The organism is Caballeronia novacaledonica (assembly GCF_900258035.1).
Classification (GTDB): Bacteria; Pseudomonadota; Gammaproteobacteria; order Burkholderiales; family Burkholderiaceae; genus Caballeronia; species Caballeronia novacaledonica.
This window is the reverse complement of the sequence record NZ_OGTP01000001.1, coordinates 625,075-739,130: the sequence shown is the minus strand read 5'-3', so window position 1 is coordinate 739,130 and position 114,056 is coordinate 625,075. Positions and strand designations below refer to the sequence as shown.

Annotated in this window: 106 protein-coding genes and 1 pseudogene (2 of these 107 only partly in view); 68 read left to right on the top strand and 39 right to left on the bottom strand. The window is 64.2% G+C overall.

Features of this window, described 5'->3' with window-relative positions; all coding sequences use genetic code 11:
* Together cobM and NOV72_RS03435 are read left to right on the top strand one after the other, a co-directional pair.
* Positions 1 to 563 carry the 3' portion of a precorrin-4 C(11)-methyltransferase gene (gene cobM / locus NOV72_RS03440; RefSeq protein WP_106853128.1) on the top strand. It extends 163 nt beyond the left edge of the window, so 563 of the gene's 726 nt are visible here — the last part of the coding sequence; its start codon lies beyond the left edge, outside the window; the stop codon is at positions 561 to 563.
* Between the two features lie 7 nt (positions 564 to 570).
* Positions 571 to 975 carry a DUF4186 domain-containing protein gene (locus NOV72_RS03435; protein WP_106853127.1) on the top strand — a complete coding sequence of 135 codons (405 nt, stop codon included), beginning with the start codon at positions 571 to 573 and terminating at the stop codon, positions 973 to 975.
* A 7-nt stretch (positions 976 to 982) separates the two neighbouring features.
* On the opposite strand, the gene NOV72_RS03430 is transcribed toward NOV72_RS03435, so the two are convergent.
* Both NOV72_RS03430 and NOV72_RS03425 read right to left on the bottom strand, forming a co-directional pair.
* Positions 983 to 2,209, bottom strand: a complete 1,227-nt coding sequence (locus tag NOV72_RS03430) for a glycosyltransferase family 87 protein (protein WP_106853126.1) — start codon at positions 2,207 to 2,209, stop codon at positions 983 to 985.
* A gap of 39 nt (positions 2,210 to 2,248) precedes the next feature.
* Positions 2,249 to 3,001, bottom strand: a complete 753-nt coding sequence (locus tag NOV72_RS03425; RefSeq protein ID WP_106853125.1) for a TerC family protein — start codon at positions 2,999 to 3,001, stop codon at positions 2,249 to 2,251.
* Positions 3,002 to 3,288: 287 nt separating this feature from the next.
* Here NOV72_RS03425 and opgC point away from each other — a divergent pair, with 287 nt between their 5' ends.
* The 3 genes from opgC (at position 3,289) to NOV72_RS03410 (ending at position 6,709) form a co-directional block, all read left to right on the top strand.
* The gene (gene opgC / locus NOV72_RS03420; protein WP_106853124.1) at positions 3,289 to 4,425 is read left to right on the top strand and encodes an OpgC domain-containing protein; all 1,137 of its coding nucleotides are present in this window, start codon (positions 3,289 to 3,291) and stop codon (positions 4,423 to 4,425) included.
* Between the two features lie 146 nt (positions 4,426 to 4,571).
* Positions 4,572 to 4,745: a DUF1328 domain-containing protein gene (locus NOV72_RS03415; RefSeq protein WP_035503665.1), complete on the top strand. Its 174-nt coding sequence runs from the start codon at positions 4,572 to 4,574 to the stop codon at positions 4,743 to 4,745.
* A gap of 101 nt (positions 4,746 to 4,846) precedes the next feature.
* Complete coding sequence (locus tag NOV72_RS03410; RefSeq protein ID WP_106853123.1) at positions 4,847 to 6,709, top strand: sigma-54-dependent Fis family transcriptional regulator; 1,863 nt, start codon at positions 4,847 to 4,849, stop codon at positions 6,707 to 6,709.
* Here the strand turns inward: NOV72_RS03410 and eutC are convergent.
* Both eutC and NOV72_RS03400 read right to left on the bottom strand, forming a co-directional pair.
* Complete coding sequence (gene eutC / locus NOV72_RS03405; protein ID WP_106853122.1) at positions 6,706 to 7,464, bottom strand: ethanolamine ammonia-lyase subunit EutC; 759 nt, start codon at positions 7,462 to 7,464, stop codon at positions 6,706 to 6,708. The genes NOV72_RS03410 and eutC overlap by 4 nt on opposite strands.
* Entirely contained in the window at positions 7,461 to 8,837 is a 1,377-nt protein-coding gene (locus NOV72_RS03400) for an ethanolamine ammonia-lyase subunit EutB (RefSeq protein ID WP_106853121.1), read from the bottom strand. Before NOV72_RS03400 ends, eutC begins: the two co-directional genes overlap by 4 nt.
* Positions 8,838 to 8,980: 143 nt before the next feature.
* On the opposite strand from NOV72_RS03400, the gene mnmH reads away from it, so the two are divergent.
* The gene (gene mnmH / locus NOV72_RS03395; protein WP_106853275.1) at positions 8,981 to 10,048 is read left to right on the top strand and encodes a tRNA 2-selenouridine(34) synthase MnmH; all 1,068 of its coding nucleotides are present in this window, start codon (positions 8,981 to 8,983) and stop codon (positions 10,046 to 10,048) included.
* A gap of 30 nt (positions 10,049 to 10,078) precedes the next feature.
* On the top strand, positions 10,079 to 11,128 hold the full coding sequence (locus tag NOV72_RS03390) for a permease (RefSeq protein ID WP_106853120.1): 1,050 nt from the start codon (positions 10,079 to 10,081) through the stop codon (positions 11,126 to 11,128).
* 18 nt (positions 11,129 to 11,146) lie between these two features.
* On the opposite strand, the gene NOV72_RS32165 is transcribed toward NOV72_RS03390, so the two are convergent.
* From NOV72_RS32165 to NOV72_RS03380, 3 genes are read right to left on the bottom strand one after another with little or no spacing between them, the layout of a single operon-like run.
* Complete coding sequence (locus NOV72_RS32165; RefSeq protein WP_181290819.1) at positions 11,147 to 11,284, bottom strand: hypothetical protein; 138 nt, start codon at positions 11,282 to 11,284, stop codon at positions 11,147 to 11,149.
* Positions 11,262 to 12,263, bottom strand: coding sequence for a cytochrome d ubiquinol oxidase subunit II (gene cydB, locus NOV72_RS03385; protein WP_106853119.1), 1,002 nt, complete (start codon positions 12,261 to 12,263; stop codon positions 11,262 to 11,264). Before cydB ends, NOV72_RS32165 begins: the two co-directional genes overlap by 23 nt.
* A 4-nt stretch (positions 12,264 to 12,267) precedes the next feature.
* The gene (locus tag NOV72_RS03380; protein WP_106853118.1) at positions 12,268 to 13,665 is read right to left on the bottom strand and encodes a cytochrome ubiquinol oxidase subunit I; all 1,398 of its coding nucleotides are present in this window, start codon (positions 13,663 to 13,665) and stop codon (positions 12,268 to 12,270) included.
* Positions 13,666 to 14,017: 352 nt separating this feature from the next.
* Here NOV72_RS03380 and ypfJ point away from each other — a divergent pair, with 352 nt between their 5' ends.
* From ypfJ to NOV72_RS03365, 3 genes are all read left to right on the top strand, one after another.
* A complete protein-coding gene (gene ypfJ, locus NOV72_RS03375; protein WP_106853117.1) occupies positions 14,018 to 14,890 on the top strand; it encodes a KPN_02809 family neutral zinc metallopeptidase in 873 nt (290 codons plus the stop codon).
* 193 nt (positions 14,891 to 15,083) lie between these two features.
* On the top strand, positions 15,084 to 16,100 hold the full coding sequence (gene waaC / locus NOV72_RS03370) for a lipopolysaccharide heptosyltransferase I (protein ID WP_106853274.1): 1,017 nt from the start codon (positions 15,084 to 15,086) through the stop codon (positions 16,098 to 16,100).
* Positions 16,101 to 16,268: 168 nt separating this feature from the next.
* Entirely contained in the window at positions 16,269 to 17,171 is a 903-nt protein-coding gene (locus NOV72_RS03365) for a flagellar brake protein (RefSeq protein WP_106853116.1), read from the top strand.
* 29 nt (positions 17,172 to 17,200) lie between these two features.
* On the opposite strand, the gene NOV72_RS03360 is transcribed toward NOV72_RS03365, so the two are convergent.
* Positions 17,201 to 17,854: a DsbA family oxidoreductase gene (locus NOV72_RS03360; protein WP_106853115.1), complete on the bottom strand. Its 654-nt coding sequence runs from the start codon at positions 17,852 to 17,854 to the stop codon at positions 17,201 to 17,203.
* A 441-nt stretch (positions 17,855 to 18,295) separates the two neighbouring features.
* On the opposite strand from NOV72_RS03360, the gene NOV72_RS03355 reads away from it, so the two are divergent.
* Positions 18,296 to 18,727, top strand: coding sequence for an OsmC family protein (locus NOV72_RS03355; RefSeq protein WP_062255086.1), 432 nt, complete (start codon positions 18,296 to 18,298; stop codon positions 18,725 to 18,727).
* A 55-nt stretch (positions 18,728 to 18,782) separates the two neighbouring features.
* Here the strand turns inward: NOV72_RS03355 and NOV72_RS03350 are convergent, their stop codons facing one another.
* Positions 18,783 to 19,757 (bottom strand): GGDEF domain-containing protein, encoded by a 975-nt coding sequence (locus NOV72_RS03350; RefSeq protein ID WP_106853273.1) that lies wholly within the window; start codon positions 19,755 to 19,757, stop codon positions 18,783 to 18,785.
* A gap of 255 nt (positions 19,758 to 20,012) precedes the next feature.
* On the opposite strand from NOV72_RS03350, the gene NOV72_RS03345 reads away from it, so the two are divergent.
* From NOV72_RS03345 to NOV72_RS03315, 8 genes are all read left to right on the top strand, one after another.
* A complete protein-coding gene (locus tag NOV72_RS03345; protein ID WP_106853114.1) occupies positions 20,013 to 21,107 on the top strand; it encodes a calcium:cation antiporter in 1,095 nt (364 codons plus the stop codon).
* 103 nt (positions 21,108 to 21,210) lie between these two features.
* On the top strand, positions 21,211 to 21,999 hold the full coding sequence (locus tag NOV72_RS03340; protein ID WP_106853113.1) for an ABC transporter substrate-binding protein: 789 nt from the start codon (positions 21,211 to 21,213) through the stop codon (positions 21,997 to 21,999).
* 73 nt (positions 22,000 to 22,072) lie between these two features.
* Positions 22,073 to 23,194, top strand: a complete 1,122-nt coding sequence (locus NOV72_RS03335; protein WP_106853272.1) for a succinylglutamate desuccinylase/aspartoacylase family protein — start codon at positions 22,073 to 22,075, stop codon at positions 23,192 to 23,194.
* A 47-nt stretch (positions 23,195 to 23,241) separates the two neighbouring features.
* The gene (locus tag NOV72_RS03330) at positions 23,242 to 23,709 is read left to right on the top strand and encodes an RbsD/FucU family protein (protein ID WP_106853112.1); all 468 of its coding nucleotides are present in this window, start codon (positions 23,242 to 23,244) and stop codon (positions 23,707 to 23,709) included.
* A 107-nt stretch (positions 23,710 to 23,816) separates the two neighbouring features.
* Positions 23,817 to 23,966, top strand: a complete 150-nt coding sequence (locus tag NOV72_RS32160) for a hypothetical protein (RefSeq protein WP_181290817.1) — start codon at positions 23,817 to 23,819, stop codon at positions 23,964 to 23,966.
* Between the two features lie 141 nt (positions 23,967 to 24,107).
* The gene (locus NOV72_RS03325; protein ID WP_106853111.1) at positions 24,108 to 24,431 is read left to right on the top strand and encodes an ArsR/SmtB family transcription factor; all 324 of its coding nucleotides are present in this window, start codon (positions 24,108 to 24,110) and stop codon (positions 24,429 to 24,431) included.
* The gene (locus tag NOV72_RS03320; RefSeq protein WP_106853110.1) at positions 24,424 to 24,861 is read left to right on the top strand and encodes an SRPBCC family protein; all 438 of its coding nucleotides are present in this window, start codon (positions 24,424 to 24,426) and stop codon (positions 24,859 to 24,861) included. The genes NOV72_RS03325 and NOV72_RS03320 overlap by 8 nt, the downstream gene beginning before the upstream one ends.
* A 224-nt stretch (positions 24,862 to 25,085) precedes the next feature.
* Positions 25,086 to 25,808 carry a hypothetical protein gene (locus NOV72_RS03315; RefSeq protein WP_106853109.1) on the top strand — a complete coding sequence of 241 codons (723 nt, stop codon included), beginning with the start codon at positions 25,086 to 25,088 and terminating at the stop codon, positions 25,806 to 25,808.
* Positions 25,809 to 25,886: 78 nt separating this feature from the next.
* On the opposite strand, the gene NOV72_RS03310 is transcribed toward NOV72_RS03315, so the two are convergent.
* From NOV72_RS03310 to NOV72_RS03295, 4 genes are all read right to left on the bottom strand, one after another.
* Positions 25,887 to 27,293 carry an NCS2 family permease gene (locus NOV72_RS03310; RefSeq protein WP_106853271.1) on the bottom strand — a complete coding sequence of 469 codons (1,407 nt, stop codon included), beginning with the start codon at positions 27,291 to 27,293 and terminating at the stop codon, positions 25,887 to 25,889.
* Positions 27,294 to 27,624: 331 nt separating this feature from the next.
* The gene (ggt, locus tag NOV72_RS03305) at positions 27,625 to 29,292 is read right to left on the bottom strand and encodes a gamma-glutamyltransferase (RefSeq protein ID WP_425428708.1); all 1,668 of its coding nucleotides are present in this window, start codon (positions 29,290 to 29,292) and stop codon (positions 27,625 to 27,627) included.
* A gap of 140 nt (positions 29,293 to 29,432) precedes the next feature.
* Positions 29,433 to 30,194, bottom strand: coding sequence for an SDR family NAD(P)-dependent oxidoreductase (locus NOV72_RS03300; protein ID WP_106853107.1), 762 nt, complete (start codon positions 30,192 to 30,194; stop codon positions 29,433 to 29,435).
* 97 nt (positions 30,195 to 30,291) lie between these two features.
* Complete coding sequence (locus NOV72_RS03295) at positions 30,292 to 31,239, bottom strand: LysR substrate-binding domain-containing protein (protein ID WP_106853106.1); 948 nt, start codon at positions 31,237 to 31,239, stop codon at positions 30,292 to 30,294.
* 436 nt (positions 31,240 to 31,675) lie between these two features.
* Here NOV72_RS03295 and NOV72_RS03290 point away from each other — a divergent pair, with 436 nt between their 5' ends.
* From NOV72_RS03290 to oxlT, 7 genes are all read left to right on the top strand, one after another.
* The gene (locus NOV72_RS03290; RefSeq protein ID WP_106853105.1) at positions 31,676 to 33,313 is read left to right on the top strand and encodes a peptide ABC transporter substrate-binding protein; all 1,638 of its coding nucleotides are present in this window, start codon (positions 31,676 to 31,678) and stop codon (positions 33,311 to 33,313) included.
* 39 nt (positions 33,314 to 33,352) lie between these two features.
* A complete protein-coding gene (oppB, locus tag NOV72_RS03285) occupies positions 33,353 to 34,273 on the top strand; it encodes an oligopeptide ABC transporter permease OppB (protein WP_106853104.1) in 921 nt (306 codons plus the stop codon).
* A 10-nt stretch (positions 34,274 to 34,283) separates the two neighbouring features.
* Positions 34,284 to 35,174 (top strand): ABC transporter permease subunit, encoded by an 891-nt coding sequence (locus NOV72_RS03280; RefSeq protein WP_181290815.1) that lies wholly within the window; start codon positions 34,284 to 34,286, stop codon positions 35,172 to 35,174.
* A gap of 3 nt (positions 35,175 to 35,177) precedes the next feature.
* The gene (locus tag NOV72_RS03275; protein WP_106853102.1) at positions 35,178 to 36,164 is read left to right on the top strand and encodes an ABC transporter ATP-binding protein; all 987 of its coding nucleotides are present in this window, start codon (positions 35,178 to 35,180) and stop codon (positions 36,162 to 36,164) included.
* A complete protein-coding gene (gene oppF / locus NOV72_RS03270) occupies positions 36,157 to 37,140 on the top strand; it encodes a murein tripeptide/oligopeptide ABC transporter ATP binding protein OppF (protein ID WP_106853101.1) in 984 nt (327 codons plus the stop codon). Before NOV72_RS03275 ends, oppF begins: the two co-directional genes overlap by 8 nt.
* 227 nt (positions 37,141 to 37,367) lie before the next feature.
* On the top strand, positions 37,368 to 38,783 hold the full coding sequence (locus tag NOV72_RS03265) for an OprD family outer membrane porin (protein ID WP_106853270.1): 1,416 nt from the start codon (positions 37,368 to 37,370) through the stop codon (positions 38,781 to 38,783).
* Between the two features lie 325 nt (positions 38,784 to 39,108).
* On the top strand, positions 39,109 to 40,422 hold the full coding sequence (oxlT, locus tag NOV72_RS03260) for an oxalate/formate MFS antiporter (RefSeq protein WP_106853269.1): 1,314 nt from the start codon (positions 39,109 to 39,111) through the stop codon (positions 40,420 to 40,422).
* A 568-nt stretch (positions 40,423 to 40,990) separates the two neighbouring features.
* Here the strand turns inward: oxlT and NOV72_RS03255 are convergent.
* From NOV72_RS03255 to hmpA, 5 genes are all read right to left on the bottom strand, one after another.
* Positions 40,991 to 42,220, bottom strand: coding sequence for an NnrS family protein (locus NOV72_RS03255; protein ID WP_106853100.1), 1,230 nt, complete (start codon positions 42,218 to 42,220; stop codon positions 40,991 to 40,993).
* A 7-nt stretch (positions 42,221 to 42,227) separates the two neighbouring features.
* Positions 42,228 to 43,172, bottom strand: a complete 945-nt coding sequence (gene tehA, locus NOV72_RS03250) for a dicarboxylate transporter/tellurite-resistance protein TehA (RefSeq protein ID WP_106853099.1) — start codon at positions 43,170 to 43,172, stop codon at positions 42,228 to 42,230.
* A gap of 16 nt (positions 43,173 to 43,188) precedes the next feature.
* Positions 43,189 to 43,599 (bottom strand): cupin domain-containing protein, encoded by a 411-nt coding sequence (locus NOV72_RS03245; protein ID WP_106853098.1) that lies wholly within the window; start codon positions 43,597 to 43,599, stop codon positions 43,189 to 43,191.
* Positions 43,600 to 43,609: 10 nt separating this feature from the next.
* On the bottom strand, positions 43,610 to 44,047 hold the full coding sequence (locus NOV72_RS03240; protein WP_106853097.1) for a carboxymuconolactone decarboxylase family protein: 438 nt from the start codon (positions 44,045 to 44,047) through the stop codon (positions 43,610 to 43,612).
* A gap of 203 nt (positions 44,048 to 44,250) precedes the next feature.
* Positions 44,251 to 45,432 carry an NO-inducible flavohemoprotein gene (hmpA, locus tag NOV72_RS03235; RefSeq protein ID WP_106853096.1) on the bottom strand — a complete coding sequence of 394 codons (1,182 nt, stop codon included), beginning with the start codon at positions 45,430 to 45,432 and terminating at the stop codon, positions 44,251 to 44,253.
* A 126-nt stretch (positions 45,433 to 45,558) separates the two neighbouring features.
* On the opposite strand from hmpA, the gene norR reads away from it, so the two are divergent.
* The 9 genes from norR to NOV72_RS03185 all read left to right on the top strand — a co-directional run bounded on the left by norR (position 45,559) and on the right by NOV72_RS03185 (position 55,253).
* Positions 45,559 to 47,160, top strand: a complete 1,602-nt coding sequence (norR, locus tag NOV72_RS03230; RefSeq protein WP_106853095.1) for a nitric oxide reductase transcriptional regulator NorR — start codon at positions 45,559 to 45,561, stop codon at positions 47,158 to 47,160.
* A 450-nt stretch (positions 47,161 to 47,610) separates the two neighbouring features.
* Entirely contained in the window at positions 47,611 to 48,222 is a 612-nt protein-coding gene (locus NOV72_RS03225; RefSeq protein WP_106853268.1) for a c-type cytochrome, read from the top strand.
* A gap of 57 nt (positions 48,223 to 48,279) precedes the next feature.
* Positions 48,280 to 49,497, top strand: a complete 1,218-nt coding sequence (locus NOV72_RS03220; protein ID WP_106853094.1) for a c-type cytochrome — start codon at positions 48,280 to 48,282, stop codon at positions 49,495 to 49,497.
* 14 nt (positions 49,498 to 49,511) lie between these two features.
* A complete protein-coding gene (locus NOV72_RS32155; protein ID WP_181290811.1) occupies positions 49,512 to 49,679 on the top strand; it encodes a hypothetical protein in 168 nt (55 codons plus the stop codon).
* Between the two features lie 27 nt (positions 49,680 to 49,706).
* Complete coding sequence (locus NOV72_RS03210; protein WP_106853092.1) at positions 49,707 to 50,273, top strand: cupredoxin domain-containing protein; 567 nt, start codon at positions 49,707 to 49,709, stop codon at positions 50,271 to 50,273.
* Positions 50,263 to 51,888, top strand: a complete 1,626-nt coding sequence (locus NOV72_RS03205) for a b(o/a)3-type cytochrome-c oxidase subunit 1 (protein WP_106853091.1) — start codon at positions 50,263 to 50,265, stop codon at positions 51,886 to 51,888. Before NOV72_RS03210 ends, NOV72_RS03205 begins: the two co-directional genes overlap by 11 nt.
* Positions 51,885 to 52,691 carry a c-type cytochrome gene (locus NOV72_RS03200; RefSeq protein ID WP_106853090.1) on the top strand — a complete coding sequence of 269 codons (807 nt, stop codon included), beginning with the start codon at positions 51,885 to 51,887 and terminating at the stop codon, positions 52,689 to 52,691. Before NOV72_RS03205 ends, NOV72_RS03200 begins: the two co-directional genes overlap by 4 nt.
* 799 nt (positions 52,692 to 53,490) lie before the next feature.
* Positions 53,491 to 54,546 carry an NAD(P)/FAD-dependent oxidoreductase gene (locus NOV72_RS03190; protein ID WP_106853088.1) on the top strand — a complete coding sequence of 352 codons (1,056 nt, stop codon included), beginning with the start codon at positions 53,491 to 53,493 and terminating at the stop codon, positions 54,544 to 54,546.
* Positions 54,543 to 55,253 (top strand): extensin-like domain-containing protein, encoded by a 711-nt coding sequence (locus tag NOV72_RS03185; RefSeq protein WP_106853087.1) that lies wholly within the window; start codon positions 54,543 to 54,545, stop codon positions 55,251 to 55,253. Before NOV72_RS03190 ends, NOV72_RS03185 begins: the two co-directional genes overlap by 4 nt.
* A 1-nt stretch (position 55,254) precedes the next feature.
* Here NOV72_RS03185 and NOV72_RS03180 read toward each other — a convergent pair whose 3' ends face one another.
* On the bottom strand, positions 55,255 to 55,944 hold the full coding sequence (locus tag NOV72_RS03180) for an HD domain-containing protein (RefSeq protein ID WP_106853086.1): 690 nt from the start codon (positions 55,942 to 55,944) through the stop codon (positions 55,255 to 55,257).
* 186 nt (positions 55,945 to 56,130) lie between these two features.
* Here NOV72_RS03180 and NOV72_RS03175 point away from each other — a divergent pair, with 186 nt between their 5' ends.
* Positions 56,131 to 57,099: a GlxA family transcriptional regulator gene (locus NOV72_RS03175; RefSeq protein ID WP_106853085.1), complete on the top strand. Its 969-nt coding sequence runs from the start codon at positions 56,131 to 56,133 to the stop codon at positions 57,097 to 57,099.
* A gap of 99 nt (positions 57,100 to 57,198) precedes the next feature.
* Positions 57,199 to 57,705 carry a hypothetical protein gene (locus NOV72_RS03170; RefSeq protein WP_106853267.1) on the top strand — a complete coding sequence of 169 codons (507 nt, stop codon included), beginning with the start codon at positions 57,199 to 57,201 and terminating at the stop codon, positions 57,703 to 57,705.
* A 2-nt stretch (positions 57,706 to 57,707) separates the two neighbouring features.
* Here NOV72_RS03170 and NOV72_RS03165 read toward each other — a convergent pair whose 3' ends face one another.
* Positions 57,708 to 58,001: a hypothetical protein gene (locus tag NOV72_RS03165; protein ID WP_146149938.1), complete on the bottom strand. Its 294-nt coding sequence runs from the start codon at positions 57,999 to 58,001 to the stop codon at positions 57,708 to 57,710.
* A 228-nt stretch (positions 58,002 to 58,229) separates the two neighbouring features.
* Here NOV72_RS03165 and NOV72_RS03160 point away from each other — a divergent pair.
* From NOV72_RS03160 to NOV72_RS03150, 3 genes and pseudogenes are all read left to right on the top strand, one after another.
* Positions 58,230 to 58,846, top strand: a pseudogene (locus NOV72_RS03160) (OmpW/AlkL family protein).
* A 203-nt stretch (positions 58,847 to 59,049) separates the two neighbouring features.
* On the top strand, positions 59,050 to 59,619 hold the full coding sequence (locus NOV72_RS03155) for a hypothetical protein (protein WP_106853083.1): 570 nt from the start codon (positions 59,050 to 59,052) through the stop codon (positions 59,617 to 59,619).
* Entirely contained in the window at positions 59,616 to 60,014 is a 399-nt protein-coding gene (locus NOV72_RS03150; RefSeq protein WP_106853082.1) for a GFA family protein, read from the top strand. The genes NOV72_RS03155 and NOV72_RS03150 overlap by 4 nt, the downstream gene beginning before the upstream one ends.
* Positions 60,015 to 60,022: 8 nt before the next feature.
* On the opposite strand, the gene NOV72_RS03145 is transcribed toward NOV72_RS03150, so the two are convergent.
* Positions 60,023 to 61,033 (bottom strand): zinc-binding alcohol dehydrogenase family protein, encoded by a 1,011-nt coding sequence (locus tag NOV72_RS03145; protein WP_106853081.1) that lies wholly within the window; start codon positions 61,031 to 61,033, stop codon positions 60,023 to 60,025.
* Positions 61,034 to 61,156: 123 nt separating this feature from the next.
* Between NOV72_RS03145 and NOV72_RS03140 the strand changes: the two genes are divergently transcribed.
* Positions 61,157 to 62,038 (top strand): NAD-dependent protein deacetylase, encoded by an 882-nt coding sequence (locus tag NOV72_RS03140; protein ID WP_106853080.1) that lies wholly within the window; start codon positions 61,157 to 61,159, stop codon positions 62,036 to 62,038.
* A 3-nt stretch (positions 62,039 to 62,041) separates the two neighbouring features.
* Here the strand turns inward: NOV72_RS03140 and NOV72_RS03135 are convergent, their stop codons facing one another.
* Entirely contained in the window at positions 62,042 to 63,340 is a 1,299-nt protein-coding gene (locus tag NOV72_RS03135) for an aminotransferase class V-fold PLP-dependent enzyme (RefSeq protein ID WP_245932864.1), read from the bottom strand.
* Between the two features lie 221 nt (positions 63,341 to 63,561).
* Between NOV72_RS03135 and NOV72_RS03130 the strand changes: the two genes are divergently transcribed.
* On the top strand, positions 63,562 to 65,259 hold the full coding sequence (locus NOV72_RS03130) for a methyl-accepting chemotaxis protein (protein WP_181290810.1): 1,698 nt from the start codon (positions 63,562 to 63,564) through the stop codon (positions 65,257 to 65,259).
* Between the two features lie 7 nt (positions 65,260 to 65,266).
* On the opposite strand, the gene acuI is transcribed toward NOV72_RS03130, so the two are convergent.
* From acuI to NOV72_RS03090, 8 genes are all read right to left on the bottom strand, one after another.
* A complete protein-coding gene (acuI, locus tag NOV72_RS03125; RefSeq protein WP_106853078.1) occupies positions 65,267 to 66,262 on the bottom strand; it encodes an acrylyl-CoA reductase (NADPH) in 996 nt (331 codons plus the stop codon).
* Positions 66,263 to 66,320: 58 nt separating this feature from the next.
* Positions 66,321 to 66,758 carry a PRC-barrel domain containing protein gene (locus tag NOV72_RS03120; RefSeq protein ID WP_106853077.1) on the bottom strand — a complete coding sequence of 146 codons (438 nt, stop codon included), beginning with the start codon at positions 66,756 to 66,758 and terminating at the stop codon, positions 66,321 to 66,323.
* 162 nt (positions 66,759 to 66,920) lie between these two features.
* The gene (locus NOV72_RS03115) at positions 66,921 to 67,136 is read right to left on the bottom strand and encodes a hypervirulence associated TUDOR domain-containing protein (protein WP_106853076.1); all 216 of its coding nucleotides are present in this window, start codon (positions 67,134 to 67,136) and stop codon (positions 66,921 to 66,923) included.
* 55 nt (positions 67,137 to 67,191) lie between these two features.
* Positions 67,192 to 67,614 (bottom strand): DUF1810 domain-containing protein, encoded by a 423-nt coding sequence (locus NOV72_RS03110; protein ID WP_106853075.1) that lies wholly within the window; start codon positions 67,612 to 67,614, stop codon positions 67,192 to 67,194.
* A 10-nt stretch (positions 67,615 to 67,624) separates the two neighbouring features.
* Positions 67,625 to 68,530, bottom strand: a complete 906-nt coding sequence (locus NOV72_RS03105) for an aldo/keto reductase (protein WP_106853074.1) — start codon at positions 68,528 to 68,530, stop codon at positions 67,625 to 67,627.
* A 155-nt stretch (positions 68,531 to 68,685) separates the two neighbouring features.
* Entirely contained in the window at positions 68,686 to 70,452 is a 1,767-nt protein-coding gene (locus NOV72_RS03100; protein ID WP_106853073.1) for a chloride channel protein, read from the bottom strand.
* A gap of 20 nt (positions 70,453 to 70,472) precedes the next feature.
* Positions 70,473 to 70,883: a MarR family winged helix-turn-helix transcriptional regulator gene (locus NOV72_RS03095; protein ID WP_106853072.1), complete on the bottom strand. Its 411-nt coding sequence runs from the start codon at positions 70,881 to 70,883 to the stop codon at positions 70,473 to 70,475.
* Positions 70,884 to 70,908: 25 nt separating this feature from the next.
* A complete protein-coding gene (locus tag NOV72_RS03090) occupies positions 70,909 to 72,063 on the bottom strand; it encodes an HPP family protein (protein ID WP_106853071.1) in 1,155 nt (384 codons plus the stop codon).
* Positions 72,064 to 72,229: 166 nt separating this feature from the next.
* On the opposite strand from NOV72_RS03090, the gene NOV72_RS03085 reads away from it, so the two are divergent.
* Positions 72,230 to 74,101: a DUF3857 domain-containing transglutaminase family protein gene (locus NOV72_RS03085; RefSeq protein WP_245932863.1), complete on the top strand. Its 1,872-nt coding sequence runs from the start codon at positions 72,230 to 72,232 to the stop codon at positions 74,099 to 74,101.
* 3 nt (positions 74,102 to 74,104) lie between these two features.
* Here NOV72_RS03085 and NOV72_RS03080 read toward each other — a convergent pair whose 3' ends face one another.
* Complete coding sequence (locus NOV72_RS03080) at positions 74,105 to 76,036, bottom strand: SUMF1/EgtB/PvdO family nonheme iron enzyme (protein ID WP_106853265.1); 1,932 nt, start codon at positions 76,034 to 76,036, stop codon at positions 74,105 to 74,107.
* 332 nt (positions 76,037 to 76,368) lie between these two features.
* Between NOV72_RS03080 and NOV72_RS03075 the strand changes: the two genes are divergently transcribed.
* The 9 genes from NOV72_RS03075 to NOV72_RS03030 all read left to right on the top strand — a co-directional run bounded on the left by NOV72_RS03075 (position 76,369) and on the right by NOV72_RS03030 (position 89,014).
* A complete protein-coding gene (locus NOV72_RS03075) occupies positions 76,369 to 76,809 on the top strand; it encodes a DUF4399 domain-containing protein (RefSeq protein ID WP_035511122.1) in 441 nt (146 codons plus the stop codon).
* 27 nt (positions 76,810 to 76,836) lie between these two features.
* Complete coding sequence (locus tag NOV72_RS03070) at positions 76,837 to 77,295, top strand: DUF4399 domain-containing protein (protein ID WP_106853069.1); 459 nt, start codon at positions 76,837 to 76,839, stop codon at positions 77,293 to 77,295.
* A 342-nt stretch (positions 77,296 to 77,637) separates the two neighbouring features.
* Complete coding sequence (locus NOV72_RS03060; protein ID WP_106853067.1) at positions 77,638 to 77,937, top strand: hypothetical protein; 300 nt, start codon at positions 77,638 to 77,640, stop codon at positions 77,935 to 77,937.
* A gap of 307 nt (positions 77,938 to 78,244) precedes the next feature.
* A complete protein-coding gene (locus NOV72_RS03055; protein WP_425428707.1) occupies positions 78,245 to 79,672 on the top strand; it encodes an efflux transporter outer membrane subunit in 1,428 nt (475 codons plus the stop codon).
* A gap of 248 nt (positions 79,673 to 79,920) precedes the next feature.
* Complete coding sequence (locus NOV72_RS03050) at positions 79,921 to 82,446, top strand: FHA domain-containing protein (RefSeq protein ID WP_106853263.1); 2,526 nt, start codon at positions 79,921 to 79,923, stop codon at positions 82,444 to 82,446.
* Positions 82,424 to 83,797 (top strand): beta-barrel domain-containing protein, encoded by a 1,374-nt coding sequence (locus NOV72_RS03045; protein ID WP_106853066.1) that lies wholly within the window; start codon positions 82,424 to 82,426, stop codon positions 83,795 to 83,797. The genes NOV72_RS03050 and NOV72_RS03045 overlap by 23 nt, the downstream gene beginning before the upstream one ends.
* 72 nt (positions 83,798 to 83,869) lie before the next feature.
* Positions 83,870 to 84,622, top strand: a complete 753-nt coding sequence (locus NOV72_RS03040) for a peptidylprolyl isomerase (RefSeq protein ID WP_106853065.1) — start codon at positions 83,870 to 83,872, stop codon at positions 84,620 to 84,622.
* Positions 84,623 to 84,644: 22 nt separating this feature from the next.
* Complete coding sequence (locus NOV72_RS03035; protein WP_106853064.1) at positions 84,645 to 87,704, top strand: peptidase domain-containing ABC transporter; 3,060 nt, start codon at positions 84,645 to 84,647, stop codon at positions 87,702 to 87,704.
* Entirely contained in the window at positions 87,701 to 89,014 is a 1,314-nt protein-coding gene (locus NOV72_RS03030; protein WP_106853063.1) for a sigma-54 interaction domain-containing protein, read from the top strand. Before NOV72_RS03035 ends, NOV72_RS03030 begins: the two co-directional genes overlap by 4 nt.
* A gap of 7 nt (positions 89,015 to 89,021) precedes the next feature.
* On the opposite strand, the gene NOV72_RS03025 is transcribed toward NOV72_RS03030, so the two are convergent.
* The gene (locus NOV72_RS03025) at positions 89,022 to 89,792 is read right to left on the bottom strand and encodes a PP2C family protein-serine/threonine phosphatase (protein ID WP_106853262.1); all 771 of its coding nucleotides are present in this window, start codon (positions 89,790 to 89,792) and stop codon (positions 89,022 to 89,024) included.
* 105 nt (positions 89,793 to 89,897) lie between these two features.
* On the bottom strand, positions 89,898 to 90,233 hold the full coding sequence (locus tag NOV72_RS03020; protein ID WP_106853062.1) for a hypothetical protein: 336 nt from the start codon (positions 90,231 to 90,233) through the stop codon (positions 89,898 to 89,900).
* 434 nt (positions 90,234 to 90,667) lie between these two features.
* On the opposite strand from NOV72_RS03020, the gene NOV72_RS03010 reads away from it, so the two are divergent.
* The 3 genes from NOV72_RS03010 to NOV72_RS03000 all read left to right on the top strand — a co-directional run bounded on the left by NOV72_RS03010 (position 90,668) and on the right by NOV72_RS03000 (position 92,743).
* On the top strand, positions 90,668 to 91,171 hold the full coding sequence (locus tag NOV72_RS03010; protein ID WP_106853060.1) for a lecithin retinol acyltransferase family protein: 504 nt from the start codon (positions 90,668 to 90,670) through the stop codon (positions 91,169 to 91,171).
* 37 nt (positions 91,172 to 91,208) lie between these two features.
* The gene (locus tag NOV72_RS03005; protein WP_106853059.1) at positions 91,209 to 91,457 is read left to right on the top strand and encodes a hypothetical protein; all 249 of its coding nucleotides are present in this window, start codon (positions 91,209 to 91,211) and stop codon (positions 91,455 to 91,457) included.
* A 191-nt stretch (positions 91,458 to 91,648) separates the two neighbouring features.
* Complete coding sequence (locus tag NOV72_RS03000) at positions 91,649 to 92,743, top strand: 4-hydroxyphenylpyruvate dioxygenase family protein (protein WP_106853058.1); 1,095 nt, start codon at positions 91,649 to 91,651, stop codon at positions 92,741 to 92,743.
* Positions 92,744 to 92,767: 24 nt separating this feature from the next.
* On the opposite strand, the gene NOV72_RS02995 is transcribed toward NOV72_RS03000, so the two are convergent.
* On the bottom strand, positions 92,768 to 93,181 hold the full coding sequence (locus NOV72_RS02995; RefSeq protein WP_106853057.1) for a cupredoxin domain-containing protein: 414 nt from the start codon (positions 93,179 to 93,181) through the stop codon (positions 92,768 to 92,770).
* The gene (locus NOV72_RS02990) at positions 93,178 to 94,164 is read right to left on the bottom strand and encodes a metallophosphoesterase family protein (protein WP_106853261.1); all 987 of its coding nucleotides are present in this window, start codon (positions 94,162 to 94,164) and stop codon (positions 93,178 to 93,180) included. The genes NOV72_RS02995 and NOV72_RS02990 overlap by 4 nt, the downstream gene beginning before the upstream one ends.
* A gap of 308 nt (positions 94,165 to 94,472) precedes the next feature.
* Between NOV72_RS02990 and NOV72_RS02985 the strand changes: the two genes are divergently transcribed.
* The 9 genes from NOV72_RS02985 to NOV72_RS02930 all read left to right on the top strand — a co-directional run bounded on the left by NOV72_RS02985 (position 94,473) and on the right by NOV72_RS02930 (position 107,289).
* Positions 94,473 to 95,144: an RNA polymerase sigma factor gene (locus NOV72_RS02985; RefSeq protein WP_106853056.1), complete on the top strand. Its 672-nt coding sequence runs from the start codon at positions 94,473 to 94,475 to the stop codon at positions 95,142 to 95,144.
* Positions 95,134 to 95,874, top strand: a complete 741-nt coding sequence (locus NOV72_RS02980) for an anti-sigma factor family protein (RefSeq protein ID WP_106853055.1) — start codon at positions 95,134 to 95,136, stop codon at positions 95,872 to 95,874. The genes NOV72_RS02985 and NOV72_RS02980 overlap by 11 nt, the downstream gene beginning before the upstream one ends.
* A gap of 370 nt (positions 95,875 to 96,244) precedes the next feature.
* On the top strand, positions 96,245 to 97,456 hold the full coding sequence (locus NOV72_RS02975) for an ABC transporter substrate-binding protein (protein ID WP_425428706.1): 1,212 nt from the start codon (positions 96,245 to 96,247) through the stop codon (positions 97,454 to 97,456).
* 608 nt (positions 97,457 to 98,064) lie between these two features.
* Positions 98,065 to 98,937 carry a branched-chain amino acid ABC transporter permease gene (locus NOV72_RS02965; RefSeq protein WP_106853052.1) on the top strand — a complete coding sequence of 291 codons (873 nt, stop codon included), beginning with the start codon at positions 98,065 to 98,067 and terminating at the stop codon, positions 98,935 to 98,937.
* A gap of 10 nt (positions 98,938 to 98,947) precedes the next feature.
* Positions 98,948 to 100,891 (top strand): branched-chain amino acid ABC transporter ATP-binding protein/permease, encoded by a 1,944-nt coding sequence (locus NOV72_RS02960; protein WP_106853051.1) that lies wholly within the window; start codon positions 98,948 to 98,950, stop codon positions 100,889 to 100,891.
* A gap of 652 nt (positions 100,892 to 101,543) precedes the next feature.
* On the top strand, positions 101,544 to 102,278 hold the full coding sequence (locus NOV72_RS02945; RefSeq protein WP_106853048.1) for an ABC transporter ATP-binding protein: 735 nt from the start codon (positions 101,544 to 101,546) through the stop codon (positions 102,276 to 102,278).
* Between the two features lie 80 nt (positions 102,279 to 102,358).
* Positions 102,359 to 103,195, top strand: a complete 837-nt coding sequence (locus tag NOV72_RS02940; protein ID WP_106853047.1) for a shikimate dehydrogenase family protein — start codon at positions 102,359 to 102,361, stop codon at positions 103,193 to 103,195.
* A gap of 125 nt (positions 103,196 to 103,320) precedes the next feature.
* On the top strand, positions 103,321 to 105,246 hold the full coding sequence (locus NOV72_RS02935; protein WP_181290807.1) for a potassium transporter Kup: 1,926 nt from the start codon (positions 103,321 to 103,323) through the stop codon (positions 105,244 to 105,246).
* A 42-nt stretch (positions 105,247 to 105,288) separates the two neighbouring features.
* A complete protein-coding gene (locus NOV72_RS02930; protein WP_106853046.1) occupies positions 105,289 to 107,289 on the top strand; it encodes an acyl CoA:acetate/3-ketoacid CoA transferase in 2,001 nt (666 codons plus the stop codon).
* 43 nt (positions 107,290 to 107,332) lie between these two features.
* Here NOV72_RS02930 and NOV72_RS02925 read toward each other — a convergent pair whose 3' ends face one another.
* A complete protein-coding gene (locus tag NOV72_RS02925) occupies positions 107,333 to 108,841 on the bottom strand; it encodes an amino acid permease (RefSeq protein WP_106853045.1) in 1,509 nt (502 codons plus the stop codon).
* Between the two features lie 438 nt (positions 108,842 to 109,279).
* Here NOV72_RS02925 and NOV72_RS02920 point away from each other — a divergent pair, with 438 nt between their 5' ends.
* Positions 109,280 to 109,936, top strand: coding sequence for a peroxiredoxin (locus NOV72_RS02920; RefSeq protein ID WP_106853044.1), 657 nt, complete (start codon positions 109,280 to 109,282; stop codon positions 109,934 to 109,936).
* Positions 109,937 to 110,004: 68 nt separating this feature from the next.
* Here the strand turns inward: NOV72_RS02920 and NOV72_RS02915 are convergent, their stop codons facing one another.
* The gene (locus tag NOV72_RS02915) at positions 110,005 to 110,478 is read right to left on the bottom strand and encodes a ferritin-like domain-containing protein (RefSeq protein ID WP_106853043.1); all 474 of its coding nucleotides are present in this window, start codon (positions 110,476 to 110,478) and stop codon (positions 110,005 to 110,007) included.
* A 212-nt stretch (positions 110,479 to 110,690) separates the two neighbouring features.
* Entirely contained in the window at positions 110,691 to 111,401 is a 711-nt protein-coding gene (locus NOV72_RS02910) for a FadR/GntR family transcriptional regulator (RefSeq protein WP_106853042.1), read from the bottom strand.
* 465 nt (positions 111,402 to 111,866) lie between these two features.
* On the opposite strand from NOV72_RS02910, the gene NOV72_RS02905 reads away from it, so the two are divergent.
* The 3 genes from NOV72_RS02905 (at position 111,867) to NOV72_RS02895 (ending at position 113,621) form a co-directional block, all read left to right on the top strand.
* Positions 111,867 to 112,760, top strand: a complete 894-nt coding sequence (locus NOV72_RS02905) for a ketopantoate reductase family protein (protein WP_106853041.1) — start codon at positions 111,867 to 111,869, stop codon at positions 112,758 to 112,760.
* 89 nt (positions 112,761 to 112,849) lie between these two features.
* Entirely contained in the window at positions 112,850 to 113,164 is a 315-nt protein-coding gene (locus NOV72_RS02900; protein WP_106853040.1) for a DUF4148 domain-containing protein, read from the top strand.
* Positions 113,165 to 113,243: 79 nt separating this feature from the next.
* On the top strand, positions 113,244 to 113,621 hold the full coding sequence (locus tag NOV72_RS02895; RefSeq protein WP_106853039.1) for a DUF427 domain-containing protein: 378 nt from the start codon (positions 113,244 to 113,246) through the stop codon (positions 113,619 to 113,621).
* 4 nt (positions 113,622 to 113,625) lie between these two features.
* On the opposite strand, the gene NOV72_RS02890 is transcribed toward NOV72_RS02895, so the two are convergent.
* Positions 113,626 to 114,056, bottom strand: partial view of a LysR family transcriptional regulator ArgP gene (locus NOV72_RS02890; RefSeq protein ID WP_106853038.1) — the final stretch only. It continues 463 nt past the right edge of the window; the window shows 431 of its 894 coding nt (coding positions 464-894); its start codon lies beyond the right edge, outside the window — the gene reads right to left on this strand; the stop codon is at positions 113,626 to 113,628.

Here is a 114,056-nt window from a genome sequence, read left to right as displayed (position 1 = left end):
AGCTGGATCTCGATGCGATCGTCGCGCTGTTGCAGGACGCGCACGCGAACGGGCAGGACGTGGCGCGCGTGCATTCGGGCGATCCGTCGCTTTACGGCGCGATCGGCGAGCAGATTCGCAGGCTCGACGCGCTCGCGATTCCCTACGAAGTCGTGCCGGGCGTGACGGCGACGGCGGCGTCGGCGGCGGCGCTGAAGCGGGAACTGACGTTGCCCGGCATTTCGCAGACGGTGATCCTCACGCGCTACGCGACGAAAACGTCGATGCCGGAAGGCGAAAGCCTCGCGGATCTCGCCCGTCATCGCGCGACGCTCGCGATTCATCTCGGCGTGCGGCATATCGAGCGCATCGTCGCGGAACTGGTGCCGCACTATGGCGCGGATTGCCCGGTGGCCGTCGTGTTTCGCGCGAGCTGGCCGGACGAGACGCGTATCGAAGGCACGCTCGCGGAGATCGCGCCGAAAGTGCGCGCGGCGGGCATGGAGCGCACGGCGATGATCCTCGTCGGCCGCGTGCTTTCCGCCGATGGCTTCGCGGATTCGACGCTCTACGCAAAAGACTGATCACGCGATGCGCGACCTCGACACCGTGTTCGACGCGCTCGCGAAATCGGCATTCCGGCGGCGTTTTGCGCTCGGTGTGCGCGAGGGAAAATATCTGCGGGAAAAGGGCGTCGACACGGTGATCGCGCAGGCGCGCGAACTGATCGGCAAGCGGCTCGCGCCGCCCGCGCCGCTGAACGACGGCAAGCAGACGCCGTTTCGCGGGCATCCGGTATTCATTGCGCAACACGCGACGGCGACGTGCTGCCGCTCGTGCCTGGCGAAATGGCATGGCATCGCGGCGGGCAAGGCGCTCGACGACGCCGAGCGGCAACATGTCGTCGACGCGATCGCGCGCTGGCTGCGCGCGCAACCGTTGCCGGCCGCGAGTGTCGACGCGCCGGACAATCCGCAGCGCGAATTGCCTTTCTGATGCTGCGTCAGCGTGCGCGGTCCATCGCCGGATCGACGGCGACCGCGCCTGCTTCGAGACGCGTACGCCGTATCGCCACGACAATCAGCGACGCGAAAACCAGCGGCCCTAGACCGATGCCGTAATGCTTCGCGAGCAGATCGCCCATCTGCGGATAGAGCCACGCGACGCCCAGAATCGCGAGTTCGCCGCGCAGCCAGCCGTCGCGCAATGCGCGTGCGGCGATGAGCGCGAGCGGCACGCCGAGCCAGACGGCATCGTAGTTATAGATGTAGGGGCTCATCATGAAAGTCGCCGCGACGAGCGCCGTCGCGCGCACTTCCAGCGCTTTCGCGTTGCGCCATACCCACGCGACCGCGCACAGCGCGACGAACGCCTGACACGCCTGCGCGGCGTAAGCTGCGCCGACGGCGACGTGCGCCATGCGCAAGGTCGCGAAGAGGCTCGCCGTCTGGTCCCAGGGCAGCACGCCGCTCGCGATGTAGCCGTTGGCTTCGTGGAGGCCGTGCAGGAAGATCGGCACGATATCGAGACCGAATACGCCGATTGAAATCGCGGTGAAGAGGGTCGCCGTCACGGCGGCCGCGATGAACGTCGTCCACATGCCCGCGCACGCGAGCGCGACCGGAAACAGGATCGCCAGATGCGGCTTGATCGACAACAATCCGATGAATATGCCCGCGAGCACGGGCCGCGAGCGCATCGAGAGGAAAGCTGCGAGCGCGAGACTCGCGGTGAGGCAGGCGTTCTGTCCTTGCGCCGCGTTCAGCCAGAGGCCGGGAAACGCGAGAATCCACACGAGCATGTGGCGCATCGGCAGGGCGCGGCGGATCAGGAAGACGAAGAGCGCGGACGAGAGGCCGATAAAAAGCGCATACGCCATAGGCGCGGACAGCCACGCGAGCGGACGCACCAGCAGCAGAAAGTTGGGCGGATAGAACCACGGGCCCGGCCGCACGATGTTCGGCGAGAGTTGCCGCGCGGCGAGTTCGATCGCGGGCCATGAATAGGCGTGAAGCGGCGTTCCGTCGAGCGTGAGGCGCGACGCGGTCCAGAACGTCAGAAAGTCCCAGCCGCCCGGGTGGCCGTATTCGGTCCACGAATGCCACGCGTTGAAAAAGAACCCGAAGCCCTGAAAGGCGAGCAGGACGGTGGCGAAATAAGCGCTGACGCGCGAGGCGTTGAGCCAGCGCCGGCCGGGGTCGCGTGCGAGGGAAGCGGGTTGGGTCGTCATCCGTGCGATATCGGCGGATGGCGGGGGAACTTTAGCTCATCACCCGTGCTGCCCCGGCGCGCGCCGGCCCTTCGCCCGCCGCGCCAGCATGTTCAGGCCCTCGACCAGCGCCGAGAACGCCATCGCCGCATAGATGTAGCCCTTCGGCACGTGCGAGCCGAATCCTTCGGCGATCAGCGTCATCCCAATGACGAGCAGGAAGCCGAGCGCGAGCATCACGATCGTCGGATTGCGCTCGATGAAGCGCGACAGCGGACCCGCGGCGAACAGCATCACGGTCACGGCGGCGATCACCGCGACGAACATGATCGGAATGTGCTCGGTCATGCCGACCGCCGTGACGATGCTGTCGATGGAAAACACGAGATCGAGCAGCAGGATCTGGCCGATCGCCGATAGCGGCGTCAGCGCCTTGCCGGATTGCGAGCCGGCCTGCGCGTCGTCGTCGTGCGTGACGTGGTGGCGGATCTCGGTCGTCGCCTTCCAGACGAGAAACACGCCGCCCGCAATCAGAATCAGATCGCGCCACGAAAAGCCGTGTCCGAACGCTTCGAAGATGGGCGTCGTGAGCCGCACGATCAGCGCGACCGTGCCGAGCAGACCGAGCCGCATGATCAGCGCGAGCGCAATGCCGATGCGCTGCGTACGCTCCCGATGCGCCGCGGGCAGCTTGTTCGTGAGGATGGAAATGAAAATCAGGTTGTCGATGCCGAGCACGACTTCCATGACGACGAGCGTGGCGAGCGCGGCCCAGGCGGCGGGATCGGCAAGAAGGGCGACGAGATAGTCCATGGTCCGGAAGGTTTCGACAAGTGAGGGCGAGATATTAGCCTGATCGCCGCGAATAGTGAAAGGAACTTGAAAACTTCATGTGAATCGAAATGCTCGGTGGTTTCCGCTGCCCATTGCGTTGACGAAGTCGATCAATCAGTCACAAATACCGGAATTGAAACGCTTATTTGCGCTTGATCCGATGATGCGCCGCCGCATTTACGGGTAAACTCCTATGCTTTCGCGCCGCGTGTCCGTGGCCGCCGTCCAACCTCCTGCCGCCGCAGAACACCGAACCGCAACCCGCAATGCAGGGAAAATCACAACGTCTCATCGAGCTGGACTTTTTTCGGGGGCTGGTGCTGCTCATCATCGTCGTCGATCATATCGGCGGCAGCATGGTGTCGCGCTTTACGCTTCATTCTTTCGCACTGAACGACGCCGCCGAAGTCTTCGTGTTCCTCGGCGGTTTCGCCACGGCGACCGCGTATGGGGCGCTCGCGGAACGCCGCTCCGAAAGCGCGGCGCGCCGGCGCTTCCTCAGACGCGCGTTCGAGCTTTATCGCGCGTTTCTCATCACTGCGGCGCTGATGCTCGCGGCTTCGTTCCTGATGCGGCCGTTTTTCGGACACGCGCCGAATCTCGCGCTGCATGACCTCGACAGTCTGATTTCGCAGCCCGTTTCGTCGATCGCGCAGATTCTCACGTTCGAGCGCCAGCCGTATCTCGCCGCCGTCTTGCCGATGTACGCGCTCTTCGCGCTCGCCGTGCCGCTCATGCTGCCGCTCGCGCGCAGCAAGCCTTGGCTTCTGTTGGGGCTCAGTCTCGCGTTGTGGGCTTTCGCGTCGCAGATTGGCGAATTCATGCCGTCCGTCGATGACAACCTCTGGGACTTCAATCCCGCCGCGTGGCAGTTGATGTTCGTGCTCGGCGTGCTGGCGCGCTGCCAGCCGGTCTACCAGCGGGTGAGCGCGAACCGCTTCGGCTGGATCGTGAGCGCGGGCGCGGTCGCGCTGATCGCCGGCATGGCGTACTACAAGCTGCTCGTGCTGCCGCCCGTGCTGGATAGCGCATTCAAGCGCGATCTGGCCGGTCCGCGCGTCGTCAATTTCCTCGCCATCGCGTGGATCGCCGCGAATCTGGCGCGCTATGGCGTCGTGAAGGCCGTGGCGCAGCGGCTGCCGTGGATCGGCGCGCTGGGGCGTGACGGCATGGTGTCGTTCGTCGCGGGCACGGTGATCTCGCTCGTCGTCGATTCGATCCTGTTCACGCTGACCGATGGCCTCGTCAACGTGCCAGCGGGACTCGCCGCCGATGCCATCGCGATCGGTGCGCTGCTCGCCGTGCCGCATGTGCATCGGCGGGTTTCGACCTGGCTCGGTACGCGTCAGCCGGCGACGGTGGCGGTGCCGGCCGCCGCAACCGCCGATAATCGGGCGCGCTGAAGACATAACCACGCGGACAGTTCGCTGTCCGCTTTTTTATGTGCTTTTCGTGCAACTAACGGTCTCGCCGCGAGCCCGCCGTTGACGACCGCCGAGGCACGAGTTTTGCAAGCAAAGCGTAGAGTCCAACAAAAAACTGCCTGCTCATGCTCAAACTCGCCATTCTCTTCGCGATCATTTCCGTCGTCGCCGGACTCTTTGGTTTTACGCGCGTATCGTCCGGCGCGGCGGGCATCGCCAAGATCTGCTTCTTCATCTTCCTGATTCTGTTCGTCGTGTTCCTGGTCATTGCGATCACGGCGGGGTCGCTCGTCCTGTAGCGCGGCGAGACGCGCGGCCCGACCGCGCGCTTCCTCGGATCGACCCGCGCGCCGCGACAGTGTTACATTGCCGCGAGAAGCAAGCTCAAAAGGAGGAGGCGATGCAGCATGCCGTCGGCGCGGCCTTGCAGCCTGCGCAGCGCGATGTCATCCGACATTCGCACGAGCGCTCGGCCACATTCGGCCTGTTCGAGACGATGCGCCCGGATTACGCCGTGCTATCGGGCGCGGAACTCGCCGTCAAGCTCGGTGAAAGCCGCGCGCTCTTCGCGCACGCGCTTCCGGTGATGGAAACGCTGTACGCGCAGATCGCCAACACGCACAGCATGATCGCGCTCACGGACGCGAGCGGTCTCATCCTCCATTCGCTCGGCGACGACGATTTCCTCGTCCGCGCCGAAAAAGTCGCGTTGCGCGCGGGCGCGGTGTGGAGCGAGGCGCATCAGGGCACCAACGCGATCGGCACGACGATCGCCGAGCGCAACGCCGTCACCGTGCACGGCGACCAGCACTACTTGCGCGCCAATCATTTCCTCACGTGTTCGAGCGTGCCGATCCTCGATCCGCACAGCAATCTGTCCGGCGTGCTCGACGTCACCGGCGACCGTCGCGGCTATCACCAGCACACGATGGCGCTCGTGAAAATGTCGGGGCAGATGATCGAGAACCGCCTGATCGCGAGCACGTTCGGCGACGGGCTGTGCATCCGCTTTCACAGCCGGCCCGAGTTCATCGGCACGTTGATGGAAGGCCTCGCCGTCTTCGATCTCGACGGCCGCCTCCTCTGCGCGAACCGCAGCGCGCAATTCCAGCTCGGGCTCGAACTCAAGGATCTGCGCTCGCAGACACTCGAAGCGCTGTTCGGCGAACGCGTCGATGCGCTCGTCGCGTGGACGGGCGACGCACCGTGCCGGCTCGAACTTCATAGCGGCGTCGTGGTGTTCGCGAGTGTCGAATGTCATGCGCGGCCTGTGTCGAATGTGACGCGCACGGCGACCGCCATCGCCGTGCGCGAGCAGGCCGGCTCCAGCCTCGCCGATCTCTGCACCGGCGACGCGCAGATGAACGACGTCGTCGCGCGCGTGCGCAAAGTCATCGGCAAGAACATCGCGATTCTGATCGGCGGCGAAACGGGCGCGGGCAAGGAAATGCTCGCGCGCGCGATTCACAGCGATTCGCCGCGCCGCGCGGGGCCGTTCGTCGCGGTGAACTGCGCGTCGTTGCCGGAGACGCTGATCGAATCGGAACTGTTCGGCTACGCGCAGGGCGCGTTCACGGGCGCGGCGAAGCGCGGCGCGATCGGCAGGATCGTGCAGGCGAACGGCGGCACGCTCTTCCTCGATGAGATCGGCGACATGCCGCTCGCGATGCAAAGCCGCCTGCTGCGCGTGCTGCAGGAGCGCGTCGTCGAGCCGCTCGGCGCGGCGCGCGCGGTGCCGGTCGATTTCACGCTCGTTTGCGCGAGCAACCGCAAGCTGCGCGAGTGCGTCGCAAAAGGGACGTTTCGCGAGGATCTGTATTACCGCATCAACGGCCTTTCGGTCACGCTGCCGCCGCTCGCCGGGCGGACGGACCTGCGAGCGGTCGTCGACAAGATGTTGCGTCACGAGCGTTTCGCGGGCCGCGTCGTCGGCATCGGTGACAATGTGCTCGCGCTCTTCGCGCGCCATCCGTGGCCGGGCAATTTCCGGCAGTTGAGCAACGTGCTGCGCACCGCGTCCGCCATGCTCGACGATCACGACACGCATATCGGCGTCGAGCATCTGCCGCATGATTTTCTCGATGAACTCGGCGAACGCGTTCATCCCGACGACGCACCGCCGCCCGCGATCGGCGCGCGTCTCGTGGATATCGAAGCGAGCGCCGTGGCCGCGTCGCTCAAGGCGCACGGCGGCAATGTTTCGGCGACGGCGCGCGCGCTCGGCATTTCGCGCACGACGCTGTATCGCAAGCTGCGCGTCTAGGCTTCGAGCGTTCCGGTGTCCGGCGCGGCCAGCGAGCCGCTGTGATCCTTGAGTCCGACGCCGGTGAGCTTCAGCCTGCGCGCTTCGTTCAACAGCCACGTCAGCTTGAATGCCGCATGCTCGTAATCGAGTCCTTCGGGCCGCACGTTCGAGATGCAGTTGCGCTCGGCATCGTGGCGGCCGGCGCGCGGCGCGTAAGTTACGTAGAGCCCGAGACTGTCGGGCGAACTGAGGCCCGGCCGCTCGCCGATCATCACGACGACGATCTTCGCCCGTAACAGCTCACCGATACGATCGCCCAGCGCGACGCGCGCCTGCGTCGCGATCACGACGGGCGCCACGTTCCAGCCGTCGAGGTTTCCGCGCAGATGCGCGAGCAACGGTGCGACGTGACGTTGCGCGGCAAACGCCGACAGGCCATCGGCGGCGACGAAGGCAAGGTCGCTTTCCGCGGCATGGGCGGCGAGCCGTTGCGCGCTTTCATCGTCGAGCAGGCGGCCGAGATCCGGGCGGCGCAGATAATGCGCGCGATCCGGCGCGGCGCTTCGCACGCCGAGCGTGTCGAAGCCGGCGGCGCGCAGCGTGTCCGCGAGCGCAGCCGTATCGAGCGGCTGATGCACCGCGTCGCGCGCCTGCGCATGCGCGAGCTCGAATGCGAGCAAGGGCGCGGTCGGCAGGCTGCTGCCCGCGCGGCCGAGCGCGATGCGCGCGTTCGTGAAGCGCCGCAGCGCGTCCCAGGCGTCGGCGTGCGTCATGAGTCGATCCATTCGAGCAAGGCTTGCGTGGGCGCGGTGAGCAGATCGCCGCGCGCGCCGGTGACGCGCATCTTCGCGAGCCATGCTTCGAATTCCGGCGCGCGCTTCAGGTTCAGCACGCGGCGGATATAGAGCGCGTCATGAAACGACGTGCTCTGATAGTTGAGCATGACGTCGTCCGCGCCGGGCACGCCCATGATGAAGTTGACGTTCGCCACGCCGAGCAGCGTGAGAAGCGTGTCCATGTCGTCCTGATCGGCTTCGGCGTGATTCGTGTAGCAGATGTCGCAGCCCATCGGCACGCCGAGCAGCTTGCCGCAGAAGTGATCTTCGAGTCCGGCGCGGATGATCTGCCGGCCGTCGTAGAGATATTCCGGGCCGATGAAGCCGACCACCGTGTTCGTCAAAAGCGGTCTGAAGCGCCGCGCGACCGCATACGCGCGCGCTTCGCACGTTTGCTGGTCGACGCCATGATGCGCATTCGCCGACAGCGCGCTGCCTTGTCCCGTCTCGAAGTACATGACGTTGTCGCCGACGGTGCCGCGCTTCAGCGACAACGCGGCGTCGTGCGCTTCCTCCAGCAGCGCGAGCGATACGCCGAAGCTCGCGTTCGCGCGCTCGGTGCCCGCAACCGACTGAAACACGAGATCGACGGGCGCGCCCTGTTCGATCGCCGCGAGCGTGTTGGTGACGTGCGTGAGGATGCACGACTGCATCGGCACGCCGTAGCGCTGGCGGAAGCCGTCCATCATCGCGAGCAGCCTGCCGATGGCGGCGGGCGAATCGGAGGCGGGATTCACGCCGATGACGGCATCGCCGCAGCCGTAGAAGAGGCCGTCGAGCATGGATGCGGCGATGCCCTTCGGATCGTCGGTCGGATGATTCGGCTGCAGGCGCACCGACAGATGCCCCGGCAGCCCGATGGTCGTCCGAAAGCGCGTGACCACCGGCCGCTTTCCGGCGGCGAGGATCAGGTCCTGGTTGCGCATCAGCTTGGAGACGGCCGCGGCCATTTCCGGCGTGACGCCCATCGTGATGCGTTCGAGCGCGGCGGTGTCGGTGCTGTCGGCGAGCAGCCACTCGCGGAATTCGCCGACCGTCAGATGCGCGATCGGCGCGAACGCTTCGCGCGAGTGCGTATCGACGATGAGGCGCGTGACTTCGTCGTCCTCGTAGGGAATGAGCGGTTCGTCGAGAAACGCGCTGAGCGGCGCCCGCGCGAGCGCCATTTTCGCGGCGATGCGCTCTTCCTCCGTCGCCGCCGCGACGCCCGCGAGTTCGTCGCCGGAGCGGCGCGGGCTGGCGCGCGCGAGCAGCGTCTTCAGGTCGTCGAAGCGGTAGCGGCGCGCGCCGATCGTCTCGTGATAGCTCATCGCTTTTCCCGGCTGGGTCGATGGATGCACTTTATCCGCTTCGCGCGCGCCGCGCCGCGCGCTCAAAAATGCGCTGCCGGGCCGAAATCCGCCTGCATGCGATAATTTTTCGTTCGATTCAGCCAACGCCCGACCGTAGCCCCGTGAAAAACTTGCTCGTTTCCATCGATCGCCTGAGCGATTTCGACGAAATCGTCGATGTCCGCACGCCGCTCGAATTCGCCGAAGACCACGTTCCCGGCGCGATCAACGCGCCCGTGCTCAGCAACGAGGAGCGCGTGATCGTCGGGACGATGTACAAGCAGGTCTCGCCGTTCGAGGCGACGCGCGTCGGCGCGGCGATGGTCGCGCGCAACATCGCGATGCATCTCGACACGATCTTCGCCGGCAAGCCGCGCAACTGGCGGCCGCTCGTCTATTGCTGGCGCGGCGGCAAACGCTCGGGCTCGATGACGACTTGGCTCAACATGATCGGCTGGCAGGCGCGGCAACTCGACGGCGGCTACAAGAGCTACCGGCGCGACGTGATCGAACGGCTCGGCGCGCTGCCGCGGCGTTTTCGCTATATCGCGCTGCTCGGCCATACGGGCAGCGGCAAGACGCGCCTCTTGAACGCGCTCGACGCGGCCGGCGCGCAGACGCTCGATCTCGAAGCGCTCGCGGCGCATCGCGGATCGCTGCTCGGCGCGCTGCCGGGGCGTCCGCAGCCCTCGCAAAAAGCGTTCGATTCGGCGCTCGTCCACGCGCTTTCGGGCTTCGATCCGGCGAAACCGGTTTTCGTCGAGGCGGAAGGGCGGCGCATCGGCGCGATCTCGATGCCCGATGCCGTGCTCGACAATCTGCACGGCGCGTCGTGCGTGCAGGTGGAAGCGCGCCGCGAGGACCGCATCGCGTTTCTGTTGCAGGACTACGGGCATCTCTTCGACGATCCCGCGTTCTTCAAGGCGCAACTGGCGAAGCTCGTCGCGCTGCACAGCCGCGAGCGCGTCGCGCACTGGCATCGGCTGATCGATGAAAACGAACGCGCCGCGCTCTTCGCCGAACTGATCGACCATCATTACGATCCCGCTTACCGGCGCAGCAGCCAGGCGCTGTACACCGAACTGCCGCACGCGGCTCACGTGCTGTTCCGTCCGAACGACGCCGACAGCCTCGACCAGGCGAAAGCGCTGCTCGCGCAACTCGCCGAGACGATGCCCGCGCCCGGCTGACCGAATCTTCACCCCACGAAAGAAAACGATATGACCACGCTCCGACAACCGCGCGTCGCCACCGGCTGGATGGTGTTCCTGCTGATCGCCGTCGCAGGGCTCTTCTACGTGAAATGGTTTCCGTACTACAACCGCGCGTTCGTCGCGGCGAGCCAGCATTCGATCGGCAAATCCATTCTGATGGGCACGGCCGCCAGCGCGCCGGAGCCTTCGTGGCAAGCCGCGCTCGACTACGCGATGGCCTACGGCAAGGCGATCTGGCAAGCGATGGTGCTCGGCCTTCTGCTCGGCTCCGCGGTGCAGGCGCTGATTCCGCCGCGCTGGGTCGCGCGGGCGCTCGGCGAGCATAACTTCGGCAGCGTCGTGAATGGCGGCCTGATGTCCTTGCCGGGAATGATGTGCACGTGCTGCGCGGCGCCGGTCGTCGCGGGCTTGCGGGCGCGCGAGGCGGCGCCGGGCGCGGCGGTCGCGTTCTGGCTCGGCAACACGGTGCTCAATCCGGCGGCGCTGGTTTTCATGGGCTTCGTGCTCGGCTGGCAATGGACCGGTTTGCGCCTCGCGCTCGGCGTGCTGATGGTGTTCGGCCTCGGCTACGCCGTGAATCGCATGGTGACGCCGGCGCAGGCGGCGTCGTCGCGCGCGGCGCTGGCGAAGCTCGTCGAAGAGGACGAGCCGGGCACCGCGTTTTCGCGCTGGATCAAGATCCTCGGCCGCATGACGGTGCGGCTCGTGCCGGAGTACATCGTGCTCGTGCTGCTGCTCGGCGCGGCGCGCGCGTGGCTCTTTCCGCACATCGGGCCGGATATCGGCAACGGCATGCTGTGGATCGTCGCGTTCGCCGTCGCGGGCACGCTCTTCGTGATTCCGACGGCGGGCGAAGTGCCCATCATTCAGGCGATGCTGTCGCTCGGCATGGCGACGGGCCCGGCCGGCGCGCTCCTGATGACGCTGCCGCCCGTCAGCGTGCCGTCGCTCGCGATGCTCGCGCGGTCGTTTCCGCCGCGCGTGCTGGCGTTCGTGGCGGCCGCCGTGGTGCTGTTCGGCATCGTGAGCGGGCTGATCGCGGCGGCGCTGTTCTGAGGGCGCGGGCGTGACGCGTTAGTGAATCGCCGCGCCCGCCTTGATCAGTAACTTGAACGGCAGCGCGAGCAGCATCGCGCCGCCGACGCCCGTCATCCACAGCGCGACGAACCAGAACACCTTTCGCGCGCGTTCAGTGGTAGTGGTGTTCGCCATGGCGCACCTTTCCTCTGAAGACCCAGTAACCCAGCGTCGTATACGCGACGATCACAGGCAGAATCACCGCCGCGCCGACGATCGTGAAAAGCTGGCTCGAACGGGGCGCGGCCGCGTCCCAGATCGATACGCCCGGAAAAATCTCGTGCGGTGAAATGCTCGCGACAAGTCCCGCGTAGCCGAGCAGCACGAAGCCGAGCGCCATCGCGAACGGCCGCTTCTCGTGACGCGACTGAATCGAGCGGCGCATCGCCCACGCGCATGCCGCGACGAGCACCGGCACAGGCAACAGGCGATAAAACAGCGGCGAATCGAACCAGCGCGACGCGATGCCCGCGTCCTGCAGCGGCGTCCAGATGCTGACCACGGCGATCGTCGCGAGCTGCAAGAGCGTCAGCGGCCATACCACGCGATACATCCGCCGCTGCAGATCGCCTTCTGTTTTCGCGATCAGCCAGCACGCGCCGAGCAGCGCATACGTGACGACGAGCGCGCCGCCTGTGAAGATCGAGAACGGCGAGAACCAGCCGAAGGGATCGCCGGCGAAACGGCCATCGGCGACGGGAATGCCGCCGAGAAACGCGCCGAGCGCCACGCCCTGAAAGAACGTCGCGCCCGCCGATCCGCCGATGAACGCGAGGTCCCACATGGGCTTCGTGCGCTGCGCCTTCGCGCGGATCTCGAACGACACGCCGCGGAAAATCAGGCACACGAGCATCAGCACGAGCGGCAGATAGAGCGCGGACAACACGGTCGAATAGACCATCGGGAAAGCGGCGAACAGCCCCGCGCCGCCGAGCACGAGCCACGTCTCGTTGCCGTCCCAGACGGGGGCGACGGTGTTCATCATCACGTCGCGATCATGCTGGTCCGGAAAGAACGGAAAAAGTATGCCGATGCCGAGATCGAAGCCGTCCAGCACGACGTAGAGGAACAGGCCCAACGCGATGATCGCGGCCCAGGCGAGCGTGAGGTCCATATTCTTATGCTCCTTCGATGGACTGTTGCGGAAGGCTGAGCGGACGGCGCGCGCTGCCGTCGGACGGTTGCCCGGACGAACCCGGCAACGCGGGACCGTGACGAAGCAGCTTCAGCAGGTAGTAGATGCCGGTGCCGAACACGATCGTGTAGACGATCACGAACGCGAGCAGCGACACGCCGACTTGCTGCGCGGTCACGGGCGACACGGCATCGGCGGTGCGCATCACGCCGTACACGACCCACGGCTGGCGTCCGGCTTCGGTCGTGACCCAGCCCGCGAGCAGCGTGACGAATCCGGTCGGGCCCATCGCCAGTGCGAAACGATGGAACCAGCGCGCATCGAACAGCCTGCGCTTGCGATGCAGCCACCACGCGGCAACCGACATCGCGATCATCAGCACGCCGAGACCCGCCATCACGCGGAAACTCCAGAACACGAGCGTCGAGTTCGGGCGGTCTTGCTTCGGAAATTCCTTCAGGCCGCGAATTTCGCCGTCCCAGCTATGGGTGAGGATCAGGCTGCCGAGATGCGGAATCGAGACCGCATACTTCGTGGTTTCGGCTTCCATGTCGGGAATGCCGAAGAGATTGAGCGCGGTGCCGCCTTTCTCCGTTTCCCAGATGCCTTCGATCGCCGCGATCTTCGCCGGTTGATGTTCGCGCGTGTTCAGGCCGTGCGCATCGCCGACGAGCGCCTGAATCGGCGTCAATGCGAGCAGCAGCCAGAGCGACATCGAAAACATCTTCCTGATGGCCGGATCGCGCCGGCCTTTCAGCAGATGCCACGCGCCGGTCGCGGCGACGACGAGCGCCGCGACGATGAACGCCGCGATCGCCATATGCGCGAGCCGGTACGGGAACGACGGATTGAAAATAATCGCCCACCAGTCCACCGGCACGACGTGATCGCCTTCGATGCGAAAACCCTGCGGCGTCTGCATCCAGCTATTCGACGCGAGAATCCAGAACGTGGAGATGAGCGTGCCGATGGCGACCATCAGCGTCGCGCCGAAGTGCGCCTTCGGACCGACCTTGTTCCAGCCGAACAGCATGATGCCGAGGAAGCCCGCTTCGAGGAAGAACGCGGTCATTACTTCGTACGTGAGCAGCGGCCCGGTGACGGGACCGGCGAAGCTCGAAAAGCCGCCCCAGTTGGTGCCGAATTCGTACGCCATGACGACGCCCGACACGACGCCCATGCCGAACGCGACAGCGAAGACCTTCGACCAGAAGAGACACAGTTCCTTGTAGACCGGCTTGCCGGTCTTGAGCCACGCGCCTTCGAGCACCGCGATGAAACTCGCCAGTCCGATGGAAAGCGCCGGAAAAATGATGTGAAAAGAGACGGTGAACGCGAACTGGATCCGCGCCAGATCGAGTGCTTCGGGAGTCGCATGCATGATGACGTGTGCCTTGAAATTCACCCAGACGTGTAACGGGGCGGAGCTTAGCGCTATTTCGAGAAAGTGTTGCGCTGCGTCAGGGAATTTGCATTGCGCGCAAATGCCGCAGTTTCAAGGGTTTGGCGGCGCTACGAGTTTGATTCGATTCTGATTTTGGGATACGTCGATGGTGCGGTGCGGCAAGAGCGCACACGCGTTTTCGCGACAATCGACCGCACGGAACACATCCGGCGCGAGCGGCGGCCGGGAAAAGAACTTTTACGTTGCGGCAGCACGAGACGGGCGACCCGCGCGGGTACCATAATGGTTTTTGACCACGCGCGCCGCGCGGGCAGTAAGGAGAAGCATCATGCGCCTGGATGACCAGCCAGAAAGTCAGAACGTGGAAGACCGGCGCGGCGGGGGCGGCTTCCGGGTCGGCGGCGGATCGCTCGGGATCGGGACGATCATCGTGGCGCTCGCCGCATCGTATTTCTTCGGCATCAATCCGATGACGATCATCAACGGCGCGCAGGTATTGCAGGGCAGCGCGCCGCAACAGCAGGCCGCGCCGCGCAACGCGCAGCCCGCCAGCGATCCCGGCGCCGTGTTCGTGCGCCGCGTGCTCGGCAACACCGAACAGACGTGGCAGCACATCTTCCGGGCGCAGTTCAATCAGGACTATCCGGCGCCGAAACTCGTGATGTTTTCGGGCGCCACGCAGACCGCATGCGGAACGGGACAGGCGGCCATGGGCCCGTTCTACTGTCCCGGCGACCGCAAGGTGTATATCGATCTGTCGTTCTATCGCGAGTTGCGCGACCGCTTCGGCGCGGGCGGCGATTTTGCGCAGGCTTATGTCATCGCGCATGAAGTCGGGCATCACGTGCAGAACGTGCTCGGCATCATGAACAAGGTCGATCAGGCGCGCTCGCGCCTGACGCGCGAGCAGGCAAACGCGCTGTCGGTGCGCGTCGAGTTGCAGGCGGACTGCTTCGCGGGCGTCTGGGCCGCCGTCGCGCAACGCGACAACGCGAAGCTGATCGAACCGGGCGATTTCGAGCAGGGGCTGAACGCGGCAGCCGCGATCGGGGACGACCGTCTGCAGAAGCAGTCGCAAGGGCGCGTCGTGCCCGAGGCGTTCACGCATGGAACGAGCGAACAGCGTCAGCGCTGGCTGCGGCGCGGCATGTCCTCAGGCGACGTGCGCCAGTGCGACACGTTTTCGTCACGCGCGCTTTGATCGAGGTTGCGCGCGCGGCAACCCGCCTCGCCGAATTGGACTATTCTGAAACAGGCGCCGCGCGCGCCTGTCGACGATGCTTACAAACGCTGACAGTGCGTTTGTCTCAAATTCATTAGAATCGCTGGTTTTCCGGGTTTGTCCCGGCATGCCGCTGGGCCGGCACACGCACCGGAGCACTCCCGTACCCTTCATGAAGCGAATTCTGATCGTCAAAGTCACGTCGCTCGGCGATATCGTCGAGACGCTGCCGGTCGTTGCCGATCTGCGGCGCGCATTTCCGTCCGCCAGGATCGACTGGGCCGCGGACGCCGCCTTCGCCGACATCATCCGCTGGAATCCGGGCGTCGATCGCGTGCTGAGCGCGCCGCTGCGCAAGTTCAAGAAGGCGCGCAACTTGAACGATCTGAAGGAGATCGCTGGTTCGATCGGCGAGCTTCGGGCTGAAAAATACGACGTCATCGTCGATATTCACGGCGTCTACAAGAGCGCGATCATCGCGTTCATCGCGCGCGGACGGCGGCGTTACGGTTACCTGAATCAGGATCTCGGCGAGCGCGGCGCGGCCTTCGCGTACAACGCGCGCTTCGGTCCGCGGCCGCTCACCGACGCGTGGCGCGGCATGCGCGTGAGCGTCGCCGACGCGCTCGGCTATCCGCTCGACGACACGCCCGATTACAACATTCGCCTGCCGGCTGTCGCACGCGACCTGAACATCCCGCGCGACGCGCGTATCGCGATGCTGTTTCACGCGACGTCGGCGGACGTGAAGAAGTGGCCGAAGGAACATTGGGGCGAGGTCGGCCGCTGGCTCGCCGCGGGTGGCTATGCGATCGCGTTGCCGTGGGGCACGGAACGCGAGCAGGGCGAAGCGCAAGCGATCGCGGCGCTCGTGCCGGGCGCCATCGTCCTGCCGAAGCTGTCCGTCCTCGAATGTGCGCACTGGATTCAGGCGTCGGAACTCGTCGTCGGTACGGATACCGGGCTCGTGCATCTCGCGCATGCCTTGCAGCGCCGCACCGTCATGTTGTTCGCCGCGACTTCGCGCGAGCACTTCGGCGTGAACGATCCGGGGCGTTCCATTTCAATCGGCGAAGAGGGTGCGCCACCCGAAGTGCCGCAAGTGCTGGCCGCCATCGAAAGCGTGACGAATGCGCCGCCGGCTTCGATTTCGAACGCCGCCGAAACCGGCGTGACGACGATTCGCTAAACGCGTTATTTTTTCAAAAGCTTTTATGCGCATAAAACTACGGGCGGTAGGAAGTCCGCTCTGCGCTAAAAATATCGGTGCGCTAACGTAAAAGTTGCCATTCGGTACTTGACGGCAAACTCGGCAAGCATGACGATTGCGGAAAATACTTAAGAATCGTCCGATAAGATGACCGAAGAAACCGTCGAAGACGCGCGCCAGTTGCTGGTCCGCCTCCAAGCATCCGAGATTCCGCTCAACGTCGGCCTCGAATGGCCGATCGTCGCCGCCGATGGCGCGCAACTCTTCGACGCGGGCGCCGTCGTGCCCGACGCGCACTCGCTCGAATTCATGTTCCGGCATTTCGAGCCGCACCGCGCGATGCGCGAGCCGGCGCCGATCATGGCCGAAGAAGAGGGCGCGAGGGACGGTCCGCTGACGCTCGAAGATATCGGTCTCACCATTGGCGCGCGGGTCGGATTGCGCGGCACCGGCGGCACGGGTTCCGCGATGTACGCGAGCCGCGTGATCGGTTTCTCGACGCCGCGCCGCAATGGCGAGCGTTCGCTGTTCGTGACGCAGCCGTTGATGGCGGGATTCGATCCGCTCGACCTGACGCTCGGGGAGCAGGTCGATCTGGTCGCGCTCACGGGCCGGGGCGTGTTCCGTTTCGCCTGTACCGTCGATGCAACCTGCCGCGAGCCGTTCAACTACGCGGTGCTGTCGGCGCCGGGCGCGATCCGCAGATTGCGCACGCGCAAATTCGCGCGCATGCCGACGCGCCTCGCGGCACATTTCGTCGCCGATGGCGAGTCGCAAACCATGCGGCAACTCGGCCGCGTAAGCGACATCAGCCCGTACGGGATGTCGCTGACCGTGGCGAATCCGGCTGCGCACGTGGGCGAGCGCCTGCAACTCTCGTTTCAGTTCAAGACCGATGGCGTCGACGTGAAGATCGACACCATCGCGATCGTGCGTCATGTCGGCACGGTTGATCCGGTCGATGGCAGCGCGGCTTACGGGCTCGAGTTCGAATCGCTCGAACCGTCGCAGCGCATCGCGTTGAAGTCGTTCATGGCGGAGCACAGCTAGGATCGGGCTGCGTCCGGCCTCAGGATGGTTCAGACGCCCGGAAAGCCGTCCGGGAAGAGGCGTTCGACGGCCGCTTCGAAGTGCTGGATCGGCGCGGCGCCGCGCAGTGCGATCGGCGGCGGCGGTTCCTGGCCGGGCGCGGGCTCCCGCGACAACACCGCGAACGGCACGCCGGTCACGCCCAGTTTCTTCGCGAATTCTTCGTCTTCGATCACGAGATCGGTGTACGTGCCGTCGTCGAGCGCTTCTTCGAGCATTTCCGGATCGACGCCGCAGGTCGCCGCGATATCGAGCAGCGAGTCCGTATCGCCGATGTCGATGCCTTCCTCGAAATACGCCTTGAAGATCGCCCGATGCACGAGATCGAAACGGCCGGATTCGCGCGCGAACATGGCCGTCTCGAAGGCCTTGCGGCTGCGCGGCGTGACCGGCGGCATGCGCATCGTCACGCCGCGTTCTTCCGCGAGCGGGCGGACCGAGTTTTCCCAGGTTTCGACGATCTTTTCGTTGTTGGGATCGACCAGCGGCGTGGGTTCGGGGCGCAACTCGAACGCGTGCCAGCGAATCTCGACCGCATCGCCGTATGCGTTGCGGAACTGATCGAGCACGGGCGTCTCGAGATAGCAGAACGGACACGCGAAGTCCGACCAGACGTCGATGTAGAGAACAGACGTGGATGCCATGTGAGCCTCAAAAGCGAACGGCGCGAGTGCGCCGTTTGACTGAACCGGGCGGACGCCGCGCGATGGCGACGACCGCAAAACCGGTATGTTAGCGCGTGCCGACGGGCGACGCGCGCATGCGCTACATGTCGGAAGCCGCCGTCGATCTCGATCTTGCGATCGAAGAAACGCGAGCGGCGCGTCGTTCGCGACGAATTTCGCGGGTCACACAATGCTCGGTCACGCGGTTGTTTTGACCATACGAAACGACATGGCTCGAACGGCATAGGCCGAATCGCAGCCTCTCTGCGCCCGCGCCCGCGATCCGCTACGATGCAAAGCGACGCGCTCGACGCAACCGCGGGCACGGCGCATGCGGACTATCGCGACGTGCATCACGCGTGCGCCGGCGTCGTGCGGCGCCGGTCATCGCAGTTCCACTTCCTCTTCTGGAGAACTCTCGTGCAAAAGACAGCATCGGCAAAATGGAGCGGCGGCATCAAGGACGGCAAGGGTTTCATCTCGACGCAAACCGGCGTGCTCAACGAAGCGCCGTACGGGTTCAAGTCGCGCTTCGAGGAAGGTCCGGGGACGAATCCGGAGGAACTGATCGGCGCGGCGCACGCGGGCTGCTTCACGATGGCGCTTTCGTTGCAACTGGAAATGGCCGGCATGAAGGCCGAGAGCCTCGAAACGAAATCCACGGTCACGCTGGACAAGGACGGCGAAGGCTTCACGATCACCGCCTGCCAGCTCGATCTGAAAGCGAAAATTCCCGGCGCCGACAAAGCCGCCTTCGACAAGGCCGCGCAAGCCGCGAAAGAAGGCTGTCCGGTGTCGAAGCTCTTCGCGGGCAACGCGAAAATCACGCTGAACGCGGAACTCGTGTCGTAATCGATCAGGCAAGCGCGGACGGGCACTTCGCCCGTCCATTTTTTTTGAAAAACCTTCAACGCCCCGGGCCGTTCTTCCGAGCGGCCTTGTGCGCGTACATCCTGCTGTCGCTCGACGCGAGCAGATCGATCACCGATGCATGCCGCTGCGCTTCGAACTGCGTCTGCCCGACGCTGAAGCGAATCCGGTAACCGCGCGACGCCGCCGCGTCGCTCGCCGCCAGTGCGAGGCGCAAGCGGTCGAGCGCGTGACGCGTTTCGTCGTCGCCGGCATCGGTCAGAAGCGCGACGAATTCGTCGCCGCCCAGCCGCCCTATCACATCGCTTTCCCGCAACGACTCGCGCAAGGCCGCGGCGAACGTCGCGAGCGCGCGATCGCCTTCGGCGTGGCCGTAGGTGTCGTTGATGCGCTTGAAATCGTCGAGATCGAAGAAGAGCAGCGCCGCGTCGCGACCCATGCGCTTGCAGAGATTCAGCGCATGCTGCGCCAGCGCTTCGAAGCCGCGCCGGTTTGCGATCAGCGTGAGTTCGTCGACGGTCGCGAGTTCGATCGCCGCAATCTCCTGCTCGGCGATGTGAGCGAGATCGCGCAGCAAGCCGGCCTGTTCGGCGTCCAGTTCGCGCGGACGCGTGTCGATGAGGCAAAGCGTGCCGAGCTTCGAGCCATTGGGCACGGTGAGCGGCTGGCCGGCATAGAAGCGGATGCCCGGATCGCCGGTGACGAGCGGGTTGTCGTGAAAGCGCACGTCGGCGCGCGCATCGGGGATCATGAAGACGTCGTCGTGAAGGATCGCGTGTCCGCAGAACGAGATGTCGCGCGATGTCTGCTGCACGCCGAGGCCCGCGCACGACTTGAACCACTGCCGGTTTTCGTCGATGAGGCTCACGAGCGCGATCGGCACGTCGAAGAGGCGGCGCGCGAGGCGCGTCAGCCGGTCGAAGCGCTCTTCGGCGGGCGTGTCGAGGATGCCTAGCGCGCGCAATGTCGCGAGCCGGGCGGGTTCGTTCTCGGGTGTCGGTGCGACGAGCATGTTTCTCCGGTTCTTGGCATGACCGCTGAAGCCGTTATTTTCCGACAAATTACGCGATTCGTTCACCCCTTTGCGGACACGCGCGCAGCGCCGCGTTTTCGCTATCATGCCGATGGTCTGCGGCCCTTTGTCACGGCAATCTCCTCGCACGCGCGGCGCCCGAGCGGGTCCGATTCTTTCGGCGCGTTTTGCAGCGACCTTGGGCCACATCGCCTGTGCCGACGATCCCATTCACCCGATCCGCCCGGAGCGCCGATGAAATTCAAGCTGGACTGGACCTTCATAACCCCGATTCTTGCGCTTGCCGTGCTCGGCGCGACCGCGCTCATCCAGAGCGCCGTGCTGATGGTGCTCGCGGCCGTCGCGCTCGCGCTCGCGGTGTTCGCGGCCGTGCATCACGCGGAAGTGGTCGCGCACCGCGTCGGCGAGCCGTTCGGCACGCTGGTGCTGGCGATCGCGGTCACGGTGATCGAGGTCGCGCTGATCGTCTCCGTGATGCTCTCCGGCGGCCCCGAGAAAGCCGGACTGCCGCGCGACACCGTGTTCGCCGCGATCATGATCTGCGGCTGCGGCATCGTCGGCTTGTGTCTGCTGATCGGTGGCTGGCGGCATCACGTGCAGGACTTTCAGTTGCAAGGCGCGGCCGCCGCGCTCGCGATTCTCTGCGCGCTTTCCGTGCTCACGCTCGTCTTGCCGAACTTCACGAGCACGGTCGCCGGTCCGGCGCTTTCCACGTCGCAACTGATTTTCGTCGGCGTGATCTCGCTCGTGCTGTACGTGACGTTCGTGTTCGTGCAGACGATCCGTCATCGCGATTACTTCCTGCCGTTCACGCCGCCGGCCGCCGCCGGCGCGCAGGACGAAGACGACGCGCCGCACGCGCCGCCGCCGAGCAACGGCGAGGCGTGGCTCGCGCTCGGGTTTCTGATGTTGTCGCTCGTCTCCGTGGTCGGACTCGCGAAGCTGCTGTCGCCGGCGGTCGAGGCGGGCGTCGCGGCGGCGGGCGCGCCGGAAGCGGTGGTCGGCGTGGTGATCGCCGCGCTCGTGCTGCTGCCCGAAGGCCTCGCGGCCGTGCGCGCGGCGCGTCTGAACCGGCTGCAGACGAGCCTGAATCTCGCGCTCGGCTCGGCGCTCGCGAGCATCGGCCTGACGATCCCGACGGTGGCCGTGGTGTCGATCATCATGGGCCAGCCGATCGCGCTCGGGCTGGCGCCCAAGGAAATCGTCATGCTCGCGCTCACGCTGCTCGTGTCCGTCATCACGCTCGGCACGGGACGCTCGACCGTTCTGCAAGGCGTCGTGCATCTCGTCATATTCGCGGCTTTCCTGTTTCTTTCGATCGTGCCTTGACCGGCGTCGTGCGGCGAATCGTGTGCTTTTGTTACCATTCACGGTTTTTCGCGCGTCGGCGCGCGATGTTTCGCCGTCTCATCGAAAGTCCCGAAGGAAAAGCATGTCATTCAAGAAGTCCGCATCGTTTGCGATGCTTGCAGCACTCGCCGCCGTCTCGTTCTCGGCGCACGCCAAAGAGATCACGCAAATCCGCTTCGCCGTCGATCCCTCCTACCCGCCGTTCGAATCCAAGCAGGCCGACGGCAAGCTCGCCGGTTTCGACATCGACCTCGGCAATGCACTGTGCGCGCAGATGAAGGTCAAGTGCGTGTGGGTCGAAAACAATTTCGACGGCATGATTCCCGGCCTCAAGGCCCGCAAGTTCGACGCCGTGCTGTCCGACATGGGCATCACCGAAGAGCGCCTGAAGCAGATCGACTTCACCGAGCCGCTTTACGACACCCACGCGCAGCTCGTCGCGCGCGCCGGCTCGGGCATCCTGCCGACGCCGCAGGCGCTCAAGGGCAAGCGCGTCGGCGTGGAGCAGGGCACGGTGCAGGAGCGCTACGCGAAGGTGAAGTGGGAGCCGCAGGGCGTGACGGTCGTGCCTTACGGCGATCAGGAACAGGTCGAGGCGGATCTCGTCGCGGGCCGCATCGACGCGATGTTCACCGACGCCGTGCAAGCCGCCATCGGCTTTCTGAAGAAGCCGCAGGGCAAGCCGTTCGCGCTCGTCGGTCCGATCGTCGAAGACCGCGCGATCATCGGTCCGGGCACGGCCATCGGCTTGCGCAAGGGCGACGCCGATCTGAAGAACGGTCTGAACAACGCGTTCGTCGAGATCAAGAAGAACGGCACGTTCAAGCGCATCATGGCGAAGTACTTCGAGACGGATATCTCGATTCAGTAAGCGTCGTTCGACGCATCCGACCGGAAAGGCATCGCTCGCGGTGCCTTTTCTTTTCGACGAGAGATTTTCGAAGATGCAGGTTCATCACCATCCGCTCGCCGGCGCGTCGCTCGGCACCGGGCGCGCAATCACGAGCTATCGGTTCGGCCCGCCGGACGGCCCTTTGCCCAAGGTGTTCATCCAGGCATCGCTGCATGCGGACGAATTGCCGGGCATGGTCGTCGCGTGGTATTTGAAGCGGCGCTTTGCCGAACTGGAAACGGCGGGGCGTTTGAGTGGGCGCGTCGTGCTCGTACCGGTCGCGAATCCGGCGGGCCTGAATCAGCACTGGTTCGGCGCACAGATGGGCCGCTTCGAGATGCGCTCGGGCCAGGACTTCAACCGGCGCTTTCCCGAGCTCGGGCCGGAACTGGCGTTGCAACTGAAAAACGGTCTCACCGATGACCAAGCGCACAACACGCGCGCGATCCGGACTGCGCTTTCCGACGCGCTCGCAGCGCGCCAGCCCGCGACCGAACTGGAGTCGCAGCGGCTCGAACTGATGAAGCTCGCGTGCGATGCGGATCTCGTCATCGACCTTCATTGCGATTGGGAAGCCGTCGCGCATCTCTACACGACGCCCGAGGCGTGGCCCGCGATCGAGCCGCTCGCGCGCTATCTCGGCAGCGAGGCGCAATTGCTCGCGGACGTGTCGGGCGGCGAGCCGTTCGACGAGGCGTGCACGTCGGCGTGGCGCTATCTGCGCGGCGCACTGGGCGATCGTTTTCCGATTCCGATGGCCGCGAAATCCGTCACGCTCGAGCTGCGCGGCGTGCGCGACGTGTCGCACGACATGGCCGCGCGCGATGCTCGGGCGATCGTCGATTATCTGACGCACATCGGCATGATCGCGGGCGAAGCGCCGGAATCGCCGCCGCTGCGCCATCCCGCGACGCCGCTCGCCGGATGCGAATACGTGCACGCGCCGGTGTCGGGCGTGATTCTGCATCGGCGGGAAATCGGCGAGACGGTGCGTGCGGGCGATGTCATCGCCGACGTGCTCGATCCGCTCGATGACCGGCTCGTGCCGCTCGTCGCAGAAACCGAAGGCGTGCTGTATGCGCGGCACTGGACACGTTTCGCGACGGCGGGAATGCTGGTCGCGCGCATCGCGGGCAAGGACGCGGCGCGTGAGGGCGACTTGCTCGTGCCCTAGCGGCGCCGCGACACGTACCATAGACACGTCATGGAGAACAAGAAAACATGCTGAAGAACATCGATCCGCTGCTCAACGCCGACATCCTGCACGCCCTCTGCGCGATGGGACACGGCGACGAAGTCGTCATCTGCGACGCCAACTTTCCCGCCGATTCCGTCGCGCGTCAGACCGTGCTCGGCCGTTTGCTGCGGCTCGACGGCGTGAGCGCGCCGCGCGCAGTGCAGGCGGTGCTGTCGGTGATGCCGCTCGATACATTCGTCGATCATCCTGCCGAGCGCATGGAAGTCGTCGGCGATGCGGCCGCGCTACCCGCCGTGCAGCGCGAAGCCCAGCGCGAAATCGACGCCGCCGAAGGTCGCGCGGTGCCGTTCGCGCCGGTCGAACGGTTCGCGTTCTACGAGCGCGCGAAGAAGGCGTATTGCGTGATCGCCACGGGCGAAATGCGCGGCTACGGCTGCTTCATCTTCAAAAAGGGCGTGCAACTGGCGCCGGACGCGCCCCAGCAAAAGTGACCGGGCGTATAAGGGATTACCCTGTTGCTTTTTTGAGAAATTGTTGCTTCGCAGCGTGAAAAGCGTATAGTTAGGGTTATTCCCTAGCTACTTACCCTGAGGCGCTCATGAAAACCACCGCTCAACAATCCCTGCTCGTTTCGTTCGGTTCCTGGCTGCGCGCGGCGAAGGCTGCGGTGCGTCGTGAGTGGAATCGTGCGCTGCAACTGCATCTGCAAAACTGCGAGATTCTTGTCGAATCGTATCGCCGCAAGTAAGCGCGCCGCGACGGCATCCCGGTCAGGAGCATCGAACGACGCCCCGGAAGCGAAAGCTTCCGGGGCGTCGTCGTATTTGGGCGACGGGTTTTATCGAGCGAAGCCGCTTGACATGCAACCAAATGGTTGCATAATGCGTCCATGGATGACGATTCGGTTTTTCGCGCACTCGCGGACGCCAGCCGCAGACAACTGCTCGACCGCCTTCACGAAGCAAACGGGCAGACGCTCGGCGAGCTATGCGACGGCCTTCGCATGACGCGTCAGGCCGTGTCGAAACATCTCGCGATCCTCGAGGCCGCGAATCTCGTATCGGCGCAGCGTCGCGGCCGCGAGAAGCGTCATTTTCTCAACCCGGTGCCGATCCACGAGATCGCGCAACGCTGGATCAGCAAGTTCGAGCGTCCGCGTCTGGACGCTCTATCCGACCTGAAACGCACGCTTGAAGGAGACGACCATGAGTAGCGATACGTTTGTCTACGTCACATACATCCGCACGACGCCGGAAAAACTGTGGGAAGCGCTGACGACGCCGGAATTCGTGAAGAAATACTGGTTCGGCATGCACCAGGAATCCGCTTGGACCGCCGGCTCGTCATGGAAGATGCTGTTCTCCGACGGACGCGTCGCGGATGCGGGCGAAGTGCTCGAAGCCGAGCCGGGCAAGCGCCTCGTGCTCAAATGGCGCAACGAGTTTCGCGAGGATCTGAAGGAGGCGGGCTGGTCCCGCTGCACGTACGAGATCGAAGCGCTCGCCGAAGCGGTCAAACTCACGGTGACGCATGTGAGCGAGAGCAAGCCGTTCATCGAGGCCGTGTCGGGCGGCTGGCCGAAGATTTTGTCGAATCTCAAGTCGTTGCTGGAAACGGGACAAGTGGCGCTCGTCAACAAGTAGGCCGATCGGCAAGCGAGGAGTTCAAGCAGCGCGCCGACAACGTGTTCTGTCGGCGCGTTGCTGCTTGTACGCAGGCATATCGAAAAATTACATAAAGACTCGATCGTTGGGATTCCTCTCGGAGATAATTTCCCCGCTTCCGCACGAGCGGTCGATCTCTTTTCCGTGCCGTACAGCTCAGTTATCGGCACATCAGAATAATTTCGAATAATGGGGCGCACACGATGTATTTGCTTGGGAAGCTGGAAAACGGCTATCTGCAACTTGTCAGAATCATCTTTTTAGTGCTGGCGACGCTGGCGCTGATCGTCGCAATCGTAGAGGGCGTGCCGGCCGTCATGGATTACAACGCGAAGGCGGCGGCCGTGCCTTCGGACATTACAGTCAAGGCGTCGGCGTTCCGTCTGGAAACCGATCAGGCATCCCCCGATGAACAGAACGCTGACGCCGCACCGACAGACCCGGCGGAAAAGGAAAAAGCCTCACTCGTCGATGGTCTGCACACCGTGCTGCTGAAGCACGGAAAGAGTCTCGTGGGCACCGGATTCGCCTTGCAGAAGGACGACTTGCAAGGACTCGTCGGTTCATGGGTGCACAATTCCGATCGCGGCGCGGACTACGCGAAAGCGCAGACAAAGTACCTTGACGACGTGCTGTCGCGGGCGGACGTGGGCAAGAAAGTCAACGGCTCGCAAGACCAATTCTTCGCGGTAGTCAATTCCGCCATCACTCAGTTCGCAGCCGATTGGACGAAGCAGCACGCCGCCATCGCGACGAAAAAGGTCGCTGCAGAAGAACAGGCTTCCGCAAAACGTATCGGGGCACTTCAGTCGGTCAGCGTGGTCGCCGGTGCGACTGGCCTGTTCATTACGCTGGTGCTTTCGCTGATCATGTTCCGCGTCGATCGCAGCATCCGTCAGATGGCCAACGCTGGTTCCGCTGGCTGACGCTTCCGCGAGTTCAGAAGCAACAACGGCGCGCATCCGCGAGGAGCGCGCCGTTTGCGTTTCAGCCGATGCCGCCTGTCAGATCGCCCAGCCGCCGAGATAGAACACGGCGAGCACGACCGCGATCGCCACCGTGCCGACATTCAGCTTGCGCCATTCGCCCGCGACGACGCGGCCGATCACGAGCGTGGTGAAGCCGAGCATGATGCCCGTCACGATGTTCGCCGACAGCACGATATACACCGCGCAGACGAGCCCGGACATCGTGTCGACGGTATCGTCGAAATGGAGCTTGCTGACGTTGCCGAGCATCAGCAGGCCGACGTACATCAGAGCGGGCGCCGTCGCGTAGGAAGGCACGAGCGCGGCGAGCGGCGAGAGGAACATCACCACGAGGAACAGCACGCCGACGACCGTGGCCGCAAGGCCCGTCTTCGCGCCCGCCGCCACGCCCACCGACGATTCGATATACGCCGCCGCCGGCGCGCCGCCGAAGCACGCGGAGAAGATCGAGCTCAGCGAATCGGCGGTCAGCGCGCGGCCGCCGTTGACGATGCGGCCGTTCTTGTCGATCTGGCCCGCCTGACCGGCGACGGCGCGGATCGTGCCGGTCGCGTCGAACACGGCGGTCATCACGAGCGCCAGCACGCTCGGCAGCACGGCCATCGACAGCGCGCCCTTGATGTCCATCGCGCCGATCAGCGAGGTATGACCCGGCGCCGACAGCGACGGCAGCGCGAAGATGCCGTGAAAGCGCACGGACGGATCGAAGATCAGGCCGATCGCCGACAGGCCGACCACCACGAGCAGGATGCCGCCCGGCACGCGCCGGCGCTCCAGACCGAAGATCGCCGCGAGGCCGGCGACCGACATCAGCACCGGAAAGGCCGTGATATGTCCGAGCGAAACCGGCATGCCGGGCGCGGGATTCTTGATGATCAGGCCGACATCGTTCGACGCGATCAGCAGCAGAAACAGGCCGATGCCGATGCCCGTGCCATGCGCGACGCCCGTCGGCAGATTGCGCAGGATCCACGAGCGCACGCCGGTGACGGAGATCGCCGTGAACACGACGCCCATCAGAAACACCGCGCCGAGCGCAATGGCGGGCGTGAGGCCCTTGCCGAGCACGAGGCCGAAGGCCGTGAACGCCGTCAGCGAAATCGCGCAGCCGATCGCGATCGGCAGGCGCGCCCAGACGCCCATCAGGAGCGAGCCGAACGCCGTGGTGAGACACACGGCGACGAACACCGCGCTCGTGTCGAAGCCCGCCTTGCCGAGCATGCCCGGCACGACGAACACGGAATAGACCATCGCGAGGAACGTTGTGACGCCGGCGACGATCTCGCGCTTTTCCGTGCTGCCGGTTTGCGAAATGCCGAAGTAGCGATCGAGAAAGCCGCCGCCGCCAGGCTGATTGCTTTCGTCTCGTTCAGGGGACGCGATATCGATGTCGCCAAGCTGCTGGGCGGGGGATTCCATCATGAGCTGCTCCTTTATCAGCGCGCTGAAACGGCAACCGTGCGCCGCGCTCATTTGCGCGGGCACTGCGGGGCCATCGTCAGGGTCGTCTCGTATGTAGTTCTGGATGATGCCGAGTGACGTGCGCTTGCGGCTGCACTCGGTCAGGACAGAGACTAGGGGAACAGAGCGCGGGGTCCAATCCCATGAAAAACATGCCGGTCATGCCAAGGGGCTTATATGCCGCGAATCCCGCGCGGGGCGGGGCTTCGACCGGACCGTCCGGACGCCGGACTAGGGCAAACGCTAGTCCGGCCCGGGCCGCTATTTTACGTGATCGCCGTGGTGCGGCGCATCACTGGATGACGCGCGACACGCCGCGTCCACGCGGATCGGACATCGGTTCGGGCTTGTCGCCGTCGATGCGGATCGCCTGAATGTCGCCGTTGAAGCCTTGCATCGTGAACTTGTAGCCCTTGTCTTCGAGCTGCTTGATCACGCCGGCGTCGAGCTGGTGAAACGGCTCCTGGAAGATCGTGTTCGGCGGCAGCAACTGATGATGAAAGCGCGTCGCGCCCACGGCTTCGGCGAGCGGCATGTCGAAGTCGTACACGTTCGTGATGACCTGGAAGATCGACGTGAAGATGCGCGAACCGCCCGGCGTGCCGATCACCATCGCGACCTTGTCGTCCTTCGTGAGGATGGTCGGCGTCATCGACGAGAGCGGACGCTTCTTCGGCGCGATGGAGTTCGCATCGCTGCCGACGACGCCGAACATGTTCGGCACGCCCGGCTTCGACGCGAAATCGTCCATTTCGTCGTTGAGCACGACGCCCGTGCCTTCCGCGACCACGCCCGAGCCGAAGTAGCCGTTGATCGTGTAAGTGTTCGACACCGCGTTGCCCCATTTGTCGACGACGGAGAAGTGCGTCGTCTCCGCTTTCTCGGGCATCGACGTGCCGAGTCCCGGCTGCACGCTCTTCGTGTCCGAAGGCGTGTCGGGGTTCACTTCCTGCGCGCGCTTCAGGATGTAGTCGTCGTTGATGAGCTGCGCGACCGGCACCTTGTAGAAATCGGGATCGCCGAGATATTGCGCGCGATCCGCGAACACGCGCTTCTCGATTTCGGCGACGAGGTGAATGTACTGCGCGGAATCGAGCGGAACGTCCTGGAACTTGTCCTTGATATCGGCCTTCATCTTCAGCAACTGCACGAGGCCGACGCCGCCCGAGCTCGGCGGCGGCGCGGTGATCACGCGATAGCCGTTCCAGCTCGCGGTGATCGGCTGACGCCACACGGCCTTGTAGTCCTTCAGGTCGCGCGCGGTGATGAGGCCGTGGCCTTCCATCGACTTCGCGATCAGATTGGCGGTTTCGCCTTCGTAGAAGCCTTTCGCGCCTTTGTCGGAGATGCGCTGCAGCGTCATCGCGAGGTCGGGCTGCTTGAAGACCTGGCCCGCCTTCATGCCGCCGAAATAGAGATCGAAGTTGGTCTTGCCGGCGAAATCCTTCGAGGCGTCGTCGCGGCGCTTGATGAGCTGGTCGTCGACTTCGAAACCATCCTGCGCGTATTTGATGGCGGGCGCGAGCACCTGCTTCCATTTCAGCTTGCCGAAGCGCTTCTGCGCTTCCCACATGCCTTCGACCGTGCCCGGCACGCCGACCGCGCGATGCCCGTAGAGACTCATGCCCTTGATGACTTCGCCCTTGTCGTCGAGATACATGTTGCGCGTGGCCGAAAGCGGCGCGCGCTCGCGATAGTCGAGAAAGTACGGTCGATGATCGACGTAGAGCGTCATGAAGCCGCCGCCGCCGATATTGCCCGCCTCCGGATAGGTGACGGCGAGCGTGAAGGCGATAGCGACGGCTGCATCGACGGCATTGCCGCCTTGCTTGAAGATCTGCTCGGCGGTGTCGGCGGCGTATTTGTCCGCGACGGCGACGGCCGATGCCGTCAGAACGGCCGGCTGGCTGTCGGCGGTTTTCGCATAGGCGGGCGCCGTCTCGACGAATCCCGCCGTCATGAGCGCCGAAGCGGCGATGGCGCCGAGCGCGAAGGAGCGCAAGCGCGGTTCTTTAGTCAAAAGCATCTCCTTTATTCTCCTTTGTTACGTGCGACGAAAGACCAGACGCCTTATATACCACGAGCGCCGCCGTGCAACGGTCACGGCATCAGTTGGCCGCCGTTCACATCGATGATCTGCCCGGTCACATAGCGCGACATCGCCTCGGACGCGAGATAGAGGAATGCGCCGCTGCAATCGTCGGGCTCGCCGATGAAGCCCATCGGAATCGACTTGCGGAACGATTCGAGCTGTTCGGCCGAGGTGAAGCGTTCCTGGAACGGCGTCTGGATCACGCCCGGCGCGACGGCGTTCACGCGGATGCGATCGGGCATCAGTTCCTTCGCCATGCCCTTCGTGATCGTGCTGACGAAGCCCTTCGAAGCCGCATAGAGCAGCGCGCCCGGCCCGCCGCCGTTGCGCGCCGCCACCGACGTCACGTTGATGATCGAGCCGCCGCCGCCCTCGCGCAGCGAAGGCAGCGCCGCGCGCGTGAACGCGACGACCGAGCGCGCGTTGATGTGCATGATCTCGTCGAAGAGTTCGTCGCTCGCCGATGCGATCGGCTCGCGCTTCACGAGGCTGCCCGCGTTGTTGATGAGCACGTCGATCTTGCCGAAGGTATCGACGGCCTGCGCGACGGCGGCGTCGATGGCCTTCGAGTCGCGCACGTCGGCGCCGACGGTGATCGCCGTGACGCCGAGCGCGCGCACGTCCTTTGCGACTTCCTCCGCCTTGTCCTTCGAACTGTTGTAGTGAACCGCGACATTCGCGCCGTATTGCGCGAAGGCCCGCGCGGCCGCCGCGCCGATGCCGGTGCTCGCGCCCGTGATGAGGATCGATTTGCCTTTCAGATCGTGCATGAATGCTCCGTGTGGATGGTTTTGGAAGCGAAGCGACAAGCGAGAGTATGAAGCGAAGCGCGACTGCGCGTTCGCGGCGAGGCAACTGGCCGGCGGGTCAATCCGCGTTCGACGGGACGACATCCCCCGCGACGGCTTCGGGCGGCGCCTCGAACGAATAACGTTCGACCACGCGCTTGACCGAATTCCGGAACGACGCCACGAGATCCGAGCGGATGCCGCTGCTCGGATACGACAGCACGTATTCGTACTCGATGTCGGTCTCGAAGGGCCGCACGACCACGCCATGCGCGCGCCACACCTTCGCCGCGAACGGCTCGACGATCGAAATGCCGAGACCGCCCGCGACCATCGCGTAGCGCGTGTGAGCGGTGTCGGTGAAGACGGTGTAACGCGGCCGGTCTTCCGTCGACGAAATCAGCGATTGCTCCGCGTCGTAAGGCTGACGCGAATTCGGCAGCCAGCCGATGAGATTTTCGCCGCGCAAGTCGGACGGCCTCACGACCTTCTTTTTCGCGAGCTTGTGCGTGGCGGGCATCGCACAGGAAGCGCGCGCCTTCAGCAGCGTCTCCACTTCGATGCCCGCGACCGCCGGGAACGCGAGACTCAGCGCGATATCGGCCTTGTGGTTCTGAAGGTTGACGAGCACTTCGGGCACCTTCACCGAATCGACCTTGATCGGCACGCCGGGGTGACGCTCGGTGAAATCGGCGAGCACGGGCGGCAGGAGCGTCGTCGCGAGCACGGGCATGCACGCGACCGTGAGGCCATCGGACGCTTCCTCGCGGATCATGGCGGCGACCTGTTTCAGACGCTCCAGCCCGAGAAAGTTCTCTTCGACGGACTTGTAGAAGCGCAGGCCGGCGGTCGTCGGATTCAGGCGGCCGCCGATTCGGGAAAACAGGCTGAAGCCGAGATCGGCTTCGAGATCGGCGATCAGACGGCTGATCGCGGGTTGCGTCACATGGAGCTTTTTTGCTGCGCCGACACTGGTGCCGGTCATGATGAGGCTGCGAAAAGCCTCGATCTGTCGAAAACGGATCATCTCTCGGACGGCATTGAAGCGACTGTTATACGGCGACGCAATCTTATAGGAAACAAACACTTGCTGCCTTAAGCCAATTTGTGTTGAGAAACCCGAAAATTGCGCAAATCTGACAAATTGAACGACTATTCGAAAAATTTAGTGACTATAAGCACATGTGAGTGGCATCTCTCTTATTGATGCGAAATACTCGCCGCCAGCCTGAAGCGCGAATGAAAGCGTACGCGTAAGAATCGTTCGCGAAATGCGTGTTTTGTGCGTGCAATTGCCGCAACCACGCGTCGGCGACAAGAAAGCGCTTCGTTCGATTCGCCAAGTTCGAGGCCGGCTTGTTTATCCAGATTGCGATAAACAAGCCGATGCATGAAGGACTGCGAATCACCGCAAGTAAAACGAAAGAAGACAATCGACAATCGAGACAAAGAGAGGATTCCCCATGACGTTTTTTGCCGTTCCCCACGCATCGGTCCGACGCACGAAGCTCGCCGCCGCCGCGGCGCTGCTCGCCCTTTCCGCATTGAACGCGTCGGCCGCCATCGTGCCGCCCGGCGTCACGCTTGCCGCGAAACAGGAACTCGTGCGCAACAACGGATCGGAAACCGAGACGCTGGACCCGGCGATGGTGGAATCCGTCGGCGCCTATAACCTCACGACCGATCTGTTCGAGAGCCTCACTGCCACGAACAACGACGGCGCGGTCGTGCCGGGCGTCGCCGAGAAGTGGGAGCAGAAGGACGCGACGACCTGGATCTTCCACTTGCGCAAGAACGCCCGCTGGTCCAATGGCGACGCCGTCACCGCAAACGATTGCATCTACGGCATCCAGCGCTTCGTCGATCCGAAAACGGCGTCGTCCTACGCCAACGTGTTCGGCGTGTTCCTCCTGAACGGCGGCGACGTCACCGCCGGCAAGAAGCCCGTCAGCGCGCTCGGCGTGCGCGCGATCGATGCGTACACGGTCGAAGTCAAGACGTCCGGGCCGGTCCCGTTCATGCCCGAGCTGATGTCGAACCCGAACTTCGCGCCGGCGCATCGCGCGAGCGTCGAAAAATTCGGGAAGGAATGGACGAAGCCCGGCAACCTCGTGAGCAACGGTCCCTTCCAGTTGAAGGACTGGCAGGTCAACAGCAAGATCGTGATGGTGAAGAATCCGAACTACTGGGACAAGGCGAACGTTCAGTTGACGCAAGTCACGTATCTGCCGGTCGAGGACGAGAACACGGACGTCAAGCTGTTCCAGTCGGGCGAGAACGACATGACGTATCAGATGCCGACGGGAACGTATGCCAAATACGTCAAGCAGTTCCCGAACGACGCGCGCAATTCGCTGATCCTCGGCACGCGCTATTACAGTTTCAATAATCGCGATCCGCTGCTGAAGGACGTGCGCGTGCGCAAGGCGCTTTCGATGGTCGTCGACCGCGATCTGCTCGCGCAGCGCGTGACCGCCGATGGCCAGATTCCGCTGTATTCCGTGCTGCCCAAAGGCGTGTCCGGCGCGGACGTCACGACCTACGACTGGGCATCGTGGCCGATGGCCAAGCGCGTCGAGGAAGCGAAGAAACTGCTCGAACAGGCGGGCGTGAAGCCGGGCACGAAGCTGCGTCTCGCGATGAACACAAGCGACTACAACAAGAAAATGGCGATCTTCATCGCGTCCGAATGGAAGTCGAAGCTCGGCCTCACGATGGACATCGAGTCGATGGAGTTCAAGGTGCTGCTCAAGAAACGCCATGACGGCGACTATCAGATCGCCCGCAACGGCTGGGTTGCGGATTACAAGGACGCTTCGACCTTTGTGCAGCTCGTGACATGCGGCTCGGCCCAGAACGACAACGCCAACTGCAATCCGAAGGCTGACGCGCTCGTGAAGGAAGCGAGCCTGACCGAGGATCCCGCCAAACGCACGCAATTGCAAACCCAGGCCGTGAAGATGATCATGGACGATTACCCGATTCTGCCGCTGCTGCAATACGGCCTTCCGCGCCTCGTGAAGAGCTACGTCGGCGGCTATTCGCTGAAGAACCCGATGGATCACTACCACAGCAAGGACTTCTACATCGTCAAGCACTGACATCGTTGAAATCACTGCCATAAGCGAAGGGGAACGCTCATGTGGTCTTACACGTTGCGGCGCGTGTTGCTGACGCTGCCGACGCTTCTGATCGTCGTGACGATCTGCTATCTGCTGCTGCATGCGACGCCGGGCGGCCCGTTCGACGGCGAGCGCAAGGTGTCCGCCGAAGTGCTTGCGAACCTGCAGGCGAAGTACCACCTCGGCGAGCCGCTGTGGAAGCAGTATCTGCTCTATCTCGACGGTCTCTTGCACGGCGATCTCGGCGCGTCGTTCCGCTATGCCGACTGGAGCGTGAACGACCTCGTGCTGCGCGCGCTGCCGGTGTCGCTCGCCATCGGCGGCGTGTCGATGCTGCTCGCCATCGTGATCGGCGTCGCGCTGGGCGTCGCGGCGGCGCTGCGCCGCAACAGCATCGCGGACTATGCGCTCATGCTCGTCAGCAATGCGGGCAACGCGTTTCCGTCGTTCGTGCTCGGGCCGGTGCTGATCCTCGTTTTCGCGATCCTGCTGAAGTGGCTGCCCGCGGGCGGCTGGAACGACTTCCAGTTGCGTTATATGGCGCTGCCCATCGCGCTGCTCGTGATGATCAACGTCGCGACGGTCGGCCGCGTGACGCGCGCGAGCCTGATCGAAGTGCTGAACACGAACTACATCCGCACCGCCCGCGCGAAAGGCTTGCCGATGCGCACCGTCGTCCTGCGTCATGCGCTGAAGCCGACGCTGATTCCGGTCGTCTCGGTGATCGGGCCGCTCGCCATTTCGTCGATCACGGCGGCGGTCGTCACGGAATCGGTGTTCTCGCTGCCGGGCATCGGCAAGCTGATCGTGAACGGCGCGGCCAATCGCGATTACACGCTCGTGCTCGGCCTCGTCGTGCTGGTCACGGTGGTTGCGGTGCTGCTCAACCTGCTGGTCGATCTCGCGTATGCGTGGCTCGATCCGAAGATCCGTTATTGAAGGGCGCGCGATGAAATCTGCTTCTCTTGCACCCATGCTCGAAAAGGCGGTCGCGGGCCGCAGCCCGTGGCAGGACGCGCGCGCGCGTTTCCTGCGCAACAAGGCCGCCGTCGTGAGCCTGATCCTGCTCGTCCTGATCACGGTCGCGTGCATCGTCGGGCCGTGGCTTTTGCCGAACGAATTCGACTCCACCGACTGGAACGCGACGAGCATGCCGCCCGCGCTCGCGAACTGGCACCTCTTCGGCACCGACGACACCGGCCGCGATCTGCTCGTGCGCTGCCTGATCGGCGGCCGCGTCTCGCTGATGATCGGCGCGCTCGCCACACTGACTTCGGTCACGCTCGGCATCGTGTGGGGCGCGATCGCGGGCTTCGTCGGCGGACGCGTCGACAACGCGATGATGCGCATCGTCGACATGATGTACGCCATCCCGTATCTGCTCATCGCGATCCTGATGGTGACGCTGCTCGGCCGCGAGTTCTATCTCGTCGTCATCACCATCACGATTTTTTCGTGGATGGACATGGCGCGCGTCGTGCGCGGCCAGACGCTGTCGATCCGCTCGAAGGAGTACGTCGAGGCGGCGCGCGCGATCGGCGTGCCGACGCGCCGCATCATCGCGCGGCATGTGGTGCCGAATCTGCTCGGCATCGTCGCGATCTACACGACCGTCACCGTGCCCGCCGTCATTCTCACGGAATCGGTGCTGTCGTTTCTCGGACTCGGCGTGCAGGAGCCGATGACGAGCTGGGGCGTGCTGATCCAGGACGGCGTCGGCGCGATGGAATCGTCGCCGTGGATCCTGCTGTTCCCGGCTGCGTTGTTGTCGATCACGCTTTACTGCATCAACTTTGTCGGCGACGGGCTGCGCGACGCGCTCGATCCGAAGGACAGGTGAGCCATGCCGCTACTCGAAGTCAATGATTTGCAGGTCGAATTCCGGACGCACGACGCCACCGTGCGCGCCGTGAACGGCGTGAACTTCACGCTGGAGGAGGGCGAAACGCTCGGCATCGTCGGCGAGTCGGGTTCGGGCAAGAGCCAGAGCGTGCTCGCGATGCTCGGCCTGCTCGCATCGAACGGGCGCGCGCGCGGACACGCGCTGTATCGCGGCGAGAATCTCATCGGCATGTCGGATCGCGCGATGAACCGTATCCGCGGCAATCGCCTCTCGATGATCTTTCAGGACCCGATGAGCTCGCTCAATCCGTATCTCACGATCGAGCGGCAGATGACCGAAGTGCTGGAACTGCACAAGAACGTCACGCGCCGTGAAGCGAAGAAGCGCGCGATTTCGATGCTCGAGGCCGTGCGCATTCCGGAGGCGGCGCATCGTATCGGGCAGTATCCGCACGAGCTGTCGGGCGGCATGCGCCAGCGCGTGATGATCGCGATGGCTCTGCTGTGCGAACCCGAAGTGCTGTTCGCCGACGAGCCGACCACCGCGCTCGACGTCACCGTGCAGGCGCAAATCCTGCAATTGCTGCGCAACCTGCAACACGACTTCGGCACGTCGATCGTCTTGATCACGCACGATCTCGGCGTCGTCGCCGGGCTGTGCGAAAAGGTGATGGTGATGTACGGCGGCCGCGTGATGGAGCAGTGCGATGCGAACACGCTGTTCGCGCAGCCTTCGCATCCGTACACCATCGGCCTCTTGCGCGCGCTGCCGCGACTCGATCACGACGGCGGCGAACTGACCGGCATTCCCGGCAATCCGCCGAACATGGCGCATCCGCCGGCGGGCTGTCCGTTCCACGAGCGCTGCGCCGACGCGAACGAACAATGCGCCGCCGACGCGCCCGCGCTGAAGGCCGTCGAACCGGGCTGGCTTCGGGCGTGCCATCGTCCGGTTCATGGAATCACGAAGGAAGCGAGCCATGTCTGACGCGACGATTCTCTCCGTGCGCGACATGCGCGTGCATTTTCAGGTGAAGTCGAAGAACCGCCTGCCGTGGGCGCCGCGCCGTACGCTGAAAGCCGTCGACGGCGTGAGCTTCGACCTGAAGGCGGGCGAGACGCTCGGCGTCGTCGGCGAATCGGGCTGCGGCAAGTCCACCTTGTCGCGCGCGATCCTGAACCTCATTCCCGCGACGGCCGGCGAGATCGTCTGGATGGGCGCGACGCTCTCGGGCGCATCGGCGCGCGAATGGCATCGCGTGCGCGGCGACGTGCAGATGATCTTTCAGGACCCGCTCGCATCGCTCGATCCGCGCATGACGGTCGGACAGATCATCGCGGAGCCGCTCGTCGAGCATCGGCCCGGCATGAGCAAACGGGAAATCGACGAACGCGTGCGCGCGATGATGGCGAAGGTCGGTCTGCGCGAGCAGATGATCAACCGCTATCCGCACGAGTTCTCGGGCGGTCAGTGCCAGCGCATCGGCATTGCGCGCGCGCTGATCGTCGAGCCCAAGCTCGTGATCTGCGACGAGCCGGTGTCGGCGCTCGATGTGTCGATTCAGGCGCAGATCGTGAATCTGCTCAAGTCGTTGCAGAAGGAGATGAAGCTCGCGCTCATCTTCATCGCGCACGATCTGGCCGTGGTGCGTCATATCTCCGATCGCGTGATGGTGATGTATCTCGGCCGCGTGATGGAGCTCGCCGGGAAGCACGCGCTCTACGACACGCCGCGCCATCCGTACACGCGCGCGCTGCTGTCGGCGGTGCCGGTGCCCGATCCGTCGGTGGAGCGCGCCAAGACCGTGCAGATTTTATCGGGCGATATTCCGAGCCCGATCGATCCGCCTTCGGGCTGCGTGTTCCATACGCGTTGCCCGATGGCGCAGGCGCGTTGCTCGAATGAAGTGCCGGCGTTGCGCACGCTCGGCGCCGATTCGTCGGCGGCGTGCCTGTTTGCCTGAACGGCGGTACGCGCCAGATTAGAAAACCAACAATAGTCGAGGAAGACACCCCGCAATAACTCAAGTCCGATAACCGGGGCGGCCGTGCGTCGCCCGTCCTTTGCCCGGTTTGCCACGCCGCCTTTACGCCTCGACACTGCTTCGCGTTTCCGGGCAAGGTGCTTTGCAATCCTTAATTTCGATGAAAGCCGTTCGCAGTTGAATCAATACAAGTGGAGATTTTTTTCGTGAAAAAACAAAAACGTTCACTCGCGCTATCGATTTTGTTGTTCAGCGGTTTCATGGCTGCCGCAGTCGCCGCGCATGCCGATGAAACCGATGCGCAGCCGGTCTCGCGTCACACCGAAATGCCGCCGGATTCGCCGCCCAATACCGAGGCGGATGCACCGGTGAGCAGTCAGGCGAAATCGAAAGGCTTTATCGAGGATTCGCACGTCAACGTGCTGCTGCGCTCGTTCACCGAGCACGACGATTTCAAGGGCGAAGGCAAGCGGGACGCGTGGGTGCTCGGCGCGCAGGCCGTGTTCGAATCGGGCTATACGAAGGGGCTGATCGGGCTGGGCGGCGACGTGTCGCTCTTCGGCGCGTTCAAGCTGAATGGCGGCAACGGGGCGGGCAATCGCGTGCACGTTGGCACGGACGGCGGCGGGTCGAATCAACTGGCGTGGGCGTATCCGGGCGTGTGGGATGTGAAGGCGCGCGTGTCGAACACCGTGCTCAAGTATGGTCAGCAACTCTTCGACAACCCGTTCCTCTCGCCGCACGACAACCGCGCGTTGCCGCCGACTTACCGCGGCTTCTCGCTCGCCAGCGATGAGATCAAGAACCTCACGCTCAAAGCGGGCACCGTGGACGGCGTGCTCGCGCGCGGCATGACGACCGTTACCGGTCTCACGACCGAATACGCCGGCACGCACGTCTCGCGATTCACGTACTTCGGCGGCGACTGGACGCGCGGCGACGATACCGCGGTCTCGCTCTACGGCAGCGTCGCGAACGACGTTTGGCAGCAGTACTACCTGACGGCGACGCAGAGCATCGGCGATCCGAAGAGCATCCGCTGGACCGGCTCGCTGAACTACTACTACACGGGCGCGATCGGCGACAAGCGGCAAGGCCCGATCAACAACAACGCTTACTCGCTGGCGCTGGCCGGCACGCACGGCGCGCATACGGTGCAGGTCGCGTTCCAGCAGATCGTGAGCGATCAGACGTTCGACTACATGGGCCAGTCGGCGGGCGACTATCTCTCGAATTCGCTCGATGTGGACTACAACCAGCCGCACGAAAAGTCGCTGAGCCTGTCGTACACGCTGAACATGAAGGAGTACGGCGTACCGGGCCTCAAGTTCACGATGTGGAGCGCATATGGCTGGGGTGCGGACGGCAGCGCAATGGCCTACAGCGGTACGGCCAATGCGGCCAGCTACTGGTCGGGCAACAAGGTGGGCGAGGGTGAACCGCTCCACGGCACGCACTACGAATTCGGCGTGATTCCGAGCTACACGATCCCGGACGGCAAGTTCAAGAACACGTCGGTCAAGTTCTACTACATGCATCATCACAGGAACAGCGCCTACTATCCGGACGGAACCAGCGATGTGTACCGCCTGATGGTCAACGTGCCGGTGAATGTGTTCTAAAGCGTAAACCCTACAAAAATACCGGTTTACATTACGTTTAACTTTCACATATAAAGAGAGGGCGTGCTGCGGATTGCCATGTCTCGCCACGCTCATCGCCCGGCAGGCCTTTCTCTGCCGGGCTTTTTTTTGCCTGCTCGATGGGCGCTCATCGCAGCTTACATGTGCTTACGAAGACCGACTTCATAAGTGAAAACCCCGTCATTTCTTTCGCTTGACTTACTTGATATATCACATACTGTGTATATGCGACGCAGCATGAATGGCGTCGCGGGAGGCGTCGTTCGGCGTCCGCATACACAAGGCAATTGCCAAGGAGACAGGCATGGGAATGAACCAGATGGACCGCGAAGGCAAGGCGTCGCGCCTGGCGTCGCCGTGGGTGCAGTTGGTTTTCGGCGTGATTTGCATGGCGATGATCGCGAACATGCAGTACGGCTGGACGCTCTTCGTCAATCCGATCGACGAAAAGTACCACTGGGGCCGCGCGGCCATTCAGGTGGCGTTCACGATTTTCGTCGTGACGGAAACGTGGCTCGTGCCGGTGGAAGGCTATCTCGTCGACAAGTACGGGCCGCGCCCCGTCGTGGTCGGCGGCGGTCTGCTGTGCGCGATCGCGTGGGCGCTCAACTCGGTGGCGTCGTCGCTGCCGCTCCTGTACTTCGCGGCTGCTGTCGGCGGCGTCGGGGCGGGCGCGGTGTACGGCACGTGCGTCGGCAACGCGCTCAAGTGGTTCCCGCAACGTCGCGGACTCGCTGCGGGCATCACGGCGGCGGGCTTCGGGATGGGTTCGGCCGCGACCGTCGTGCCGATCGCGCACATGATCAAGGCGAGCGGCTACGAAGCGACATTCCTGTGGTTCGGTCTCGGGCAGGGGCTCGTGGTGTTTCTGCTCGGCATGGCGCTCTATGCGCCGCCCGCGCAGATGATCGCGTCGGTGAAGAGTGCGGTCAAGGCGGCGGTCTACAACGCGAGCCCGAAACAGGTGCTGGCATCGCCGATCTTCTGGGTCATGTACCTGATGTTCGTGATGATGGCCGCAGGCGGATTGATGGCGACCGCGCAGCTCGGGCCGATCGCGAAGGACTTCGGCCTGCACGATTCACCGGTGTCGCTGCTCGGACTGACGCTGCCCGCGCTGACCTTCGCGCTCACCATCGACCGCGTGCTCAACGGCCTGACGCGACCGTTCTTCGGCTGGGTCTCGGACCGCATCGGGCGGGAAAACACGATGTTCATCGCGTTCGCGATCGAAGCGGTGGGCATCGTCGCGCTCTCGAAGTACGGGCACAACCCGGTGGCGTTCGTCGTGCTGACCGGCATCGTGTTCTTCGCGTGGGGCGAAATCTACAGCCTCTTCCCGGCGACGTGCGGCGATACCTTCGGCCCGAAGTTCGCGGCGACCAACGCGGGCCTGCTCTACACGGCGAAGGGCACGGCGGCGTTGCTCGTCCCGTTCTCGAGCGTCATCACGACGATGACCGGAAGCTGGCATGCCGTGTTCATGCTCGCGTCGGGCATGGCGGCGATATCGGCGCTGCTCGCGCTTTTCGTGCTGAAGCCGATGCGCAACGCCCATTCGCAGAAGCACGCGCGCGCGGCGTCGCTGGACATGTCGTACACGCCCGTGAAGGAATAATGGGTAAGGCGTAATGTCGGCTGGGCGGGCGACCCGGCGTGTCGCCCGTTTCTAGTTATCGAGCTCGCGCTTTCCGCCGTTGCGACTAGTGACGCGGCTCGGGCCGCGTTGCGGATGCGCGTTTTGTCTTGCCGCCGGCAGGTGGTCTCCTCGCTCCCTTATCCCCGTGATTCGAGCGATCCTGCGGCTGCAGGACGGGCGTTCAACGCCGTCGCGGACTAGGGCGACGCGCGAAATGAAAGCAGATGACGTCGCGGATTCGACACACCGCGAAGCGCGGCGCAATACGCGAGACCTGCGCGTCCGTGAGCGTTCATGCTGTCTCCAGTCGATGTCGGCTTCAGCTATCGCCGACGGTTGCCCAATGAACGTAGTGTCGTCGCGAAGGATGCGCCCGCAAACCCGGCTCGCGCGGGGAACGCGCGCTTATTCGGGAGATAGACGAAGCGAGCCCCGCCTGCGGAGGGAAAGCGAATCCGCCGCAGCCGGAAAGCGTGAGACGAGCGTCGCCGCTCCGAGAATACGAAGGGGCTTCGTGGTGACATCGGAATCGAAAGATGTCGCCGGTTCAGTCCGGCTTGCCATCCGCACGCGGCTTCCAGAGCGGCACCGCATAAGCCGCGACGTACAGCCCGAACGCGAGCACCCAGCAGATGCCCGCGGCATCGATCCACGTCGAGTGCCAAGCGGGCGCGGCGAGCGGCCCGAACACGCGCAGCGCGCCCGCCGCGATCACGAGCGCATAGCACGCGATGTCGCGCTTGTCCGCGACGAGCGGCCGTCCCGTATGTCCGCGCGCGGTGCGGGTGATCATCGCGATGATCGCGCCGCCGATAGCGCCGGCTGCGAACGCGTGCATCGCGAGGCTATGGGGCACGCGCGTCCATCCGAGTGCGGACAACGCGAGCAGCGCGAAGCCGAGCGGCAGCCACGCGTAGGCGACATGCAGGATCGAGAGAATCGGCCGTCCGCGCACCGCGTACGAGCGCCAGCCGATCATCCGCGCGACATGCACGCCGCAGGCCAGCAAGGCGAGCGGGGCGACGACCGCGCCATCGAGCGCGAAGGCATCCGCGAAGAACGCCGCGAGCGTGACGAGCGCGACCGTCGACTCGACGATGCGCCAGCGCCGCGCGACGAAGCCGGGAATCGCGTTGGCGGTGAACATCGGGATGACGCGTCCGCCGATCACGCTGACGAGCAACACGACGATGCCCGCCGAGGCATACACGGCGCGCATCGAGAGATCGGCGCGGGCGTCGATCGCAAAGGCATGAAACGCCGCGTTCAGCGCGCCGAACGCGAGCAGCACGGCGGCAAGAAAATAATTGCGCCGGTTGCCCGCGTTCACGAGCACGCGCAGCAGCAAAAGCGCCGCGACGGGCAGAAACGCGCTATCGACGATCGCGGCCGGCAGCGCGGGGCCGCTCCATACGAGCACTCGCGCGGCGAGCCACAGCAGCGCGAGCGCGGCGAGCATCGCGCCCTTGGCCGTGTCGCGGCCGGTCCACGCGCGCACGGCGGTCAGCAGAAAGCCGACGATGATCGCCGCCGCGAAGCCGAACACCATTTCGTGCGCGTGCCAGCCGATCGGATCCGCACGCAGCAGATAATCGCCCGAAAGCGGCACGCCCGACAGCACGAGCAGCCAGATCGTCAACGCGAGTGCGCCGAACGCCGCGCCGCACAGATAGAACGGCCGGAAGCCGAGATCGAGCAGCGCGACGCGCCGCCGATGCTTCGGATCGCGCCTCTGCGGCGCCGCGACGAAAACGGTATTGGGTTCCGCGATCTTCATGACGTCCTCAAGATGAAGCGGTCGTGCGCGCGAGCGCGAGGCACGCGAGCGAGCGCACGCACAAATAACCGATGAAAAGATTCGCGCCGACGAACATCGGCAATGCGAGCGCATGCGCGACGCTCACGCCTGCAAGTGCGAGCTTCGCGCACGCAAGCGTCCCCGAAGCCACGCCGAAGCTGTACGCCCACCACGAATACGCGAACGGCTGCGCGCCGAGCCACGATTTCAGCCGCAAGCCGACGAGCAACTGAAAGAGGCCGTAGCCGAGCAGCATGACGAGCCAGCGATCCGTCGAATCCGGCGCGACGGCGAGCATTGCCGCCGCGCACACGAACGGCGGCGCGAACTGAATGCCGACGAGCGAGCGCTCTGCGACAGGCATCGGCTCGCGATGCCACAGCCTGCGGATCACGAGCGGCTCGAGCGCGAGCCACGAGAAGACGCCCGCGCCGAGCAGCAGCCACGCCCAGTCGGCGGCGCCGAGTGCGCCGAGCGCCGCCGCGCCGGTGAAGTTGCCGGCGACCGTCGGCAGATAGATCGTCGGCGCGGTATCGGCGATATCGCGGCCGCCTTGCCACAACCGGCCCGTGTGCCACACGGCGAACGCGAGATGCCACGCGATGCCCGCGATCGTCAGCAGCCACGCGAGCGCGCGCGAATACGGCAGCACCGCCTGCGCGACGAGGAACGTCGAAATGCCGATGAGCGCGGGCGTCGCGCCGCCGACCGGATGCGCGAATTCATCGGCGACGCGCGCCGGATCGCGCAACGCATGCGCGCCGTACGCGAGCACGAGCGCGCCCCAGACGAGCGTCGCGGCAGCGAGCACCGCTTCGCCCGCGAGCGCCGGCGCGTGCCACAGCCTCACCGCGACACGCCACGATTGCCCGAGCCCGGACAGACCGGGCACGATGCTGAAAAGCGAAGCGGGGACGCGGGAGCGGTTCACGATGTCATCGCCTCGGTCAGTGCGGAATCGGCTGCTTGACCGGATCGTTTTCGCCGACGATCGCGAACACGAGCAGCTTCGCGGGTTTCGTCGCGCTCGCATTCTTCGACACGATGTGATGCGCGCCCGGCGGCTCGTACCACGATTCGCCGGGGCCATACGTCTTCGCGGCCGAGCCTTCGAGCTGCGACGTCACGTGGCCTTCGAGCACGTAAGCGAAGATCGACCCCGGATGCATGTGCGCTTCCGACGCCTGTCCCGGCTTGTACGAGACGGTCGCCATCAGCACGTTCTTGCCGGCGGCCTCGGGAATGGCCTGCTTCATCACCGGCGCGACGACCTCCTCGCCCTTCGTGTCGTGTGCGCCGGCATGCGCCGCGCCGATCATCAGCGCGGCGGCCAGCACGAGAGACTTGCGCATGCTCATGTCGATGTCCTCACGCGGGCGTCTTGCGGAACGCGATCGCGAAGCGGTTCCAGCTATTGATCGCGCAAATCAGCAGCGTCAGGTCGACGATTTCCTCGTCGCTGAAGTGCGGCTTCACGGCTTCCCACACGCTGTCGGGCACGTGATCGTGCGACACCAGCGTCAGCGCTTCGGTCCAGGCGAGCGCGGCGCGTTCGCGGTCGGTGAAGAACGGCGTTTCGCGCCACACGACGACCGTCGCCAGACGCCGGTCCGTTTCGCCGCCTTTGCGCGCATCGGTCGTGTGCATATCGACGCAGAACGCGCAGCCGTTGATCTGCGATGCGCGCAGACGCACCAGTTCGGTCAGCGATTTTTCGAGCGCCGACTTGGCGATACGCTCCTCCACGCCGACGAGCGCCTTGATCGCGGCGGGGCTGGCCTTGTAAAAGTCGAGACGGGGTTCCATGGTCGTATCCTCTTTGCTTGGGTTTGGAGCGTGCGCCACAGCGGCGCGACAAGAGAAGATTAGGCTTCGTAGTGGCGTTTTTGAATGACCGGTTTTATGGAATTTCAGGTGACCACTAAAATCGCTTTCCGCTGCTCCGGTGCGCGCCAAAAACCCGCGGGCGAACGCGCCGCGGGTCGAAGAAGACAATCTCGGACGCGGAATCAGTCGAGCGCCGCGGCCGGGCCGAAGAACTCGTAACGGCTCTGCGCCTCGGGCACGCCGAGCGCCTTCAGATGCTTTTTCACCGCCTTCATGAACGCCTTCGGGCCGAGGAAATACGCGTCGACATCGCGGTTCCTGGGCAGCCACGTGTCGAGCAGCTTTTCGTCGACGAAACCGATGCCATGCGCTTCATGATCGCCGTCGCGCGGGTGCTCGTAGCAATAGAAGCGCTTGAGCTGCGGATGACGGGCCGCCAGTTCCTCGATGACCGCACGGAACGCGTGCACGCCGCCGTGCCGCGCCGAGTGAATGAAGTGGATCGGGCGCTTCGTCTGGAGCGCGGCTTGCAGCATCGCGAGCGTCGGCGTGATGCCGACACCGCCGCTGATCAGCACGAGCGGCTTCTCGCTGTGTTCGAGCCTGAAGTCGCCGGAAGGCGGAAAGAGATCGAGCACGTCGCTTTCGCGCACGTTCTCATGCAGGAAGTTCGACACCTTGCCGTTCGCCTCGCGCTTCACGCTGATGCGATATTCGCGTCCGTTCGGCGCCGCGGAAAGCGAATAGTTGCGGCGCAGTTCGTCGCCGTCGATCGTCACGCGCAGGCCGATGTACTGGCCCGGATGGAAGTCGAGCAGCGCGCCGCCATCTTCCGGCACGAGATAGAACGACGTGATCTCGTCGCTTTCCTGTTCCTTGCGGGCGACGACGAAACGCCGCGTGCCGCGCCATCCGCCCGGCGCGTTTTCGCGCTCGCTGTACATGCCTTCCTCTAGCCCGATCAGCAGATCGGCGAGTTGGCCATAGGCGGCGGCCCAGGCTTCGATGACGGCGTCGGTGGCGATCTCCTCGCCGAGCACTTCGCGGATCGACGCGAGCAGGCAGCTTCCGACGATCGGATAATGCTCCGGCAGGATGTTCAGCGCGACGTGCTTGTTGATGATCTGGCCGACGAGCCCGCCGAGCTTCTCCAGTTCGTCGATATGCCGCGCATACATCAGCACGCCGTTGGCGAGCGCGCGCTGCTGTGCGCCGCTTGCCTGGTGCGCCTGATTGAACATCGGGCGCACTTCGGGATACTCGGTGAGCATCTTGTTGTAGAAGTGCGTGGTGAGCGCCTCGCCGCCGCTTTCCAGCAGGGGGACGGTTGCCTTGACGATGGCACGGTGTTCGGCTGACAGCATTCTTCGGTTCCTCGTGTGATGAAAGGCGGAAGCGGGGCGCGTCCGCGTCGAAAATCTTCGGGTAGTCTTCATACAGGAACCGTGCCAGAGTAGAATCGTCGATAAATCAATTGCTTATTTCAATTCATGGTCGATTCGACTCTAGTCAAAAAGACTGCCGAAGTAGTCGCAATGACTTCGCGCGTGCTGCTCGACGCTCTCGTTCCGCTGATCGAGGACCTGTCGAGCGAGATGCCCGAGGCCGAGCGCTATCGCCGTTTGCTGCACACGCTGCGCGCGCTTTTTCCGGGCGACGCCACCGCGCTCCTGCGGCTCGACGGCGATACGCTCGTGCCGCTCGCCATTGACGGTCTCTCGGGCGACACGCTTGGGCGGCGCTTTCGCGTCAGCGAGCATCCGCGATTCGCGCGCATCCTCGCGCACGAGTCGCCGACGCGTTTCGCCGCCAGCTCCGATCTGCCCGATCCCTACGACGGTCTCGTCAAGGGCGTGAGCGGTCATCTCGAAGTGCACGACTGCCTCGGCTGCCCGCTCATCATCAACGGGCGCGCGTGGGGGCTGCTGACGCTCGACGCGCTCGATCCGGCGCGCTTCGACAACATCGACATGGCGTCGCTGCAGGCGTTCCTGAGTCTCGCGGCGGCGACCGTGAGCGTGGCCGAGCGCATCGACACGCTCGCGCGACGCGGCGAGGCCGAACGTCAGCGCGCGGAGGTTTATCGGCAGGCGAGCGGGCCGCGCCGGCGCGAAATGATCGGCAGCAGCGCGCCGCATCATCGCTTGCTGGAGGAAATCGCGATCGTCGCGTCGAGCGAACTGACCGTGCTCGTCACCGGCGAGACGGGTGTCGGCAAGGAACTCGTTGCGAGCGAGATCCACGCGCTGTCGCCGCGCGCCGACAAGCCGCTCATCAGCCTGAATTGCGCGGCGCTGCCGGATACGCTCGTCGAAAGCGAACTCTTCGGGCACGTGCGCGGCGCGTTCTCGGGGGCGTCGTCGGACCGGCGCGGCAAGTTCGAACTCGCCGACGGCGGCACGCTCTTTCTCGACGAAGTCGGCGAACTGCCGCTGCCGGTTCAGGCGAAGCTGCTGCGCGTGCTGCAGAACGGGCAGTTGCAGCGCATCGGCTCGGACAACGAACACAAGGTCGATGTGCGGCTCATCGCCGCCACCAATCGCGATCTCGCCGAGGAAGTGCGCGAAGGGCGTTTTCGGGCGGATTTCTATCATCGGCTGTCGGTGTATCCGCTCGTGGTGCCGCCGTTGCGCGAACGCGGACGCGACGTCCTGCTGCTCGCGGGCTATTTCCTCGAACAGAACCGCTCGCGTCTGGGCCTCCTGAGCCTGCGTCTTTCCGCCGACGCGCAGGCCGCGCTGCTTGCGTATCGCTGGCCCGGCAACGTGCGCGAGCTGGAGCATCTGATCGGGCGCAGCGCGCTGAAGGCGCTCGCGGCGCATCGGGAGCGTCCGCGCATTCTCACGCTCACCGCCGCCGATCTGACGCTCAACGGCGATGGCGCGGCCGCCGCGACGAGCGCGCCGCCGCCGCAGGCATCGGCATTGCCCGCGCCGGGCACCGACTTCCGCGACGCGGTGACGGGCTACGAGCGCACGCTCATCCTCGATGCGCTGAAGCGCCACAACCAGAACTGGGCGTCGGCGGCCCGTGAGCTCGGTCTGGATCGCGCGAATCTCAATCGGCTCGCCAGGCGGCTCGGTCTAAAGTGACTGGCGCTTGTCTTGAAATAATTCCTCGGATCATTGGGAGCCGCTCTCAGCACGCCGCAACCGGAAAAACCGAATTCATTGCGTATCTCAAAAAAATGCGTTTCATTGTTCGAACGCAAAAAACGTTGAGTTGTGTCATGCGTATCGACATCGTGGATTGAGACAATCTCCAAACTGGGAAAAACGGGCGGTCTCTTCTAAGATCAGAAAAGCCTAGCGGAACCCGTCGGCACCAAGAACATCGCAGCGCCCTGAAGAACCGCGTCGGATGCGCGCCTCATGCGCCCGGCAAATCGAACACGGCAGATCGACAACGGGGGTTACGTGCGAAACGTGGCAAAGCTCTGCGCTTTCTTTTTGTCCGCGTTTTTCAGCTTCGGCGCGTTCGCGGCGGATTCCCCGAAGGAAAGCCCCGCGGGGAGCGCGGCGCTCGAACGCGCGCCCGATACCATGCAGGCCCGCGTGATGGGCTGCGCAGCCTGTCACGGCGCGCACGGCGAGGGCACCGACAACGACTATTTCCCCCGCCTGTCCGGCAAGCCCGCCGGTTATCTGTACAACCAGCTTCTCGCGTTCCGCGACGGCCGGCGCAAGTATCCGCCGATGAACTACCTGCTCGCGTATCTCCCCGACGCGTACCTGAAGCAGATCGCCGATTACTTCGCGGGCGAACGCCCGCCGTTCCCGCCGCCCGCGCCCGTCAAGGTCGAGGCGAAAACGCTCGATCTCGGCAAGACGCTCGTCACGAAGGGCGATGCATCGCGCCGCGTGCCTGCCTGCGTGAGCTGCCACGGCGCGTCGATGACGGGCATGGAGCCCGCGATTCCCGGCCTGCTCGGCCTGCATGCCGACTACCTCAGCGCGCAACTCGGCGCGTGGCGCTACGGCACGCGCTCGACCGTCGCGCCGGATTGCATGGCGCAGGTCGCGAAGCTGCTGAACGACCGCGACATCACCGCGATCGCCGCTTACCTCGCGTCGCTGCCCGCGCCGGCGGATCCGGTGCCGGTCGCGGCCGGTTCGCTCAAGATGCCGCTCGCCTGCGGCAGCGTCCATAACTAACCGAGGACCGACGTGCTCCGATTTCGACATTTCCGAGCGCTGACCGTCGCGGTCTTCATGGCGGCGTGCGCCGCGCCGATCGAACAGGCCGTGGCGCAAGGCGCGGACGCCGCCACCGTCAAGCGCGGCGAATATCTCGCGCGCGCGGGCGACTGCATCGCGTGTCACACGCTGCCCGCGGGCAAGACGTTCGGCGGCGGCCGCCCGATGGACACGCCCTTCGGCACGCTCTACACGCCCAACATCTCGTCGGACAAGGACACGGGCATCGGCAAATGGACCGCCGAAGAGTTCTTCACGATGATGCACACGGGCAAGTCGCGCGACGGCTCGCTGCTCTATCCCGCGATGCCGTACACGTCGTACACGAAAGTCACGCGCGCCGATTCCGACGCCATCTACGCTTTCCTGATGTCCACGCCGCCGGTGCATCAGCCGAACCGGCCGCACGAGCTGCGTTTTCCGTTCAATCATCGTGAGCTGTTGCTGGGATGGCGCTCGCTGTTCTTCCGGGAAGGCGTCTATCAGCCCGATGCGTCGCAATCGGCCGAATGGAATCGCGGCGCGTATCTGGTCGAAGGTCTCGGACACTGCTCGATGTGCCATACGGCCATCAACGCGCTCGGCGGCAACGTGAAGTCGAAGGCGTTCGAAGGCGGCCTGATCCCGATCCAGAACTGGTACGCGCCTTCGCTCACGTCGAACCGGGAAGCGGGTCTCGGCGACTGGAGCCTCGACGACATCGTCGGTCTGCTGCATGCGGGCGTGAGCCATCGCGGCGCGGTGTACGGGCCGATGGCCGAAGTCGTCTACGACAGCCTGCAATATCTGACCGAGGAAGACGTGCGCGCGATGGCCGTTTATCTGAAGGCGCTGCCCGCGCGTTCCGGCGACAAATCCGCGCCGCCGAGCCAGGCGGTCGTCGAGCAGAAGACGAGCCTTTCGCCGCTCGGCAAGAAGATCTACGACGCGCAATGCGCCGAATGCCACGCCGCGCAGGGCCAGGGAAAGCCGCCTGACTTCCCGCCGCTCGCGAACAATCAGTCCATCGTGATGAGTTCGGCCGTGAACCCGATCCGCATGGTGCTGAACGGCGGCTATCCGCCCGGCACCTTCAAGAATCCGAAGCCCTACGGCATGCCGCCGTTCGCGCAGTCGCTCTCGGATGTCGAGATCGCGGCGGTGGTCACGTATATCCGCACCGCGTGGGGCAACCACGGCGCGCCGGTCAGCGTGAAGGAAGTGAACGACCTGCGTTCGGCGCCCCTTTATTGAGCATCGACGACACCATGAACGAAGACCCGAATGAAGCGAACGAGGACGCGCAGCTCGACGAGATCGTGAAGCGCGGCCCATCGGGCGCGATTGCGCTCGCGGGCATCTCGACGGCGATCGTCATCGGCATGTGGTTCATCTTTTACTTCGCCGTGTTCCTGCCGCGCGGCGTGATCCAGTGATTCGCAAGGTTCATTAAGGCATCGCATATGGCCATCAATCCAAGCTCGCACGACGTCGCCGAACGGGTCGAACGGCGCTGGGCGATTCTCATGCTCGCGATCGTCGTCGTGCTGGTCGGCATGGTCGTCTACACCGGCTTGCACTGGGCGATGATGCCGCCGTCGCGCGTCGAGACGGTTCGCCCCGAAACGCTGCATGTATCGGGCGAATTCATCGAAAGCAATCTCGGCACCGCGCCCGAGACGGACGGCTCGGTGACGGTGCGCATCGTCGCGCAGCAGTATTCGTTCACGCCGCAATGCCTCGTCGTGCCGGCGGGCGTGCCGGTAACGTTCCGCGCGACGAGCTCGGACGTCGTGCATGGCTTTCTGATCACCGACACGAACATCAATTCGATGCTGGAGCCGGGCTATGTCTCGACGTTCAAGACGACTTTCGACCAACCCGGCGAGCATTTGATGCCTTGCCACGAGTACTGCGGCACCGGGCATCAGAACATGTGGGCGCACGTGAAGGTGGTGGACCGCGCCGAATTCATGCAGATGGCCGAGAAGCTGCCGGCCGATTCGCGGAGAGTGTCCTGTGTTAAATAGCAAGCGCCTCGTACTCGCGCATTTCTGGCTGGCGTTCATCGCCTTCGGCGTCGCGCTGCTGCTCGGCGCGTGGCAGATGTTCGTGCGCAGCCCGCTGCATCCGTGGCTGCAGAATCCCGAGCTTTACTATCGCTCGGTGACGGAGCACGGCACCGTGATGGGCTATGCGTTTCCGACGCTCGTCGCGATGGGCTTCGGCTACGCGGTCAGCGAGCTTGCGCTGAAGCGCCCGCTCGTCGGACTGCGTTTTGCGTGGCTCGGCTTCTGGCTCGTGGCGATCGGCGCGGTCACGGCGACGGTGCCCGTCGCGATGGGCCTCGCGTCCGTGCTCTACACGTTCTATCCGCCGATGATCGGCAACGTGTTCTATTACGTCGGCGTCGTGCTCGTGGTGGTCGGCTCGTGGGTGTGGGTCGCGCTGATGTCGGTGAATCTCGCGTCGTGGAAGCGCGAGAACCGTGGCAAGCCGGTGCCGCTCGCGATGTTCGCGACCGTCGCCGGTGCGTATCTGTGGGGCTGGACGGCGGTGGGCGCGGCGATCGAAGTGCTGTTCCTGATCCTGCCCGTCGCGATCGGCTGGAAGACGACCATCGACGCGGGCCTCGCGCGCGTGTTCTTCTCATGGACGCTGCACGCGATCGTCTACTTCTGGCTGGTGCCCGCGTATATCGCGTATTACACGATCATTCCGCGCGCGATCGGCGGCCGTCTTTATAGCGATTCGATGGCGCGCATCTCGTTCATCCTGTTCCTCGTCGTGTCGATGCCCATCGGCATTCACCACCTTTTCGCCGATCCGCAAGTGGGCTCGGGCTTCAAGTTCATGCACTCGGTGTTCACGACGCTCGTCGCCGTGCCGACGCTCCTGACCGTGTTTACGATCAGCGCGTCGGTGGAGATCGCGGCGCGGCTGCGCGGCGGGCGCGGGCCGCTCGGGTGGATCAAGGCGTTGCCGTGGGACAACCCGATGATGCTGGCCGTCGCGTTCTCCTTCGTGATGCTCGGCTTCGGCGGCGCGGGCGGGCTCATCAACATGAGCTATCAGCTCGACTCGACGATCCACAACACGCAATGGGTGACGGGCCATTTTCATCTGATCTTCGGCGGCGCGATCGTCATCATGTACTTCGTGATCGCCTACGATCTGTGGCCGCATCTGACCGGCCGCCCGCTACAGAGCGTGAAGCTGATGCGCTGGCAGCTGTGGCTGTGGTTCATCGGCATGATCGTGCTGACGTTTCCGTGGCACTACGTCGGCATTCTGGGGATGCCGCGGCGCATGGCGTTCTACGACTACAGCGATCCGGCGATCGCCGCGCAGGCGGTGTACGTGATGATGTCGGTGCTGGGCGGGCTGATTCTCGTCGTGTCGGCGGTGCTGTTTTTCATCGTGCTGATCAATGGGCATCGCGCGCCGCAGACGGCGATCGAGGAATTCCGCTTCAGCCGCGCGGTGCATGAGCCGCGCACGCTTCCCGTGGCGTTGAACAGTTTTGCGCTGTGGCTCGCGCTGATGATCGGGCTCACGCTCGTCAACTACGGCTATCCGATCGCGCAGTTGATCGCGCGCTCGGACACGTCGGTGCCCGCGGTGCCGATCGGAGCGCAGCGATGAGCGACGAACGCCTCTTCACATTCCGCAACCGCTGGTTCGCCGTCAGCGTATTGGGGACGATTGCGATCGCGGTGGTATCGGCGCTGATCGGTTTCGTCTGGCTGCCCTCCGCGCACCGCGACGCGCCGTTCACGGGCATCTGGAATGCGATCTGCAGCGCGGCGGGCGTGCCGCGCGACTGGTACGCGGGCGGCACGACCGTGGAGCCGAAGGTGAAGCTCACGAGCGTCGAAATTACGCCGCAATTGCTCGTCGACGTGAGTGCGAATTCGATCGGGCGCGGCGCGACGCTTGCCCTGCGCTGCACGATGTGCCACGGCGAACGCGGCATGAGCGACGCGAATTCGCCGAACCTGGCGGGACAGTATGCGTCGGTGATCTACAAGCAGTTGATCGATTTTCAGAAGGGCGCGCGAACCAATGCGGTGATGTCGCCGATGGCGATGAATCTTTCGGATCAGGACATGCGCGATCTCGCGGCGTATTACTCGAATTTGCCGCGACCGCCGGCGCAGCGCAAGGTGAGCGATGCGCTCGCACCGCCGATCGTGGCGCATGGTTCGCCGATGCGCAATATCGCGCCTTGCGCGGTGTGTCATGGGGGAATCGACAGCAAGGCGGGAAGCCCTTGGCTCGATGGCTTGCCGGCTGCTTATACGAAGTCGCAGTTGATCGCGTTTGCTCGCGGGGCGCGTACGAATGATATCGATGGGGTGATGCGCAATGTTGCGCGCAATATGACTCCCGAGGAGATCGATGCTGCGGCGATGTATTACGCGAGGGAGTTGAATGCGGGGAGGTGATTGGCTCGGGGCGGGTGGATTGGGCTTTTGTGGAATCCTGAATTCGTGTCGGTCTATTAGCGTTGCCCCTGTGCGGGGCGGCAGTCACTTTCTTTGCTGCTGCAAAGAAAGTAACCAAAGAAAGCAGCTCTCCCCAGCCTAAGCACTTCACGCCGGCCGCGGCACAGGCGATTGGCTGAATGGCCCCCAGAGTAGCGAGTGCCCCCACAAAACTCGCGCGGCTTGGCTCGCGCACGGTCCGCCATCACTCGCCACACAACAAACTGGTTCAGCACCAAATGGCTCCGTCCCGCTTCGCGGCCGACCGGTCAATCGGGTCGGTGCGTGCTTCCGTATTATCGCTGCCATCTCACTGTGGTCGTGGTCGTGTTCGTGGGTTTCCCTTGAATACCCGGCGGCAGCGCGCAGCGCTGTGCCGATGCTATTTCATGCTGAACCAGCGCCCTAAAACATGTGGTGCGCCGGACCGTGCGCGAGCCAAGCCGCGCGAGTTTTGTGAGGGCACTCGCTATAGCCGTTCCATTCAGCCAATCGCCTGTGCCGCGGCCGGCGAGAGGCACTTTGGATGGGGATAGCTGTTTCTTTGGTTACTTTCTTTGCAGCAGCAAAGAAAGTGACTGCCGCCCCGCACAGGGGCAACGCCAATAGACCGACACGAAAGCAGGATTTCACGCAAGATCACAGAAATCCAATCGCCGCTAAGCCAACAGGGACTTCATTGCCCAATAAAAACGCTTTCTGTATCGTGGCCCAAAGAATGCTGAAAAAAAACATCAGCAAGCCAAGGAAAGCCCCCGAAATGGAACCAAAAAGCGAAGCGATCAAAACCGATGTGCTCATCGTAGGCGCAGGCCCGGTAGGGCTATTCGCCGCCTTCGAAGCCGGCGTGATCGGCCTCACGTGCCAGATCGTCGATACACTCGGCCGCATCGGTGGGCAATGCATCGAGCTGTATCCCGACAAGCCGATCTACGACATTCCCGCCATCCCTTCCTGCACCGCGCGCGAACTCGTCGATCGCCTGCTCGAGCAGATTCGTCCTTTCGACGTGCCGATCCACCTCGATCAGCGCGTGCAATCCGTCACGCAGCGCGAGGACGATCATCGCTGGACCGTGACCACCGAACGCGGCATGACCTTCGACTGCGCCGCGATCCTGATCGCGGCGGGCAACGGCGCGTTCGTGCCGCAGCGGCTGCAATTGCCCGAAGCCGCCGCGCTCGAAGGCAAGGACGTGCACTACAGCGTCTCGCGCGTGGCGGATTTCGCGGACAAGGCAGTCATCGTCGCGGGCGGCGGCGATTCGGCGCTCGACTGGGCACTCGCGTTGAAGGGCATCGCGAAGAAGCTCACGCTCGTGCATCGGCGCAACGGTTTTTCGGCGGCGGCGAACTCGGTCGCGACGATGAAGCGCGCCGTCGAAGCGGGCGAAATGGAATTCGTCGTCGGCATGATCGAATCGCTCGATGCGCCCGATAACACGCTGCGCGGCGTGCGCATCAAGCAAGTGGAAGGCTCGACCGATCTCGCCGCGGACAAGATCGTCGCGCTCTACGGGCTCGTCTCGGAACTCGGACCGATCGCCACGTGGAATCTCGATGTGCACGGCGGGCGCATCGAAGTGGATACTTCGAACTACGAATCGTCTCGGCCGGGTATTTTCGCAGTCGGCGATATCGCCAATTATCCCAACAAGCAGAAGCTCATCCTGTCGGGCTTCCATGAGGCGTCGCTCGCGTTGCGCAAGGCCTATTCATACGCGTATCCCGAGAAAAAGCGCGTGCACGTGCACTCGAGCTACGACGCGAAGCTCGCCGAGCGCGTGAGTGCGGCGCACACGGCCGATAACGCGTGATCGTGCGCATCGTCGCGTGGCTGCTGCTGGCGTCGCTCGTCGGCGCGGCGCTGTTCGGCTATGCGGTTTATTCGAAGCGCATCGCGCTGCCCGAGCGCTACGATCCGTTCGCACCGCTCGACGTGCGCGCGCCACAAGGTCCGCTCACACGCTTCAAGTTATGGCGCACGATGCGCGACGCGCCACTCTGCGATGCTGCACTCGCGCGTTCCGGTCTCGTGTATCGCGCAATGGCCGATGCGACCGGCCCCGGCGGTTGCGCGCTCAAGGACGTGGTGCGCGTCACGCAGACGGAGAACCTTCGTTTCAGCGCGCCGTTTCTCGCGACATGTCCGCTTGCGCTCGGCATCGCGTATTTCGAGCATCAGTATCTTCAGCCCGCCGCGCTTGAACTCTACGGCGAACGCGTCGCGCGCATCCAACATGTCGGGAGTTACGCGTGCCGCAACGTGAATCATCAGCAGGACGCGGCGCTGAGCCAGCATGCGAGCGCGAACGCCATCGACCTGACAGGCTTCGTGCTCGATGACGGACGCCGCATCACGCTCGCGCGCTGGAGCGACGCGTCCTCGCCCGATGGGCAGTTTCTGCGCCGCGTTCACGAAGGCGCGTGCCGTGCGTTCGCAACCACGCTAGGCCCCGACTACAACGCGCTGCACGAAACGCACTTTCACGTCGACATGGGCTCGTATCGAATCTGCCGCTGAATTACGCGTGACGATGCGCCGGATCGCGGCACGTCGCGTGATCGTGAGGCTGATCGTTCCATGCCGAACCGAGGATGATGCTGCAGAAGTTCAGCCGTTTATAGTTCGGGTCCTTCAGCGCGAGCACATCGGCCTTGACGTTGCCGAAGGTCGATTCAGGTTTTTTGATCGTGCCTTGCGCGAAGGCGTCGATGATGCCTTCCTTGAAGTTCGCCTCGCGCGGATGCGCCGCGACCACGAGCCGCCGCTGGTCCGCGCTGAACTCGTCGTAGGCGAGACCGAGCACGTCCATCTCGACGCCCGCCGTGACGAGCGCGACCACCGGCTTCTTGTACTGCGGAATGCCGGGCGTCGTATGCAGCGCGATCGCGTCCCACACTTGTTCGATCTCGTATTCGCCGATGCCATGCCGACGCAGGAAATCGCGCGCCGCGTTCGCACCATCGACTTCGAAGCGGTCGTGCTTGCTGCTGTACGCTTCGGTGAGCCCCATGTCATGGAACATCGCGCCGATGTAAAGCAGTTCCGCATCGTACTTCAGTTGCTTGCGTTCGCCCGCGAGCGCGCCGAACAGGAACACGCGGCGCGAATGGTTGTAAAGCAGATCGGGCTCGGTATCGCGCACGAGTTGCGTGGCTTCGCGCGCCATGTGGCTGTCGGGAATCCTGATGCCTGCAATGATTTCGCTCATGAGAAAAACTCCGTGATGTGGGTCGATGAAAGACGCGAGTGGCAGTGCGTTGCTAAAATCGCGCAGCGCGCCGGATGCCTTTAGTCTCGTCAAAACGCCTTCACGTCTCAATCGAAACGGCGCGTCGAACCCTGCCAAGCGCACGCCGTCTTCTGCCATGCGCGCTCATCACGGACCTTCCATCCGATGCCTACCGTTGCAATCGCAATCTTCCAGGGCGTGCAGGCGCTCGATGTCGCCGGTCCCGTCGATGTCTTCGCTGAAGCGAACGGCTTCATTGCGCGATCGAACGCGTATGAGATCGCGCTCGTCGGTCCGGAAGAGCGCATCGTGCGGGCATCGAACGGCACGCGCCTCGTCGCCGATTTGTCTTTCGACGAAGCGAATCGGCGCTATGGCACCGCGCTCGTCGCGGGCGGCCCGGCGCTGCCGTTCGATGATCCCGATCCGCGCCTGACGGCCTGGCTCGCCGATGTCGCATCGCACTGCGAGCGCTATGGCTCGATCTGCACGGGCGCATTCGCGCTCGGACACGCGGGCCTGCTCGACGGCCGCAACGTGACCACGCACTGGCAGAACGCGCCGCGCCTCGCCGAGCGCTTTCCGCAGGCACGTGTCGAACTGGATCGTATCTATATGCGCGACGGCAGGCTCGTCACGTCGGCGGGCGTGACGGCGGGCATCGATGTCGCGCTCGCGCTCGTCGCCGAAGATCACGGCGCGCAGGTCGCGCTCGCGGTCGCGAAGCGCCTCGTCGTGTTCGCGCAGCGGCGCGGCGGCCAGTCGCAATTCAGCCCGTATCTGAGCGCACCCGCCGACGAGACGTCGCCGGTCGCGAAAGTGCAGGCGTACGTGATGGAGCACATCGGCGAGCGGCTTTCGGTCGCGCAACTGGCGAACGTCGCCGGCATGAGCGAACGCAACTTCGCGCGCGCTTTCGTGCAGCTCGCGCAGATGACGCCGCACGAGTTCGTCGAACGCGCGCGCGTCGATGCGGCCCGCAACGTGCTCGAACGTAGCGACACGCCGCTGAAAACGGTCGCCTACGACTGCGGCTTCGGCACGGCGGATCGCATGCGGCTCGTCTTCACGCGACGGCTCGGGGTATCGCCGAACGATTATCGGCTGAGCTTTCGCACGAGCTTCACGAAGTGACCGACGTGTCATGCCGAGTTCGTTAAAATTCGTCATGAACGCGGCACGTGCAACCGTGTGCGCGCCGCCGAATCCACCCTCGACATATCGGAACAGCGAATGACGAAACAAGAGACCGCCACGCAAGATCCCTATGAACGGCGCGCGTTGCTGCTGCATCTCGGCGACGTGCTCGAGTCGGTGTTTTGCCTGAGCCAATGCGCCGACGAATACGCGAGCATCGGCGAAGCGGTGAAGGGCAACGAGGCGCTTGCGGGCTTCACGCTCTTCGGCTTCATCGACGCGCAGATGGCGCCGCGCGATTTCATCCGCCGCGCATCGGGCGCTTTCTTTGTCTGGCCGAAAGCGCTCCTCGACGAAACGCTGAACCGGCCGCTGCTCGCCAACACGGTCAGGCACGATCTCTTCGCGGACAACGCAAAGGGCTGGGATGCCTATGTGAACGAGCGGCGCGCGGACGTGCCGTGGTTCGGTGAAGAACTGCCCGAGACGGCGAAAAGCGCGGAACCGGCGCACGCTGCGCAGACGCAAAAGGGCAAGAACAAGTCCGAAAAAGCATCGCGCTACTCGACATGGCCGTGGCCCGACAAGACCACCGGCGCGTAGTCCTATTGCTTCTTGCTCATGCCGCTCGCGCCCGCATCGAAGCCGAGTCCGTTGGGCCGGTCGGGCGCGGCGCCTTTCCCCGATGACGTCTTGCCCGGCCGCGTCTTCAGCGCATCGCTGGCATTCGCGGCGGCGGCCGCGGGCGGCGTGACGTTTTTCTCCTGATACGCGGGCGTGCTGTCGTATTCGAGCTTGTTGGGTTTTTGCGGCGCCTGCTGCGCGCTCGCCACGACGGCCAGCGTGCCACCGAGCAGTATCCCCGTCATGCGCCCGAGTGTGCCGAAGGTGGGTCTCATCTGCTGCCTCCCTTTGTAGCTTGTACTTTCCCTTTCTCTAGCAAAGCGCGGACCCGCAGTTTGCGGCGTTCGATCGCAGGCTTGTCGTTGCGCAAGCCTTGTCGGCGTTGACTGCGCAGGCACGCTCACGTGTTGAGCGCGGTCAATGGCGCGTGCGTTCCCGCCCGGGACAATCCCGTTTTTAACGAGGGAAAGATAGAAATGAAGCAAGTCTTCGGGGCAATGGTGATGGCATGCGCGTCCTTGTTCATGGGCGTGGCACACGCGGCGGGCGATGCCCCGTCGACCGATTCGCCGGGCGGCATTCACGCCGGCGACGTGCTGGTGCGCCTGCGCGCGATCAGCATCCAGCCGGACGTGAAAGCGGGCGGCGCGCTCGGCACGCTCGGCGTCGATGTGAACAACGCGATCGTGCCGGAACTCGACTTCACCTACATGATTCGCGATCAGATCGGCGTGGAACTGATTCTCGCCACGTCGCGGCATCAGGTGACGTCGAGCATCGGCGGGCTTGGCGGCGTGGGCGTACTGCCGCCGACGCTGCTCCTGCAATACCACTTCAATCACGCGGGCCGTGTGCGTCCGTACGTCGGCGCGGGCCTGAACTACACGGTTTTCTACAACGACAAGCTGAAGGCGGGCGACACGCCGGTGTCGATCAGGCACAGCAGCTTCGGTCCGGCGCTGCAGGCGGGCGTCGACGTGCAGGTGGCGAAGAACCTCTTCGTCAACGCGGATCTGAAGAAATTTGGATGCGCACGAGCGCGTCGGCGGATGGCGTCGATCTCGGCTCGCTCAAGATCGATCCGTGGGTCATCGGGATCGGCGTCGGCATGAAGTTCTGACGCGCGCGTTTCCCCGGCGAGTGTGCGCCGCCCCGCGTTCCGTCTGGAAATTGGCGGAAGATACCGGTGCTTCTGGCGTGGACGGTCTCGCGGTCGCTGTATCCTTGGCAGCAGGCCCGGCGCAGACTCGCGCCGCTCGCGCATGCGCGCACGGCGTGCGGCCTGCAACGACTAATAAAACCGCATCGGGGAACTGCAAGCCAATGAGACCTTCCACTTACGCGGGAATCGCCTTGCTCGCGGCGTGTGGCGCCGCCTTCGCGCAACAGCCGCTCGCCCTGCCCGGACGCAGCCAGAGCACGTGGCAGCAATCGGTCGATAACGCCGCGTGCTACGGCTACGCCAATCAGACGACCAAAGTGAACATCGCGCGCGAGCCGCAGACGCCGCCGCGCGACGCCCAGCGCGACACGCGCGTGCTGACGCCGCCGCGTCCGGTCGAGCCGCCTTTGCCAGCGGGCGCGTCGGGTGCATCGGGTGCGCTGGCGGCTTCGGCTGCCGCGCCGGCATCGGGCGCTTCGGCGGCGATCGCGGCGTCGGGCCTGCCGCCTGGGCGGGTCGCGGGTCCGGCCGGACTGCCCGGCGCGTCCGGCCCGATGCCCGGTATGCCCGCGGTGCCCGCATCGATGGCCGCCGGCGCGTCCGGCGCATCGGATGCGATCTATGGCGGCGACCTGAAGATGCCGCCGCTGCCGCCGCCCGAACCGCCGATGACGCGTTACTGGCGCGCCTACAGCGAGTGCATGCAGAATCGCGGCTACTTCACGCGATGAACCCGCAGCCGATTCACGAAGGCGGATGCGCATGCGGCGCGGTGCGGGTGCGCGTCGCGGGCGATCCGAAGGAAGTGAATCTGTGCCACTGCATGACCTGCCGTCGCATTCACGGCGCGCCGTTCGGCGTCTATGCGATCTTCACGCGCGACGCGTTTCAGCTATCGGGCGACACGGTGGCGTGGGAGAGTTCGGCGACAGGCAAGCGTCACCATTGCCCGAGGTGCGGCTCGCCGATCTATCTGGCGTTCGACGGCATCGACGAAATCGAAGTGCCGACCGGGATCTTCGACGAAACGGGACTTTATCCGCCGCAGTATGAAATCTGGTGCAAGAGCGCCGAGCCCTGGCACGACGCCCAAGGGCGGCCGCGCTTTGCACGCGGCGCGCCCTGATCAAGCCATCAGCATTCGACGATCGCCTTCACGACGCCCGCCTTCGGATCCAGCAGCGAAGAGAATCGCTCGGGCACGTCGCTCAGCGTCAGGCGATGCGTGTTGAGCGCATCGGTGGGCACTTCGCCGTTGCGCATCGCCGCGAGCACGGTCTCGAAGTCCTCGGGCGTCGCGTTGCGGCTCGCGAGCAGCGTCGCTTCGCGCTTGTGGAATTCGGGATCGGCGAACGAAATGCGATCCGGCACGATCGATACCAGCACGTACTTCCCGCCATGCGCGATGAACTCGAAGCCGCGTTCCATCGCGCGCGAGTTGCCGGTCGCGTCGAACACCACATCGAAAAATTCGCCGTTCGTGAGCGCCGACAGTTCCTGCTTGTCGTGCTCGCCGATCTGCACGGTCGCATCCACCTTAAGTTCGCGCTTGCAGAAGGCGAGGCGGTCTGCGCGCGTGTCGAGCGCGGTGACGTTCGCGCCGCGCAGCCGCGCAAACGTGATGGCCGCCATGCCGATCGGCCCCGTGCCGACCACCAGCACACGCTGTCCCGGCCGCACATCCGCGCGGCGCACGGCGTGCGCGCCGATCGCGAGGAATTCGACCATGGCGGCCTGATCGAGCGTGACGCCCTCGGCCTTATGGACGAATTGCGAGGGCAGATTCAGATATTCCGTGAACGCGCCGTCGCGATGCACGCCCAGCACCTGGATGTTCACGCAGCAGTTGGTCTTGCCCTGACGGCACGCGATGCATTCGCCGCACGAGAGATAGGGCATCACGTAGACGGTGTCGCCCGCCGCAAGTCCGCTCGACGGATCCGCTTCCTCGATCACGCCGGACAACTCGTGGCCCATCACACGCGGATACGAGAGATACGGCTGATTGCCGGTGAAGATGTGCAGGTCCGTGCCGCACACGCCGACGCGCTTCACGCGCAACAGCACTTCGTTCTCGCCGCGGCGCGGCTTCTCGCGCTGTTCGGCTTTGAGGGTTCCGGGCGTTTCGCAGATGACGGTCAGCATGCTTTTGTCTCGTGGAGTCTTTGGAGTGGGGCGTTCGACAATCTAACGATGTGCGCCGATTTGGTCAAGCCAATTCAAATATTGTAAAAGTGGTAAGGCCAGCAGCGTGTTCAGTTTCGCCTTATATTTTCATCACGGCAGACCCCGCAAAACGCGCAAAAAAAAGGATCACACGTGCAGCAGCTTCATGAATTCGTCGAACGGCATCCGCGGCTTTTCGTGCTGTCGGGGGCGGGCATCAGCACGGAGTCGGGCATTCCCTGTTATCGCGATCGCGAGGGCCAGCGCACGGGCCGCGCGCCGATATTGCTGAAGGATTTCCTCGGCTCGGACTACGCGCGCCGGCGCTATTGGGCGCGCAGTCTGATCGGCTGGCCGGTGGTGCAGAACGCGCAGCCGAACGCCGCGCATCACGCGTTGAGAGCGCTCGACGCGCGCTCGCGCGTGCATCGGCTCGTCACGCAAAACGTCGACGGGCTGCACACGCGCGCGGGCAATCCCGATGTGATCGAACTGCACGGCAATATCGGCCGGGTGCGCTGCATCGAGTGCGGCGAGCGGCATACGCGCGCGGCGGTGCAGCGCATGCTCGAAGCGGCAAATCCGGATTTCGTCGGTCATACGGCGCCCGCGGTGCCTGACGGCGACGCACAGATCGAGGATCTCGACTTCGCCTCGTTCGATGTGCCCGGCTGCACGCGCTGCGGCGGCGTGCTCAAGCCCGACGTGGTGTTCTTCGGCGAGAGCGTGCCGCGCGCGCTCGTCGACGACGCGGCGCGCTCGCTCGAAACCGCCGACGCGATGCTCGTCGTCGGCTCGTCGCTGATGGTGTACTCGGGCTACCGCTTTTGCGAGTGGGCCGCGAGGAGCGGCAAGCCGATCGCGGCGATCAACATCGGCAAGACGCGCGCCGATACGCTTCTCGCGCTGAAGGTCGAAGCGCCGTGCTCGGAGGCGCTCGAACGATTGATCGAGCGCCTCGACGCGCGGCCGGTGGCGGGCTAGCGGCTACTTCAGTTCGCGCGACAGCGTTTCGATGCCTTCGAGCAGGCGCTCGACGTCCGACATACGCGAGAAGAGAGCAGGCGTCACGCGCACGACTTCGCCCGCATCGGGACCGGGGCGCGTCACCGTGAACACGCCGAAGCGGTCGCGCAACGCGGCGGCGATCGCATCGCAGCTTTCTTTCGTTGCGTGTCCTTTCAGCCGGAACGCGGTGATGCCAGCGGTCATCGACGGGTCATCCGGCGTCATGATCTGCACGCCGGGCAGCTCGCGCGCCGGTTTCGCCCACGCATCGCGCAACGCGCGCAGACGCGCTTCCTTCGCTTTGACCCCGATCGAGCGATGCACGTCGAGCGCCGCCGGCAACGTGAACCACGCGGCGAAATTCGGCGAGCCGGTGTGCACGCGCGCGCGGATGTCGTCGGCGGGCCAGGTGCGGTCGCCGAAGTACGGATCGATCGACGCGACGTGTCCCTTGCGGATATAGATCGCGCCGCAGCCGAGCGGCGCGCCGATCCACTTGTGCAGATTCAGCGCGGCGAACGGCGCGTTCAGATCGGGCACGTCGAATTCGAGTTGCCCCCAGGAATGCGCCGCATCGACGATCACGTCCGCGCCGGCTTCCTTCGCCATCGCCGATATCTCCGCCACCGGCAGCACCAGACCCGTCGCGAAGCACACGTGCGAGAGCAGCACGAGGCGCGTGCGCGGGTGCGCGCTCAACGCCTTCGCGTAGGTTTCCAGGACCGCTTCGCGCGTCGCCGGCTCGGGCATCGTGATGCGAACGGGCGTGACGCCGCGCCGCTCGCGCAGCCATTCCATCGCGTCTTTGCCGCATGGGTAGTCGAGATCGCTGTAGAGCACGGTGTCGCCGGGCGCGAGGCGGTTGTAGCCGCTGATGAGCGCGAGCAGCGCTTCGGTTGCGTTGCGCGTCAGCTCGATTTCCTCGACCGCGCAGCCCATCTCCTTCGCGACGCGCTCGCGCAAGCCCTGATACAGCGTCATCAGATGCGGGCGGATCAGGAGCGTCGTCTCGCGGTTCACGCGCTCGGTCCAGTAATGGAACATCGCCTTGACCGGCTCGGTCATCGCACCCCAGAAGCCGTTCTCCAGATTGATCAGCGCGTCCGACGGCCGCCACAGGCCGCGCACCGCGCTCCAGTACTGTTCATCGGAGGCGAGGCCGGTCGATGGCGCCGGCGGAAGCGCCGCGAGCGCGGCGTCGAATTCGGGTGTGCGGTAGTCGAGGATGTCGGGCATCGATATCGAAATCAGGTTGAAGTAAAGGAAATAATTACTCAAAAACCGAGCGATAAATAGTAACCAAATTACCGGTCAAATTGGACAAAGTGCGGACTATTTGCACTTTTTGCCCTTCAGACGCAAAACGGCGGGCCGTAATCAGAAAGAAGAGCGTTGCGCTTTCCAGTGCACTAAAACGCTCGCTCGTGCGGCCACGGACCGCGCGAAGCGGGCACATCACGCCACAAGTCCCTTGAACGGACCCTGAGAGAAACTAGAACATGAACCTCAAGAACATCACGATCAAGAACAAGTTGATCGCTGGCTTCGGTATTCTGGCTGTGCTGGTCGTGCTTGTGGCAGGCATGTCCCTGCGCGCGTTGTCCACCGCGACGGAGGGCTTCGCGCACTATCTCAACGGCATCAACGCCCGCGCCGACGTGGCCACGCAAATCCGCACGGCCGTGGACCGGCGCGCGATCGCCGCGCGCAATCTCGTGCTTGTCTCGAAGCAGTCCGACCTCGATCTCGAAAAGGCCGACGTCACGCGCGCGCACGAAGACGTGAAGGCGCGCCTGAAGCAACTGGGCGACATGATCGCCACCGCGACCGACACCAGCGAAAAGGCGAAGAGCCTCGTCGCGGAAATGGTACGCGTGGAAGCGCTGTACGGACCGGTCGCGACGAATATCGTCGGGCTCGCGCTCGCGGGCAAGCGCGACGAGGCGATCCAGAAGATGGACGACGAATGCCGTCCGCTGCTCGCGCAACTGGTGAAGGCCACCGACGATTACGCGACCTTCACCGCCGCGCGCCGCGAGGAGATCGTCCGCCAGGACGCAGCCAGCTATGAGATGCAGCGCAACGTGCTGATCGCGCTCTGCACGGCGGCGGCGCTTTTCGCGATCGGCGCGGGCGTCACGGTCACGCGCTCGATCACGGCGCCGATCGGCGAGGCGGTCGGCATCGCGCAGACAGTGGCGCGCGGCGATCTGACGAGCCGCATCGTCGCCGACGCGAAGGACGAAACCGGCGACCTGTTGCGCGCCCTCGCGACGATGAACGCGCGTCTCACCGAGACCGTGGGCCGCGTGCGCGAAAGCAGCGGCGCGGTCGGCGGCGCGGCGAAGGAACTGGCGAGCGGCAACACCGATCTGAGCCAGCGCACCGAAGAGCAGGCCGCCTCGTTGCAGGAAACGGCGGCGAGCATGGAAGAACTCACGTCCACGGTGCGCCAGAACGCCGAGAACGCGCAGCAGGCGAGTTCGCTCGCGTCGAATGCATCGGATATCGCGAAGAAGGGCAGCGATGTCGTCGGCCGCGTGGTCGAAACGATGAACGGCATCAGCGACAGCTCGGACAAGATCGCGGAGATCACCGGCATCATCGAAGGCATCGCGTTCCAGACCAACATTCTCGCGCTCAACGCGGCCGTGGAAGCGGCGCGGGCGGGCGAGCAAGGGCGCGGCTTCGCGGTCGTCGCGAGCGAAGTGCGCAGCCTCGCGCAGCGTTCGTCGACGGCGGCCAAGGAAATCAAGGAACTGATCGCGGATTCGGTCGGCAAGGTGCGCGACGGCTCCACGCTGGCGGGCGAGGCGGGCACGACGATGGCCGAAGTGACGCAGGCCGTCGCCCGTGTGACGGACATCATGCAGGAGATCGCGGCGGCGTCGGCGGAGCAGGGACGCGGCATCGAGCAGGTGAATCAGGCGATCACGCAGATGGACGAAGTCACGCAGCAGAACGCGGCGCTGGTGGAAGAAGCGGCGGCGGCTGCATCGTCGCTTGAGGAACAAGGACGCAGGCTCAACGAAGCGGTCGCGTTTTTCACGGTGGATTCGCACGCGTCGATGTCGGCGCCGGCGGTCACGCGAGCCGCGCCGGCCGTCGCGCGCAAGCCGGTTGCGAAGCCCGCGCCCCGCGTGGCTCAGGTCGCGGCCGCGAAGCCCGCGTGCGCCGACGGCTGGAGCACCTTCTGACGCCGCTTCAGGCGTTCACATCGACGATCACGCGCCCCTTCACTTCGCCGCGCAGCAAGCGTTGGGCGACCTCGGGCGCGTCGGCGAGCGGAATGGCCGTCGCGACGCTTTCGATGGTCGCGACCGGCACTTCGTCGGCGATCGCCCGCCACGCCGCGATGCGCCGCTCGCGCGGCACGTAGACGCTGTCCACGCCCAATAAAGCGACGCCGCGCAGGATGAACGGCGCGACCGTCGCCGGGAAATCCATGCCCTGCGCGAGCCCGCACGCCGCGACCGCGCCGCCGTAGCGCAGGCCCGCGCAGACGTTCGCGAGCGTATGACTGCCGACGCAATCGACAGCCGCCGCCCAGCGCTCTTTCTGCAGCGGCTTGCCCGGCTCCGAAAGCGTCGCGCGCTCGACGATATCCGCGGCGCCCAGCTCGCGCAGCCGCGCGGCTTCCTCCGGACGGCCCGTCGATGCGATGACGCGATAGCCGCGCTTCGCCAGCATCGCGATCGCGAAGCTGCCGACGCCGCCGTTCGCGCCGGTCACGAGCACGTCGCCGTCTTTCGCGCCGATGCCGTGCTTCTCCAGCGCCTGCACGCACAACATCGCGGTATAGCCCGCGGTGCCGACGGCCATCGCCTGGCGCGTGGTGATGTTCGCGGGCAGCGCGATCAGATGATCGCCCGGCACGCGCGCCTTCTGCGCGAGCCCGCCCCAATGCGTTTCGCCCGCGCCCCAGCCGTTCATCACGACGGCGTCGCCGGGTTTGTACTCCGGATGCGAACTCGTTTCGACGACACCCGCGAAGTCGATGCCCGGCACCATCGGCCAGGTGCGCACGACGGGCACCTTGCCGGTGATCGCGAGGCCGTCCTTGTAGTTGAGCGTCGAGAAGTCGACGCGCACGAGCACGTCGCCGCCATTGCCGGAAGAAGCGAGGCGCGATTCGTCGATCGACTGAATGGACGCGACCGTGCGGTCGTCCTGTTTGTCGAGCATGAGGGCTTTGAACATCGCGAACTCCGGTTGAGGTCGGGCGAGAGAGGCGGCGCGCGGCCGCCTCGGACCTTGCTTAATGATGCTCGAATTGCGAGCGCGGAATCGGCGCGGCCTTCACCTTGTTGTACTGGAACTCGGGCAGCGCCTTGATCGCGTCCTTCGTGGCGCCCGCGAGCACGAACTGGCCGTTTTTCACGTCGAGCTGCTCGATCGGAATCGCGACGTCGTGGCGCGCCACGCCGAGGAACTTGTTCGCAGCGATGATCGCGAACGAAACGGACTTGTCCGGCGCGACGATGATGTCGTTGATCACGCCGACGCGTTGTCCCTGATCGTTCACGACGGGCTTGTTGAGGATGGATTTCTTGATGCTCCAGCCATCGATGATGGCCGTCGAGACCTCGACCGATACGCCGAGCGGTTGCGCGCCTGCGACCTGGGCGAAGGATGCCGTGGAAGTCAGGCCGAGTGCCGACGATGCAACGAGCAGTGCCACGAGTTTCGATTTCATTGTTCGATTCCTCAAAGGATTGGGCATACCGGTTTCAATGGAAATGCGCGATTCAAGCTTCCAGCGCGGTAGAAGTTTGAACGTTAATCGTGGTTTCTGCAGGAACGGTGTCTGGTTGCGCCGCGCGCACTGCATTAGTGCGAACGTGCGGCGCGCGGCGCGTCAATGCGAAAGCCGCGTGAGTGCGTCGGCCTTGTGGACGGCGCGCTTGCCGCTCTTGTCGCTTTCGACTTCGAAGTGCGGATCGTCGTGCGATGCGTTGACGGTGTGGCCGTCGAGCGTCGTGCGCCCGGTGACGATGCGCACGATATGCCCGGTCGTCTCGCCTTGCGGCGTGTTCCAGCGGACGTGGTCGTGCAGCTTGAAGGACTTGCTCATGGCGTTTCGCTCCTGATGAACGTGGACGTTTCAGAAAGCGCAACCGCCATGCCCGTCATTGCAGGCGCGCGAGCGTGGCTTCGTCGTCGCGGGCTTCGAAATAGCGTCGCAGCGCTTCGTGGAAGACGGCGGCATCGTCGGCGGCGTGCGCGAAAAGCGTCATCGACGAATGAAATTTCATGTCGTCCGGATAGCCGAAGATGTCGCCGGCGCTGCGTCCCCGCACGCCGTTGACGATGCCCGTCAGCTCGACGAGCCGCGCGCCCAGCACGGGATGCGCGAGATACGCCCGGGCTTCGTCGCGCGACGAAATCGCGTAGCGCTGCGCCATCGCGCTGTGCCCGAGGCCGGCGATCTGCGGGAACACGAACCACATCCAGTGCGTGCGTTTGCGGCCGGCCGCGAGTTCGGCGCGCACGTCGCCGATGACGCTCTCCTGCGCGTCGACGAAACGCTGAAGGTCGAAGGAATCGCTCATGGTGTTCTCCTTACGCGACCGCGCCGGCGATGCGCTGTTTCATCGCCGCGTCGGGATAGATGCCGATGCCCGCGTGCGCGTTGTCGATCATGTATTCGCGCCGTCCGGTGCCGGGAATCACGCAGGTCACGGCGGGGTTGCCCAGCACGAATTTCAGCAGAAGCTGTGCCCACGATGCGCAACCGAAATCCTGCGCGAACGCCGGCAATGGCCGGTTGCGCAGGCTCGCGAGCAGCGAACCGCCGCCGAACGGCTGATTCACGATCACCGCGACGCCGCGCTCGGCGGCGAGCGGCAGGAGGCGCGCTTCGGCGTCGCGGTCGTTGGCGGCGTAGTTGATCTGCACGAAATCGACGCGCTCCGAGCGCAGCACGGCCTCGACCTGGGGAAACGCGCTGGACGTGTAGTGCGTGACGCCGATGTAGCGGATCTTGCCGGCGGCTTTCCAGTCGCGCAGCGTGGCGAGATGCGTGCGCCAGTCGAGCAGGTTGTGAATCTGCATGAGGTCGATGCGGCCGGTCTGCCAAAGGCGCATCGATTGCTCCATTTGCGCGATGCCGGCCTCGCGTCCGTCGGTCCAGACCTTGGTGGCGATGAACGCCTTGTCGCGCGTGTGCGATTCGGCGAGCAGCGCGCCCGCGACGGCTTCGGAGGAACCGTACATCGGCGACGAATCGATCACCGAGCCGCCCGCCGCGAAAAGCACGCGCAGAACGTCGGCGAGTTCGCGGCGTCGGGCGGTGTCGTCGCCGACGTCGAAGGTTCGCCAGGTGCCGCAGCCGACGACGGGCAATTGTTCGCCCGTCGATGGGATCGGGCGTGTGTGCATGGGTTGGGCGGGCGGTTCGGCGGCTTGAACCGCTGGTGTGGCGAGCGCGGCGGCGCTCAGGCGGAGGAAATCGCGGCGGGTGGTCATGTGCGGTGAGCCTTCGAGGGGTGAGGGCTTTTGAATTCTGCACAATCGGCATCGGTCCTGCTCGCGCAGACATGCGCTTCACGCCGTGCCGATGCGTCGCTATCGCCCGACCGAACCGGGTAACTGCACGCAGCCGCCCGCCAACCTCACCGCGCTCAGTGCTTCCGTAGCGCCGGCGCCCGCCGAAAGCCCCGGAATCGCTCGCGCCGATGCTCCTCGTCGAAGTGCGCGCGCGCGGGCTTCACGAGATCGCTGCGCGAGACGATGCCGACGAGCCGTAGCGACGCCTTGTCCGCGACCACGGGCAGCCGCTCCAGTTCGTGTACGGCGAGGCGCGTCGCGGCGAGCCGGCACGGTTCGCCCGGCAGCGCGAAGGCGGGCGCGGCGGGTTGAAGGCGGTCCAAAGCCTCGCCAATACTCGAAAACTCCGCGTGCGCCATCGTCGCCAGCGCCGTCCGGTCCAGCATTCCGACGAGCACGCCGTCACGCACGACCGGATACGCGCGATGCATCTGATGCGGCCCGAAGTGCTTCGCGAGCACGTCGCTCAAGGGCGTGGCGGCGTCGATCGTCAGCACGTCGCGGGTCATGACTTCATCGACGTGATGGCGCTCCAGCGGGTCCACGCCGTATTCGCGATAGATGTGATAGCCGCGCCGCGCGATCTTCTCGGTCATGATCGAGCGCTTCATCACGACGGTCGCGAAGCCGTGCGCGACGAGCGTCGCGGCGAGCAACGGCAACAGCGCGTTCGCATCGTGCGTGAGGCCGAACGCGAAGACGATCGCGGTGAGCGGCGCGCCCAGCGTCGCGCCGAGCGTCGCGGCCATGCACACAAGCGGCCAGAGCGCGGCGTCGTGGCCCGGCAGGATCGCGCCGAGCACGGTGCCGAGGCCCGCGCCGAGCATCAGGAGCGGCGCGAGCACGCCGCCCGACGTGCCCGAGGCCAGCGCGACGACCCAGATGACCGCCTTCACGGCGAGAATCGACAGCGCCACCTGAATCGCGATGTGCTGATGCAGCAGGTCGCCGATCACGTCATAGCCGACGCCGAGCGCGCGCGGCTCGACATATCCGCCGATGCCGACGAACACCGCGCCGATCGCGGGCCACCACATCCAGTGGATCGGCAGCTTGTGAAACAGGTCTTCGAGCTTGTAGAGCGCAGCCGACAGCCCCGACGCGAGCGCGCCGGACAGCAACCCGGCGGCGAGGCACGAAAGCAGCGAAATCATCTGCGGCGCTTGGGTGTCGAGCGGAAAGAGCGCGCCCGTGCCGAACACCGCCGCGCGCGCGAAACCCGCGACGGCGCACGCGAGCGCAACCGGCAGAAAGCTGCGCGGCCGCCATTCGAAGAGCAGCAATTCGACCGCGAGCAGCACCGCCGCGACCGGCGTGCCGAACACGGCGGTCATGCCCGCCGCCGCGCCCGCGACGAGCAGCGTCTTGCGCTCGGCCGCCGTCACGTCGATGCATTGCGCGATCAGCGAGCCGAGCGCGCCGCCCGTCATGATGATCGGGCCTTCCGCGCCGAACGGCCCGCCGCTGCCGATCACGATGCCCGACGACAACGGCTTCAGAATCGCCACCTTGGGCGACATGCGGCTCTTGCCGAACAAGATCGCTTCGATCGCTTCGGGAATGCCGTGGCCGCGAATCTTCTCCGAGCCGAAGCGCGCCATCATCCCGACGATCAGTCCGCCGATCACCGGAATCGCGATCACCCAGTGCCCGAGCGTGTTGAGCGCGGGCGAGCGGTCTTCGATCGAGAACGTGCCGAAGAAAAACAGGTTCGTGAAGAGATGGATGAGCCCAAGAAGCACGACGGCCGCGAGCGTCGCGATTCCCCCGATGATCGCGGCGAGCCCGCAAATCCTGAGCAGCCGGTCGTTGACCGAAAAGTCGCGTTTGTGATGGTCCATGCTGAGCGCTCCGGGAAAATTCAAAGATCGATGCGCGGCACGCGGAACGCGCCTTCGAGCGACTTCAATTCCGCGCGATGCAGCGCCGCGAGCCGTTCGAGCACCTCTTCGCCGCGCGCTTCGAGATGCACCCGCACTTGACGGCGATCCTCTTCGCTCGGCGCGCGGCGCACGAGTCCGGCCGCCTCGCAGCGCGTGACGAGCGCCACGACGCCGTGATGATGCGATTGCAGCCGCTCGGCGAGTTCGCCGACCGTCGCCCAGTCGCGGCCGGGATAGCCCTTGATGTGCAGAAGGAGCAGGTATTGCAGCGGCGTGATGCCTTCGTCCTGCGCGGCGCGCTCGGAGAAGCGCTCGAAGCGCCGCATCTGATAGCGGAATTCGGACAACTGTTCGAAGTCCGGCTTGTCGAGCGTGCGAGGCGTGTTCATGGAATTCCCGTCGGCGCGACGCGGTTCAGGCGCTTTGGCGCTCGCCCGCGAACGATTGTCGATAAAGGCCGGAGATCAGGTCGGTTTCGGTGATCATGCCGGCAAGCTGATCGTGCGCGCCGATCACCGGAACGTGGTGATGCCCGAAGTGCGCGAACATCGGCACCAGATCGGCGATGGCGGTGGTCGTTTTCACGGTGCGGACGTCCGTCGTCATCAGCGCGGCGACGAGCGGCGGTGTCGTCGCAGGGCCGCGCATGAGCCGCCCGATCGCGTGCCGCATTCCCTCGACGATGCCGCCGCGGCGCACCGGTGCCAGGTCCGCGCGCGTGACGATGCCGCACACGCGGCGCGTCGCGTCGATCACGGGCAGCGCCTTCACCTGATGTTTTTCGATGAGCGCGAGCGCCGCCCGCGCGCTGGCATCCGGCGTCACCGAAACGGTTGCGCGCGACATGATGTCCGCGCACGTGAACTCCGTGAAACGGCGCGCGTAGGCCTGCAATTGCGTCTCGCGAAGGAGCGCTTCGAGATCGTCCGGATCGACGTCGAGCATTTCGCTGCGCCGCGACAGCACGGCTTCGAGATCGGCGCGCGTGAACGAGGCGGCGTCGGGCGGCGCGCTCGCGGGCTGCGGCGCGGCGTGGCCGTGCGGATAGCGATGGCCCGTCAGCGCATGAAACACGATCGCCGACGAGAGCAGCGCCGCCGACTGAATCGCCACCGGCGCGAACACGAAGCCGTAGCCGAGCGCGTGAATCGACGGCCCGCCGAGCACGGCGGTCAGCGCGACCGCGCCCGAAGGCGGGTGCACGCAGCGCAGCGCGAACATCGCGCAGATGGCGAGACAGACGGCGAGCGCGGCGGCGCCGACGGGATCGCGCACGAACAGCGCGCAGGTCACGCCGACCGCCGCCGACACGATATTCCCTCCGATGATCGACCACGGCTGCGCAAGCGGGCTCGCGGGAACGGCGAAGAGCAGCACGGCGGAAGCGCCCATCGGCGCGATGAGGAAAGGATTGGCCGATGCATCGCCGGCCACGAGATGCGCGAGCCCGCCCGTCAGCGCGATGCCGATCAGCGCGCCCAGACCGGCGCGCAGCCGCTCGGTCCACGCAAGCGTGACGGGAGCGGGGAGAAAGCCATTCAGCCAGCGAAGCAATGCGTTACGCGTCACGTTTGCAGCGTTCCGGAAAGAGTCAGTGGAAGGTCACACGGGCCGGTGTGCGAAAATCGCAAAAGTATATCGCAACGTGATACAAATTGTCGCGCGCCGCGTTTTGTTGCGGTTGAACGTCCTCCTGTACGATGACTTTTCCTTCGCGCCGCGCGGACACTTCGACATGGCTCGTCGCTTCATTTCCCGGATGGCGTGCGTCATCGCCGGCGTGTGCGCGTGGTCGTGCGCCTTTGCCGCAACGGACGACGATCCTTCGACCATCGTCAGCGACGATCACGAGTTCGTCGTCGCCGCCGACGGCTCGCTGACCGAAGACGACACCGCCGTGCTGCGCGCGAACACGTCGGCGGGCGTCGACGAGATCGCGCAGCGCTACGTCTGGTACGACAAGAGCGTGTCGAAGGTGGATATCGTCGAGGCGTATTCCGTCGATGCGAACGGCGCGCGCCACGACGTCTCGCCCGATCAGATCCGCGACATTCAGGAGCCGCGCTCGGCGGGCGCGCCGACGTTTCAGGACGCGAAACTGCGCGCGATCATCTTTCCGGCGGTGGGCATCGGCTCGACGGTGCATCTGCGCTCGCGCAAGAGCCAGGCGGCGGCGGTGATTCCCGGGCAGTTCAACTATTACGTCGATCCGGGGCAGCGGCCCGTGCTGCAGCAGCGGCTCGTCTTCGATCTTCCTGCCGACAAACCGCTTTATGCCGATGCGCGCGGCTATGTCGCCGAGCCGCCCGTCACGGAAAACGGGCGCACGCGCTACGCGTTCACCTACCGGCGCGAACGTATCGCGCGCATCGAAAGCGGCTCGGTGGGCTATGCGCAGTACGGGGATCGCCTGCTGGTCACGACCTTTCCCGATTACGCGAGCTTCGCGAAAAGCTACCGCGACGCGGCCGCGGATCCGGGCGCGAGCGATCCGGCCATCCGCGCGCTCGCGCAATCGCTCACGCAAAACGACCCCGACGATCGCGCGAAAGCCAAAACGCTCTATGACTGGGTGCGTCATTCGATCCGCTATGTCGCGATGTTCATCGGCCAGAGTCCCGCCGTGCCGCATCGCGTGACGGACGTGCTCGCGAACCGCTACGGCGATTGCAAGGATCACGTCGCGCTCTACGGAGCGCTGCTCGACGCCGCCGGCATTCGCAACGAGCCCGCGCTGATCGGCCTCGGCTCGGTCTATACGCTGCCTTCGGTGCCGGGCTACGGGGCGGGCGCGATCAACCACATCGTCACGTGGCTGCCGGACCTGAACGTGTATGCGGACAGCACGGCGTCGAGCGTCGAGTTCGGCTTTCTGCCGCTCTCCGACATGGATCGCCCCGCGCTGCTCGTGAACACCGGCGTGCTCGCCCGCACGCCCGCGACCCAGCCGCTCGCGCGCACGGCGCGACTGCAGATCGAGGTCGCGCCGCAAGGCGAGGCGAGCTTCGCGTACTGGGTCGAGGATGCAGGATGGAGCGCGGAGATCGAGCGGATGAACCTGCGGCTCGCGAATGCGCAGCGGCGCGACCAGATCGCGGCGGACCGGCTGCGCTTCACGAACCTGCGCGGCGCGGGTGCGCTGACCACGAGCGATGTCGATGCGAGCGGCGGCCCGTTCGCGACGACGTTGCGCGGCACGCTCGACGATGTCGTCTGGCCGACCGGCACGACGGCCTTGCCGGCGCTGTCGAGCCTGTCGGGCGGCATCGCGACGGCGACCCGCACCTGGCTCGCCGAGCGCACGCGCACGCAGCCGTATCTGTGCATCGGCGGGACGTTCGACGAGGTCTCGCAGATCACGCTGCCGAAGACGATGCGCGTGACCGAAGTGCCCGCCGATCAGGATCTGACGGGCGCTTTCTTTCGCTACCGCTCGCGCTATCTCTTCGATCCGTCGACGAACGTCGTGCAGATTTCGCGCACGCTGGACGCGCGCTTCGGCAAACAGGTCTGCACGCCCGACGATTTCCGGGCGGCGCTTCCCGCGCTGAAGCAGATCGAGCGGGATGCGCAGGCGCAGATCATCGTGAAGGCCGCCGGCCGGTGACGCTCACTCCATGTCCCGCGCGACGCGAAAGCCGTTCTGCGACTGCCGCACGCTGGAACTGTATTTGAAGCGCGTCGCCGACTGCATGTAGGACGCGCCTTCGCGCCACGAGCCGCCGCGAATCACGCGCACCGAGCAGGATGGATCGTCCCACGCGCGGCCATCGACGGGCGCGCTCTTGTACGAGCTGTGCCAGCAATCGGCGACCCATTCCCAGACGCTGCCGTTCATGTCGTAGAGGCCGTAGGGATTCGCGGCGAACGAACCGACGGTGGTCGGCGAATCGGGTTTGTACGGATCGCCGCAATCCTTGCAGTCGGCCGTGCCCTTTTTCATCTGATCGCCCCACCAGTACGTGGACTGCGTGCCGCCGCGCGCGGCGTATTCCCATTCCGCTTCCGTCGGCAGGCGATACGGCTTGCCGCCCACCTTGCTCAGCCATTTGACGTAGACCTGCGCGTCGTCCCAACTCACGTTGCGCATCGGCGCGTTGCCGGGCGGCGTGGCCGACTCGCCTTCCGGCGCGACGCGCGTGCACGCGCCCGCGTCGGCGCAGGCGTTCCATTGCTCGACCGTGACTTCGTATTTGCCGATGGCGAACGCCCGTCCGATCGATACCTTGTGCGGCGGCTTCTCGGCGGGATCGTCGTTGTTGCTGCCCATCGTGAAGCTGCCCGACGAGAGCGGAATCAGGATCGGGCACGCCGGGCAATCCTTGATCTCGCCGCCGCTTGCCGTCTTCGCCGCGGGCTTGCTGGTGATGGCGGCGGGCGGCGCGGTCACCGCGGCGGCGGCGGGTGCGGCCGGCGTGGTCGGGCGAGGCTTTTCCGGCGCGGCGGCGGTGGCCGGCGCGGACGGCGCCGGCTTCGGCGCCGGTGCGGCGGGCGTCGCGGTTGCCGCCGGTGGCGCCGTAGTCGACGATGCCGCCGGTTTCGCATTGCCCGCCGCGCGAAGACGCTCGATGCGCGCCTTGGCGAGCGCGGCGAAACGGCCGTTCGGATACGCCTTCAGATACGCCTCGTAGTCGCTCGGATAATTGCTGTCCTTGATCGATTCCCAGAACGTCAGTTCGTACTGCTCGTTGCTGTCTTTCGGGAGGATGCCGCGCGTGCGCACGATATCGGCGGAATCGGCGGCCGCGATACGCACGCGCGCCGCTCTATCTGCGATGGGGACGCCCGCGTCGAGCGTCGATGCGATCCACGGCCTTTGCGCGCCGCGCGATGCCTGCGCGACATCGGACGCCGCCGCCGCGAATGTCGCCGGCGTCACCGGAGAGCCTGTGCCCAGCGCGCGCAGCAGCGCTGCGGTGTAACGCCCGTTGCGATCGCTTTCGGCGGCGGCATCGCCGGGCGCGGCGGCATACGCGACGAGCGTGCGCGGCGGCAGCGTCCACGTCCGCACGTTCGTTTTTTCGAAGGGATCGGTGAGGCACATGTCGAGCACGACGATGTTCGCCGCGTCCGGCCGCGCGCGCGTCATGCGCTCGACGATGTCCTTCGCGGAGAGCGTGTCGCGCACGAGCGTCGCCGGTCGTTGCTCGCTTGCGTCGAGCGGCATGAGCCGCGCGTCGCCGCCCGCCTGAAGGCCGTGGCCCGCGAAATAGACGAGCGCCGTATCGTCCGGTCCGAGACGCGCGGCGAATGCGTCGAGCGCCTGGCGCATGGCCGCTTCATCGAGATTCGTGCGGCGTGTGACGTCGAAGCCGAGCGCGCCGAGGGCCGTGCTCATGTCGTCGGCATCGCGCGATGCGCTCGCGAGCGGACGATCGGCATAGTCTGCATTGCCGATCACGAGCGCGAGATGCCGGGGCGCGTGCGCGGTCGTCGTGCTTGCAGAAGAGATAACCGACGGGATGACCGACGCCGCGCTCGCGGGTGCGGGCGCGAGGCCGATCGTCAGCAACACGCCCGCGATGAGAAGAGTTCGCCACATGTTCACACCCTGTCCGTCCGGCTTTGAGTGGAGGGCATCGCGTTGCATACGCGCTCGATGCCGAGGCTTTGGGGCGAGGTCCGCGCCCTCAGGCACCAACAACGATAGCACGCACTCACGCGCCGCTTAATCCCCTGAAGGGAGGTATCCGTGAAGAGGGCCGAAGCACCGCCCTGTGTACGTATCTTTTTTAAACGTTACGTCCTAATCTAAAAGCCAACGACGGTGCATCACACAACCCGCGTCACGCTCCGGGCACGAGCTTTCGCGCGTGCAAGGTGCGATTCCCTGGCCCATCCAAGAGGCCTTTCAACGAGAGAGGCGTGCATAACATGCTGAGAAGAACCGTGCTTGGCGCGCTGGCTTCCCTGGCCGCGCTGGCCGCCGATTCGTCGTTTTCCGCCGCCGCGCGTGCGCGCACGCCCGCTCCGCCGAACGCCGAGGCGTACATCATCTGGCCGCCGGACGGCGCCGTGATTTCGGGCGGCAAACTCTGGGTGCGCATGGGCCTGCGCAACATGGGCATCTGTCCGAAGGGCGTCGATCTGCCGAACGTGGGTCATCACCATTTGCTGGTCGATGCGGATCTGCCGCCGCTCGATCAGGAGATCCCGTCCGATCGCAATCACCTGCACTACGGCGCGGGCGAAACGGATGCGCGCCTCGAACTGCCGCCGGGCAAACACACGTTGCAGTTGCTGATGGGCGATTACAACCACGTTCCGCACGATCCGCCGGTGTATTCGAAGAAGATCACGATCACGGTGAAATGAGCTGTGCACTTGCCGAGGGCACATGACATGAAAAAACGATCCGCTGACGCGCTCGCGCTCGCGCGTTCGCTTCTGTTCGCCGCCACGCTCGCGACGGCCATCGCCGCACCGTGCGCGTACGCCGGGCCGACGCCCGCGCCCGCGAACGCCTACGCGTACATCGGCTATCCCAACGACGGGCAGACCATTCCCGCGGGCAAGCCCTTCCGGGTCTGGTTCGGGCTGCGCTTCATGGGCGTCGCGCCGCGCGGCGTGAAGTTTCCGAACACGGGGCATCATCATTTGCTGATCGATGTCGATTTGCCGCCGATGGATCAGGAGATTCCATCGGATCGCAATCATCTGCACTACGGCGCCGGCGAAACCGAAACCATGCTCGAACTGCCGCCGGGCAAGCACACGCTGCAACTTCTGATGGGCGATGACAAGCACATACCGCATAACCCGCCCGTCTATTCCAAAAAGATCACGATCTACGTCAAATGACGCCGGGCGCCGCGTGAGGCACTGAGCGGCGCCTTTCCCGATCGCTTATATCGAATTCGAATCCGCGCATAGTTCGCGGAAGGGGAACGCTCGTGCGTGCATCCGTGTGCGGTGTCGTTTGCGAACCGACAGTGTCGGCGGCAAGTGTTGGAAGTTCGGCGTCATCAAGGCTGGCCCGACGACGCAGCGCAATTCGACGAAAGGCTTGCGCAGCAACGAGTTCAACGAAATACAGCCGATGCCCGACGTGATTGGCACACGCCATGCATTACAGGGTCGCGAGCCGGACACGTTGCTCGAAGCCACCACCGAATGCGCGACGCGCACCCAAGGAGAGCGGAAATGAAGACGCTGATCATCAAGGACCTTCCCGTCACCGAAGCACTCGACAGCCGCGCCATGTCCGCTGTCCGCGGCGGCTATGCGACCTTGTTTCCCGGCTATATCTCGATGAACGGCGCGACGCTCTCGATGCCGTTCAATCCGCAGCAGATCATCAACCAGACGCAGACCACGTTCAACCAGAACGGCAGCAACGTCGCGTTCGCCGAGGCGCTGAAGTCGCAATCGACGGTTTCGCCGACGCAAAACGCGAAGAACATCGCCAACGTCAACTTCGGTGTGGCGGGCAATCTCGCGTGAGCATGTTTCGCAGCAGGCGTTCAAGCAGTCAGCAGTAAAGGCGGGGCACGGGGAGCTCTGCTGTAACACCGCCCGCAGCATCCCGGGCGTTGCGGTTCGGCCGGGGTCGCATCCTGCCGGACCGCGTCACGAAAGCGCGACGTGCCACAGAGCACGCGCGCGCCACGTGACTTACCCCGTATGGAGTCGCGGCGCGCCGTGTGATTTACTTGAAAGACCGACGGCCGGCGCCGTGCTTCTCACCCATCAAACCGACCGTCGGTGCGCGTTCACCGGGAGCGAGATCGTGCGAGCCTTGTTGCCATCGTTGCGCGTCATCAGCAGGCGCGAATGGGCCGTGCTGCCGGGGCTGATTGCCGCTGCGTTGCTGTCCGGCTGTATCGACGTGAAAGTGCCGACGTATCAGCGGCCCGATACGCCCGAGAAAACGTCCTTCACGAAGATCGACACCGCGAAGGTCGCCGCCTCCGACACGATTCAGCCCGACTGGTGGAAGCAGTTCCACGATCCGACGCTCGACGCGCTGGTGGAGAAGGCCATCAACGGCAACTTCGACATCAAGGTGCTGGCCGCGCGCATTCAGGTGGCGGGCGCGCAGATCGGCGAGGCGCGCGCGGGCGCGTTGCCGTCGATGGATCTCGGCGCGGGCGCGAGCTTCGAAAAGACGACAGGCCAGAAGTTCTCGAAACAGTACAACCTGGCGACGCAGGTGAGCTGGGACATCGACATCTGGGGTACCGTCGAAAAGGGCGTGCAGGCGCAGAAAGCCGAATTCCGCGCGACCGAAGCCGACTGGCGCGCGGGCTATCTCGAACTCGTCGCGCTCGTCTCGACGACGTATTTCCAGATCCTCCAGTTCGACGATCAGATCGCCCAGCAGCAGCAGACCATCGCGACGAACCAGCAGATCCTGACGATCTTCGAGGGCATGCAGAAGAACGGCCTCGTGCCGAAGACGCAGGTGCTCACGCAGCGCGCGGAACTCAATCGTCTGACGCGCGAACTGCTGGAACTGCGCCGCTCGCGCGATCTCGCGAACAATGCGCTCTCGACGCTGATCGGCGTGCCCGCGGGCGAATTCAGGATGCCCGACGGCAAGCTGCAAAAGCGCGTGCAGGTTCCTCCGGTGCCGGGCGGACTGCCGTCGCAGTTGCTCGCACGCCGTCCCGATCTGATCGCGGCGGAGTATCGCGTGCTCGAAGCGTACGACCTCGTCGGACAGGCGAAACTCGCGCAACTGCCGACGATCAACCTGACCGGGCGTGGCGGCACGGCGAGTTTTCAACTGACCGATCTGCTCAAGATGTTCACGCTGAGCTTCGTGCCGAGCATCAACATCCCGATTCTCGATCCGTCGGTGCGCGCTCACGTGAAGACGACCGAAGCGCAGACGACCGTCGCGGAACAGCAATATCGCAGCACGGTGATGAACGCGTTCGAGGAAGTGGAAAACGCGCTCGTCAATCTCGATTCGCACACGAAGCAGCGCGTCGAGTTGCAGCAGGAAGTCGATCAGTTGACGGTGGTCGCCGCGCAGATCGACGCGCAACTGAAAGAGGGCGTGATCTCGCAGCTCGAAGTGTTCGAGACGGAGCGCACGCTGCTCGCCGCGCAACTTGCGCTGCTCGCGAACCATCAGCAGATTCTCTCCGACACCGTGACGCTCTACAAGGCGCTCGGCGGCGGCTGGCCGATGGTCGACGTGCAAAGCGCGAGCAAGGACACGACGAAGTGAAGCGCTCAATTAATATCGCCGGGCGCATTCATATGAATTACTAACGATCGTTCAATATCGATGGCTATTTGCGTGACCAACCGCTGCCGCACGATTGACTACGACGATGCGTGACTTAAACTCTCAACAGCCGCCGGTGACGAATGACATTAACAACGGCGCGACCCAACCTGTCCATGCGCCCGACGTTGCCGGGCATTCCTCTGGCGCGTCGGCGGCAGCGGCTGGACGTACCGCGTGACATGGACATGGCTCAAGGCTTTTCCGTTGCGGAACAACAGCCGGGCGTGGGCGAGGCGTTCGACGTCATCCTGAAGCCCGCGCCGCATCCCGAGCTTGCCGGCGAACTGGCGGACAGGCTCACGGAAATCCGCATCGACGAAAATCTCTTCGCGATCGGCCGTGCCGAAGCGCCGTTCGATACGAGCCCGCCCGAAGCGGTCGCACAACTTTCGCGCCGTCACGCGCGCATTTTCGTCGAGCACGGTTTCGTCTATATCGCCGATCTCGCGAGCAAGAACGGCACGGCGGTGAACGGCACGCCCGTGCGCGATACGCCTGCCCGCGTGCGAAGCGGCGACGTCATCTCGTTCGGCAGCCGGCTGTCGTATCGCGTGCAATTCGCGCCGCGCGCGCGGCGTTCGAACGCGCCGAAGCCGATCGGCATCACGCTCACGCCGCAGCGCGACGATCTCGGTCTGCATCCCGTCGAAGTTCCGCAATTTCCGTTTCTCGTCAGCAAGACCGACGAGACCTTCGCGCGCTATCGCGAGCAGTATCCGCATCAGGTCAACTACGTGTCGCGGCGGCACGCGCATGTGTTCATCAAGGGCGGCGCGCCGTTCGTCGAAGATCTCGGCAGCACGAACGGCACCTTCGTGAATGGCGAGCGGCTCGGGGCGTCGGCGGTCGAGCTGAAGAATGGCGATATCCTCGCGTTCGGCGGCACGCACTTCGCGTACACGGTGCATCTGCACGGCGAAGAAAGCGAGTCGACGCTCACCGAAATGGTCGCGCAGGTGCAAGCGCCGTCACTCGACGATGAACGGGACAGCGACAAGACGACCTTCGTCGGCTCGGCGCATTCGTTTCTGGATATCTTCTGCGTCGATCAGGCCGCCGCGCGCGAGGACGAAGTCAACGAAGAAGCGCAGCCCAGGCCCGCGCCCGAAAGCCGTCATGACACGCGCGCCGCGAAGCGCAGCAAGTTCGCGCTCTTCGTGGGCGAATTGCATCGCGCGCTCGCCAGCGACGATAGACAGGCCGCGCGCCGCACGCGCATCATTCTCGTGTGCGTGCTGGCCGCGCTCGTCGCGGGCGGCGCGGTGCTCTTCTATAGCGGCTCGCCCGAGCGTCACGCGAAATCGCTGATGGCGCACGGCGAGTTCGGCGAAGCGGCGACCGTCACGAACGACTATCTGAAGCGGCATCCGCAAGACGCGCAGTTCACGTCGATGAACACCGAAGCCGTGCTCAAGTCGAACGTGCCGCGCTGGCTCGCCGCATTGAAGAAGGGCGATTTCGCAAGCGCGGATGCGATCATCGCGCAGATGCGAACGCTTGCCGAGCATAACGCCGATGTGCATTCGCTCGTCGATGAACTGGAGTGGATCGGCAAGCTGGAAAGCTTCGTGATGAGCCGCGGCGGCTCCGATGCGCCGATCCGCATGTACGGCGACGAGTCGCGCATCGGCGCGATCCTGAAGCACTGGGAGGCGGACGCGGCGGGGCATCAGCGCGATCTCGACCGCATCGCCGGCTACGTGCCCGAGTTCCGCGATCCGTATGCGCTCGCGCTGAGTCATCTGCGCAAGCTGCAAAGCGACGATTCCGTGTATCTCGCAGCCATCGACAGGCTCGATGCGAGCATCGTTAAAAGTCTCGGTCAGGACGATACCGATGCGATCGGCGCGTCGCTGAAGGAATACGCGGACAAGTATCCGCGCCTCGCGGGTCTCGATCGCGTGCGCGCCGATCTCGATACCTACACCGGCTTGCGCCGCAGTCTGACCGCGCCGAGCCTCGCGCCGCTCGCGGGATCGGTGAGCAAGGCGAACTTCTCGACGCCGCCGTTCCAGGCGAAGTTCAGGCAGATGGGCGCGAGCCAGTTGCCGCCGCACGACGTGCTCGCGCAATACGGGAGCGTCGCCGATGCATGGAATCGCGGTCAGAGCGCGCAGGCGATCGACGGTCTGCAAAAGCTGCCGCAAGGTTCGTGGTCGCCGACGGTGCAGAAAGAACTCGCGCACAAGAAGGCCGTGACCGCGCAGTTCGCCGACTTGCAGAAGGCGCGCGGCACGAAGGGCTACGAAGAAGCGTTGCTGTCCTTCTATGAAACGCTCGATCTCGATGCCGACACGTTCTATGCGAAGGCCGTCGCGCCCGATCTCGCCTCGCTGAAAGACAAGGCGACGGCCCGCGCGCAGACGCTGATGACGCAGGCGCAGACGCTGTGGCAGCAGTATCGGACGAACGGCGGCATCGGCGGGTCGCAGCGGCTCGAATCGGGCGTGTCGGATACGTTCAAAACGCAGGCGCGGCTCTTGTCGGACGCACAGGATGCGGCCACGCGCGGCATGCGCATTTTCAGGCAGGTGAAGGCGGACAGCGCGACGGCCAAGTGGACCGCGCTCGCCAGCGAGATCGGCACGGAAGCGGATTTGCAGCGGCGCTCGCTGCAGGATCTGCGGATGGTGCTCGAACCGGGGCTTCTCAATACCAAGCTGAGTCTGATCAGCGGAGGCACGAGCAGTGAAGAGAGACACACACCTTAAGCCGCTGTCGCAGGCGCTCGGCGAGCACGGCGCCGAAGGCATCGCGATTCTCACGGCCGAGCCGCTCGGGTTCACGCAGGGGCTCATCTTCGCGATGGTGGCGCTCGTCGCGTCGGCGCTCGTTTGGTCGTTCGTCGGCCATGCGGACGTGATGGTCAGCGCGCAGGGCACGCTCGCGCCGGAATCGGAAGTGCGGCGCTTCTACGCGCCGATCGATGGCGAACTCGCCGATCTCTATATCGCCGAAGGGCAGCCCGTGCGCAAGGATGACGTCGTGGCGCGGCTGAACGCACGCGGCGCGATCGAGGCGGCGAGCAACGCGCTCGAAGCGCAACTGAAGCTCGACGACGCCGAGCGCGAATGGAAGCAGTTCCCCGAGAAAAAGCTGCTGATGGAGCGCAAGATCGCGGCGCTCAAGGATCAGATGGATGTGGAGGAGCATCAGCATCAGCAGCGCGTGGCCGAGGGCACGAGCAAGCTCGCGGAAGGCCAGAAGGCGCAGTTGCAGGAAGCGCGCAGCACGCTGGAAAACGCACGCCGCGGACGCGACGCGGCGAAGGTGGAACTCGACCGCTTCCAACGCCTGCTCGCGCTGCCTGGCGGCGGCGGCGTGGCCGAGGCGCAGGTCGATGCGAAACGCAACGCATATCTCGAAGCGGACGGCGCGTATCGCGTGGAGCAATCGCGGCTCGCGGAACTCGACTTTCGCCTGAGCCACGATTTCACGCAGGCGAAGCGTCAACTGGAAACGAGCGGTCAGGAAGCGACGAGCCTGCGGCTGCAATACGAAGCCGCGATGCGCGAAGTGGCGAGCACCGAAGACAAGTTGCGTTTGCAACTACAGACGGCGCGGCTCGTCGCGGATGCGGCCGCGCGCATCAAGTTCGAGAACATCGACAAGGATAATTTTCTGCTGATTCTCGCGCCGGTGTCGGGCGTGGTCACCGACGTGACATCGACGCAGCCCGGCGACAAGATCCAGGCGAATACGCCGCTCGGCGGCATCGCGCCGGCGAATGCGAAGCCGGTGCTGAAGATCGAGATCGCGGAGCACGACCGCGCGTTCCTGCGCGAAGGGCAGCGCGTGAAGCTCAAGTTCAACGCGTTTCCTTATCAGCGCTACGGTGTGATCGACGGCACGCTCGCGTTCATCTCGCCCGCGACCAAGCCGAGCCCGACGACCAAGCAGCCCGTCTACGAAGGACGCGTGACGCTCGATCGCGATTTCTATCAGGTCGCGGACACGAAGTATCCGCTGCGCTACGGCATGACGGCGACCGCTGAAGTCGTGGTGCGCGAGCGGCGCCTGATCGATCTCGGGCTTGATCCCTTCCGCAATGTGGCGGGATAGGAATGGAGGGTTACACGAGCACCGCAACGCGGACATGATGCGCAAGTTCAACAGAACCGAACGGAGAACGACATGACGGCGATTGTGCGTATCGACGACGAAGTGGTCGACGTCGGCGAGTTTGTCAGGTTATTGAAGCTGAACGGCCAGTTCGACGGTCTCATCGAGCAACTCGTGCGCGACAAGCTGACCGTGCGCGCGGCGAAGAAGTCGGGCGTCGGCGTGAGCGACGACGAAATACAGAACCGCGCCGATCAGTTCCGCCGCATTCGCGGGCTGCATCGCGCGGCGGACATGAATAACTATCTCGATGCGTTGCACGTGAGTCTCGACGAGTTCGAGGTCTTCATCACCGACACGCTCTATCAGGAAAAGATGCTCGACAGAGTGGGCACGGAACGCGAGATCGAAGAGTACTTCCAGCTCAATTCGCCGAAGTTCGACAGCATCGAAGTCAGTCACATCCTGCTCGATACCGAAGGCAGCGCGAAGGAAATGATCTCCTATCTCAACGACGATCCCGACAGCTTCGCCGAGATGGCGCGCGAGCATTCGCTTGCGGATACGCGCGACGCGGGCGGCGTGATCGGCCGCGTGATGCGCGGGCAGATGAAGCCGGAAGTGGAGGCGAAGGTGTTCAACGCGGAAGTCGGCGATCTGCTCGGACCGTTCATTTCCGCGGATGGCGCGTCGTATGAAATCTTCGCGGTGACGGCGAAGTATCCCGCGAAGCTCGACGAAGACGTGTCCGCGGAAATCCGCCGCCTGCTGCGCGAAGACTGGATGATGGCGCGCGCGCAGGAGCACGTCATCGAAGCACGCTGACCGACGGGGAAAGCGATAGAACATGGACGCTCCATCGAACCTCGATTCGCCCGCCGACTTTCTTTCGTCGGTCGAGATTCTTTCGCCCTTCACGCGCGAGGAGATCGAGCATCTGGCCGCGAACGCCGAGTCGCGCCGCTTCGGCTTCGGCGAGACCGTGTGCAACGCGGGCGATGCGGCCGACGGGCTCTATATCGTGAAGGCGGGGTCCGTGCGCATCTTCACCGAAGAGCACGGCAAGGAAATCAGCATGGGGGTCAAGAAGGAGCGCGAGTCCTTCGCCGATATCGCGATGCTGCGCGACTACCGGCACGAGTCGTCGGTGCGCTCCTCCGGCAAGACGGAGCTGCTGTATATCCCGCGCGTCGCGATCGATCCGGTCATCGCGAAGAATCCCGCCGCGCTCGCGTTCGTGACGAGCTATGTCGCGATCAATTCGGCGGGCGGCTTCGTCGCGAAGCTCTTCGATCTGCGCGGCAAGCTCAACAAGGCGGAACTCGAAGAGTGCGTGCGCAGCGTCGGCGTGAAGCGCGTCGGCGAGGGCAAGGAGATTCTCAAGCAGGAATCGCGCGACGACCGGCGTCTCTATGTCGTGCGGCAGGGCGAAGTGCGTATCGTGCGCGAAGAGGGCGGCGAGAAGCATGTGCTCGCGACGCTCGGCCCCGGCGAGATCTTCGGCGAAAAGGCCTGCGTGATGCGCCAGGAGCAGATGGCTTCGGCGATCGCGAGTGCGGATACGCGCCTGCTCGTGATCCCTGAAAAGACGGTGCATTTCATCATCGAGCGCAACGTGAAGCTGCGCGAAGTGCTCGAAGAGCGCATCCGTTTCACCGAACGCGAATTGCAGCGCCAGAAGAAACTCGCCGAGCGCCGCAAGCTGCCCGCGATGCTCGATCTGCACACGAAGCCCGAACTGGGCGAGCGCGTCATCAAGCGCTTCGCGTGGGTCGAGCAGGCCGAGGAGATGGATTGCGGCGCGGCCTGTCTCGCGATGATCTGCCGTCACTACGGCATCAACATGACGCTCGGCAAGCTGCGCGAGCTCGCCAACGTGACGACGTCCGGCGCGACGCTCGATTCACTTGCGCGCGCGGGCGAGTCGCTCGGTTTCACGACGCGCGGCGTGCAGTGCACGTTCGAATCGCTGCGTGGCTTCGAGATGCCGTTCATTGCGCACTGGGAGGGTTATCACTACATCATCATCTACGGTGTGTCGAGCGAGAACGTGTGGGTCGCGGACCCGGCGATCGGCTTCAGGAAGATGACGGTCGGCGAGTTCGAGCGCGGCTGGAGCGGCACGTGCCTGCTGTTCACGCCGGGGCAGGATCTCACGCAGAAAGCGGTGTCGCGCTCGCCGTGGCTGCGGTTCGTCGGCTATCTGAAGCCGTACAAGAAGATCCTGCTGCATCTGTTTCTTGCGACCTTCGTGATTCAGGTGCTGGGCGTGATTCCGCCGCTCATCATCCAGAATATTCTCGACGGCGTGATCGTGCATCAGAACGTCAACCTGCTGCATGTGCTGATCGCGGGGCTCGTTATCGCGAGCCTGTTCACGCAACTCATGACGACGATACGCGCCTACCTCGCGAACTTCATGGTCCGCAACATGGACTTCGCGATGATGTCGCAGTTCTTCAAGCACACGTTCTCGCTGCCGTTCGGCTTCTTCGCGAAGCGCAAGACCGGCGACGTGTTCGCGCGCTTTCAGGAGAATCACACGATCCGCGCATTCCTCACGGAATCGACGGTATCGACCGTGCTGAACCTGCTGATGCTCTTCATCTACTTCACGATCATGTTCCTCTACAACGTGAAGCTCACGTTGCTGCTGATCGCGTTCGTGATTCCGATGATGGTCCTCACGATCGTCGCGACGCCGCGCATCAAGCAGAACGCGCGCGAGACGTTCAACGCGGGAACGGATGCGCGTTCCTATCTGATGGAAGCGCTCGGCGGCGTGGAGACGGTGAAGGGCATGGGCATTGAACGGCCCGTGCGGTTGAAGTGGGAAAAGAAGTACGCGAAGTCGCTGGAAGTGCAGTACAAGTCGCAGCGTTTCAATATCGCGGTGGGCTTGTGCAGCCAGTTGCTGAATGCGGCGACGACCATCGGCGTGCTGTGGGTCGGCGCGAATCTCGTGCTCGAACGCGAGCTGACCATCGGGCAACTGATCGCGTTCAACGCATACATGGGCAGCGTGCTTGCGCCGCTGATGGGCCTCATCAACCTGTGGAGTCTCCTGAACGACGCAGGCGTCGCGATGGAGCGGCTCGGCGACGTGCTCGACATCGAGCCCGAGCAGAAGCCCGAAGACATGCAGCAGCGCGTGATGCTGCCGGACCTGCAAGGCGACATCAGCTTCAACGGCGTGTACTTCCGTTACGGCGACGGCGACGCGCCCTACGTGCTGGAGAATGTCAGCTTCGATATCAAGCCGGGCGAACTCATTGCGATCGTCGGGCGCAGCGGCTCGGGCAAGACGACGCTCGCGAAGCTGCTCGTCGGTTTCTATGCGCCGAGCGAAGGCAAGATGACCGTCGATGGCTACGATATCAATGTCGTCGACAAGGGCTTCTTTCGCGCGCAGATCGGTTACGTGATGCAGAGCAATCTGCTGTTCTCGGGAACGATCGCCGAGAACATCGCGAGCGGTGATGAAGCACCCGACAGGCGGCGCATCGAGGAAGTCGCGAAGATGGCCGATGCGCACGCGTTCATCGTGAAGATGCCGCTCGGTTATGAGCAAGTGGTGGGCGAGCGCGGCGTGGGCCTTTCGGGCGGGCAGATTCAGCGGCTATGCATTGCGCGCGCGCTCTATCACGACCCGCGCCTGCTCGTGTTCGATGAAGCCACGTCCGCGCTCGACACGCAATCGGAAAGCAATATTCTCGGCAACATGCAGGAGATATTGAAGGGACGCACGGCGGTCATCATCGCGCACCGGCTCTCGACGATTATGCGCGCCGACAAGATTCTCGTGCTGTACGAAGGCGGCATCGTCGAGCAGGGCAAGCACGACGAGCTCGTCGCGAGAAAAGGTATGTACTACCAACTCGTGCAAAAGCAACTGAGCGCAGCATGAAAATACTCGACCAACCCGAAAGCGACACCAGCGCGCCCGCGTCATCGGCGATTTCGTATGCGGGGCTCATCGAGAAGATCGAGATTCTGCGCTCGACGCTCAGATGGACCTCGCGTCTCGAACGGCCCGAGATCGAAAAGCTGCTGCGGCAGGCGAGCACCTTGCGCGACGAAGTCATGCAACTGTCGCACAAGGAGCGCTTCGTGCAGGCGGCCGCCGCCGAACCGAAGCGCGACCTGCCGCCGGGCGCGCGGCGTCAGGCGCTGATCGAACGCAGCTTCGTGTTCGAAGGCACGTTCGGCGATAACCCGAAGCTGCTGGAAGCGCTGGAAATCGCGGAGAAAGCTGCACCGACGGATCTGCCCGTGCTGATCGACGGCGAGAGCGGCACCGGCAAGGAACTGATGGCGAAGGTCATTCACGCGAACGGCTCGCGCGCGGACAAGCCGTATATCTCGGTGAACTGCGGCGCGATTCCGGATAATCTGCTGGAGTCCGAACTATTCGGGCATCGCAAGGGTGCGTTCACGGGCGCGTCCAACGATCGAAAAGGCAAGTTCGAAAGCGCGCATACGGGCACCATCTTTCTCGATGAAATCGGCGAACTGCCTTTGTCGGGGCAGGTGAAACTGCTGCGCGTGCTCGAAGCGCACGAGATTCAGCGCGTCGGTTCGGATGAGCCGATCGCGGTGGATACGCGCATCGTCGCGGCGACGAATCGCAACTTGCGCAAGTTCTGCGACGAAGGGCGCTTTCGCGAGGATCTGTTCTATCGGCTGAGCGTGATTCATCTGACGTTGCCCGCGCTGCGCGAACGGCGAGACGAAATTCCGCTCTTGCTAGCCTATTTCGGCGATGAAGCCGCCGCGACCTTGAAGCGCAGGCCGGTGAAGCTGTCGCCGAGGCTGCGCGATTTTCTGCGCAATTACGACTATCCCGGCAATATCCGCGAGTTGCGGAACGTGATTTACCGGCTCGCGTGTCTCGCGGGCGATATGGCCGACATCGATCATCTGCCGGTCGATATCCGGCCGAAGTCGTCGCTCTCGCTGGCGATGGGCGGTCCCGCCGCGGGCGGCAACGGCATCGCGACGGCGAGTTCGCTCGCGGAAGCGAAGCGCGTCGCAAGCGACGAGGCGGAGCGTGCGTTTCTCGAACGCGGCTTGCAGGAAACCGGCGGGACGGTCGCCGAACTGGCGAGACGCTATGAGATGAACCGCTCGCATCTGCAGATGCTTCTGAAGAAGCACGGGCTGCATTCGAAGGAGTTTCGCGCGGCGGCGCAGAAGAACAAGGAAGCGGGCGGATGAAACGTCTCTAAACCGACGGATTCACCTGCGTCTTGTCCGGCGCCATCAAATCCTCCGCGTGCGCGACGACCACCGAAATATTGTCGCGTCCACCGCGCGCCAACGCGATCTCCAAGAGCCTTTGCGCCGCCATGTCGCAATTGCCCGGCGCGAGTTCGTTGATGATTTCCGCTTCGCTCACCTCGTTCGACAATCCGTCGCTGCATAGCAGAAAGGTATCGCCATCGTTCAGCGCGAGCGTGTTTTCGTCGAGTTCGAGCACGTCGAGCGCGCCGACCGCACGCGTGATCAGATGCTGCGCCGGATGATGCAGCGCTTCCTCCGCCGTGAGCTGGCCGCGCGCCTTGAGTTCTTCCACATGGCTGTGATCGCGCGTGAGCTGCACGAGCCGTCCTTGCCGGAACAGATAGATGCGGCTGTCGCCGGCCCACAGGTAGCCGCACGTGCCATCGCGCGCGGCGAGCAGCACCACCGTGCTGCCGATGCGCGAGACCATCCGCCGCGACGCTTCCGCGCGCAACTGGTCGTTCACGTCGAGTAGCCGCGTGCGCGCATCGGCGATGACGCCCGACAGGTCGTTCGACGCCGACACCCTGGCGAGGCTCTCGATCACGAGCCGGCTCGCCAGATCGCCGACCGCGTGTCCGCCCATGCCGTCCGCGACGGCCCACAGGCCGCGCTCGGGCGCGTCGAGCAGCGCGTCTTCGTTGATCTGCCGCACGCAGCCTGTGTCGGTGCGGGCGGCGGAAGTCCATCGAAACTCGGTGTTGAAGGTCACGTCAACCTCCGGAATCCTGGGTGGCGCGGCGTCGGGCGCATGTCGCGGACTGTCCCGCTCATTGTGAACCAACGCGCGCCCGAAGCGAATCTTGATCTGCACCGTTCAACCCGCGCGATTCCCCGCGACCGAGTTCGGATTGACCGTGAGCGTCGCGCCGTTGCCCGTGTTGCTGACCGCGACGTTCTGAAACTGATTCACCATCTGGCCGACCGTGATGTTGGTGATGTTATTCGTGACCTCGTAGACATTGTTGGTGACGTCGATGAGGTTCACGATCGCGCCGCCGCCGCCCGCCACGCCGCCGCCCGAAGGACGTTCCACATAGGGCGTGATCCAGCCGTACACCCATGGCGCACCGCCTCCGCCGCTGATGGCCGACATCGCCGCGTGATCCAGCTCGCGGTCGTATTCAAGATCGGTGACGGTGAGAGCGCACATGTCGTTTCTCCGGGAAGGGCCTGTGAGCAGGACGCACGGAGTGAATGCAAGGCTCATGCCGACGCGCGCGCTCTTGCGAGTTTTTCTGCGCGCGCCTGATCGGGCGGCGTTCTGAAGCGACATGCCGAATCGCGGCCGATGAAATACGTTGGGCCGTCGCCAACATGCGATGTCGGCGCAACGCCGAACAACCAACATTCGCGGATGCATCCGGCGCACGAAGGCCAGTGCGCGTTCTGACGCACGGAGCCCAACAGACACGTCGCGAAACTGTCTGCCGATCAAAAACACAATGCCGTTGAGAATCGCTCGTAAATCGTCATTAACCAAGCAAATTCAATGACTTAAGTAACCTGGCAAGGAAGATGCAAATGACATGGCAACCCGGCACCAGACAAACACCTGGCGCCAGCAAGAAAAACTCGGAGCCAGCCATGTCAACCAACCAACAAACCGGACTGATCGACCAGCAAGCCGCCGCGGGCGTCTTCTCGCTCGACGACGAACCGGCGCTCGGCACCGAACTCGTCACGCGCCGCTCGGGTTACGAACATCACGGCATCTACGCGGGCAACGGCATGGTCATCCACTATGCGGGCTTCGCGAAGTCGCTGCATCGCGGTCCGGTCGAGGAAGTCAGCGTCGAGCAGTTCGCCGCCGGCCACGAAGTCACGATCCGTCAGAACCCGGCCGCGAGGTTCGTCGGCATGGAAGCGGTGGGCCGCGCGCGCAGCCGCCTCGGCGAAGACAACTATCACCTGCTGACCAACAACTGCGAGCACTTCGTCACGTGGTGCCTCGACGGCCGCGCCCGCAGCCGTCAGGTGCAAGCGTGCTTCGCGCATCCGCGCGCCGCGCTTCGCGCCGTGTCGGGACTTTTCCGCGCCTATGTCGCCGCCGAGCGCCGCCGCCGCATGAACGCGGCGCTCGCAGCCTGAACCGCATGTCTTGCCGATCGATACCGAGGAGACCATCATGCAAACCACCGAAAACTCGCTGCACTGGGCCGTCGACAAATGGCTCGCCCCGACACCCGCGCGTCCGGCACGTGTCGTGCGTCTGTGCCGCTCGCATGTCACGGGCGCGCGCTATGTTTGCATCGAGGCGCAGCATCCGGGCGGCCCGCTCGCGATCATCTTCTTCCGCCACGACGACGGCACCTGGAACGTGTTTCCGCCGCAGGCGAAGCGGCCGTCGATGAGCGCGCAGCGGCTCGCGGCGTAATGCGCGCAGCGAATGCGTACGATGAGCCGGGGCGCGTCGGGCTGCCCCGGCTTTGACACGGCAATCCCGCTGCCGCTACTCTAGGTGTACGGAACGCGGCCGTTCGATGAAGCCGCCGGGTCGCACGGATGCGTCAAGTCGTGGTAGTTTTGCGTCCGTGAACCAGATCGTACATTTTCGAGGTATTGCCGATGACCCAGCCCGACTCCTCTTCCTCCGCCCGCGCGACGCCCGATTCGACTCTCGGCGACAATCCGCTCGGCATCGCGGGGCTGGAGTTCGTCGAGTTTTCCAGTCCCGATCCGCAGGGGCTCGCCAGGCTCTTCGAAACGCTCGGCTTCGTGCCCGTCGCGCGGCACGTCAGCAAGGCGGTGACGCTGTTTCGCCAGGGCAGCATGAATTTCCTGCTGAACGCCGAACCGGATTCGTTCGCCTCGCGCTTTGCGGAGTCGCATGGCGTGGGTATCGCGGCGATCGGCATTCGCGTGCTGGACGCGCAGGTCGCCCATGAGCGCGCGCTCGAATACGGCGCGTGGGATTTCGAGGGCGAGAAGATCGGCCCGAACGAACTCGCGATTCCGGCGATTCAGGGCATCGGCGACTCGCACATTTATTTCGTCGATCACTGGCCGGGCAAGAACAGCGGCGAGACGTCGATCTACGACATCGACTTTCGTCCGATTCCCGGAGCGAGCGCGGATCTCCACGGCACCGGCCTGCTCGAAGTCGATCACTTCACGCAGACCGTCGGCGCGGGCCGCATTCAGGAATGGCTCGATTTTTATCGCGAAGTGCTGCATTTCTCGGAGATACATCAAGTGCATCCGGACTGGCATGTGTCGCAGGATTCGGCGGTCACGCTGTCGCCGTGCGGCTCGATCCGCATTCCGGTCTACGAGGAAGGCACTTATCGCACGGATCTGATGCAGCAGTATCTGCCGGATCACGAAGGCGAGGGCGTGCAGCATATCGCGCTCGCCTCGGCCGATATCTTCGCTTCCGTCGATGCGCTGATGGCGCGCGGCGTGCGCTTCCTGCAGCCGCCGCCACGCTATTACGACGAAGTCGGCGAGCGGCTTCCGGGCCACGGCCTCGACATCGGCAAGTTGCGCACGCGCGGCATTCTCGTCGACGGCGAGATTCTCCCCGACGGCACGCCGCAGCTTTTCCTCCAGACCTTCGTCGAGCGCCGGCCCGGCGACATGTTCTTCGAGATCGTCGAGCGGCGCGGGCATCACGGATTCGGCGAGGGCAATCTCGCCGCGATCGCGAAGGCGCGGGGCTGAATCGGCACGCCTTCGCGCGCGGCTTCATTGCACGACGATCGTCCCCGTCATATGCGGGTGCAGCGAGCAGAAGTACTTATAGGTGCCCGGCTTGTCGAACACGTGCGAGAAGCTCTCGCCGCTGTCGAGCGGATCGGACTTGAAGCTCTTTCCTTCGTCGGTGACGGTGTGCAGCATGTCGTCGTGATTCACCCACGTCACCTTCGCGCCGACCGGCACGGTGACCGACGACCGGCTGAACGCGAAGTTGTCGATGGAAATGGTCGGCGCGCTGGCCGCCGCGAGCTGTTGCGCGGGCTCCTCTGCGCAGGCCGCGGGAATGGCGGCGCTGACCACACCCTTCACGACGAGCGCGAACGCGGCCTTGCGCAGGAACTTGCCGGCGAGCGGGCGGAGATTGGCGGGCGAGACGTAGCTCGCGATCATGGCGGCGTTCATGATTGCGCGGCGGCGAGCGCCGTGTCGGTGATGGCCAGTTGTCCGCGTCCCGCGACGTGCGTGACTTCCCGCAAGCCGAGCATCGTGCGCAGTTGCTCGGCGGGCACTTTCATCGGGCCGGGCCCGGACGGCGCGCCCGGCGCGGGTTGCGGAAACGCTGTCGACATCGCCGAATAAAAACGCATTTCGCCTTCCACTTTTTGCGCCACCTGATGTACGTGGCCGTTCAATACCGTCACCGAGCCGAAGCGCTTCAATAGCGCGAGCGCCTGCGCGCTGTCGTCGGTGCCCCAGCCCCACTGCGGATACAGCGCCCACAGCGGAATATGCGCGAACACGACGATCGGCGTGCTGCTCGATTTGCCCTGCAAGTCCGCCTTGAGCCACGCGAGCTGCGCATCGCCGAGAAAGCCGAGACCGCCGCCCTTCAGGTCGATCACGTTCGTGAGGCCGATGAAATGCACGCCGCCCTGATCGAAGCTATACCAGTGGCGCGTGCTGTCCTTGCCGTATTGTCCGGAAAAGCGCTCGAAGAACGGATTGCCGTCCTCGACCAGCACGTCGTGCTCGCCGGGCACGTAATGCACGTCCATGCCCGCCTTGTTGATGATCTGCGTCGCCGTGTCGAACTGCCCGGGCTTCGACGTGTGCGTGATATCGCCCGTGTGGATCATGAACGCGGGGCGCGCGTTCATCGCGCTCACGCGGTTCACGGCTTCTTCGAGCGTGCTCGCCGGCTCCGTGTTCGGATCCTTGTTGAAGCCGATATGGCTGTCGCTGATCTGCACGAAGCTGAACGAACTCGTCTTCTCCGCAGCTTCCGCCGATGAAATCAGGCGCGACACGGGCACGCCGCCGCTCACGGTCCAGATGACGCCCGCGCCCGCCCAGGCCATGCAGGAGAGGGCGGTGCGGCGGCGTTTGCCGTGCTCGTCGAGTTCGTCGCGTTGCTGTGCGGGCAGTGCGTTCGGGTCGGGGTTCATGATGGTTCCTCTGATGATCGCGGCCGCGGTTCTTGTCATTCGAATCGGCAAAGTCGCGCCCACGGCGGCTCGATGCATGGGCGCGACACCCGCGACGTCCGCTCGTTGGGGGCGAGGTCGCTTGGGCATCCGTCTATCGAACCGGCGAAGGCGGCCGGATATTCCCGCTATATTTTTCTTGAGTCGCTGCTGCAAACGGGAATAAACCGTCCGCGAGAGGAGTAACGGATGGGAAGGCGCGAAAAAGCGGAGTCGTGCGCGCCCGAACGATGTTTTCCGAACGTGGATGTCGAAAGGAGACCCGCGCGATGTGGCCAAGCAGGTCGAAAGAAGACAAGTCCGGGCGACGCGGCCAGGCGGGCGCCGAGGCGGCGCATGCGCGCTTCGAGGCGACGGTGATGCCGCACCTGGACGCCGCGTACAACCTCGCGCGCTGGCTGTCGGGCAGCGCGAGCGACGCCGACGACGTCGTGCAGGAAGCCTATCTGCGCGCGTTCCGTTTTTTCGGCGGATTCGAGGGCGGCGAGGAAGCCAATGCGCGGGCATGGCTGCTCGCGATCGTGCGCAACACGTGGTTTACGGAATGGCGGCGCCGCGTGCAACTCGCGGACGCGACGCCCTACGACGAGGAACTGGGCGGCGACGAAGCGCTGCCGGGCTGGTCGGAGGAAGGTGCGGCCGATCCGGAAACGCTCGCGGTGCGCCGCGACGAAGTCCATCTGGTGCATCGCGCGCTGGAGGCGCTGCCGATCGCCTTTCGCGAAGTGCTGGTGTTACGTGAGCTGGAAGACATGAGCTACAAGGAAGTCGCATCCGTGACCGGCGTGCCGATCGGCACGGTGATGTCGCGGCTCGCGCGCGGCCGCAAGATGCTGGCGGGGGCGGTGCGCGCGGCGCAGGGCGGGCAGGACAAGCCGAGCGTGCGGCTCGTGCGCCGCGCGGGACCGGGACATGCGGAGGAGTCGGGAAATGGAAAATAACGACACCGCCTCGCTCGATACGAGGCTCACCGATGGTTCGCTCTATCAGCGCGCACCCGTGCATCTGCGGGCGCAAGTGCTGGCGCGCGTGCGCGAGGAAGCCGAACGCGACGCCCGCACACGCTTGCCGGAGCGCTCCGCGAAGCGCGGCTGGCGCAACGTGTTCGCGGCGCCCTGGCCGTTCTTCGGCGGCGCGTTCGCGGGCGCGACGCTCTCCGCGCTCGTGCTCGGCACGATGCTGTGGTTCCAGGCGGCACCGCTCGTGACGGGCGTTTCGGGCAGTTCGCCCATCGCGCAGGAAATCGTGTCGAGTCATGTGCGCGCGTTGATGTCGGACCGTCCGATCGACGTGCTGTCCAGCGACAAGCACACGGTGAAGCCCTGGTTCAACGGCCGCATCGACTATGCGCCGCCGGTGATCGATCCGGCGGGACCGGGCTTCGCGCTCGTCGGCGGGCGGCTGGATTACATCGATCATCGGCCGGTGGCGGTCGTGGTGTATCGCTACCTGAAGCATCCGATCGACGTGTACGTGTTTCCCGAGCGCAAGGGCGACATGAAAGGCGAAGCCAGCGACAAGGACTTCTCGCCGGTCGTCACGCAGTCCGACGACGGTTACGCCCTCGCACGCTGGAATCACGACGGCATGACGTTCTGGGCCGTCACCGATGCATCGGGTGCGGTGCTGCGTCAGTTCGCCCACGCGATCGAAACCGGCGCGCCGCGCTAAAGAGGTGCATGACCGAAACATTCAGCCGATAAAAGAACCTAAGCGTGCGCAAGGTTGCGCGCGGCGATCCTCCGGGGACGCCGCGCGTTTTTTTACGTGTATACCCGCTGTCTTTTCGCTTTCCCAAAGCTGAAAGAAACGCTTCGGGATGCTTTATTCCGCGCTCTGCACAATTACGATGCGTCAGGTGTGGGCTAACGCTCGTGCTGTTCGGGTATGTCCGAATATGGTCATATCCTTACATTTTTCTAAACTCGCTCACAGCCTATGTAATCGATAACGCGCAATGCTTTTAAAAGCACTGCAGGCCTTTTGCGCGTTGCATGGGACTTTCAAATAAACGAAACAGGCGACGGAGACACACATGGGTATGAAGATGAAGCTCATCGCGAGCACGCTCGCGTTCGGCGTTTTTTCGATGGCGCATGCGGCGGACCCGATCAAGATCGGCGTCGATGGTCCGTTCACGGGCGGTTCGTCTTCCATGGGTGTCAGCATGCGTGATGGCGTGCGCCTCGCGACTGCGGAGATCAACAAGTCGGGCGGCGTGCTCGGCCGTCAGATCGTGCTCGTCGAACGCGATGACGAAGCGAAGAACGAGCGCGGCGTGCAGATCGCGCAGGAGCTCATCAACAAGGAAAAGGTCGTCGCGGTTGTCGGCTATATCAATACGGGTGTCGCGCTCGCGTCGCAGCGCTTCTTCCAGGAAGCGAAGATTCCCGTCTTCAACAACGTTGCGACCGGTTCGGTGGTCACGAAGCAATTCGACGATCAGGCCGATAACTACGTGTTCCGCAATGCCGCCGCCGACCGCATCCAGGCGCCGATGATCGTCGAGGAAGCCGTTGTCAAACGCGGCTTCAAGAAGGTTGCGATCCTCGCCGATTCGACCAACTACGGACAGCTCGGCCGTGAAGATCTGGAAAAGGCGCTGGCCGCGAAAGGCGTGAAGCCGGTGGCGGTCGAAAAATTCAACATCAAGGACGTCGACATGACGGCCCAGTTGCTCAAAGCGAAGGAAGCGGGCGCCGAAGCCGTGCTCACGTATGGCATCGGACCTGAGCTTGCGCAGATCGCCAACGGCATGGCCAAGCTCGGCTGGAAAGTGCCGCTGATCGGAAGCTGGACGCTTTCGATGGCGAACTATATCGACAATGCCGGCACGAACGGCGAAGGCGCGCGCATGCCGCAGACCTTCATTCAGGAAGCGAACACGCCCAAGCGCAAGGGTTTTATCGATGCGTACCTGAAGGAGTTCAAGCCGAAGAACGATCGCATCGATTCGCCGGTGTCGGCGGCGCAAGGTTACGACTCGGTGTATCTGCTCGCGGCGGCGATCAAGCAGGCCGGCACGACGGATGGTCCGAAAGTGAAGGAAGCGCTTGAAAACCTGAACACGAAGGTCGAAGGCGTCGTGATGGTGTATGACAAGCCATTCACCAAGGCCGACCATGAAGCGATTTCACCGAATGTGCCGGTGATCGGTGAAGTGAAGAGTGGCCGTGTGATCTATGCGTATGACGCCGACAAGAAAGGCGGCGGGACTTTGCGTAGCAAGCAGGCTACTACTGCTTCTAATTGACCGTTTTGTTGGCCGGATCCCGTTTTGCTGTTGGTTTATTGGGGTCGCCCCTGTGCGGGGCGGCAGTCACTTTCTTTGCTGCTGCAAAGAAAGTAACCAAAGAAAGCAGCTCGATAGGCCCGCGGTCACACGCAAGTTGGCCATGCTTGCCCTGTGATCGTGGGCTGCCTGAGTGTCGCCCTCTTAGGACTTACCGGACCTGGATCGCGCACGGTTTGACGAGCCAAGTGTTTGAGCGCGCGGGTTCAGCACGAAATAGCTTTGGCACGGCGCTACGCGCTGCCGTTGGGTATGCACACGCAGACCCGATTGACCCATCGGCCGCGAAGCGGGCCGGAGCTGTTTTGTGCTGAACCAGTGTGTCGTGTGGTGCGATGTGTCGGACCGTGCGCGAGCCAAGCCGCGCGAGTTTTGTGGGGGCACTCGCTACACCGGGGGCCATTAGATCGATCGCCTGTGCCGCGGCCGGTATGAAGTGCTTAGGCTGGGGATAGCTGTTTCTTTGGTTACTTTCTTTGCAGCAGCAAAGAAAGTGACTGCCGCCCCGCATAGGGGCAACACAAATAGACCGACACGAAAACAGGATTTCATAGAAGCACAAGCCTCCCATGATCCTACTGCAACTAATCTACAGCGGCATAGCCCTCGGCATGATCTACGCCGTGATCGCCTTCGGCTATCAACTCACCTTCGCCACATCGGGCACGCTGAACTTCGGTCAGGGCGATGCGCTCATGCTCGGCGCACTCGTCGGCCTCACGCTCGTCTCCGTCGGTGTCAACTACTGGCTGATGATTCCGCTGGTATGCGTCTTCGGACTCGTTCAGGGCGCGTTCGTCGAGCGCATCGGCGTGCGTCCCGCGATCAAGATAAAGTCGGAGTTCGGCTGGATCATGTCGACGATCGCGCTCGGCATCATCTTCAAGAACGTCGCGGAGAACGTGTGGGGCCGCGACGATCTGCGTTTTCCGTCGCCGCTGCCCGAAGCGCCGCTTAAGATACTCGGTGCAAATGTCTTGCCGATGGAACTGCTCGTCGTCGGCGGCGCGCTCGTGATGATGCTGGCGGTCGAGTTCTTCAACCGCAAGACGATCTTCGGCAAGGCCGTGGTCGCGACCGCGAACGATCGCGATGCGGCGTCGCTGATGGGCATCAACACGGGGCTCGTCATCACGTTCTCGTACGCGCTTTCATCGTTGACCGCTGCATTTGCAGGGGTTTTGATCGCGCCGCTCACATTGACGGGCGCGACGATGGGCGCGGTGCTCGGCCTCAAGGCGTTTGCCGTGGCGATCATCGGCGGCTTGTCGAGCGGCATGGGCATCATCGTCGGCGGGATGATCCTCGGCATCGCGGAGACCACGACCGGCTTCTACATTTCCACCGGATACAAGGACGTACCGGGGCTCGTGCTGCTCTTGATCGTGCTCGCGGTCAAGCCCGCAGGTCTCTTCGGCAAGATGGCGATCAAGAAAGTCTGAGGCGGCGACGATGAAAGCAAAGAACTGGATCGCGGCGCTCATCGGCGTTGCCGTGCTCGCAATATTTCCGGTGATGTCGGGCAATCCGTACTACATCCACCTCGTCGAAACCATCATGATTTACGCGATCCTGTTGTTCGGGCTCGACATCGTGGTGGGTTATACGGGCCAGGTGTCGCTCGGTCATGCGGGCCTCTTCGGCGTGGGCGCGTACACGGCGGGCGTGCTGTTCATGAAGCTCGGCATGCCGTTCTACGTGACGGCGCCGCTTTCGATTCTCGTGACGGCCGGCTTCGGCGCGATTCTGGCGTTGCCCGCGCTGCGCGTGTCCGGCCCGTATCTCGCGATGGTGACGCTCGCGTTCGGCACGATCATCCAGATCCTCATCAACGAGATGGATTTTCTGACGAACGGACCGATGGGTCTCAAGATCCCGAAGCCGATGTTCGCGGGTCACCGGCTCGACGAGGTGCAGTATTACTGGCTCGTCGCGGCATTGCTCGTCGTGTCGCTGATCGTGGTGCATCGCGTGCTGAAGTCGCATCTCGGACGCGCGTTCGAAGCATTGCGCGACAGCCCGATCGCATCGGACTGCATGGGCGTATCGGTGTATCGCTACAAGGTGTATGCGTTCGTGATCAGCGCGGGCTTCGCCGGACTCGCGGGCTGTCTTTATTCGTATTCCGAACAATACATTTCGCCTAACACGTATAACTTCGAGCTGACTATTTTGTTCCTGCTCGCGATCATCATGGGCGGGCGCAAAACGCGCACAGGCGCGCTCATCGGTTCGACGGTCATCGTGATGTTGCCGAAGCTGCTCGACGATATCGCGAACTTTCGCGTCGTCGCGACGGCGCTGGCGGTGGTCGTCGTCACGGGCGCGGTGCTCGCGCTCGCACGCAAGACCACGACGCTGCAACGCGCGGCGGTGCCGATAATCGGCACGGCCGGACTTGCCGTGTTCTCCTTCTGGATCGATGCATTGACCGACTGGCGCCTCACCATTTTCGGTCTGATGATCCTGCTCGTCGTGTATTACCTGCAGGACGGGATCGTCGGCTTTGTGCGCAAGACGCTGAATCTGGGCCGCGTGCGTGTGACGAAGGTCGATACCGAAGCACTCGCGACCCATACGCGCGAGGACGATGCGGTGGCGGCGGTTCAGGTGCAAGGCGCCGACGCGATCCTCGATGTGCGCGGCGTGCTGATGCAGTTCAGCGGCCTGAAGGCGTTGAACGATGTGAACCTGACGGTGAAGCGCGGCACGATTCACGGCCTGATCGGTCCGAACGGCTCGGGCAAGAGCACGATGATGAACGTGCTGACGGGCATCTACGTTCCGACGGCGGGGGCGATCGAATACGAAGGACAATCGCTTGCGGGGCGGACGTCAGCGAAGATTGCGCTGTCGGGCATTGCGCGGACGTTTCAGAACGTGCAGCTTTTTGGCGAGATGACGGCGCTGGAGAACGTGCTCGTCGGATTGCATCATACGTTCAGGTCGAATGTCGCGGATGTCGGTGTGATGAGTCCGCGGTATCGGCGTGAAGAACGCGCGGCGCGCGAGCGTGCGTTCAATATGTTGCGCTTTGTCGGGCTGGAGAATGCTGCGGCGGAGGAAGCGCGCAATCTTCCTTATGGCAAGCAGCGCCTGCTTGAAATCGCGCGGGCTTTGGCGCTCGATCCGCAATTGCTTTTGCTCGATGAACCGGCGGCGGGGTTGACCGCGCCGGATATCCGCGAGCTTGTCGCGATCATTCGCAAGGTGCGGAATCACGGGATTACGCTCGTGTTGATCGAACATCATATGGATGTGGTGATGAGTGTTTGCGATACCGTTTCTGTGCTCGACTTCGGTCAGAAAATTGCCGAGGGTAAGCCTTCCGAGATTCAGGCGAATGAGAAAGTCATCGAGGCTTATTTGGGTGGGCAGGCTGCCCAAGTGGCTTGATTTTTTTGTCGCTGGATCCCGATTTGCTTTTGGTTTATTAGCGTTGCCCCTGTGCGGGGCGGCAGTCACTTTCTTTGCTGCTGCAAAGAAAGTAACCAAAGAAAGCAGCTTCTCCCATCCAAAGTGCTTCACGCCGGCCGCGGCACAGGCGATTGGCTGAATGGAACGGCTATAGCGAGTGCCCTCACAAAACTCACACGGCTTGGATCGCGCACGATCGGACGAGCCAGTAGTTTTAGCGTGCTGGTTCAGCACGAAATAGCTCCGGCACAGCGCTGCGCGCTGCCGTTGGGTATGCGAGGGAAACCGTCGAGAAAGAAGCACACGCCGCCCCGATTGACCCATCGGCCGCGTAGCGGGCCGGAGCTGTTTTGTGCTGAGCCAGTGTGTTGTGTGGTGCGATGTGTCAGACCGTGCGCGAGCCAGGCCGTGATCTGCTTGCGAGGGCACTCGCTACTGCCGGGCCATTAGGTCGATCGCCTGTGCCGCGGCCGGTATGAAGTGCTTAGGCTGGGGATAGCTGTTTCTTTGGTTACTTTCTTTGCAGCAGCAAAGAAAGTGACTGCCGCCCCGCACAGGGGCAACGCTAATAGACCACTAAGAAAACGGGACTTCATAGAAGCACGAGCAAACACGACGACCCTCAAAAATCATGCTGACGATAAAAAACCTCCACGCCGGCTACGGCAAAGTGAAAGTCCTCCACGGTATCTCCCTTGACGTGCCGAAGGCGAAAGTGGTGACGCTGATAGGCTCCAACGGCGCAGGCAAGACCACGACGATGCGCGCCATCTCCGGCATGATCAAGCCGACGGAAGGCGAAATCACCATGGGCGTGGGCAGCGACAAAAAGCGCATCGACTCGCTGGAGTCGCACAAGATCGCGCGTCTGGGACTCGCGCACTCCCCCGAAGGACGCCGCGTTTTCGCGACGATGTCCGTCACCGACAACCTGCTCCTCGGCGCATTCCCGCGCCTGACCTGGTCGCGCCCGAAAGGCGATATCGACGCCGATCTCGAACGCGCGATCGACCTGTTCCCGCGCCTGAAAGAACGGCGCAATCAGCTAGCGGGCACGCTATCCGGCGGCGAACAGCAAATGCTCGCGATGGCGCGCGCCATCATGCTCAATCCGGATCTCGTGCTGCTCGACGAACCATCGATGGGCCTTGCGCCCATTCTCGTCGACGAAGTATTTCGCATCATCGAGCGTCTCAAGGCGGATGGCGTCACGATGCTGCTCGTCGAGCAGTTCGCCGCCGCCGCGCTCAATGTCGCGGATTACGGCTACGTGCTGGAGAATGGCCGCGTCGCGACGCACGGACCGGCCGAGCAGTTGCGCAACGATCCATCGGTGAAAGCCGCGTATCTGGGCGCGAGTCATTGATTGCCGCACTGCCGCAGAAACAATCCGCTCTATCATGATCGGGTCGCCACCGCGCGTCCGACATCCTGAAAGGAGCTGCCATGATCAGCGGCAAGACCACTCTGATTGCTCACCTCGGCTACCCGACCGAAGCGTTCAAGGCGCCGATGATCTACAACCCCTGGTTCGATAAACAGGGCATCGACGCGGTCGTCGTACCGATGGGCGTCAAACCCGAGGATTACCTCGCGTTCCTGCCGCATCTGTTCAAGCTGACGAACATTCGCGGCGCGCTCGTCACCATGCCGCACAAGATCACGACTGTCGGCCTGATGGACGAAGTGAGTCCCACCGCGCGCATCGCCGGAGCCTGCAATGCGATCCTCAAACGCCCGGACGGCACGCTCGTCGGCGATCAGTTCGATGGCGCAGGCTTCGTGCGCGGCGTCGAGCGCAAGGGCCGCAAGCTCGCGGGCACGCGCGTGCTCGTGCTCGGAAGCGGCGGCGTCGGTTCGCCGATCGCGGCATCGCTCGCGGCGGCGGGCGTCGCGGAACTCGCGATCTTCGATACCAACACGGCGTCGGTCGAAGGGCTCGCGTCACGCTTGCGCGAGCACTATCCGAAGCTGGTCGTCACGACCGACACGAAAGATCCCGCCGGCTTCGACGTGATCGTGAACGCGACGCCGCTCGGCATGAAGGACACCGACCCCTTGCCGTTCGATATCGACCGCATCGCGCCGGGCACGTTCGTCGGCGAAGTGGTGATGAAGTCGGAGTACACGCCGCTGTTGCGCGCGGCGAAGGACAAGGGCTGTCCCGTGCAGGTCGGCACGGACATGCTTTTCGAAATGATTCCCGCGTATCTGGAGTTCTTCGGCTACGGCACCGCCACCGCCGACGAATTGCGCGCGGTCGCACAGATCCAATACGCGTAAAGACGCCTGCGCGGACATCGCCGCGCTTCGTTTCTATACTTTGATTGAAATCGCAAAGCAGACGCTCATCCTCTGACAAATAGGCCGCCCATGCGCGGCGGCCCGGAAAAAGGCAGGGAGGAATCATGGGATCGACTGCACCCGGCGTTCCGGCCGACGACAAGCACGCGCCCAAGCCGCAGGGCCATCCGGCGCTGATGGGACTCTCGCTCGCGGCGCTCGGCGTCGTCTACGGCGACATCGGCACGAGCCCGCTCTATACGCTCAAAACCGTGTTCGATCCCGCGAGCGGCCTGCCGTTGCAGCCCGCGAACGTGATCGGCATCGTGTCGCTGATTTTCTGGTCGCTCACGATCATCGTCTCGCTCAAGTACGTGACGCTGATCCTGCGCGCCAACAATCACGGCGAAGGCGGCATCATGGCGCTGCTCGCGCTCGCGGCGTCATCGGTCGAATCGAAGAAGCGGCTGAAGCACGTGCTGCTGCTCGTCGGCGTGATGGGCGCGGCGCTCTTTTACGGCGATGGCGTCATCACGCCCGCCATCTCCGTGCTAAGCGCGGTGGAAGGGCTCGAAGTGGCCGCGCCGGGCTTGCAGCCCTATGTCGTGCCCGTGACGCTCGTTGCGCTGATCGCGCTCTTCGTGATGCAGAAGCACGGCACGTCGGGCATCGGCGCGGTGTTCGGGCCCGTGATGGTGCTGTGGTTCGTGATACTCGCCGTGTCGGGGCTCATCAACATCAAGGACGGGCCGCAGATTCTCCTGGCTCTCAATCCGCTCGCGGGGCTGGAATTCTGTCTGCATCATCGCTGGCTCGCGTTCGTCGCACTCGGCGCGGTCGTGCTTTCGCTGACGGGCGCCGAAGCCCTTTACGCCGACATGGGCCACTTCGGTTCGCGCCCGATCCGCCTCACATGGTTCGCGGTCGTCTTTCCCGCCCTCGCGCTCAACTATCTCGGTCAGGGCGCGCTCCTGATCGCAGACCCGGCCGCGCTGCAAAATCCGTTCTATCGGCTTTTCCCTTCGTGGATGCTCTATCCGATGGTCGTGCTCTCGACCATCGCGACGGTGATCGCGTCGCAGGCCGTGATTTCGGGCACGTATTCGATGACCAAGCAAGCGATGCAGCTCGGCTTCCTGCCGCGCATGAGCGTCGTGTACACGTCGGCGAAGGAGATCGGGCAGATCTATGTGCCGGGCATCAACTGGACGCTCCTGCTCGCGGTCGTCGCCGCCGTGCTCGGCTTCGGTTCCTCGACGGCGCTCGGCTCCGCATACGGCATCGCCGTCACCGGCACGATGCTCATCACGACGGTGCTGACCTTCTTCGTGATCCGCTATGCATGGCACTACAACTGGGCGCTGTGCCTCTTCGCGACGGCCTTCTTCTTCGTGATCGACGCGATGTTCTTCTCGGCGAATTGCCTGAAGATCGCGGAGGGCGGCTGGTTCCCGGTCGCCATCGGCCTCGTGATGTTCACGATCATGGCGACGTGGGGACGCGGCGCGCAAATGATGATCCAGGAAGCGCGCGTGCGCGCCGGCGCGATGCCGCTCAAGCCCTTCCTCACGAGCCTCATCGCGCGTTCGCCCGCGCGCGTGGAAGGCACGGCCATCTTCATGTCGAACGATCCGAGCGGCGTGCCGCATTCGCTGCTGAACAATCTCATGCATAACCGCGTGCTGCACGAACACACGGTCTTTCTGACGGTCACGACCGAGCCGGTGCCCTGGGTCGACGAATCGCGCCGCATCCGTCTCGAAGCGCTCGGCGACGGCTGTTTCCAGTTGACGGTGAACTATGGCTTCAAGGACGAAGTCGATCTGCCCGCTGCGCTGGAGAAGTGCCGTCCGTCGGGACTCAAGTTCGATCGCGCGACGATTTCGTATTTTCTTTCGCGCGCGACCGTGGTGCCGACGCCGGGCACCGGCATGGCGTTATGGCGCGAACGGCTCTTCGCGATCATGCTGCACAATGTGGGGAACGTCGCGGCTTATTTGCGATTGCCGGCCGATCGCGTGATCGAACTCGGCGCGCGGATCGAAATATAAAGAGCGAGACTCACCAAAAAATTGCGGCCGAAAGGAGACGCCATGACCGCCAGCAACACGCCGACCCGACATCCGTTTCCCTCGAGCGCGCGCCTCGTCGAGCGCGGCAAGATCGTATCCGCGCGCGAGGCCGTGCGCCTCATTCGCTCGGGCGATACGCTCGCGACGAGCGGTTTTGTCGGCATCGGCTTCGCGGAGGAAGTGGCGATCGCGCTGGAGGAACGCTTTATCGAAGGCAGCGATCCGATCGCGAATCTCACGCTCGTCTATGCGGCGGGTCAGGGCGATGGGCGCACGAAAGGCCTCAATCATCTCGCGCACGAAGGTCTCGTCAAGCGCGTGATCGGCGGTCACTGGGGACTCGTGCCGGGCCTGCAGAAGATGGCGATCGAGAACCGCATCGAAGCGTATAACCTGCCGCAAGGCGTGATCTCGCAACTCTTTCGCGATATCGCCGCGCATCGGCCGGGCCAGCTTTCGACGGTCGGCCTCGGCACGTTCGTCGATCCGCGCAACGGCGGCGGCAAGCTCAACGCGCGCACGACGGAAGATATCGTGCGGCTCATGCCTATCGACGGCACGGACTATCTGTACTACAAGACCTTCCCGATCGATGTCGCGATCGTGCGCGGCACCACCGCCGATCTGAACGGCAACATCACGATGGAAAAAGAAGCGCTGACGCTCGAAGCGCTGGCCATCGCGATGGCCGCGCGCAATTCGGGCGGCATCGTGATCGCGCAGGTCGAGCGGCTCGCGGAATCGAACACGCTCAACTCGCGTCAGGTGAAGATTCCCGGCGTGATGGTCGATTGCGTCGTGGTCGCGAGGAGCGATCATCACTGGCAGACCTTCGGCGAGCCGTACAACGCGGCGTTTTCGAGCGAGTTGCGCGTGGCCGCGAGTTCGGTGCCGCCGATGGCGCTCACGGAACGCAAGATCATCGCGCGGCGCGCTGCATTCGAACTGATGGCCAACAGCGTCGTCAATCTCGGCATCGGTATGCCGGAAGGCATCGCGAGCGTCGCGAACGAGGAGCAGGTGATCGATCTCTTCACGATGACGACCGAGCCCGGCGTGATCGGCGGCATTCCGGCGGGCGGCCTCAACTTCGGCGCGGCGACGAATACGCAGGCGATCATCGATCAACCTTATCAGTTCGATTTCTACGATGGCGGCGGCCTCGATATCGCATTCCTCGGTCTCGCGCAGGCGGATCGCGAAGGCAATCTCAACGTGAGCAAGTTCGGGCCGAAGCTGGCGGGCGCGGGCGGCTTCATCAACATCAGCCAGGCCGCGAAGAAAGTGGTGTTCGTGGGCACGTTCAACGCGGGCAAGCTGGACGTCGCGATCGATGAAGGCAAGCTGAGCATTCGCCGCGAAGGCGATTGCCGCAAGTTCGTCGATGCGGTCGAGCATCGCACGTTCAGCGGCCGTTATGCGGCCGAGAGCGGAAAGACCGTGCTCTATATCACCGAGCGCTGCGTGTTCGAACTCACGGACAAGGGCCTCGCGCTCACGGAAGTCGCGCCGGGCATCGATATCGAGCGGGACATCGTCGGGCAGATGGGTTTCGAGCCGATCATGGATACGCCGCCGCGCCTGATGGACGAACGCATCTTCCGCGATGCGCCGATGGGCCTGCGCAACGTGCTGCTAAGGCTCGATCTTTCGGAGCGCTTCAGCTACGACGCGGAAAAGAATCTCTTCTTCATCAACTTCGAAGGCCATGAAGTGAAGAGCCTGAGCGATGTCGAAGCGATACGCGTCGAAGTCGAAAAGCAATTGGCCGCTATGAAAGCGAAGCCGCACGCGATCGTGAATTACGATAACTTTTCGATTCGCCCCGATATGCTCGACGCCTATTCGGAGATGGTGACGAAGCTCGTCGATGGCCTTTACGATCGCGTGACGCGCTATACGACGAGCAGCTTCCTGCGTCTCAAGCTAGGCGACGCATTGAAGCGCCGCGGCGTCGCGCCGTACATCTACGAAAGCCCGGAAGAAGCGCGCGAACACGAATCGAAGCGCGCGTCCGAATAGCGGAAAACAAGAAGGGCCGCGTTGAGAGCGGCCCTTTGGCATGTCATCCGCGCGCGGTGCGTTCCGGCGCGTTGTCGCGCTGATTGCGCAGCCTGCTATGACGTATGCCATAGCCGAAGTAGATGACCACGCCGATCGCCATCCACACGATGAGCCGTATCCACGTATCGGCGGGCAGACCCGACATCAGGAAGAGCGAGGACAACGCGCCGAGCGGCGCGACCACATACACCGCCGGCGTCTTGAACGCGCGCTCCAGATTCGGCTGCGTGATGCGCAGCACCAGCACGCCGATGCACACCACCATGAACGCGAACAGCGTGCCGATGCTCACGAGCTCGCCGACGAGTCCGATCGGCAGAAGCCCCGCCAGAATCATCACGATGACGCCGGTGACGATCGTCGTGATATAGGGCGTGTGAAACCGGGAATGAATCTTCGATGCGAACGGCGGCAGGAGGCCGTCTCTCGCCATCGAATAGAAGATGCGCGGCTGCGCGAGCAGAAGCACGAGAATCACCGACGTGAGACCGAAGATCGCGCCCAGCTTCACGATGGGCGAGAGCCAGCGCATGCCGATCGCATCGACGCCGACCGCGATCGGATCGGACACGTTGAGCTTGTCGTAAGGCACGATACCCGTCAGCACATAAGACACGAGCACATAGAGGATCGTGCAGATCGTGAGCGAGCCGAGCAGGCCGATCGGCATGTCGCGTTTCGGATTGTGCGTTTCCTGCGCCACGCACGACACCGAATCGAAGCCGATATAGGCGAAGAACACGACCGCCGCGCCGCGCAGCACGCCGCTCATGCCGAACACGCCCGATTCGCCGGTGTTCGGCGGAATGAACGCGCCCGTCGGATTTTGCGCGGTGACCCAATGGCCTCTGTCCACGAACGCGATGCCCGCGCCGATGAACGCGAGCACGATCAGCACCTTGATGATGACGATGAAGCTGTTCACGCGCGCCGACTCGCGTATGCCGATGACGAGCAGAATCGTGATGAGCCCGACGATCACCATCGCGGGCACGTTGAGAATCGCGCCGACGTGGCTCCAGCCATGACCGGGATCGTACGCGAAGGGCGCTTTCGCGAACTGCTCCGGTATGTCGACGCCGAGCGAATGCAGAAAGCTCACCACATACCCCGACCAGCCGATAGCGACCGTCGTCGCGCCGACCGCATATTCGAGGATCAGATCCCAGCCGATGAGCCATGCGATCAGCTCGCCCATCGTCGCGTAGGCATACGTGTACGCGCTGCCCGATACCGGCACCGTCGATGCCATTTCGGCATAACAAAGGCCCGCGAGCGCGCAGACGATCGCGCCGAGCACGAACGAAAGAATGATGGCGGGGCCCGCGTTGGCCGCGGCCGCGTGGCCCGTCAGCACGAAAATGCCCGCACCGATGATGCAGCCGATGCCGAGCATCACGACATCGAGCGCGCCGAGCGAACGTTTCAGCGAATGGCCGCCGTGTTCCTGAAGTACTTCCTCGCTTTCGGCCGCTTCGCTTTGCAGCGTAGCAATGGACTTTCTTTGCATGACGGTCACGATCGCCTCCTGTGCGGCGGCAGCGAGACCGCGCCCAGTGGCGCGGCGAGGTCTGTCGCCCGTTCGAGTGCGGGATGATGCACACGCGTGCTGCTTCACCTGCACGTTCGTTCTGACTTATTGCCGTTTCGTGATAGCAGATTTTGCCGGGGAATTCGAGCGTTGCTAAGCGGCGAGCGTGTAACGATGCGTTTTACAAGCACACTCGTTCATGGCGTGCGACTGCCAGCAGGAAACGTGCCGCGCACGCGGCGAGCCTCGGAACATGCCGCCGCGCAAGACCCCACGGAGGTCAAGGACATAATCGAGCCGGCCGAGGCCCGCATGCCGGCGCACTATAATCAAAAGCACAATTGCGATTTTCAACCCGGAATCCGTTCTCGTTGCATGCGGAACGTTCACCGGACTTTCTTCACGTGGAGATTTGATATGGCTATACGCATTGGTGATGAAGCCCCCGATTTCACAGCAGAGACGACCGAGGGCACGATTCGCTTTCATGAGTGGATCGGCGACCAATGGGCGATTCTGTTCTCGCATCCGAAGGACTTCACGCCCGTCTGCACGACCGAGCTCGGCTACATGGCGAGGCTCAAGCCGGAGTTCGACAAGCGCAACACGAAGGTGATCGGCCTCTCGATCGATCCGGTGACGAATCACGCGCAATGGGCGAAGGATATCGAGGAAACGCAGGGCACGGCGGTCAACTACCCGATGATCGGCGACGCGGATCTCAACGTCGCGAAGCTCTACGACATGATCCATCCGAACGCGAGCGGCGGCAGCCCGCGCACCGCGAACGACAACGCGACGATCCGCGCCGTGTTCATCGTCGGACCGGACAAGAAAGTGAAGGCCACGTTCACGTATCCGATGAGCGCGGGCCGCAACTTCGACGAAGTGCTGCGCCTGCTCGACGCGCTGCAACTGAACGCGAAGCACACGGTCGCGACGCCGGTGAACTGGAGACCGGGCGATGACGTGATCATCCCGACGTCGGTGTCGGACGAGGACGCGAAGAAGAAGTATCCGGACGGCTTCAAGACCTTGAAGCCGTATCTGCGCACGGTGGCGCAGCCGAAGTAACGTGCGCGTTTTCGCGCGATGAAACGCCGGCCCGCGCAAGCGGACCGGCGTTTTCATTTCCGCTCGGTTCAGTTGTGACCCGTGCGGCGTTCGGGAGTGGTTTCGACTTCGCCCGGCCTGCGCAGCATCTTGTCCACTTCGCCCGCGTGCAGCTCCTCGGTCTGGATCATCTGCCGCGCGTATTCTTCCAGCGCGACGGAGCGATCTTCGACGAGCGTCAGCAGATCGCGATAAAGACCGAGCGCGACGTTTTCCGCCTGCAAAGATTCGCGCAGGATCGTCGCGATGTCGAAGGTGTGATTGTCGAGCAGCGGGCCAATTTCGAGCGATGGATACGCGCCGAGCGTCGTGATCCATTCGCCGGCCTGATGCGCATGCAGGAGCGATTCGTCGGCCTGTGCGCGCAGCCACGACACGATGGGAATGCGGCCGAAGCCGAACACGAGAAACGAATAGTGCGTATAGCGCACGACGCCCGCCAGCTCGGATTCGAGAATCCTGTTCAGGACGCCGACGACCTTTTCCTTTTCGAGCTCTGCCATTCTTGCCTCCGTGTTTCCAACGCCAGGCGCTCCGTAAGACGGCGAGGCCATGACTCGTCGCATGTCGCGGCATCACTCATTGTAGTCACGCGGACCGCGCATGCGAGGCGAAACTGCGGCTTCGGGTGCGCAAGATACGCGCCCGGAACGGCGGTTCGGGCGATGCGGGCGGCCTCGCGGCCGCGGCACCGATATGGCGGAAAACCCTGCGTTCAGGCGATTTCCTCGATCCAGAGCGAAGCCGTGCGCGCGAGCACCTGCGACATGGCCGTGCGCGCGCCGTCGCCATCGGCGGTTTCGATGGCCCGCACGAGCCGGCCGTAGTCGCCCAGTTGCGAATCGGGCACGCGCGGCAGCGCATGCGGCTGCGCGCGTAAGGCGGCCTTCAGCGTCCGGATGCCGACGCGCACGACGCTGCCCATCTGGCGCAGCACTTCATCGCCGCTGGCATCGACGATAGCGGCCTGTAGCGCCTCTTCTGCGGCCGACTGAAGGGGTTCGGAAGGGCTCGCATGCAGAAGCCGCTGATAGGCCGCGTTGATGGCGATACGCTGATGCCGGTTCGCGCGCGTCGCGGCGAGCCCGGCGGCGGGCGGATCGACGAGCGCGCGAAACTCGATCAGCCTGCGGATGCAGTCCGGATCGTGCAGCGCGCGCATGCGCCATTCGGCAACTTCGGGATCCATGATGAGCCATTCGCGCGCGGGCTTGATGCGCGTGCCGGTCTTGGGCCGCACGTCGAGCATGCGCCGCGAGATGAGAATGCTCAGCGCCTCGCGCATGATGGTCCGGCTCACGCCGTGCTGCTTCGAGAGGATGACTTGCGGCGGCAGCACGTTGTCCTGGTATTCACCGCTCACGATGCCCGCGACGAGTTGATTCACCACGCGTTTGACGAGCGATGCTTCATAGCCATGATTCATGTTTTTGTTCTCGTGATAACGCCCACGCCTGTGGCTACGCGCCCCTCGTCGCCGAGCGGCAAAGCCAGCGCTTGTCTAAGTTCACGGCGTGCCGGTGCACCGCGCGGCGGAACGCCCGCGCGCAGCGCTTCCCCCCCGGCACGTCGTGTATTTGGTCCCCGGATTCAGCTATTGGTACGGCTTGAGCCGCATACCCCGCAGCGGTCGGCATTTGTTTGGACAGCATCGTCGATCCGCTGAAAGAAGCGTATCCCCGCATGACCTGTTTTAACAATATGGTGCACTGTTAATTCGACTGACTATCGTGCGTCCGCCCACAAAATTGCGCGGGCACGCAACAGGGCGTGAATCCTTCGAAACGCGCAAGCGTTTGCGCGTCGTCGGTTATGCGAAGCATCGAACACAGCGGTCTGTGTTATTTTTGCGAGCCAAAGCAACGCAACGAAGCAACGAGGAGAAACGAACATGAAAGTCGCCGTCATGGGTGCGGGCGCGGTCGGCTGTTACTACGGCGGCATGCTCGCGCGCGCGGGTCACGAGGTCGTGCTGATCGCGCGGCAGCAGCATGTCGAAGCGATAGAACGCGACGGCTTGCGGCTCGATACTCAGCATTTCGACGAGCGCGTGCGCGTGGCCGCGAGCACCGACGCGATCGCGGTGAAGGGCGCGCAGCTCGTGCTCTTCTGCGTGAAATCCACCGATACCGACAGCGCGGCAAAAGCGCTCGCGCCGTATCTCGAACAGGACGCGTTGCTGATGTCGTTGCAGAACGGCGTGGAGAATGCCGAACGTCTGCGCGGACTGTTGCCGCAGGAAGCGGCGGCCGCCGTCGTGTATGTCGCGACGGGAATGGCGGGGCCGGGGCACGTGAAGCACAACGGACGCGGCGAACTCGTGATCGAGCCGTCGACGAAAAGCGAGGAGGTTGCACGCGCGTTCGTCGAAGCGGGCGTGCCGACCGAGATTTCAAATAACGTGCGCGGCGCGCTATGGGCCAAGCTCGTATTGAACTGCGCCTACAACGCGCTGTCCGCGATCACGCAATTGCCGTACGGCAAGCTCGTGCAAGGCGAGGGCGTCACGCGCTCGATGCGCGATGTCGTCGACGAATGTCTCGCGGTCGCGAAAGCCGACAACGTGACCCTACCCGGCGACGTCGATGCGGCCGTACGCGGCATCGCCGAGACGATGCAGAACCAGTATTCGTCGACGGCGCAGGATCTGGCGCGCGGCAAGAGGAGCGAGATCGATCACCTGAACGGGCTGATCGTGCGGCGAGGCGAAGCGCTCGGCATTGCGACGCCCGCGAACCGCTTGCTGCACGCGCTCGTGAAGGCGATCGAAAGCAAGGCGTCATAGCGCGCGCTCGATGCCGGGCACGGCCGATGCTGTGTTATGGAGCACGCACAGAAAACACCGTGCGTAGCCCAACACACCGGAGGTTCACCATGAAATCGTTCGTCAAGGCCGTGGCCGTCGCCGCTTTAGTGGTGGCGCCGGCGCTCTCTTTCGCGCAAGCCGATTCGTCGCTCACGCGCGCTCAGGTCAAGCAGGATTTGCGGCAGGTCGAAGCGGCCGGCTATGATCCGTCGCGCTCGGATCAGACTTCGTACCCATCGGATATTCAAGCCGCTGAAGGCCGTGTGGCGCGCCAGAATGGTGCTTATGGCGGCACGGCTGACGGCAGGTCGGCCTCAGGCACGCGCAACATGATGCCGCCCTTGAACGACGACGGCACGAAGCCCGTCTATTTTGGCCGCTGATCCGGAGCGGGGCTGAGTTCTGCACGTTCGACACAACGGCGCTACCATGGGTTTTCCGTTCGTTCGCAGGAAGACCCTCATGGATAAAGCTGTCAAGATTCCCGGCCCCGATCATCCGATCACCATCGAACGCAGTCCGTTACGCGTGATCGTGAAGGCGGGTGGACGCGTGATCGTCGATACGACAGAGGCGTTATCACTGCGCGAGGCCTCGTATCCGGAAGTGCTTTATGTGCCGCGCAAGGACGTGGACATGACGCAACTCGAGCGAACCTCTCACCAGACCTATTGCCCTTACAAAGGCGAATGCAGCTATTACAGCATTCCGTCGGGTGGACAAAAAGCGGCCAATGCAGTGTGGTCGTACGAGGCGCCGTACGATGCGGTGGCTTCGATAAAAGATCATCTCGCGTTTTATCGCGATCGCGTCGATTCATTCGAAACGCCCAACGCATGAGGCTTTAGTCGAGCGACGTCTTGGCGCGGTGCTTCAGCATTGCGCTGAAGTCGTCGAGCCAGCCGAGCGACAGACGCCAGCTTTGCCAATATAAATCCACGTCGAAGCGCGAGCCGGGGTGTATCTCCACAAGTGCGCCGCTGTCGAGTTGCTGCGCGACGAGCCGCTGCGGACACATGCCCCACGCAAGCCCGGACGTGCAGGCGCGCACGAAGCCTTCGCCATGCGGCACGACATGCGCGGGCGGTTCGATGTCCGCGCGGCTCATGCGCTTCACGAAGCGCTTCTGCAATTCATCCTTCTCGTTGAAGTTGACGCATGGCGCACGACGCAGCGCATCACGCGTAAGGCCGTCGGCGAAGTGACGCGCGAAATACGCGGGTGAGCACACGGCACGATAACGCATGCGCCCGAGCTTCATCGAACGCCAGCCGG

Coding starts and splice junctions, on each gene's coding strand:
- NOV72_RS02925 (WP_106853045.1), bottom strand. CDS start 108,841: ATGCAAAGAAAGTCCATTGCTACGCTGCAAAGCGAAGCGGCCGAAAGC.
- NOV72_RS03170 (WP_106853267.1), top strand. CDS start 57,199: ATGACGAAACAAGAGACCGCCACGCAAGATCCCTATGAACGGCGCGCG.
- NOV72_RS03290 (WP_106853105.1), top strand. CDS start 31,676: ATGACGTTTTTTGCCGTTCCCCACGCATCGGTCCGACGCACGAAGCTC.
- NOV72_RS32165 (WP_181290819.1), bottom strand. CDS start 11,284: ATGGCGAACACCACTACCACTGAACGCGCGCGAAAGGTGTTCTGGTTC.
- NOV72_RS03225 (WP_106853268.1), top strand. CDS start 47,611: ATGCAGGCCCGCGTGATGGGCTGCGCAGCCTGTCACGGCGCGCACGGC.
- NOV72_RS02985 (WP_106853056.1), top strand. CDS start 94,473: ATGTGGCCAAGCAGGTCGAAAGAAGACAAGTCCGGGCGACGCGGCCAG.
- NOV72_RS03010 (WP_106853060.1), top strand. CDS start 90,668: ATGTCAACCAACCAACAAACCGGACTGATCGACCAGCAAGCCGCCGCG.
- NOV72_RS03410 (WP_106853123.1), top strand. CDS start 4,847: ATGCAGCATGCCGTCGGCGCGGCCTTGCAGCCTGCGCAGCGCGATGTC.
- oppB (WP_106853104.1), top strand. CDS start 33,353: ATGTGGTCTTACACGTTGCGGCGCGTGTTGCTGACGCTGCCGACGCTT.
- oxlT (WP_106853269.1), top strand. CDS start 39,109: ATGGGAATGAACCAGATGGACCGCGAAGGCAAGGCGTCGCGCCTGGCG.
- NOV72_RS03180 (WP_106853086.1), bottom strand. CDS start 55,944: ATGAGCGAAATCATTGCAGGCATCAGGATTCCCGACAGCCACATGGCG.
- NOV72_RS03165 (WP_146149938.1), bottom strand. CDS start 58,001: ATGAGACCCACCTTCGGCACACTCGGGCGCATGACGGGGATACTGCTC.
- NOV72_RS32155 (WP_181290811.1), top strand. CDS start 49,512: ATGAACGAAGACCCGAATGAAGCGAACGAGGACGCGCAGCTCGACGAG.
- NOV72_RS03340 (WP_106853113.1), top strand. CDS start 21,211: ATGTCATTCAAGAAGTCCGCATCGTTTGCGATGCTTGCAGCACTCGCC.
- NOV72_RS03245 (WP_106853098.1), bottom strand. CDS start 43,599: ATGAGCATGCGCAAGTCTCTCGTGCTGGCCGCCGCGCTGATGATCGGC.
- NOV72_RS03275 (WP_106853102.1), top strand. CDS start 35,178: ATGCCGCTACTCGAAGTCAATGATTTGCAGGTCGAATTCCGGACGCAC.
- NOV72_RS03000 (WP_106853058.1), top strand. CDS start 91,649: ATGACCCAGCCCGACTCCTCTTCCTCCGCCCGCGCGACGCCCGATTCG.
- NOV72_RS03415 (WP_035503665.1), top strand. CDS start 4,572: ATGCTCAAACTCGCCATTCTCTTCGCGATCATTTCCGTCGTCGCCGGA.
- NOV72_RS02945 (WP_106853048.1), top strand. CDS start 101,544: ATGCTGACGATAAAAAACCTCCACGCCGGCTACGGCAAAGTGAAAGTC.
- NOV72_RS03040 (WP_106853065.1), top strand. CDS start 83,870: ATGACGGCGATTGTGCGTATCGACGACGAAGTGGTCGACGTCGGCGAG.
- NOV72_RS03255 (WP_106853100.1), bottom strand. CDS start 42,220: ATGAAGATCGCGGAACCCAATACCGTTTTCGTCGCGGCGCCGCAGAGG.
- eutC (WP_106853122.1), bottom strand. CDS start 7,464: ATGACGCACGCCGACGCCTGGGACGCGCTGCGGCGCTTCACGAACGCG.
- NOV72_RS03300 (WP_106853107.1), bottom strand. CDS start 30,194: ATGCACGATCTGAAAGGCAAATCGATCCTCATCACGGGCGCGAGCACC.
- NOV72_RS03295 (WP_106853106.1), bottom strand. CDS start 31,239: ATGATCCGTTTTCGACAGATCGAGGCTTTTCGCAGCCTCATCATGACC.
- NOV72_RS02910 (WP_106853042.1), bottom strand. CDS start 111,401: ATGAATCATGGCTATGAAGCATCGCTCGTCAAACGCGTGGTGAATCAA.
- NOV72_RS03240 (WP_106853097.1), bottom strand. CDS start 44,047: ATGGAACCCCGTCTCGACTTTTACAAGGCCAGCCCCGCCGCGATCAAG.
- NOV72_RS03005 (WP_106853059.1), top strand. CDS start 91,209: ATGCAAACCACCGAAAACTCGCTGCACTGGGCCGTCGACAAATGGCTC.
- NOV72_RS02965 (WP_106853052.1), top strand. CDS start 98,065: ATGATCCTACTGCAACTAATCTACAGCGGCATAGCCCTCGGCATGATC.
- NOV72_RS03155 (WP_106853083.1), top strand. CDS start 59,050: ATGAGACCTTCCACTTACGCGGGAATCGCCTTGCTCGCGGCGTGTGGC.
- NOV72_RS03325 (WP_106853111.1), top strand. CDS start 24,108: ATGGATGACGATTCGGTTTTTCGCGCACTCGCGGACGCCAGCCGCAGA.
- NOV72_RS02980 (WP_106853055.1), top strand. CDS start 95,134: ATGGAAAATAACGACACCGCCTCGCTCGATACGAGGCTCACCGATGGT.
- NOV72_RS02920 (WP_106853044.1), top strand. CDS start 109,280: ATGGCTATACGCATTGGTGATGAAGCCCCCGATTTCACAGCAGAGACG.
- NOV72_RS03080 (WP_106853265.1), bottom strand. CDS start 76,036: ATGTGGCGAACTCTTCTCATCGCGGGCGTGTTGCTGACGATCGGCCTC.
- NOV72_RS03425 (WP_106853125.1), bottom strand. CDS start 3,001: ATGGACTATCTCGTCGCCCTTCTTGCCGATCCCGCCGCCTGGGCCGCG.
- NOV72_RS03130 (WP_181290810.1), top strand. CDS start 63,562: ATGAACCTCAAGAACATCACGATCAAGAACAAGTTGATCGCTGGCTTC.
- NOV72_RS03320 (WP_106853110.1), top strand. CDS start 24,424: ATGAGTAGCGATACGTTTGTCTACGTCACATACATCCGCACGACGCCG.
- NOV72_RS03120 (WP_106853077.1), bottom strand. CDS start 66,758: ATGAAATCGAAACTCGTGGCACTGCTCGTTGCATCGTCGGCACTCGGC.
- NOV72_RS03175 (WP_106853085.1), top strand. CDS start 56,131: ATGCCTACCGTTGCAATCGCAATCTTCCAGGGCGTGCAGGCGCTCGAT.
- NOV72_RS03095 (WP_106853072.1), bottom strand. CDS start 70,883: ATGAACACGCCTCGCACGCTCGACAAGCCGGACTTCGAACAGTTGTCC.
- NOV72_RS03280 (WP_181290815.1), top strand. CDS start 34,284: ATGAAATCTGCTTCTCTTGCACCCATGCTCGAAAAGGCGGTCGCGGGC.
- norR (WP_106853095.1), top strand. CDS start 45,559: ATGGTCGATTCGACTCTAGTCAAAAAGACTGCCGAAGTAGTCGCAATG.
- NOV72_RS03150 (WP_106853082.1), top strand. CDS start 59,616: ATGAACCCGCAGCCGATTCACGAAGGCGGATGCGCATGCGGCGCGGTG.
- NOV72_RS02905 (WP_106853041.1), top strand. CDS start 111,867: ATGAAAGTCGCCGTCATGGGTGCGGGCGCGGTCGGCTGTTACTACGGC.
- NOV72_RS03350 (WP_106853273.1), bottom strand. CDS start 19,757: ATGCTCGTCGCACCGACACCCGAGAACGAACCCGCCCGGCTCGCGACA.
- NOV72_RS03100 (WP_106853073.1), bottom strand. CDS start 70,452: ATGGACCATCACAAACGCGACTTTTCGGTCAACGACCGGCTGCTCAGG.
- NOV72_RS03430 (WP_106853126.1), bottom strand. CDS start 2,209: ATGACGACCCAACCCGCTTCCCTCGCACGCGACCCCGGCCGGCGCTGG.
- cydB (WP_106853119.1), bottom strand. CDS start 12,263: ATGGACCTCACGCTCGCCTGGGCCGCGATCATCGCGTTGGGCCTGTTC.
- NOV72_RS02930 (WP_106853046.1), top strand. CDS start 105,289: ATGACCGCCAGCAACACGCCGACCCGACATCCGTTTCCCTCGAGCGCG.
- NOV72_RS03310 (WP_106853271.1), bottom strand. CDS start 27,293: ATGATGGAATCCCCCGCCCAGCAGCTTGGCGACATCGATATCGCGTCC.
- NOV72_RS32160 (WP_181290817.1), top strand. CDS start 23,817: ATGAAAACCACCGCTCAACAATCCCTGCTCGTTTCGTTCGGTTCCTGG.
- NOV72_RS03365 (WP_106853116.1), top strand. CDS start 16,269: ATGACCGAAGAAACCGTCGAAGACGCGCGCCAGTTGCTGGTCCGCCTC.
- NOV72_RS03110 (WP_106853075.1), bottom strand. CDS start 67,614: ATGAGCGATTCCTTCGACCTTCAGCGTTTCGTCGACGCGCAGGAGAGC.
- NOV72_RS03145 (WP_106853081.1), bottom strand. CDS start 61,033: ATGCTGACCGTCATCTGCGAAACGCCCGGAACCCTCAAAGCCGAACAG.
- NOV72_RS02940 (WP_106853047.1), top strand. CDS start 102,359: ATGATCAGCGGCAAGACCACTCTGATTGCTCACCTCGGCTACCCGACC.
- NOV72_RS03400 (WP_106853121.1), bottom strand. CDS start 8,837: ATGAGCTATCACGAGACGATCGGCGCGCGCCGCTACCGCTTCGACGAC.
- NOV72_RS03115 (WP_106853076.1), bottom strand. CDS start 67,136: ATGAGCAAGTCCTTCAAGCTGCACGACCACGTCCGCTGGAACACGCCG.
- NOV72_RS02915 (WP_106853043.1), bottom strand. CDS start 110,478: ATGGCAGAGCTCGAAAAGGAAAAGGTCGTCGGCGTCCTGAACAGGATT.
- NOV72_RS03060 (WP_106853067.1), top strand. CDS start 77,638: ATGAAGACGCTGATCATCAAGGACCTTCCCGTCACCGAAGCACTCGAC.
- NOV72_RS02960 (WP_106853051.1), top strand. CDS start 98,948: ATGAAAGCAAAGAACTGGATCGCGGCGCTCATCGGCGTTGCCGTGCTC.
- NOV72_RS03315 (WP_106853109.1), top strand. CDS start 25,086: ATGTATTTGCTTGGGAAGCTGGAAAACGGCTATCTGCAACTTGTCAGA.
- NOV72_RS03030 (WP_106853063.1), top strand. CDS start 87,701: ATGAAAATACTCGACCAACCCGAAAGCGACACCAGCGCGCCCGCGTCA.
- NOV72_RS03345 (WP_106853114.1), top strand. CDS start 20,013: ATGAAATTCAAGCTGGACTGGACCTTCATAACCCCGATTCTTGCGCTT.
- NOV72_RS03220 (WP_106853094.1), top strand. CDS start 48,280: ATGGCGGCGTGCGCCGCGCCGATCGAACAGGCCGTGGCGCAAGGCGCG.
- NOV72_RS03335 (WP_106853272.1), top strand. CDS start 22,073: ATGCAGGTTCATCACCATCCGCTCGCCGGCGCGTCGCTCGGCACCGGG.
- NOV72_RS03360 (WP_106853115.1), bottom strand. CDS start 17,854: ATGGCATCCACGTCTGTTCTCTACATCGACGTCTGGTCGGACTTCGCG.
- NOV72_RS03050 (WP_106853263.1), top strand. CDS start 79,921: ATGGCTCAAGGCTTTTCCGTTGCGGAACAACAGCCGGGCGTGGGCGAG.
- NOV72_RS03105 (WP_106853074.1), bottom strand. CDS start 68,530: ATGACCACCCGCCGCGATTTCCTCCGCCTGAGCGCCGCCGCGCTCGCC.
- NOV72_RS02975 (WP_425428706.1), top strand. CDS start 96,245: ATGAAGATGAAGCTCATCGCGAGCACGCTCGCGTTCGGCGTTTTTTCG.
- NOV72_RS03035 (WP_106853064.1), top strand. CDS start 84,645: ATGGACGCTCCATCGAACCTCGATTCGCCCGCCGACTTTCTTTCGTCG.
- oppF (WP_106853101.1), top strand. CDS start 36,157: ATGTCTGACGCGACGATTCTCTCCGTGCGCGACATGCGCGTGCATTTT.
- NOV72_RS03380 (WP_106853118.1), bottom strand. CDS start 13,665: ATGCATGCGACTCCCGAAGCACTCGATCTGGCGCGGATCCAGTTCGCG.
- NOV72_RS03190 (WP_106853088.1), top strand. CDS start 53,491: ATGGAACCAAAAAGCGAAGCGATCAAAACCGATGTGCTCATCGTAGGC.
- NOV72_RS03200 (WP_106853090.1), top strand. CDS start 51,885: ATGAGCGACGAACGCCTCTTCACATTCCGCAACCGCTGGTTCGCCGTC.
- waaC (WP_106853274.1), top strand. CDS start 15,084: ATGAAGCGAATTCTGATCGTCAAAGTCACGTCGCTCGGCGATATCGTC.
- NOV72_RS02990 (WP_106853261.1), bottom strand. CDS start 94,164: ATGAACCCCGACCCGAACGCACTGCCCGCACAGCAACGCGACGAACTC.
- NOV72_RS02895 (WP_106853039.1), top strand. CDS start 113,244: ATGGATAAAGCTGTCAAGATTCCCGGCCCCGATCATCCGATCACCATC.
- NOV72_RS03085 (WP_245932863.1), top strand. CDS start 72,230: ATGGCTCGTCGCTTCATTTCCCGGATGGCGTGCGTCATCGCCGGCGTG.
- NOV72_RS02900 (WP_106853040.1), top strand. CDS start 112,850: ATGAAATCGTTCGTCAAGGCCGTGGCCGTCGCCGCTTTAGTGGTGGCG.
- NOV72_RS02935 (WP_181290807.1), top strand. CDS start 103,321: ATGGGATCGACTGCACCCGGCGTTCCGGCCGACGACAAGCACGCGCCC.
- ypfJ (WP_106853117.1), top strand. CDS start 14,018: ATGCGCCTGGATGACCAGCCAGAAAGTCAGAACGTGGAAGACCGGCGC.
- NOV72_RS03210 (WP_106853092.1), top strand. CDS start 49,707: ATGGCCATCAATCCAAGCTCGCACGACGTCGCCGAACGGGTCGAACGG.
- NOV72_RS02995 (WP_106853057.1), bottom strand. CDS start 93,181: ATGAACGCCGCCATGATCGCGAGCTACGTCTCGCCCGCCAATCTCCGC.
- hmpA (WP_106853096.1), bottom strand. CDS start 45,432: ATGCTGTCAGCCGAACACCGTGCCATCGTCAAGGCAACCGTCCCCCTG.
- acuI (WP_106853078.1), bottom strand. CDS start 66,262: ATGTTCAAAGCCCTCATGCTCGACAAACAGGACGACCGCACGGTCGCG.
- NOV72_RS03390 (WP_106853120.1), top strand. CDS start 10,079: ATGACCACGCTCCGACAACCGCGCGTCGCCACCGGCTGGATGGTGTTC.
- NOV72_RS03070 (WP_106853069.1), top strand. CDS start 76,837: ATGAAAAAACGATCCGCTGACGCGCTCGCGCTCGCGCGTTCGCTTCTG.
- opgC (WP_106853124.1), top strand. CDS start 3,289: ATGCAGGGAAAATCACAACGTCTCATCGAGCTGGACTTTTTTCGGGGG.
- NOV72_RS03435 (WP_106853127.1), top strand. CDS start 571: ATGCGCGACCTCGACACCGTGTTCGACGCGCTCGCGAAATCGGCATTC.
- NOV72_RS03020 (WP_106853062.1), bottom strand. CDS start 90,233: ATGTGCGCTCTCACCGTCACCGATCTTGAATACGACCGCGAGCTGGAT.
- NOV72_RS03330 (WP_106853112.1), top strand. CDS start 23,242: ATGCTGAAGAACATCGATCCGCTGCTCAACGCCGACATCCTGCACGCC.
- ggt (WP_425428708.1), bottom strand. CDS start 29,292: ATGACGGCGGGATTCGTCGAGACGGCGCCCGCCTATGCGAAAACCGCC.
- NOV72_RS03075 (WP_035511122.1), top strand. CDS start 76,369: ATGCTGAGAAGAACCGTGCTTGGCGCGCTGGCTTCCCTGGCCGCGCTG.